The sequence below is a fragment of the Hoeflea phototrophica DFL-43 genome (assembly GCF_000154705.2).
Lineage (GTDB): Bacteria > Pseudomonadota > Alphaproteobacteria > Rhizobiales > Rhizobiaceae > Hoeflea > Hoeflea phototrophica.
This window is the reverse complement of the sequence record NZ_CM002917.1, coordinates 1,495,719-1,609,962: the sequence shown is the minus strand read 5'-3', so window position 1 is coordinate 1,609,962 and position 114,244 is coordinate 1,495,719. Positions and strand designations below refer to the sequence as shown.

Below are 114,244 nucleotides of genomic sequence, written 5' to 3'. Positions count from 1 at the left end.
GAGGTACCTGGCAACAGAAACCTCCACTTCCTTTTTGTTGGTGCATACCGATCTTCATGTGCGCGGCTTTCCGGAACGCCCTGTTTGCGCTTATAAAGGATCAGGTTGACTCGCAGGCTCCGGCAGGGGTTGCCTTACAGGATTGATGGCCGGAACCGGAACTTCGGCCTTTGAACAGACAGACGCCCCGCGCGGGCAATGTTACAGGAAAGAAAGCGCTGATGCCGCAAGACCATATCCGATACGACATTCTTGCCCAGGACGCACTGCGCGGCGTTATCCGCAAGGTTCTGTCCGAGGTCGCGGCGACCGGTTACCTGCCCGGCGACCATCATTTCTTCATCACGTTTCTGACCGAAGCGCCCGGCGTACGGATTTCGACCCAGCTCAAGGAGCGTTATCCGGAGCAGATGACGATTGTCGTTCAGCACCAGTTCTGGGATCTGAAAATCAGCGAATCGCAATTCGAAATCGGCCTGTCTTTTTCCGACAAGCCGGAAAAACTTGTGGTGCCGTTTTCCGCCATTCGCGGTTTTTATGACCCTTCGGTCAATTTCGAGCTTGAGTTCGACACCGTTCTTGAAGACGCAGCCAATGATGGCGGCGACCAGGATGGTGACGAGCGCAACGAACTGGCGAGCACCATCGAGCGGCTGGTCGAGCCGTCCGCCAAGGATGACGCGGCCACCGGTGAGGATGCAGAGACTGGCGACGAAGGCGAGGACGGCGACAAGAAGCCCGGCGCCGACGTGGTGTCGCTCGACTCCTTCCGCAAGAAAAACTGACGGTCACGCGGCATGAGCGGTGATGTGGTCAATCTCAGGATGGCGCGCAAACACCGCGACCGCGCAACCAAGGAAGCCACAGCCGAACGCAACCGCTTCGAGCATGGCCGCACCAAGGCCGAGCGCGATCTGGCACGGGCCAAGAACGACAAGGCCGCACGCGACCATGACGCTTCGCGCCGCGAGCCTGACACCCCGAAACGCTGAATGATGCGCCCGGCAGACAAACCGGCAACCATGCGCAAGCACTCGGTGAGCATTCGCGGCCACCGCACCAGCATCACCCTAGAAAACGCCTTCATGGCGGCGCTCCGGCAGATGGCCGATGAGCGCGGCCTTGCCGTTGCCGCGTTGATTGCCGAAATCGACAGCGCCCAGGAGACCCCCGGCAATCTGTCCTCGGCTATCCGTGTGGCTGTGCTTGATTGGGCGCTCGCCTCGGCAAATGATCGCAAGAGCAGCAACGGCTGAGCGGGCATGCAGTCAGGCAGATGCTGAAACCAAAAGCGCACCCGGCTGAAAACGGGAAATCAGCCGTCCGGCGCGATCAGGCTGCGGATCGGATCGCCAACACCGGGCAGGTTTTCAAAGCGCAGTTGCGGCAAGCTGCTTGGAGCCGGCTCATTGGCGAGCGCGGACGGCGGCTCGGGCAAGGGGTCAGGCGCGGCTCCGGCTGAGGGGGCGGGCAAAGGCCGGCGTTCGATCAAAGGCGGATCACCGCTCTCCTCTTGAGTCCCTTCGATTGCGGCTTCTTCCGCGGCCCGGATCGCTGCCTCTTCAGCCGCCGCAGCGGCTTCGCTGGCCCTGCGGGCTTCTTCCGCCGCGAGCATTTCCGACACCTCGGCGGCCAGCCGCGCGGCTTCCTCCGCAGCAAGCCGTTCGGCCTCCTCAGCGGCAAGCCGCGCCGCTTCTTCGGCGGCCAAACGCTGCGCCTGGCGTTCATTCAACAGCGCAACTTCGCGGCGCAGGCGCTGCTTTTCGACGACCCCCGCCTGCAGCAACTCGACCTCACGGCGCTCCCGCTCAAAGGCGCGCATCGAAAGATAGGTGCTCATTTGCGCCGCATCGATTGAGAGCGCGGGATCAACCAGCAACCCGTTGACGCCCAGCACTACGGACGGATCGCCGCCGGCAATCGCCTCAACACCCGGCTCAAAGGCCAGGCGCCAGTCCGATTGCAGACGCAGACCAAGCAGATCCACACGCGCATCACCAGAGAGCGTGGCGTCGCCATCGGTGAATTCGGTATTGGAAAAGCGCATCACACCGCCGGTCAGAGTAAAGGGCAATTTGAGTGTTTCGGCACGGACCTCTCCACCGGTCATGAAACCCGCGACCATGGTGCTGACCGTGCTGGTGTCGATCTCGAACCCTTCCCGGTCCGCAGCTCCCGTTATGCGCGGGAATGCCCCCGGATCGATGCCTTCGACAACGAGATCGCTGATCACAAACTCACCACCGCCCGCAAGCGAGGCGACCAGATCACGGATCGAGCTGCCGGTGCCTTCGAGGCTGACGTCCGCATCGAACGTTCCGCCCAGTGCCGCCTTGCCGTGAATTGCCCGGTCCAGCGCGGAAAGATCGGCCCCACTGACCCGGACCCGGCCCAGCAGAAACGCAGTGCCGTCTGAATTGGTCAGCGTCATGTCACCACCCAGACGCCCGCCGAACCAACGGCCATCAACACCCAGCAGCGCGACGGCGCCATTCCCGGTGTTCAGCTCCGCGCTGAAATCCGTGGCAATGCCAGCACGCCCCAGGTCGATACGGCCAGCCTGAAGCGCTATGCGCATCTCCGGCATCGTGGCCGACGGCGGCAGGAACGGCACCGAACTCCAGGCAGCCCCATCGGAACCGCCAGATTCGGCACCGAGCGACGGGCCCAGGGCAAGTTCGCCGAGCCAGTCGAGACCGGCCTGATCGACCTTGAGGCGCCCATCGCCCGAAAGCGGGTCTGATCCGCGGTTGAAACTGAGCAGCCCGGAAAATGTGTTGCCCGCCACCGTACCCTCAAGTCCGGACAGCACCACGGTGGTACCATCGAGCCCGAGGCTTGCGGTCATCGACATATCCGAACCAGCGCCGGCCTGGGGCAGCGGCAGCGAGAACAGGATGGCGAATGGTTCGATGTCCTGAGCCTCAAGACCCACGTCAAACAGCCCGGTCGCCAGGCCGTCCGCGGAAATGGCACCATTGCCATCCAGCGTCAGCGAAACCCCCGGGGACGCAAGGGCAGCGTCAATCCTGAGGTCGCCGTCGCCCGACTCGGCGCTGGCATTCATGGTCAGTTGGGCAGGCCCCTCACCTTCCAGCGGCAGCACCGCGAAACCGGCCTGCTCAAGCACCCTGTAGAGTTCGGGATTGTCCAGCCTGAGCGTGATCGCACGCGGCCCGGCGCCACCCGGAATCAGGCCGGAACCGGTGGCGGTGACTGCAATGCCGCCGCCACCGGCCGTGCCATCCACACGCAAGGCAGTTCCCGCGCCTGGGTCGAACTCGAGCTTGATATTGGCGTCGAGCGCGTCAAAGGCATAGCTGTTGGCGCCGAGCCGGCGCACCAGTGAATGGCCGCCAGTAAGCCGGTCGGCCAGCCGGAACAGCCCGTCTGCGCTGGCCGCATTGATCTGCCCCTCGATCACACCGGTGGGTGTTTCGTCGATGCCGGTCAGCGTGGCTGAAAAAGATCCGGCAGCCCCCGCCAGGTCTTCGAACGTCACCCGGTCCAGGGTCAGTTCACCATCGCGCCAGATGAGCGACGTCTCCACACCGGAGGCGCTGTAGGCACCCAAGGTCAAAGTATCGGCGTTGATCCGGGCGGCAACATTGTAGTTGGTCAAGAGCCCGCCCTGATCCTCTCCACCGCCAGCCAGAACCGCGAGCGCGCGTGCAGCTTCGACATCGAAGGTGTCGCCGGAGAGCTCGAGAGAGAGCGACGGACGGCCATTGGCCGGCAATTGCTGCTCGAGGCGGCCCTTGAGCAGCGCCGGCCCGATGGCGACCTCCAGCGCTTCAAAGCGCTGCAGGGCTGCCGAAAGGCTGACATTTGCAGAAAAGCCTGCCGCACCCAGACGCCGGATGACCGGATCGACCTCTCCCACCAGCCAGTTGGCCAGTCCCGAGGGCTGGTTGGAAGCCACGGTGAGCGATCCGTTGAAATTCGCATCGGCGCCGGAAGCAAGCCGGCCACGCGCCTCGACCACGGTGCGGCCGGGAAGATTTGCGGAGAAACTGTCGATCAGCCAGGCAGCGCCGTCGGGACGGGCCTGCAGCTGGATCTCGCGCAGCGTGGTGCCGCCCGCAACGATCGCCGGCAGATTGAGCGAAATCCGGCCCGGCAGGGGTGGCGGCGGCAAGCGGTCAATCAGCGCGTTGAAGACGGCGAACCGCTCCGCAAGCGACACCGGGGCGACCGTGGCATCCGCGGCGGCAGACTGTGTGTCGCCTTGAGCCTGATCGGCTCCAAGCCGGTCCATGTTGATCTGCTGGCCATCGGCGATGAGCAAGAAATCAGGGTTCGGGCCGGTGTCGATTGTGGCCTGCCCGGTCACGATATAGGGATCATCGGACAGACCAATTTCAGCGCGCCATTCCTCAATCGACAGACGTTCATTGGTGGCCGCGAAATCCCCCTTGGCAACAATCAGCGGCCGGACTGGACTGGTGCCGGCGCCATTGTCATCGGGAAAGGCGGAAAAATTGAACAACCCGTCATACAGCGGCTTGCTGTCGGCGATCCGGGCTTCGCCTTCGGTTTCCAGAAACACAGGCCACTGATCGGGCGCGACCCGCATCCGCATCCGGATTGAGCCGTCATCGCGGGCAAGACCGGTGGAGATCGAGACGCCTCCACGCTGACCGGCGATCGCGCCCTCGGCTTCAATCACCCAGGGGCCTGACAGCGAGCCAGCCTTGACCCGAGCGTTGATGTCGCGGATCTGGTGGGTGCGGCCGTTCTGCTCGTCCACGATTGTGATGTTCGCATTGTTGACGGTGACATTTTCAAGCACCACCGTATCGCCCGGTGTCGTCGGCTTGCGCTTGAGCGCCCAGTCAAGGCTTCCATCTTCGAGAATGCGCACCGCCACATCTGGATTTTCGACGCGCATATCGATGATACGCACCTCACCGCTCAAAAAGGGTGCCAGCTCAGCGTCCATTGAAAACCGGCTGATGGTCATTGCCGGTTCGCCGTCATCGCCTACGACAACATCGGAAAAGGTGACAGAGGGAAAGGGCAGCAGCCGCGCATCGGCCTCACCGCGAACCTTGACCTGCTGGCCGACAATGCGGCTCGCCTCGGCCTCAAAAGCCGTGCGGTAGCTCGTCCAGTCAATGAAATACGGGGCGATGAGCGCTGAAAACAGCGCCAGCACCAACAGGCCGCCAACGGTGACAAAGACGCGGACCAGCTTTCATTCCTCCTTTGACCGGCCCCGGCCAATCTGGCGGTTCCGACGATTGCGAACCTTGACGGCCGCCGTGACTGGACCGGGCGGCAGGCGCTTACGGGTCGAACGAAAACACCTTGCCCGGATTCATGATGTTTTTGGGGTCCAGCGCCTGCTTGATCTGCCGCATGACGCTGACACCCTCGCCCATTTCCAGAGACAGATACGGCCGCTTGCCCTGCCCTATTCCGTGCTCGCCAGTGCAGGTGCCGTCCATGGCCAGCGCGCGGGCGTTGAGCCGCCCGACAAAGGCCTCGGCGGCTGCAATCTCGGCCGGATTTTCGGTGTCCATGAGCACCAGAACATGGAAATTGCCATCTCCTGCATGGCCGACAATCGGCGCGATCAATCCGGTGGACGCTATGTCCTCCTGGGTCTCGGTCACGCATTCGGCAAGCCGCGAGATCGGCACGCAGACATCGGTTGAGATACCCTTGGCGCCCGGGCGCAGTTGCAGTGCCGCCCAATAGGCATTGTGGCGGGCCTTCCACAGTTCAGTGCGCCGTTCAGCTTCCTTGGTCCACTGGAACTCACCGCCGCCGCAATCCGCGGCAATCTCGGCGAACAGTTCCGCCTGTTCGGCAACCCCGGCATCGGTGCCGTGAAACTCCAAAAACAGCGTCGGGCCTTCCGGGTAGGACAAGCCGGAGTAAGCATTGCAGGCCTTCATCTGTAGCGCATCCAGAAGTTCGATCCGGGCAACGGGAATGCCCATCTGGATGGTCATGATGACAGCATTGCAGGCAGCTTCGACAGTTGGGAACGGGCAGACACCGCCGGAGATCGCCTGGGGGATGCCCTGCAGCCTGAGCGTGACCGAGGTGAGCACGCCGAGCGTGCCTTCAGAACCGACAAACAGCCGGGTGAGATCGTATCCGGCAGAGGATTTGCGGGCACGGCGGGCGGTGCGGATTTCTTCGCCCGATGCCGTCACCGCCGTCACGGCTATCACATTGTCGCGCATGGTACCGTAGCGCACCGCGTTGGTGCCTGAAGCGCGCGTCGCAGTCATGCCGCCGATCGAGGCGTTGGCGCCGGGATCGATCGGGAAGAACAGTCCGGTGTCGCGCAGATCGGAATTGAGCTGCTCGCGGGTCACACCCGGCTCGACCGTGCAGTCGAGATCCTCGGCATTGACCTGAAGCACCCGGTTCATGCGGGCCATGTCGATGGAGATCCCGCCATGGGGCGCATTGACCTGGCCTTCAAGCGACGAGCCGGCGCCAAAGGGAATGACCGGGACCTGATGATCGGCGCAGGCGCGCACGATCATTTTCACGTCATCGGCTGATTCGGGAAAAACCACCGCATCGGGCGACTGTCCGGGGATATAGGTGGTGGTGTGAGCATGCTGGGCGCGCAACGCCTCACCGGTCTGCAGCCGGTCCCCGAGCCGTTGCCGCAACACACCGATGACGGTTTCGATCCCCGCCTCGTTGCGGAAACCGGCCTCGACATTGCTCAAACCCATCAAATCTGCTCCCATAATACATCTGCAGCGTTTACCGCTTTCGTAGCCAAGTGCTTGCCGCACAAGTGTGTTCAGGTAATGTGCAAACTGCGGCGCACTTGTCCAGCCCAAGCTGGTCTTGCGCATGGAATAGTAAGGGAGAGAGCATGTCATTCGACGCTCCGGTGATCGCGCCCACGCGCGGACTGGACCCGGCCTGGCTCGATTACAACGGCCATCTCAACATGGCCTACTACAATGTGCTGTTCGACAAGGCTGTCGACCATGCATTTGCGCTGATTGGCAGCGGGCCGGACTATCTCAAATCACGCAATATGAGCTTTTTCACGGCGGAAGCACATGTGTGCTACCTGCGCGAGCTCAAGCCCGATGCACAGGTCAATACCTCGGTGCAGCTTCTCGATCACGACGCCAAGCGACTGCATTTCTATCAGGAAATCCGTCATGTCGAGGGCTGGGTTTCTGCGACGTCCGAAACGCTGCTGCTGCATGTCGACATGAGCGGGCCGCGCGCGGCCGAAATGCCTCAAGACATTTTCGCCAAGGTCTCGGAGATGGCCGAAGCGCACGCCAGTCTGCCGCGGCCGGAACGGGCCGGCCGTTCGGTGCAGATCGTGCGCAAAGATTCGCGTGGTTCCGCATAGGACATGCTCGACATCCTCCGCGCCACGCCAGCACGCATAAAGCAATGGGTCACCCCCAACATCCGCGCCTATCTCGAGAACAGGCAGCCGATGATCTGGGCGTTGTCGCTGCTGATCGGGCTGTCGGTTGCGCTGGCGGCGATCGCGTTTCGATGGCTGATCGGGGTGGTGCAGCTCTATTGGCTTGGCGACAGCTCGGAACAGGTTTTCTCCGCGGCCCGGAACACTCCCTGGTACATGATCCTCGCCGGACCCTTGATCGGCGGCGTGGTGGTCGGTGTGATCATCTGGAAATTCCTGCCCTCGCGGCGTACCGGCGGCGTGGCCGATGTGATCGAGGCGCGGGCGCTGGCCGGACGGCGGCTGTCGTTGCGCGAAGGCATCATCAGCGCGTTTGCCACGGCGTTCTCGCTCGGTGCAGGGGCCAGTGCGGGCCGCGAAGGCCCGGTGATCCATCTGGGCGCGACGCTGGCGAGCGCGATGGGGCAACGCCTGTCGCTGCCCGACTGGTCGCGCCGTACATTGCTGGCCGCAGGCGTTGCCTCGGCGATTTCGGCAAGCTTCAACGCCCCCATTGCCGGGGTGCTGTTTGCCCATGAGGTGATCCTCGGGCATTACGCCATGCGCGCCTTCGTGCCGATCGTGATCTCGTCCGCCGCCGGCGCAATCCTGTCGCGAGCCTGGTTTGGCGATGCCGCCGCCTTCATCGTGCCCGAATACCAGATCACCTCCTATTTCGAGTTTCCCGCCTTTGCACTGCTCGGCGTGGTCTGTGCCCTGGTGGCGGTGGCATTTCAGTTCGCGCTGTTTGCCGCCGACTATGTTGCCCGGCGCTCGCCGGTCCCGGTCTGGGCCCTGCCGATCATCGGCGGGGTGATGGTCGGGCTGATGGGCATTGCCTTTCCGCACATTCTCGGTGTCGGCTACGAGACCACGGATCTGGCGCTTTGGGGGCAATTGCCGCTGGTCCTGATGCTGACCCTGATCGTGATGAAGACGCTGGCGACCGCCATCACGCTGGCCGCGCGCTTCGGCGGCGGCATCTTTTCGCCCTCGCTCTATCTCGGCGCCATGACCGGTGGGGCATTCGGGCTGATTGCAGCGGGCGTGTTTCCCGATCTCGCATCAAGCGAAGCGCTCTATTCCATCCTCGGCATGGGCGCGGTGGCGGGCGCGGTTCTGGGCGCGCCGATCTCGACCACGGTGATCGTGTTCGAGCTGACCGGTGGCTACGCCTTGTCGATCGCGCTGCTGCTGACGGTGGCCATTGCGCACGGCATCACCCAGGCGCTGCACGGGCATTCCTATTTCCAGTGGCAGTTGGAAATGCGCGGGCTTTTCGTCCAGGACGGGCCGCACCGGACTGTGCTGAGAAATGTCCGGGTGATGGATTTCATGACCCTGCCGGAGGACGGCGCGGAGACCGCCTATTTCGATCCCGAGGCGGGCACGACGGCACTGAAACTGACCGACACACTGGAAACCGCATTGCGTGCCTTCGATGCCGGAGGTCATACCCGATTGCCAGTGGTGGCCGAGGGCAGCGATGAGGATGGCCGGATCATCGGCTGGGCCGAGCAGGTCAAGGCGGTGAGCCATTTCAACCGGCGCCTGATCGCAGCCAGCGAGGAAGAACACCGCTGACAAATGCCGCCCGCCGACTGGTTCCTGCGCACAAAAAGCTATACCGCTGGTCTGTGACCCAATCCTGCTTGCCTGCGGCACCGGCAGGTTAATAGCTTCTAACATCGCATCAAGCGCCCCTAAACTTGGAGACACATCATGCAGACTTTCACAGCGGCGCTGGCCGCCGTCGGGATCTACGCGGCACTCAACATGGCGATCCTGATCTGGATCTCGATCGAAACCGGGCGGTTGCGCGGCAAGCACAAGGTCTCGATCGGTGATGGCGGGGTGGAGCACCTCGTCCGGATCATGCGTGGCCACGCCAATGCGGTGGAGAACATGCCAATGTTCTTCGTGCTGATACTGACCGGCGCGCTTCTGGGCATGCCGGTGCTGGCAGCCCATGTGCTGGGCGCCGCCTTCACCATCGGCCGTGGCCTGCATGCCTGGCATTTCATTCAGGAAGACGCGCCCGGCTGGCAGCGCGCCAGCGGTTTTTCCCTTTCATTTCTGGCTCAACTGGTGCTGCTGATCGGGCTATTGGCGCATGGAGTGATGGCTCTGGCGGGCTGACCAATCACGCCAGACAGGGCGCGATGCAGCAAGGACGCAGGATCAACCGGTGATCCTGCCCTTGAGCGCAAGTGCGGGCATGGGTTTGGTCGCGTTGGCGACAAAATAGCGATCCCGGCCGCTGCGCTTGGCCTGATAGAGCGCCTCATCGGCAAGCTTGACCGTGCTCTCAAGGCTATTGCCGTCGCGGTGGACAGCGCAGCCTATGCTCACCGTAAGAGCAATGTCATTGCCGCCAATCACCCTGCCCTCTTCCCGCACCAGATCGCAAAGACGGTTGGCGGCCGCCGCGGCTTCGCTTTCTGTTGCTCCGGGGAGAAAAACACCGAATTCCTCGCCGCCCAAGCGTCCGATCAGGGCCTCTCCGCAAACCCCTTTTCGCAGGATTTCGGCCATTTTCCTGAGCGCTTCATCGCCAACATCATGGCCGTGGGTGTCGTTTATCTTCTTGAAGTGGTCGGCATCGATCATCATAAATGCCCCACCTGAGGGCAGAGCGTCCCTTGTCTTGCCAAGCAGGTAAGCGCGCGTCAGCACGCCTGTGAGCGTATCGTAGCGGATGTATTGATCAACCTTGTCGATGGTCAGGGCCTGAACCCGAAACAGGTTGAGGATCAAAATCGCGATGGGAGGCGTGATCAGCAGCGGAATCAGCACCGCCGGGAAAAAGGCGATTGCGAAGACGCCGAGGTAGGGCCAGCCGAAAAACACAAAGGGAATGGCGAAGGTGAGAACCGGGATCATCACCGCAAAGCCGGTGGTGATGGCCGCCAGCTTGTAGACCTGACGCATGGTCCGAATTTCAAAGATTTTCTCGATGCGCATGGATCCAGACACCGTGCCGCTTGCCGTTTTCTTGTCCCAAAGCCTAACGGGCAAGTTCTAAGGAAACCTGAAACCGGACTGGCCGCGCCTATTCGGGTGCGGCCTGCCCGGTTGTTCCGGCCGATCAGGACAGCGCGCGTTTCAATGCCGGGATGCGCTGAAGGATCAGGACATCCAGTGCCAGGACTGCGAGCAGCGTGATCCCTGCCATCGGGAAGGCCAGCGAGACGGCGAGTGCGACCAGCATGGCGCCCTGCCACAGCGGCATGTCGCGGGGCAGCGGCGGGGCGGCCAGCCGCAGGCTTCCCGCCGGACGCCGCTTCCACCACATGGCGATGCTGCTGACACACAGAAACAGCACCGAGAGACAGACCAGCGTGTTGGCCAGAACGCTCCACAGGCCCATGGTTCCCATGTGCAACGCAATTCCCACCGCCATCGCCTTGCCGGCAAGCGAGTAGTTCTCATAGCGCACATCGGCGAGAATGTTGCCGGTGTGGCGGTCGACGTGGACGGTGCGGTCCGAGGTCGGATCGGTGGAATCGGTGCTCATGGAATCGCGGCTGAAGGTGTAGACGCCGGTTGGCGATGCCGGCACATTCATCTGGTAGCGCCCGTCAAAGCCGATCCGGCGGGCGAGCGCGTCCATGCTGTCGATGCTGACCGTGGTTCCGGGTTCAAGCGCAGGCTCACCGGCATCGCTGCCCGAGGCGGGCATCGGGGTGAGTTCAAGCGCCCAGGGCACCTCCTTGGGGCCGTGGTTCATCGAGGCATGGGTGTCATCCGACAAGGGCACATTGTCCCATTTCTCCGCCGGGAACTGGCTCCAGGCCTGGACCATCTTTTCGCCCCAGACACCGGCCCAGGAGAGACCGGAGACCAGGAAGAAGACCAGAAACAGCGAGATCCAGATGCCGATCACGCCGTGCGCCGAGCGCCACATGGCGCGCCCGCCGCGCCCGAGCTGCGGGATCAGGGTGGCGCGCCAGCCCAGCCCGCGCGGCCACCACATGTAGAGGCCCGAGGCAATCAGCACCATGCCGAGCGAGGCGGCGGTCTCGATCATCCGGTCGCCGGTGACGCCGAGCACCAGATCGCTGTGCATGTTGTCGAAGAAATCATACCAGCCGCTGCGGCGCGGGAACATGTCGAGCACCTTCGCCGTGTAGGGATCGATGACGACCATGGTCGCCACGCCGTCGAGATCGACGCGGAAGATGGCGGCGAGATCCTCGCTGCGCGGGGCGACATATTGCTTGAGCGTGCCGCCCGGCACCGCCGCAACGGCTGCCTGCGCCTGTGCTGACACCGGCAGCGCGGCCTGCTGCGCCACGACCGCCGTGCGTTCGCCGTCACGGCCGTCAATATGGGCGATCCAGGTCATGCCCATGCCGGTGATGGCGAGCATGATGAAGAATGGAATGACATAGAGCCCGGCATAGAAATGCCAGCGCCAGGCGGCGAGATAGAGTTTGTTGGGGCGCACCGGCGTGTCCGCCTGCCCGGATGCGATTTGGGTATCGATCGAGACCATCAGTCTCTCCTGTGATGTGATTGTTGTGCTCAAATGCGTGCGCAAACGGCCCCGGCCGGTCAGGCGGGGCGGCAGCGATGCATGCTCATCGGGTCAATCAGGAGAGACGGGGCGGGGCGCGGGCGAACCGGCTCGAATGAACGCCGCCGGCAGACAGCAGAATGCGTTCGAAGGCCTGGGTTTCAGACAGGCCGAGCGGTATCACGGCAAGTGTGGGAACCGCGCTGGAGACGGCGGCGGGGTGCATCTGCATCGCCCAGTCGCACGGAGTGTGCGCGGGTGTATCACCCTGATCGCCCTGGTCCGGGCCGGGGGCCCGATCAAGATCAAGCGAAAGGCCGAGGCTCGCGGTCCCCTCGCCGGTGCAGATTATGATCCCGATGCCGTCGCCCGAAATGCGCGGCATGGTGTGGGCCGAGAAGAAGGACGCCAATAGCAGCGGCGCAAACAGCAACGCCACGACAAGCCGTCGTATCTCGAGATCGCGGAACACCATCATCATGACACAGGTCTATAGTTGTGAAGAGACCCGCCGGGAACATGAAATTTCGCAGTGCAGGCACCAGGACGGCGCTGCTTGCTCTCAATCGGGAACCGAACCCACAACATCGACCGCAAGCAATTCCGGACCGGAGGCGATGGAGGCGGTTGCCATGCCGGTGCCGGGCTCAAGGCTGTCCTCGAGGTTGGCGGCAACTCTTTCAAAGCTGGTGGACAGGCTCTGGCCGATGACGCCGACACCGCTGAAGAGCGCCAGCGACAGCACTGCTGCGATCAGACCATATTCGATGGAGGTGGCGCCGGCCCGGTCGGCCAAGGCGCGGGTGCAAAGTTTCTTCCTCATGAAGCCCCTCTTTGACAAGTCCCAAAACTTCCGAATCACTCATTGACCGGAACCCGTAAAATGCTGCTGAACCTGTTAAGAAACTGTTTACGGGTGGGGCCGGCACCGTTTCGGGGCTTTACGGTGCCGGAGATGTGAGTGGAGGCGCGTTCCCGGGCGGAGCAAAGCGGCACCCGCCCCGCGCGCAACCGGCTCAGACGCGGTTCCGGTCCGGCGTCGGGCCCAGCGCCGCGGCAATCGCATTGCGCGATTGCTGGCGCCGGACGGCGGGGCTCAACCACTTGTCGCGCGCGGGGCCCGAGACCTGAGGCGTGATCCGGGTGGCGACCATCATGGCATTCGCAAACACGTTCAGCATGGCTCTCTCCTGCTCTGGCTGTTGCGATGGGAAAACCTTACGCATCGCCCTACATTCAACAAATCGAAATAATTTGCCTCTTATGATGATTTTTTCTGAATATCGATGTGTGCCATGATGCTGACGCTGGCCTGTTGCCGATGCTCGAGCGGGGCGAGATCGACATCCTGCTCGCCACCCACAGCCCGGACCAGGTCAAGGGCCGGATCGCGCGCTACGAGCCGCTGCACTGGGTGGCGGCGCCCGACTATCTCGACGATCCCGAACAGCGGCTGAAGCTGGCGCTGTTTCCGAATGGCTGCGCGGTGCGGCAGGCGGGGCTCAAGGCACTCGAACAGATCGAACGGCCCTGGCGCATCGCCTGCTCGACCCGCAGCGTCGACCTGATCGAGCAGACCGTGCTCAATGGCTCGGCCGTCTCGGTGATGGAAGCCTCGATCCTCCCCGAAAGCTTGCGCATCCTCGACGGCCAGCCCGGCTTCCCGCCGCTTCCCGAGATCGCCATGAGCGTGCACTACCACAAGGCCGCTTGCGGGCCGCATGTCGGGATTTTCGCGGATTATCTGGTGGGGGAGTTGGGGCGGAGCAGGGGGTAGCATGGATTCCGCTCTGGCATCCCGGCACGGCGCAGATACCGCCCGCGGATTTTAGCAATGATCTCTCCACCGTCATGCCGCACCTGATGCGGCATCCAGCCAGCTCAAGTCCTTGAGCTGAATGAGTCTTGCGACCCGGCAGACGCCGGGTCTGCTGGATACCGGGTCAAGCCCGGTATGACGGAGACAAGTTACGGTTACCGTCACCGTAATTCGTAACCGAAATACGCTTCCAAGCCGGTAATGGTATTGCGCGCAAAACACGACCCGTAGCGGAAAGCTGCGATAAATTTGGGAGTGCGTAAACTGATACCGAAATTCTGCCGTCCCAACGGCAGAACACTAGGGCCTGTGGACAATCATCTTGACGCAATCAGGGTCGTGGCAAGGTTCCAACTGGCTGTGTAGCTACAGTCCGTTTTGTCATAGCGTGTTGCTATGCCTCTGAATTCCTTGATCTTCGCGAAGTAGTTTTCAACCAGATGCCGCCACTTGTAGGCTTCGACATCGTAGTCACGCTGTTGCTTTCGGTTTGATTTCGGTGGGATCACGGCGCTTGCGCCACGCTCATCCAACTCCTCTAGAAGCCAGTTCGCGTCGAATGCTTTATCCGCCATTAGCGCGCCGAAGGAGACATCCCGGATCAGCGGCGCAACGCCTTTCATGTCGTGCGCATGACCCGGCAGCAGCAGAAAGCGGACCAAGTTGCCAAGAGCATCGACGAGTGCAACGATTTTGGTCGTCAGGCCGCCGCGTGAGCGCCCGATGGCCTGAGCCTGAGTCCCCCTTTTGCGCCAGCTGCCTTCTGGTGAACCTGAACAATGGTGCCGTCGATGAGCGCATATTCGAGGTCGGGGTCACCGCTCATGGCTTTGAAAAGACCCTCGAATACTCCCGCCTTCGCCCAGCGGCGAAACCGCCGAAACTGACTGTTCCAATTCCCGAAAGCTGGCGGCAGGTCGCGCCATGGTGAGCCGGTCCGAACGCGCCAAAAAACTGATTCAAGAAACAGCCGATTGTCTCTTGCCGTGGCTCCCGCATCGCTGGCCTTTCCACGCAAATGCGGCTCAAGTCGCTGCCATACATCATCCGTCACCACAAAGCGCTGCTCGTTCATTCAAACCTCCGTTTGGAAAGTTTGAATCAGAAATCAAACCCGATGGGAATCCTGAATGTCCACAGGCCCTAGCTAGCGCATCAAACGTGTGAGCAGTAAATCTGTGAATTTCGTGACTGCGCTCCAGATAGCGAGCATTAACAACGCAACCCCGAGGGTTCCCACGACCCATGCCAGAGGACCACCCATCACGAGTATGAATACATAGCCTCCAGCAAACTCTACCATGATTTTCGGAAGCATTTTCAATTATTCCTCTGGAGCGTCAGATATAAGAATAATCACAAGCAATTGCATAAGGGCCGACAGGCAAATTAGAAGAATGTATTTTGTAAATCTTCTCATTCCGCCCCCTCCTATACTTAGATTAGCAACGGCGACCGGTTGCATGAAGCTCAAATAACTCAGTTCCGTACAAAAAATGGCATCGATCACGTAATTGGACGCGCAGCCATAACTTCAGTTTTCTTCAGAACGGTGCGCTCTAGGCCTTTGAGGTGTAGGGAAGTTCGTCAGGCAACTCAATTAGGAGATCCCATTTTGGTTAAGGGCTGGCTGGCGAGGCTCATGTCTCAGGACGTGGCGTAGCAGGGTAACGGTGGTCACCATTGTTTTCCGGGAGAGTCGAGTTGTTGAAGACCAACCCAAAGGAGACATTGCGATGATAAAATTCAAAATCCATTGAAACATACACCTGAGGGACTTTTCGGGCCGGGCTTGCCATAAATGATCTGCTTCCCGGTCGCCTCTTCCGGTTTTGTCAGCCAGTCCTTACCACAGAGCAGGCGACCGGCAGTTTCAACCGAGCGAAGCGCCGCAAAGGTTTTAACTCCGCCAAAACGGCTCGGCGTAGCACCTCCCGGAATCGCGGGACCATTAAGCACCGGTCGCACCTCGAAGGCACGATCATAATTTTCTTGTCAGGTTGATCGCGGCACAGCCTGTCCACCCTACCCCACCCGCTCCACAAACCCATCCAGCACCCGCTTCTGCCCCGCCTTGTCGAAATCAATCGTGAGCTTGTTGCCGTCGATGGAGGCGATGTTGCCGTTGCCGAACTTCATGTGAAAGACGCGGTCGCCGATGGAGTAGGCGGAATCCGTGCCGCTGGAACGGGCCACCAGTTCGCCCTCGATGGTGGAGCCGCTGCGCGGGCCGCTTTCGCCGTAGGCGATGCGCTCGACCGAGGGGCCTGAGCGGGTGCCCCAGTTGTCGCGGGCGGCGTCGGTCTTGTTGGCCTGGGCGCGTTTCCAGCCAGGCGTGTTGTAATTGCCGGCGAAAGGCTCGGCCTTGTCAAAGCGCGAGGCGCCGTAGGGGCCGCCTGAGTGGCCGCCGCCTGACGCGCCGAAGCGCCCGCCACGGCCATAGCCGCCGTAGCCGGTGTCCATTTCGGCCACCTCGACATGGGCCTCGGGCAGTTCATCGAGAAAGCGCGAGGGCAGCGTTGATTGCCACAGGCCATGGATGCGGCGGTTGGAGACGAACCAGATGTGGCAGAAGAGTTTTGCGCGGGTCAGGCCAACATAGGCGAGCCGGCGCTCTTCCTCGAGACCTGAGCGGCCGCCCTCGTCGAGCGCGCGCTGGTGCGGGAACAGGCCCTCCTCCCAGCCAGGCAGGAACACGGTCTCGAATTCCAGCCCCTTGGCCGAGTGCAGCGTCATGATCGAGACGGCATCGAGATCGGGGTTGTTGTCGGTGTCCATCACCAGAGCCACGTGCTCTAGGAAGGCGCGCATGGATTCGAAGCCGGAGATGGTCTCGACCAGTTCCTTGAGGTTTTCAAGCCGGGTCGGCGCGTCGGCGGAACGGTCGTTCTGCCACATCTCGGTGTAGCCGGATTCCTCAAGGATTGTTTCGGCCAACTCGTGGCCGGGGGTGTTTTCGAGCATGGACTGCCAGCGGGTGAACATCTCGACCACATCGGTGAGCGACTTGCGCGGGCGGGCCTTCATCTCGTCGGTGAGGATGAGATCGCGCGCCGCCTCCAGCATCGGCACGCCGCGTCCGCGCGCCACATCATGAACCTGGCGCACCGCCGCCTCGCCCAGGCCCCGCTTGGGCACATTGACGATGCGCTCGAAGGCGAGATCGTCGGCGGGCTGGCAGACCACGCGGAAGAATGCCATGGCGTCGCGGATTTCCAGGCGCTCGTAAAAACGCGGGCCGCCGATGACCCGGTAATTCAAACCCAGCGTGACGAAGCGTTCCTCGAACTCGCGCATCTGGAACGAGGCGCGGACCAGGATCGCCATGTTGTTGAGTGCCCGGCCCTTGATCTGGGCCTGCTCGATCTCCTCGCCGATGGCGCGGGCCTCTTCCTCGGAATCCCAGGCGGCATGGACCATCACGCGCTCATGGTCGGGATCGGATTGCTCGGTGAACAGGGTCTTGCCGAGCCGGCCTTCATTGTGGGAAATCAGGTGGCCGGCGGCGCCGAGGATGTGCTCGGTCGAGCGGTAGTTGCGCTCGAGCCGGATGACTTTCGCGCCGGGGAAATCCTTCTCGAAACGCAGGATGTTTTCGACTTCCGCGCCGCGCCAGCCATAGATCGACTGGTCATCATCGCCGACACAGCAGATGTTGGGGCGCTCGCCGGTGGGCCGCTGGGCCAGAAGCCTGAGCCACATATATTGCGCGGTGTTGGTGTCCTGGTACTCGTCGACCAGGATGAAGCGGAACTTCTGCTGGTATTCCTTGAGCACATCGGGATTGGCGCGGAACAGGCGGATCGGCAGGCAGAGCAGATCGCCGAAATCCACCGCGTTCAGCGTCTGCAGCCGCTCCTGGTAGGCGGTGTAGAGCACCCTGCCCTTGCCATTGGCAAAGCCGCGGCTGTCGCCCTCGGGGATGTCCGCCGGGCCAAGCCCCTTGTTCTTCCAGCCGTCGATCATCTGCGCGAACTGCCGGGCCGGCCAGCGCTTGTCGTCGATGCCTTCGGCCTGGATCAGCTGCTTGACCAGGCGGATCACATCGTCGGTGTCGAGAATGGTGAAGTCGGAGCGCAGGTTTGCAAGCTCGGCATGGCGGCGGAGCAGCTTGACGCCGATCGAGTGGAAGGTGCCGAGCCAGGGCATGCCCTCGACCGCGCCGCCGACCAGAACGCCGATGCGCTCCTTCATCTCGCGCGCGGCCTTGTTGGTGAAGGTCACCGAGAGGATCTGCGAGGGGAAGGCCAGCCCCAGATTGAGAATATGAGCGATGCGGGTGGTCAGAACCCTTGTCTTGCCGGTGCCTGCTCCCGCCAGCACCAGCACCGGACCCTCGATCGATTCCACCGCATCCGCCTGCTCGGGGTTGAGGCCGGCGAGATAGGATGCGGCGGGGCGCGCGGCACTGCGCGACGCCTGGCTTGCGGCCAGCGCGCGAGCGGCGATACCGCCTCCGGAACCCGCCGTGGGCGGTGTTCTGGGCGCCTGCCGGGGTTCGGGCTCTTCATCGCCGAAAAACGGAATGTCATCATCAGGGTTCATCATACCCTGTGAATGTAGTGATTCGGGGGCGAAAGGCCAGCGATGGCGGGTTTGTCCCGGTGGCTGGAGGCTGTGGAAGGACCAGTTTCCCGCAGCGCCGGCGCCCCGCTCTTACATCTGGCGCGATTTGGTCTCGCCGCTGGTGGCGGACACCAGAGCCTGCGGCGCGCGGGCGCCACGATATTGCAGCGCCACCACCTTGTAGCCGCCGGCCTTGAGTTCTGAGAGCAGCTGGGGGAGCATTGAGGCTGTGCGCCCGTGAATATCATGCATCAGGATGATGCCTTTGCGCTTGGCGCGCACCTTGGCCATGGTGTTGGCGGCAAGGGTGGCCGGACTCAGCTTGAAGTAGTCCTTGGAATCGATGTCGGCATCGAGAATGACCATTCCGCGACCGGTCACCTCGCGGCGAAGCGCAGCCGTGTCTGAGAGATAGGGGAAGCGAAAGAAGCCCACCGGCCTGCCGGTCGCCCGTGTCACTGCGGTGTTTCCGGAGGAGATATCGGTGAGCGCGCGTGTTGTCCCGACCTGCGCCAGATTGGCGTGGTTGAAGGTGTGGCCGCCGATGGAATGGCCCTGGCTGACCACTCTTGCCGCGATTGCCGGATAGGTCTTGGCCATCTGCCCAACCATGAAGAATGTGGCCTTGACGCCATATTGCCTCAGCGTCGCAAGCACCCTGTCGGTCTTACCGGGCACCGGCCCGTCATCAAAGGTGAGAATGACTTCCTTGTCGCGCAATTGAATCTCGGAGATCGAGGACACCCTCAGGGTCCGCCCGGCAAGCGGCCCTCGCTTGGCCGGCTTCTCCCTGTCGAAGCTGGAAAAGGGCGGAATGCCGGTCTTTTCCACCTGTCCGTCGCCGCGAAGGGACTGACCATCGACGACCGGCACATAAGCCGTTCTGGATGTGGAGAGATCGGAAGGAGGCTTGGACGCGCACCCTGCCATGGCAATGCAGGACAAGACGCATACAACAACAAGACGCGAAACCATGGCACACAACTCACAACAATGACGTTGCCGGATTTTTGCGGATTATGGTTAATTTGGCGTTCACGCGCGGCGGGTGCTGTGCGCTTGAAGACAGACCGGGCGCCGAAAACCCGGAAGAACAGTGACATCCGGATTGATCCGCACCGGCGGTTATGAGATGAAGTGGACACGGCCTGATGCTGCCGGCAATCCGCACCCGCAAGGGCATGGCGAAAGCATCCTTGATTTTGGCAGGTTTCATCCTTCACGGCGAAACCGTCAGCAATGCGGGTACTGACCGGGGTTTTCGCCGTCGAAAAGGACTGAAACCATCATGCGTACATTTCTGGATTCAAAGGCCATGGCGAAAGCCATGCGCGCGCGGCTGAGCGAAAAAGGCATCGACATCGCCCACAGCGAGGCGCTGGAGATTGTTGCCAGCCAGTTCGGGCTGGAAACCTGGAACATTCTTTCCGCACGGATTGATTCCACGGCCAGCGGGACCACCCGAACGACGGGAGCAACAGGCGAAACCGGGCTGCGGCTTGAAGGCGCCACACCGATCTTCCGTATTTTTGATGTGGCCAAGGCGCGGGAATACTATCTCGGGTTTCTGGGCATGGGTGTGGATTGGGAGCACCGTCACGCGCCTGATTTGCCGCTTTACATGCAGGTCTCGCGCGGTGGCCTGAAACTGCACCTGAGTGAACACTCGGGCGATGCCACGCCCGGCGCCAACGCCGTGGTCTTTTGCACCGGCGTTTCAGCGCTCCACAAGGAACTGACGGATCAGAACTACAGCTTCAACCGGCCAGGCCTCGAGACGCAGCCATGGGGCGCGGAAATGCAGGTGATCGACCCGTTCGGCAACCGGCTGCGGTTCATCGAACGCAATGAAGCTCCGGACGCCTAAAATCCGTCCGGCTGAATTCCTGTTCTAGAACAGGACCTGCGGGGCGTTCACACATTCGCCCCGCAGCACTTCTTGTATTTCTTTCCCGAACCGCAGGGACATGGATCATTCCGGCCCACGCTGGCTGTGCGAAGGCCGGTGGCGCCGGGGGCATCGATTTTCTGGCGGTCCCAATAGGTCCAGACGCCATCGACGCGGCGAAACTCAGAGGTTTCGGTGAGCGCTCCGTCCCGGCCATTCTGGCTGTAACGGGCGATGAATTTCACCGTGCCCTCGCTGTCCGTCACACCGCCCTTTTTCACCCGCAGGATCTCAAGCCCGAGCCACTTTGTGCTGAGCTGCGCCTGCTCGGCCTCTGTTCGGCTGAAGTCATGTGAGGCCGGCCCGGCGCAGGTGGCTTCGAGATAGTCGAACTTGCCGAGCGCATAGGCCGCATAGCGCGAACGCATGAGTTTTTCGGCCGTGGGCGCGGGTTCGCCCAGATGAAACGGCTCACAGCAGGCGGCGTAATCGGCGTTTGAACCGCACGGGCATTGGGACATGGGCGTGCTCACAATCCTCAATTCTGGATGTTACCATTGGCGTCGTTCTGCCACGCCCCGGCGCTTTGAGGAGGTGACTGCAGGAAGCTACCCTAGCGCGGCTTTGACGCCGGGCTCCATCCTTTTTGCCTGAAACCCAGGCCAGACCAACAAGCTCTCACCCTGCAAAGACAAGCGGTACGAACATAGACAAAAGGGACTATCCGGCGGCGGGTCGATGTCGGCCGGCATCAAAAACATCATCGACCGGCACCTGCAGCGCGGTGGCCAGCTGGTTGGTCTTTCCGGCCAGGCCGATGATCGCCAGCAACTCGCCATACTGCTCTTCACTCATGCCCTTGGCCCGGGCAGCGGCGGTGTGGGAGTGAATGCAATAGCTGCAATTGTTGGCGACCGAGACGGCGATGTAGATCATCTCCTTGGTCAGCGGATCAATCGCCGAGGGCTTTCCGACCACCTCCTTGACCTCGGCCCAGGTGCGTTCGAGCAGCGCCGGATCGACGGCGAGCCAGCGCCACATGTTGTTGATGAAATCAGTGCCACGCGTGGCGCGGATATCGTCGAACACCGCCTTGATGCGGGGATCGGATTCCAGATCATCGGATGGTGCGTAAGTGGTCATGGCTGCGTTGCTCCCTTTGGCATCTGCCGGCCTGTTCTTGATCTGCCCGTCATCGGGCCATCAAGGGTCAGAAGGTGGTGGTGGTGCGACGCTCCCAGAGGATGGTCTCGGTGCCCTGATCGTTCACAACACCGGCATTCTGGCCAGCGACCTCGCGTTTGAGCACATTGGCTGCGCCTTGAGCGAACTCGAAGGCCAGCTGGTTGAGCCGGGTCGCCTTGCCATAAGCGGGGGCCTTCGGACCGCCGCCAGCCAGAGTGATCGCACCGTCATCGGTGCGGGTGATCGGTCCCACCATGTTGATCGGCGCACCGGTGGCAAGATCATAGAGCACGAGACTTGCAACGAACTGGGCGTTGTCGGGCCGCCGCTGACCATTGACCGTGACCCGAGCGCCGGTGAGTTGCTGCAGGCTCGCGCGGCTGCGGATGAACACCGAGCGAACGCTGACGACCGCGCGGACCGGGCGCTGGCCGCGCATGAGCGGTGTGAGCGCGTCCCGGACATGAGGTTTCACAGTGTTGGCGATCGCAGTTTCCAGCGCCGCCTGCCTGCCCTGCTGGTTGGTGACGCCAAGGCGGGTTCCGAGCGTTCCAAGTGTCGAGCCGCCCGATACCGACTGGCTGATTTCACCATCGAGCTCAGCCACCAGCAGCGGCCTGTCGGCGCCGGAGAAATCGACATCCACCTGTGCCAGCTGCAATTGGTCAAGATAGCTCGGCCCCTGTACCGAAGGCACCCCCTGGCAGCCTGAAACAAAGCCCGCCACCACAGCCATCACGCCGATCAAAACCCAACGCCTCATGCCCTGAGCCGATGTCCAAAACCGCAATTGTGCCATCTCATCCCTCTTACAACGGTATCGTGTTCACCATTGTGCTTAGCTGATTTGCACACACACCGGAAGTTTGGGCATGAGGCTCCGCTTGGGTGCAAGCAGCGGTTTGCGCCGACGTCTGCGTGAAGCAAAACAGGCGACATTGGTAACAGCCCCTTCCCCCAGGCGCGCTGCCCCCTAAATGCAAAGGTTTGGAAGGACAGGTGCCGCGCGGTGGCCCAATGAGAGGAACCAGCCATGCCCAGACAGCCAGCCATCACCCAGGCCATGATCAAGGCCTATGACGATTACACGCATCTCACGCTGGACCGGCGTGGCTTCATGAACAAACTCAAGACCCTGACCGGATCGGCAGCAGCAGCGGCTGCGGTTGCGCCGATGCTGGCCGCAAGCAGCGCGCGTGCTGCAATGGTCGCGGAAGATGATGCGCGGCTTGAGGTGTCAGACATCACCTTCGACGGCGCAACCAGCGAGATGCGCGGCCAGTTGAGCATACCGGTTGATGCCACGGGGCCATTGCCTGCGGTTGTGGTGATCCATGAAAACCGGGGACTGAATGAACATATCCGCGATGTGGCGCGGCGCCTCGCCCTGGAAGGATTTGCCACGCTGGCAGTCGACTTCCTCTCGCCGCTTGGCGGTACGCCTGATGACGAGGACAAGGCGCGCGAAATGATCAGAACACTTGAGGGCAGCGAAACAATCGCCAATGCGACAGCCGCGCGCTCCTTTCTTGCCGGGCATGAGAAGACCAATGGCAGCGTCGGCGCGATCGGCTTTTGCTGGGGCGGCGGTCTGGTCAACAATCTGGCCGTGGCCGATGCGGATCTGGGCGCGGGCGTGGCCTATTATGGGCGTCAGGCCAGTGCCGCTGATGTGCCAACGATCAAAGCTCCGCTGATGCTCCACTATGCCGGGCTCGACGAGCGTATCAATTCCGGCATCGAAGACTACCGCGCAGCCCTTGAGGCGGCGGGAAAACGCTTCGAGCTGCACATGTATGAGGGGGTCAACCACGCCTTCAACAATGACACCTCGGCGGCACGCTATGACAAAGCTGCAGCGGAGCTTGCATGGTCGCGCACGGTGGCGTTTCTGCGCGACAACCTCGGCTAGGTCCAATCAAATTCCCGCAATTCCAGGCTCGAAACCGGTTTCCACTTGCACTGGAATTGATCTCTGAGACTGCCTTGCGAAGATGGTGTTTGTGACGCATATATTCGGCAACTCTAAAATTGGGCAAAAACCATCGACTCGGCACCCGAAATCGCTTGCATCGGCAAGATGCCGCAATTACGTTTACGTTAACGTCATATATCCGGAGGATTCTCTATGAACGAACTCATCACCCGCATCAGCGAAAGCGTTGGCATCGACGCAGAGACCGCCCAGAAAGCGGTCGGCGCGATTCTGGCATTCCTGGAAAGGGAAGGCCCGGCCGACAAGGTCAAGGAGATGCTGGCTGCAGTCCCTGGCGCTCAGGAGCTTATCTCCATGGCTCCGGCCGATGGCATGCTCTCGATGGGCGGCGTCATGGGCCTGGGTCAAAAGCTGATGGGCATGGGCATGGGCATGGGCGAGATCTCCGGCGTGGCCAAGGAAACCATCGGTTACGCCCGCGAAAACGGCAGCAGCGAAGCGATCGACGAGATCATCGCCTCGATCCCCGGCCTGTCGCAGTTCGTCTGAACCGCATCACCCTTTCAAACGCTTTTGATGAACCCGGCGGTGCGAACCGCCGGGTCTTTTGTTTGTATCCACTGCAAGAAATGCAGCGGGGCGCACACCCCCCGGTCATGCGCCCCGCGCTCCTCCCATCCGGCGCGACTGGCTTCGGGCGGCAAGGCCCAAAACCAGGCGTCAGGCCGGGCGGATGGCTTTGTCCAGTTTTTTGGCGATCAGCCAGGATACCGGTATAGCGACGATCGCGCCAATCAGCGCGGCAAGCGAAATCGAGAGCGCATCCATGCGATCCAGCGTCAGCGCCGCAACGACGACACTGCCAGCCAGCATGCTGCCAACCATGATGTAGACAATTGCCACGAGTTTCAGCATGCCTGCCTCCAGTCTCTGGACGCCGCGCCCCAACGGCGGCGTATCCCTGACGCGCAACCTAGACCAGCTGTCGTGGCTATCTATTGATCTGTCTCAATAGAAATGCAGTTTTCTGCATCCTGGAGGGACAGAGCATCATTTTTCTTTCCTCACAGGCGAGGCAAAGAACGATAGCTCACCGGGCCGGACTGCAGCGCCTGCCAGCAGGAGCTGTTTCATCGCCGCAGACAGTCAGCGATCATCGGCGCTGTGCCAGAACGGGACAGTTGCTGCTGGCATGCTTTGTGCACAGTTCTTGGCATGAGCAAGATCCGTTCCAGAATGAACCGCCGGGCGCTGCTTGCAGGGCTGACCGGCAGCCTTGTCACCGCAGGCACTGCGGGCATGTTGCCGCTTGTGGCAACAGCGCCGGCGCGGGGTACCGAGCTGTCGTTCTCCCGTGTCGATCTGCGCGGCGGCCATGACGCCGATCTCGCAGGGCTTCTGCCGGATGTGGCGGACGATCAGAGCCGGCGCTTCCAGAACGCGATCAATGACGCGGCGCGCGCAGGCCGGATCCTCAGGCTGCCGCCGGGCACCTTCGTGGTGTCCAACATCGATCTGCCCGATGGCGCACGGATCATCGGCGTCCCGGGCGCCACACGGCTGGTCTATGGCGGCCGCGGCCATGGCATGCTGGCCGAGGGCGCAAGCCGGATCGAGCTTTCGGGATTCACCTTTGATGGCGCCAACCAGCGGCTGGGCGAGTATGTGACCGGTCTGATCCATCTTCGCGGCGTGGCCGAGGCGACGATCGAGGATATGGAACTTTCGGGCTCCTCCGGCTACGGGCTGACGCTCGAGGCCTCGGGTGGCCGCATCAGCCGCTCGGAGATTTCCGGCGCAGGCCTCTCGGGGCTTTATGCGGTGGAAAGCCGCGGCCTTTCGATCACCGACAATGTGGTGCGCGACTGCGCCAATGGCGGCATACTGGTGCATCGCTGGTCGGTGGGCGAGGACGCCACCATTGTTGCGCGCAACAGGGTGATGCGGATTGCGGCACGGGCCGGCGGCACCGGACAGAATGGCAACGGCATCAATATCTTCCGCGCCGGCAATGTGATGGTGACGGACAACCACGTCTCCGATTGCGCGTTCTCAGCGATCCGCGCCAATTCGGCCAGCAACATCCAGATCACCTCCAACCAGGCGATCCGCTCCGGCGAAACCGCGATTTATGCGGAGTTTTCGTTTGAGGGTGCGGTGATTGCATCCAACCTGGTCGATGGCGGCACGGTGGGCATCTCGGTCGCCAATTTCAACGAAGGCGGCCGACTTGCAGCCGTCACAGGCAACATCATCCGCAACCTGACCACTCAGGGCCCCTACCCGGCCGAATATGCCGGGTTCGGCATCGGCTTGGCGATCGAGGCCGATGCGGCAATCAGCGGTAACGTCATCGAGGGCGCGCCCAAATGGGGCGTGCTGATGGGCTGGGGGCCGTTCCTCAGGGCGGTCAATTTCACCGGCAACACGATCCGCGCCTCCGGCGCCGGCGTCGCCGTCTCCGTGGTCGAGGGCGCGGGGGCTGCACTGATCTCGGGCAACATGTTCGATGACATCCCGGGGGGGGCTGTGATCGGTTGCCGCTGGAACGAGGTGGTGACCAAGGATCTGACAAAGGTTGGCGCGGGGCGCTTCAAGCATCTGACGGTGGAGCGGAATGCCGTGGCATGAGGGCTTTGCCCTTGAATTGCCCCATCTACATCATAGTTCCGGTACATCGCAACCAGTTGGAAAGATCGCCCGGATGACAACACCAAGCCTGAACCGCCGTGGATTGATCCGCCGCGCCCTTGCGCTCACGGGCCTGGGGGCGCTCGCCGGACTTGGCGGCCTGGCCGGGCTCCGTGCCGGGCTGTTCGGCACGCCGGCGGCCGCTGCCAACACGACGCCGAGCGCCACCGAAGGCCCTTTCTATCCGACACCATCGATGCGCATGGCCGATGTGGACAATGACCTGGTCAAGGTTATGGGTCTGGTCGAAGAGGCCGGCGGTGAAGTGATCACGCTCAAAGGCCGGGTGCTCGATGCTGATGGCGCTCCACGCGAAGGCCTGCGGGTTGAAATCTGGCAATGTGACGTCAACGGCAAATACATGCATCCCGGCGACAGCCGCAACGTGGAGTATGACACCGGCTTCCAGGGGTTTGGCCATGACATCACCGGTGCTGATGGCAGCTACCGTTTTCGCACCATCAAGCCGACGGTCTATCCCGGACGCACGCCGCATATCCATGTCAAATTGTTTGACGGCGAGCGCGAGCTGCTCACCACGCAGTTCTATCTCGCAGACCACCCGGGCAACACTCGCGACCGGCTGTTCAATAGGATGTCTGACACCGAAAAGGCCAAGGTGAGCATGGTGTTCAGCGATAGCCCTGAGGGACCGGAAACCACGGTGGACATTGTCGTCTGACGTTTCATCTGCCGACCGGGCGACGCTGCCTGTTCGTCACGATCGAGCCTCAGGCGGACAGGGCCCGGATGGACGGCGCGGGCACGGATTGTGCACCTGTGTCGGCAGCAAGCTGGTCGAGGCACTCGTGTGCAGGCTTTGCCTTGGAAAACAGGAAGCCCTGGATCGCACCAACCTTCATTTTCCGCACGATGTCCAACTCATCCTGGCGTTCAATCCCTTCGGCCAGAACCTCGACACCAAACCTGTATCCAAGAGCGGCCACCGCTTCGGTCAGAATTGCAAGCTGCGGATCACTCCCAATACCTGAAATCAGGCTACGGTCGATCTTGATGCGGTCGATCGGATAGCGGTGAAGGCTGGCTATGGCTGCATGGCCCGTTCCAAAATCATCCAGATCAATCTTGAAGCCGAGATGATGAAAGCGCTTTAGAATGTCAGTTGCATTGTCCGATCTGTCGTCGAGCAGAATGGACTCGAGAAGTTCGAGCCGGAATTGGGATGGCTGCAGATCATTCGCCGCAAGTTGCCAGACAAATTCATCGACCGTCTCCTGTTCCTTGAGGCGGATACCTGACAGATTGATACTGACCTGCAGATCCTCGCGGCCAGCAGCCTTGAGTTGCTTCGCAAACGCGATAGCGTCTCGCAGAATGACCTGGTCGATCGCCGGAACGAGTCCCGCTTTTTCCGATGCCTGCATGAAATCTCCAGGCAGCAGCAGACCTCGTTCGGGATGCGTCCATCGTGCCAGCGCCTCAAACCCAACAACCTGTTCGGAACCTGCGTCGACGATCGGTTGAAAATACGCGGTAAACTCGTTGCGAGACAGCCCCAACGTGACGTCTTCAGCGATTTTCGCATCATGCAAGACCCGATCCTGCATTGAAGGCTCAAACATCACGACCTTGTTGCGTCCTCCTTCCTTGGCCTTCTGCAAGGCAACATCGGCATACCGGACCGCTTCGATGACATCCCAACCTTCGGACCTTGACCAGCCGACGGCACCAATGCTGGCACCCACACAGCAGTCATTGCCATCAATCCTGATCGGCCTGAGCAGACTCAGCCGCAGGCGCTCAATCCTGGCAAACACTTGTTTTTCCGGGGCCTGCGTTTTCAGACACACCAGAAATTCATCGCCACCTGTACGGCCAACAATTGCATCAGGCCCCGCCGCGTAGCGCAAGCGGCGAGCCAGCCTGGCAAGCAACTCATCGCCGACCTGATGTCCGAGAACATCATTGACAGGCTTGAACTTGTCGAGATCGATCTGCAGGAGCCATGCCCTGTCGTCCAGCCCCAAGGAGCTCGGCAGCGCGGCCAGTTCCTGATCAACACCACGCCGGTTTAACAGACCGGTGAGGGCATCGGTCCGAGCCATCTCGCTCATTTTCCTGTCCCGCTCTTTCAAACTCTCCTGCTGCTTGACGACGGCCAGGCCCGGCACCACCAGGACAAGCAGAGTCGCAGCGATCGCAAAGGCGCCGACCCACCCGAATTTCTGGCTCAAAGCGGCTACTGACCCGCTAACGTCAACATACAATTCCACAGATCCAATCGGCTGTGGCCGTCCGCCGTAAAACGCCATATATGCTTCGGCATAACTCTCCGGTTCGCCGAGGCTGACATCGCCGGCTTCGACCGACAGATCAGTTGTCCCTGTTCTCGCCACTTGAGCTGCGCGAAAATTGAGGCCGTGTTCTTGCGGAATGCCGAGACCCGGCAGCGAACTGTCGAACAGTTTCTTGCCGGCGGCATCAAAAATCTGCACACCGAATACAGAGGAACCGAGCATCGTGGTTTCGATCGACTGCCTCTGTTCGGAAGATATGGGTTCACCGAGAAGAAGCTGATCAAGATCCGGGACACTCCGCTCAAAGCCAGCAATCCAGTTGGCAGCGCTCATTTCGGCTTGCACCTGGACTGTTGCCTTGGAAAAATGATCCATCCAAAAGGTCAGCATGGTGACCGCCAATCCGGTCAGACAGACCAACGCTACAGCAAGTTGTGTGTTCCGAGCGGGTTTCATGGCAATATCCGATCTTTGCGGCATTCGATTTTGCACTGAAACCCTATTATTTATGTTCTTGTTCTAATATTCCGTGAAACACGCACAAGATTCTGTTGCTGAAGTGTGTTGGGTCGGATTTATCGGTTTCATGGTAAATACAAAATTTGTCTATCGGGTTCTGCTGGCTCTTAGTGACTGCAGGGCAACAGAGATGATTTACCGCGGGACACTCTTTCCTGCCAGGATCAGGCCGCGAAAAAGCTGCTGGCACCCAACGCCAACGGCATGAGGTCGACAAGATTATCAGTGTCCAAAGATTGACATCAATCGCCTCACCGAGCCACTTTTGAGTGACTGTCCCCCTTTGGAGTCACGTTTCATGTCGGTCGAGTTTATGGTCACCACGCTCATTGTTGTGCTGCTGCCTGGTACGGGAGTGATCTACACGCTGGCAGCGGGGCTGACGCGGGGCGCGCGGGCGGCTGTGCTGGCGGCATTGGGGTGCACACTGGGCATCGTGCCGCATGTCACGGCATCGGTTCTGGGGCTGGCTGCGCTCATGCACACCAGCGCACTGGCGTTCCAGACGCTCAAATATCTCGGCGTGATCTACCTGTTCTACATGGCCTGGCAGATGTGGCGCGACTCGGCGGGTGGCGCGATTGATGTGTCCGCCAAGAATGCGCCCCCGGCAGCGCGGCCCATGCGGATTGTCGGGGCGGGCGTTCTGATCAACGTGCTCAATCCCAAGCTCACATTGTTCTTCTTCGCCTTCATGCCGCAATTCGTCGATCCCAATGCTGTTGGCGCAACGGCCGAGATGCTTGGGCTGGCAGGCGTATTCATGGCACTGACCTTTATCGTCTTCGCGCTTTACGGGCTGCTGGCGTCACAGGCGCGCACCCATGTGATGTCGCGGCCAAAGGTGGTGGGCTGGCTCACACGCGGCTTTGCCTCCGCCTTCGCGCTGATGGGCGTGCGGCTGGCGCTTGCCGAGCGCTGAGTGGGGTTGAGCGCTGAACAAAACCTGGACCTGCTGGCGAGAGCGTCAGCGGATTTATGGCACGGCATGTTTATCGACTGAAAAGCCGGTGCGGGAGAAACCTTTTTCGGCTCTGCCCGTTGCGAGGATGTGACCGCGCCCCTATGTTCTGGCAATGCTGCGGGCCAAGGTCCGTGTTCATTTCAATTTTACAGGAGAGACCCCATGGCTCTTGAGCTTCCGGCCCTGCCCTATGATTACGACGCCCTCGCCCCCTACATGTCGCGCGAGACGCTGGAATTCCACCACGACAAGCACCATCAGGCCTATGTGACCAAGGGCAACGAGCTTCTCGAAGGCAGCGCGCATGCGGGCAAGTCGATCGAGGAGATCTGCAAGGCAGCGTTCGCCGAAAACAATGCGGGGCTGATCAACAATGTCGGCCAGCACTACAACCACATGCACTTCTGGAACTGGATGAAGAAGGGCGGCGGCGGCTCCAAGATGCCGGGCGCACTCGAAAAGGCGATCGCGTCGGATCTCGGCGGTTTTGACAAGTTCCGCGCCGACTTCATTGCGGCCGGCGTCGGCCAGTTCGGCTCGGGCTGGGCATGGCTTGCCGTGAAGAACGGCAAGCTCGAAGTGATGAAGACGCCAAACGGCGAGAACCCGCTGATGCACGGCGCAACGCCGGTTCTGGGCTGCGATGTCTGGGAGCACAGCTACTACATCGATTACCGCAATGCGCGTCCGAAGTATCTCGAGGCCTTCATCGACAACATGATCAACTGGGATTATGTCGCCGAACTCTACGATGCGGCTTCCTGAACCCCACTGTTCAGGACCATGGACCCGGCGCCTGATGCGCCGGGTTTTCTTTTTGGCAAGTGTTTATATTAGCGTATTCGACAACACAGTGTTCACAATCTTTTGTCTTCCCTGCCATGATCAGCATGTAATCATAAACCGGGGCCGAACAGCATAGTGATCAAATTGCCTCCGAGGAGAGACCGCATGAAAATTCGCGTCGTATTTGCTGCAGCCATTATCGGTGCTGCGGGACTTTCGCCTGTCATCGCTGCAGATGAACCTCAGGTGGTTCGCCAGGAAATGATGAAAAAGGTTGGCGGTGCCACCGGTGCCATGGCCAAGATGGTCAAGGGCGAAGTTGATTTTGATGCTGCCGCAGCACTTGCAGCACTGACCACGATGAGCGAAGTGGCCGCAACCTATGGCGATTTCTTCCCCGAAGGATCGGAAACCGGAATGGAAACCGAAGCTGCGCCTGCGATCTGGTCAGACCGTGCGGGTTTTGACGCGGCCGTCGCCAAATTCAAGGCATCCGCTGACGCCGGCGTTGCAGCCGCTCCCGCCGATCTCGACGCGCTCAAGGCCGTCTTCGGACCGATCACCCAAAACTGTGGCGCCTGCCACGAAGTCTATCGCCTCAAAAAGAGCTGATGACACCTTCCAGTTTTGAAACGCATGCCGGACACCGCCGATGAAACGGGTGGTGTCCGGTATTTCAGTTCTGGCCGTGGCCGGCGCGGGTGTTGCTTATGTGCTGACCGCGCCTAAGCCACTGGATGATGAACGCCTTGCGGCGATCAGCGGGCTTGAGGCCAGTGCCGAGGCCGGCGAGATCCTTTTCTGGGCAGGCGGCTGCGCATCTTGCCATGCCGCGCCTGGTTCGGAGGGTGACGCCAAACTGGTGCTTTCTGGAGGTGTCCGGCTGGAAAGCGATTTCGGCACCTTCATAGGGCCCAACATCTCCCCCGACCCGCAAGCCGGAATCGGGCAATGGGCGCTCGAAGACTTCGCCAATGCGATGCTGAAGGGCGTTTCTCCGGATGGCAGCCACTACTACCCGGCGTTCCCCTATGGCTCCTACACCCGGATGACCGACCAGGACATCGCCGATCTGTTTGCATTTTTAAAGACGCTGCCGGCAAGCGACATTGCGTCGCTTCCCCACGAGATCGGATTTCCGTTCAACATCCGTCGCTCGCTCGGCGGCTGGAAGCTGCTGTTCTTTACCGACGCGCCACAGGTAACCCTTGCCAGCAGCACTCCGGAGCTTGAGCGCGGGCAATATCTGGTTGAAGGCCCGGGCCATTGCGGAGAGTGCCACACGCCGCGCAACCTGATAGGCGGCTTTGTGCCGGGTCAATGGATGGCGGGCGCACACAATCCTGATGGCGAAGGGGTAATCCCCAACATCACCCCGGGCGGAAAACCCGTCGGCGACTGGAGCGCCTCCGACATTGCCTACTATCTCGAAAGCGGTTTCACACCGGACTTCGACAGCGTCGGCGGCTCAATGGTGGATGTCCAAAAGAACATGGAAAAACTGGAAGGCAGCGACCGGGATGCGATCGCTGCCTATCTCAAAGCCCTGCCTGCCAAATCCAACGGCTGGGAGTAGCGCGCGAGGTTCTCGTCCGTCGCCCGCTTTGTTTGTCTGTTTACTCGGTCAGGCGCGAAACCACCTTAGATGCGGCGTAGCCGATGTTCTTGAACGCCTCGATAAGCTGGGCGCTGTTTTGCGCGTCGAAGAAGTGTTCTTCGGTGGAGGCGCAATAGGACAGCAATTGCTTTCCACGATTGGGCGCAGCAAACGCTACAGTGTAGACTTCGATACCGTCATCCTTGGCGTCATCGCAAAGATGCTTTGTCGAGCTGTCAGCCGAGCTGTAGTTGTTGTCACCGTCAGTCATAAAGACGATGAATTTTTTTGGTACCTGACCCGATTTTGCATCATGCGTGTTATTTTCGCGTTTGTGGGTCACTGCTGTATATGCCCAGTCGAAGGCATCAGTTGAGTCAGTGCCGCCGGAAGCCGGCAAAGCATCAACGAACTCCTTGGTCTTGCCAGGGTTCCATCTCAGCTTTGTGCTTCCGGTCAGTTTCGAATTGTAGCTCGACGCACCAAGGCGAACATATTTGCGCTCTGGATCTGCTTCCTCGAACTGCTCGATCAGACCGCCGACAGCGGTCTTGAGAACATTGATCTTTTTCTGGCCATTCAAATTCCAGTCCATCGACCCGGACCGGTCAAGCACCAGAGCCATGGAAAAGGCACCTTGCGCCTCTCCTGCACTCTCGGACTTGCCAACCACACTAACGGTCAGCTTGTCCTTGCCCATTATGCGTGCCATCGGTGTCAGGCTCTGGCTACCCTCCATGGAAACGGCCACTTTCCAGACCGTGCGTCCACCGGTTTCGACCGGATCGATGTTCACGGTGGGGGTGACTGAAAACCCGTTAAATGCGCCAAAATCTTCCTTCACCTGACCGTTGACGAATTTCAGTGCAAATGCCTGGGCCTGCGCTGCGGTGAGATTTTCCTCCTCAGAAAGCCGTGCCGCAGTAGCGAGCGCTGCACTGTCAACCGCATTCTGAAGCCGCACCTTCATCGACATCGCATTGGTGGTGTCGACCGCCAGGCTACCCGCCATAAACAGAACCGGCACCGCAGCCGCCGCAATCAAGGCGAAGTTGCCATTCTCATTGCGGAGAAGCTTCCGAATTTTTGATGTTATGCGCGTACTCATCATAGGTTTGCCTCATGGAGGTTAAATTTGGTAGCGACCTCGAATACTACAGCACCGATGAGTATAGACTTAACGCAACTCCTTTAATTTTAACCAAATGCGTCTGTGTTCGAAATTGAGACACATTCGCCCTTTTTTTCCTTTTTATTACTGCTGGTCTTCAATCCGGCACATCAGGCTTTTCCCACCACCTTGAGTGCGAAGGCATATTCAAAGGCGACCTCTTCGAGCCGCTGGAAACGTCCGGATGCACCCGCATGGCCGGCCGCCATATTGAGCTTGAACAACACCGGCGCGCCGCCGGTGGAAAACTCGCGAAGCCTTGCAACCCATTTGGCAGGCTCCCAGTAGGTCACCCGCGGATCGGTGAGCCCGGCAACAGCCAGGATTGGCGGATAGGCTTGGGCTGTGACATTGTCATAGGGCGAGTAACCGGCGATGTTGCTGTAATCCTCAGCCGAGGCGATCGGGTTGCCCCACTCAGGCCATTCCGGCGGTGTGAGCGGCAAGGTGTCATCAAGCATGGTATTGAGCACATCAACAAAGGGCACAGCCGCAATGATCGCACCAAAGGCGTCGGGCGCCATATTGGCAACCGCGCCCATCAACATGCCTCCGGCCGAACCACCCTGGGCGACGATCCGGTCGTGGGAGGTAAAGTTCTGCTGATCGAGATAGCGCGCCGCAGCAATGAAATCGTGAAAAGTGTTGGTCTTGCGCTCGCGCTTGCCCGCCTCATACCAGCCAAAACCCTTTTCCTTGCCCCCGCGAATATGGGCGATGGCATAGACAAAGCCGCGATCGACCAATGAGAGACAGTTGGTGTTGAAGCCCGCCGGGATCGTGATGCCGTATGAACCATAGCCGTAAAGCAGGCAGGGCGCTGTGCCATCGAGCGGTGTACCGCTTCGGTAAAGCAGCGTGACCGGCACCAGTTCGCCATCATGGGCCGGCGCCATCACCCGGCGGGTGATGTAATCGGACGGCGTATGGCCCGATGGCACCTCGTCGCGCTTCAGAAGCGTACGCTCGCGGGTGGTCATATTGTAGTCGTAGAGTTCGGATGGCGTGGTCATGGAGGAATAGCTGAAGCGCACCACGTCCGTGTCGTACTCCATCGACCCCTGAAAGCCGAGCGAATAGGCCTCCTCATCAAAAGAGATGGCGTGCTCTTCGCCAGTCTTGCGGTCGCGGATGACAATGCGCGGCAGGCCGTTCTCGCGCTCCATCCAGACCAGATGGTTGCGATAGGCACTTGCAGAGAGGATCAGCCGGCCGGGCTTGTGAGCAACCACCTCTTCCCAGTTGGCCTTTTCAGGCGCACCGACCGGGGTCTGCATGATCTTGAAGTCCTTCGCGCCATCGGCGTTGGTAAGGACGAAGAACACATCCCCTCCCTCCTCGAGCGAATACTCCATGCCGGTTTCGCGCGCGGCGACGAGGCGCAAGGAGGCGTTCTCGTCATCGGCAGGCATCACCCAGCATTCCGAGGTCTCATGGTCATTGATGGTGACGAAGATGAAATCATCGAGCCGCGAGCCGCCCACGCTCATGAAGAAGCCCGAATCCGTTTCTTCGCGGATCAGCCTGTCTTCCGACTGAGGGGTGCCGATCCGATGGTGGAAGATTTTGCTCGGACGGTGATTGTCATCAACGGCGGTGTAGAAAAAACCCTTGCCATCGGCGGACCAGGCGCCGCCACCGCCGGTGTTCTCGATCAGATCGTCAAGGTCTTGTCCGGTCGACAGATCCCGCACCTTGAGGGTGAAGAATTCGGAGCCCTTGTCGTCATACCCCCAGATCATCGATGCGTGATCGGGTGACTGACCGGTGCCGGCCAGACGGAAATAATCCTTACCCTTCGCCTCGAGGTCGCCATCAAGCGTAATCACTTCATCTCCGCCTTCCCGCGGGGTGCGGAAATATTTCGGCTGCTCGCCGCCGGTGACAAACCGCACGCCGTAAAGCCATGGACCGTCGGGCGCGGGAACCGAACTGTCGTCTTCCTTGATGCGGCCGCGCATTTCGGCAAACAGTGTCTTCTGCAGCTCTTCGGTGTCGGCCATCGCGGTTTTCTGAAACGCGTTCTCGGATTCGAGATGGGCGCGAATGGCGGGATCGAGTACCGAGGGATCCTTGAACATCGCCTGCCAGTTGTCATCGCGCATCCAGGCATAGTCATCCGTGCGGGTGATGCCGTGGCGGGTGTCGGTGGACGGACGCTTTTCAGCGACCGGCGCTGCAGGCAGATTCTTGAATGCGGACAAGGAGGACTCCATGATCGGATGAGATGGGCGCGCTCGCCCCAGACACTCGACATAGAGGTCGCACCGGTACCGATCAAGGTGATGGCCTGCTAATTCCGCCTCTCATGGCGTGGTGATCCTAGCGGATCACCAGCGCCCCGAGCGTCAGGCCCGATGCGATGAAGCAGGCAAGTGTCCTCACGCTGTTGAGTGTAACCCACCGGGTCATGTAGGTCTCTTTCCAGAAGGTGAGCGCCTGCGATGTTGTGGGCGCAAGGGCCGCGAGCTGGTTGTTGAGCGGCACATTCCCGGCGGCGGTCACCGCAAAAACACCCAGGAGATAGGTCCCGCCAGCCAGCACCAGCAGGTTACGCGGCGTGCCGTCGAGATTGAATGCAGCATAGACCAGGATAAACAGGGAGAGGACCGCCAGGCCCATGAACAGGGCCATGAAGACCGAGCGCATGATCTCGACATTGAGAACCTGCATGGTCTCGATCCCGGCCTGGTTCCCGACCAGATCAAACGACCGCATGATGAAATCGGAGAAGGCAAGAAACACACCGCCAATCGCTGCATAGGCGATCAGGGTAAGAGCACAGAGAAGAAGAAACCAGAGGGACATAGCTTTTGCTTTCAGGATTCGAGGTTATGCCCGAAGGGCCGGGAAGCAGAACAGCCGGCCAGAACAAGCAAGACAGGTCCAGACCGGCGGTTCCGAGATTTGTCAGACAGTTTTGCGCACCGAAACAAGTGCAGCAAGGCTGGCAGCGCCGATCACCAGTTCGGCGATCATGGCAGTGACCATTCCGCCATCGGGTTGACCATCGATACCGATGCTCAATGCCCGCGCGGCTCCATAGGCGAGGAACATCGCCGCCGCGAGCAGGGTCGAGGCCGTAGCGAAGCGGACAAACACCAGCCCCGCAAGCGTCAGGATACCCAGCATCACCACGCTCGCGCCGGACGCCCGAAGTTCGTTGGTCAGAGTGACGTCTGCTGGCAACGCGATGCCATAGCTTGCGTAAAACACCTCCGGCGAGGCGAGAATGGTCCCGCCTATGCCTATTGCGGTCACGCCTGCAATGAGCAGGACTGCTTTGTGATAAAATGAAGTGTTCATGATCGGTCTCCTTGGGTTCCCAGCGGCGGTCAGGCCGCCTTGCGCCAGACGCCGCTTGCTGCAACGGTCTGGCAGAAGTCGGCGAAATCGCGCGGCTCGCGGCCAAGCGCACGCTGAACGCCGTCGGTCAGATAGGCATTGTGGCCATCGAGGGTTTCGCGGCAGATCTCGGTGAAGACGTCGGCAATCAGCGGCCCGCCAATTTCGAGCATGCCTTCATGGAACTGCTCGAGCGTGATCGGCTGGTAGTGTACCGGAATGCCGGCTGCGGCCGAGATTTCAGCGGCGGCTTCTGCGAAACTCAACAACCGGGGACCGGTGATCTCATAGAGTTCGCCGTCATGACGGGCGTCGGTGAGTGCGGCGACCGCAACATCGGCGATGTCGTCGACATCGACAATCGGCTCCTTGATATCGCCCGCGGGCAGCGCCACCATGCCATCAAGCACCGGCGGCAGCAGATAGCCTTCGGAGAAATTCTGGGCGAACCAGGCGGCGCGGACCAGCGTGAAGGCGAGGCCCGAATTGCGCACGATTTCCTCGCAGGCCACGGCATGGGCCTCTCCCCTCCCCGACAGCAGCACCAGCTTGCGAACGCCGCATTGTGCAGCAACCTCGCTCAGCGCCTTGATCTTGTCGGCGGCGCCCGGAAAGGCGAGATCGGGGAAATAGGAGACATAGGCTGCCGAAACACCCGACAAGGCCGGCGCCCAGGTCTCGGGCTGGTCCCAGTCAAAGGGAATGGCCGCGCTGCGCGATCCTTCACGGACGCTAAAGCCCTTTTCATTCAGCGATTTGACGATGCGGCTGCCGGTCTTGCCGGTGGAACCGATAACGAGGATGGGTTGGTCTTGCATGGCTTGCTCCATTGGGTTGATTGAACGTGGGCAAGACCTATCCCTTCAATTCTGGATTAACAATTTCATACTGTCTCGATATATATGCAGATCGTCCAAACTCATGGACAATCCGCAAAATCCTGTCTAGGTTGCTCTCATGTCCACACCCGATCCAAACATTGCCGAAATGACCGACCCTCTTGCCGAAACGCTGCACATGCTGCGGCTGACCGGCGCGCTTTATTGCCGGGGAGAGCTGACTGCTCCCTGGGCAGTCGCCATTCCAAAGCTTGATGGGGTGATGACCTTTATGGTGGTCACATCCGGAGCCTGCTGGCTGGAACTTGAAGGCCACGAGCCGCGCTTTCTCCGGCAAGGCAGTCTGGCGCTGATCCCGCACAGCACGCCGCATGTGCTTTCAAGTGCAAAAGGGCTTGCCGGCGCACCGCTGTTCGATCTGCCCGTCGAGAAGGTCAGCGAGCGTTACGAGGTGTTGCGCCATGGCGGCGGGGGCGAGCTGACACGCTCGATGTATGGCGTGGTGCGGTTCGACGATGTCGCCGCCGAGCATCTGCTCAAGCTATTGCCCGAGATCATCATGATCGATTCCTGGGACGATCAGACCGGCGGCTGGCTGCAGAGCACGCTGCGGTTCATTGCCAATGAGGCCATCACGCTCAAGCCGGGCGGCGAAACCGTGATCACCAGGCTTTCCGATGTGGTGGTGATCCAGGCGATCCGCTCCTGGCTTGAAACCTCGCCCTCAGCTGACACCGGCTGGCTCAAGGCGCTGCGCGATCCGCAGGTCGGCAAGACGCTGGCGCTGATGCACCGGGAGCCTGGGCACGACTGGAGCGTGGAGACGCTCGCCAGCCGCGCCGGAATGTCCCGTTCGGCCTTCGCCGCGCGCTTTTCGGAACTGGTGGGCGAAACTCCGCTTAAATATCTGACGAAATGGCGCATGCGGGTGGCGCGAAACCGGCTGATCGACACCAGCGACGCGCTGGCTGTGATCTCCAATGATCTTGGCTATCAGTCGGAAGCCTCTTTCTGCCGGGCGTTCAAGCGTGTCTTCGGGCAACCGCCTGGCAGCATCCGGCGGGCGGAGGCTTCGCGGAGCGGATCTATCCTTCCCGCCTCGCCAGCCGCAAACGCAGCCTAGGCTCAGGCCAGGTCGCCCGTGGGCCGGATCACACCAACCTCGATGCGATTCCAGTTCTTGAGTTGCTTCTGTGTCCAGGTCCGGAGTTTTCCGGAGAGTTCCTGATCATCAGCAAACAGCTTGGCCAGGACCGTGCCGATCATGGCTTCCGCGCCACGGGTCGAGCCGTCCTCGCATTTGAGTGCAATGCCATAGCCCTTTTCCGGCAACGTTGCGCAGAACACCCCTTCGGCGCCGGTCTTGGCGAAAATCCGGCCCGGGGCCAGCTCCATCAGGTCTGTGCAGGCGCGGCGGGTTCCGGCCACATAGAAGGGTTCAGCCATGCAGGCAGACATCAGCCGCTGGGCTGCCTTGGCGCGTTCCGCTCCGAGGCCAACGCCCGAGGCCATGCGGGCGAAGCCGTGGGCGATCCGGTTGAGCGGCGCGGCATAGGTGGGGATCGAGCAGCCATCGGTGCCGCAATTGTCGTGACCGAGAGCGGCACCGGTCAGATCTCCCATCACATCGCGGATGGTCGACTGGACGAAATGATCATAGCCGACATAGCCTTTGTGATCGACACCGGCATGGCAGGACAGACAGAGAAAGCCCGCATGTTTGCCCGAGCAATTGTTGCCAAGCTGGTCCGGCATGTCCCCGGCCCGGGCCTGGTCAATGAGCACCCGCTGGTGCGAACTCCAGTGGCAGCCGCATTCGAAATCGGCCTCGCTCAACCCTGCGCGAGCGGCCATATCGCCCGCCAGCCGCATGTGCTCGGGTTCTCCCGAATGGGAGGCACAAGCGAGCGCCAGTTCCTTGTCGCCAAAGCCGTAGGCATCGGCAGCGCCGGATTCCACGAGCGCCAGCGCCTGCATGGATTTGACCGCCGAGCGCGGAAACACCGGCGTCGATACCTCGCCAAGCGCCATCACCGGCGTTCCCTCTGCATCGATCACCGAGACCATGCCGCGATGCCGGCTCTCGACGAGTTGGCCGCGGGTGACTTCAACGAGAACTGGGTTGGACATGGGGCGTTTCCTGGTGCTGGCTGATTTCCGGCATAAGGTGCCGGATTTTTATGCTGTCTGATCGCAGAAGCCGGGTGATGCGGCAAGAGCCAAGAGGGGTTTGATGGCCAAAACTCTACCGGAAGATGGGGACGAAGTTCCGGCCGATTCTTCAGTTCCGGCACATCTGAACCACACATGAAGCGTTTAGCAGATTAAATCCGGAAATCTCAGCAAGCCCCTGTGTTTGATGGGTTTCTTCTTTCAACCGGATTGTTGGCCGAACCGAAACATGCGCCGAATTGGCAAATGACGGCCTGGCGCGAGCTGGTCGAAACGTCCCTGCCCTTAGAAGCTGTGCCTAGACTTGGGTCACCGCTACGAACCCAAAAAGGACAGGCCATGACCAGCATTTCCTTCTTCCGTTTTCTCCGCGATCTGTTCATCCACGCCCCGCGCGCAGAACCTTTCATCCCGGCACCCAATCCGGCGCCCGCACCCACTCCCCAGGCACTCGAACCGGAGATGCCTATTGCCTGGGGGGCGAAAGTCACGGCCGAATTCAAAGACAAGGTGATCACCATTTCCGGCCGGCTCAAGATGGAGCCTGACCATCTCATGGCGATCATGGCGTTCGAGACCGGACGCAGCTTTGATCCGGCGGTGACCAACCATGCAGGGTCGGGTGCGACCGGCCTGATCCAGTTCATGCCGAAGACGGCAGAGGGGCTCGGCACCTCGACAGCCGCGCTCAAGCGGATGAGCGCCATTGATCAACTGGATTTTGTGGAGCTCTATCTCAAGCCCTATGCAGGCCGGATGGATGATCTGCAAAGCGCCTATATGGCGGTGCTTTACCCGCGCGCCATCGGCAAGCCTGCAAGTCATGTGCTGTTTCGCAAGGGGTCGGTTGCCTACAGGCTCAACCGCGGCCTGGACCGCAACGGCGATGGAAGCATTACCAAGTCGGAGGCCACAGACAGGGTTGTCGCCCTGCTTGCAGAAGGACTGCGGCCGGGCAACATCGGCTGAGCCTGACGCGCCTCCTGGCCCCGCTTTCTAACCACCAAGCCGCACCAGCAGGGCTGTAAGCTGATCCCGGTCGGTCTGGCTGAGCGCGCTCAGCAACCCTTCCTCGACCGCCAGATGGGTTTCCACCGCCGTGTCAGCCAGCGCCCTTCCCTCTGACGTCAGCCGGACCCTGAGGGCTCGGCGGTCATCAGGATCAGCATGGCGTTCGACAAGCGTGCGGGCCACCAGGCGGTCAATGCGATTGGTCATGGCGGGGGGAGACATCATCATGTCACGCGCCAGTTCGCCCGGCGTCAACGCCCGGCCATCTGCCTGACGGCGCAGGGTCAACAGCACATCAAAACCTGCCATGTCGAGATCATAGCGCTTGAGATTGGTTTCCACCGCGCGCATCGCAACCTGGCTTGAGCGCCACAGCTGGCCGATCACCGCCATCGGACGACAATCGAGATCAGGCCGTGCGGCCCGCCATTGCGCCTGAATGCTTGTCATCGTGGATGCGCCCTGCTCGGGCTTTCCCGTCTCTTTTCCGTTCATCATTGCCTCTGCGCTTTTCGGCCTTGCAATCAGCTGAAAACCAATTATATTTCGACGTCAAAATACTCTACATCGAATTATAGCGAGTTCTCATGCTTCGCACAATCCTGATCACGCTGCTGGGGCCGATGCTCTGGGGCACCACCTATGTGGTGTTCACAGAAACATTGCCGGTGAGCCACCCGCTGCTGGTTGGCGCAATGCGCGCCTTGCCGGCCGGGCTGATCCTGCTGGCGCTCAATCCGCGGATCCCACCACTTGCGGCGCTCAAGCGCCATGCGGTGATCGGATTCTCCAACATCGGGCTGTTCTTCGCGCTGTTGTTCGTCGCGGCATCACGCATGCCCGGCGGGCTGGCCGCGACGCTGGGCGCGATCCAGCCGCTGGTTGTGGTGCTGATCTCGGCGATTCTCATCGGCCGCGCGCCGCATCCCGTGCAGATTCTGGCGGGGATTGCGGGCGTGATCGGCGTGGGGCTTCTGGTGCTCTCGCCGAACGTCCATCCCGACCCGATCGGTGTGGCGGCAGCGATTGGCGGCGCCTTGTCCATGGCGATCGGCACGGTTCTGATCGACCGCTGGGGACGAATGGGCACAGCGCTTGAAACCACCACCTGGCAGTTGATCTTCGGTGGCGCGATGCTGATGCCGGTGGCGCTGTTTGTCGAAGGTCTGCCACCCTCACCGGGGCTCACGGAAGTCATCGGCTATGGATGGCTGATGCTGGTCGGCACCGCATTCGCCTATTTCGTCTGGACCCGGGGCATCGGGCGGATCGGCTCGAGCGCGACCTACCTGGCGCTGGCAAGTCCGGTGGTGGCAACCGCTATCGGTGCGGTGGCGCTGGGAGAATGGTTCAGTCCCTTTCAGTGGGCGGGCATGGCGCTGGTTATCGGGGCGACGGCCGTGGGCGTGTCGATCAGACGGCGGGATTAAAGCCGCGGGCCACCGGCCGTTAAGGGCGTTAACCCCCAACAGCCAACAGCACTCACCTTGCAGCCAGACTGGCACAGCGGCGATTTCTAGCTCTGCTTCAGCGCCTGGTCAAACGTGGGGATTGGCTCGGCAAACTGGCTCAATCGAAACACCTCAATCTCACCCATTCTGCCCTTGACCTTCATGTTGCCGATTTCGTCGAAAGTGATCTGGCCAGCGAGGCTGTCCCTGACATCGCGACTGACCAGCACAATGGATTCCGCCTCGGCATCGACCTCTTTCCCCAGCGCCTCAAGGCGCTGCGTGATGTTCACAATATCCCCGATCACTGTGTAGTTGAGGCGGTCAGGTGAACCGATATCACCAACGATGAGCTGTCCGGAGTGCACTCCAATCCGAATCCTGACACTTGGCAGATTTGCCCGTGTCCGAATAGCGTTGTCGGCATTGAGAGCAGCCTGGATGGCGCCAGCCGCGCGCATCGCCCTCAAATTCGCATTGTCGATGTTTTCCGGCGCACCCCAAAACGCCATGACGGCATCGCCGATGTATTTGTCGATCGTCCCGCCCTCATCCTCGATGCATTTGGACACAAGCGTCAAATGCTCACTGATGAAGGTGGCAACGTCGGCCGGGTCCATGCCCTCACAAATGGATGTGAAACCGACAATGTCGGTGAACATCACCGTCAGTTCGCGCTGTTCAGTCCCGGCTCCGACATGGTGTTCCCGGATCAACCGCTTGACCAGCAGACGCGGGACATAGCGGCCAAAGGACTGCAAACCAATCAACATCGCGTTGAACGACGTTGCCAGGTCGTCGATCTCCTTGAGACGACTGGGCGGAAGAGGTTTGACGTTGTCGAATTCGAGCGTGGCGATCGCAGCTGCGACTTCCGATGTCTGACGAAGCGGACGCGTAAGCCTGCGGCTCAGAATCCATGCCCCAATGAGGGCCAAGACCAGGACGCCGCTGCCAACCGAAACCGTAACAATCATCGACTTGACCACTTGGCCAATATCGTCTGCGGTGCTGTAGGCTCCAATGATCAGCGGCCTGTCACCATAGCCACGGACGGGTTTTGTGATGAAGCCGTAAGTGCTTCCGTCAACCTCGACGACACTCATCCTTGCGCCATCGAGACTATCAATTTCCGGAATGGCGTCGGCCGAGCGAAGGTGTTTTATGATCGGGTCACTGATTTCACCAAGCGTCGGCAGCGGCTTCCCCTCCGAAATGTTCATGGTTTCTCCGAACATCGATATATGCGCCAGCACACGATTTCTGCCGTACAGCACAAACACACTTGTCTGCTCTTCGCTCAATTCACCGGCGAGTCTCGAAAGCTCATCCGTGGAGATCGCAATTGCGATCAAGCCAAGAAATTTGTCGCCCTGCCAGATCGGAATACGCCGGTTCATAACCGTGACTCCGAGTGTATCGCTGAAAGCCGGCAGACCCCAGTAGGGTTCCTTTCGAGAGCGAACTTCATCAAATATGAGCGGAATGTCCGATGGTGTTCCGGGACCAAGCTCAGTGCTCTGCGCCTTGCCAGATGAATCGCGCGCAACACCTATGCCTTGCCCAGAATCATTGGCAATGATGAGACCGCTAATCTGCGGCGCGGCAGCCAACGACCCTGTAATGAATGCGATCAGCTTGTCCGGATTTTCAAACTTCAGATCCTCAACATCCAAATTGTCGACAATGAAATCGCCCTGGTTTTCCGCCGCTTCGAGATGATTGCGCAAGGCCAACTCCAGACCCTCCGCACTGCGCAGGACGACCTGGCCAAGCAATCGAGAGAAGACCTGCGTTGAATTGGCTGCGTTCATGGCAATGATAGACGCCATTGAAACGAAAAGCAGCGTACCGAAGCATACAAGCACAACCGAAAAGACGCCGAATTTCGCTTTCAAACTCTCACCTTTTCAACGCTGCGAATGCCCCAGATGAATGGGCTCACCGGATGCGCTCCAGAATGGAAACGTAATTGGCAACCGCGGCGCCACCCATGTTGAAGATGCCGCCCAGCGTCGCATCCTTGACCTGAATGCCGCCAGCCTCGCCCGCGAGCTGCATTGCGCTGAGCGCGTGCATTGAGACACCGGTGGCGCCGATCGGGTGGCCCTTGGCCTTGAGCCCGCCGGATGGATTGACCGGCAGGCGGCCATCTTTCCGCGTTTCACCGCTCATGGCGAAATCACCGCCCTGCCCCGGCTTGGCAAGCCCCATGGCTTCATACTCGATCAACTCGGCAATGGTGAAGCAATCATGGGTCTCCACGAAGGAGAGATCATCGAGCGAAGTCTTGGAATTGGCGAAGGCCCGCTTCCAGCCCAGCGCACAGCCCTCGAAGGCGAGGATGTCGCGCTTGGACATGGGCAGGAAATCCTGCACATGTTCGGCGGCGCGAAACAGGATCGCGCGCGGCGCCTGCATGGCTGTCGTCACATCGGACAGCACGATGGCCGCGGCCCCGTCGGAGACCAGCGAGCAGTCGGTGCGCTTGAGCGGTCCCGCCACATAGGGGTTCTTTTCGCTCTCAGTGCGGCAGAACTCGTAGCCGAGATCCTTGCGCATCTGTGCCCAGGGATTGTCGACACCATTCTTGTGGTTCTTGGCGGCGATCGCGGCGAGCCCATCGGACTGGTCGCCGTACTTCTGGAAATAGCCATCGGCGATCTTGCCGAAAACGCCGGCGAAGCCTGCGGGCGTGTCGCCATCCTCAGGCAGATAAGAGGCCTTGAGCAGATTGGCGCCGATCTGAGGCCCGGGTGTCGTCGTCATCTGCTCGACGCCAACCACCAGCACCCTGCGCGCGACACCGGCGCGGATCGCCTTGATGCCCTGATGAACCGCAGCCGATCCGGTTGCGCAGGCGTTTTCAACGCGCGTCGTCGGTTTGAAGCGGAAGTCATCATCGGCCTGCAGCACCAGACTCGCGGTGAAATCCTGGGCCGAAAAACCGGCATTGAAATGACCGAGATAGATCTCGTCGATGTCGGCGGCTTCCAGACCGGCATGCTCGAGCGCCTCACGGGCCACCTTCGTGACCAGGCTCTCGACGGTTTCTTCGCTGTGTCTGCCAAAGGGCGTGTGGGCCCAGCCGATGATGCAGGCGGTCATGAATCTCTCTCCCGGGAATCTTGTCTGTGCTGGGGCGCATTTTGAGCGCGCGGGCGGCTTTGTAAAGGGGAGAGCGGATCCACCCAAGCGACCGGCCGGTCCGTGCCGGTCGCGGGGGCTGAAAACCGGTGATGACGGCTTCGAGCTATCCGGGCATATGGCCCTGGTCGAACTCAAGGACCTGCCGGGCCGAGGGACGGCTCTCGCAGCGCTCAATCCAGTCCCGGACCACCTGCACATCCGGCGTGGCCTGAGGCATCCAGGTGTAGGGCGAGACCAGCAGCAGATCGGCTGCGGAAAACGCCGAGCCCATCAGATAGGGCGTTTTCTCGAGCTGGGCGGTGAGCCGCGCCGCCACCTCCGGCGCTCCCCGGAAGGTGGCGTGGAGAAAGGGATGGTTCAACCCGGCGGCGGTGAAGACCAGGACAGGCTCGACAATATTGCCATACCAGGCAAGCCAGCTCAGATAGCTGCCGCGATCCGGCTCCCCGACCGGGCGGCCGAGGCCTTTATCGGCGAACAGGTCGGTCAGGTAGAGAATGATGGCATTGGATTCCCACAGCTCGGCCCCGTCATGCACCAGCAGCGGCACCTTGCCTTCGGGATGCGGATTGGACGGATCGGCGCCACCCGATCCGTCATGGCGGACAACGGTGACGATGCGGATGTCGACCTGATCAAGGACGTTCAGCTCGATGAGCAGGCGGATGATGCGGGATGAGCGTGACTGTGGCGAATGGTAGAGCGTGAGCATGTCGGATCTCCTGTCCGGTTGGTGGCTAGGAGATCCGACTAGCATTGCCATGGTGACAGTTCATGTCAGCATGAATCGAGCTCTCAATCGCGCAGCCGGAGGTGCCGGAAACCGCCGCAGTCGCCTCGACCTTCGGCCTGCCGGACCGGACTCGTGCAGGTGCTGATGACGGCCCGAGCGGCGCATCCGAGCATTTTTCGGCCTCAATGTCGCGGAATGGCGCGTGCGACATCGAAAAATCGGCCATGATTTCCCGGCTTCGTGGTCGAGCTTGCGCCGCGCGGTCAACCCGTTCGCGACCTGCAGCCGACCAGATGAAACCGCGGGGATTTCACAATGACCGCAGTGGCCTCTCTTGCGCCTCTCCAGTCTTCCCGCCCGCTTGAGGGGATCGCCTGCGTGCTTGGTGGCGCGTGTTGTTTTGTAGGGCAGGATCTCATCGTCAAGGACCTGCTCGGGGCGCAGCCTTTATGGATGCTGATTTTTGTCAGGGCGGGCATATCTATCCTGGTGCTGGTACCGCTGATCGTCTGGCTTGGCGGCAAGCACCGGCTGTTGACGCCGTTTTGGCCGATCCACCTGTTGCGCGCATTTCTGCTGACCGGCGGCTTCGCGATGTTCTACGCAGCCTTTCCGTTCATGCCGCTGGCGGAGGTGTCGACGATCTTCTTCTCGGCGCCCCTGTTCATCGGCATCCTGGCCGCGCTGTTTCTGGGCGAGCGCATGGGCGCGCACCGGATCGCAGCCCTTGTGGTGGGGTTCAGCGGGGTGCTGATCGCCATGGCGCCCGGCCAGGACAGTTTCCAGTGGGTGGCGCTGCTGCCGCTGATCTGCGCCATGTCCTACGCGGCATCGATGATCCTGACACGGAGGGTGGGCGACGGCGAAAGCAGCCTGACGATGGGTCTGTGGACCATCGGAGGGTCCGGCTTCATGATCTGGCCGCTCGGCTGGCTGGTCAATGCGGTTGTTCCCATGGGCCCGGAGTTTCATCATTTGCGGTTTGAATTCATCGTTCCGGATGCGGTGCAGATGGCCAATCTGGCGCTGCTGGGTGTGGTCGGGATGACCGGCTACATTCTTCTCAGCCGGGCCTACCAGGTGGCGAACGCCAGCTTGATCGCCCCGTTCGACTACGCCTACCTGCCGTTTGCCGCTGCGGCAGCCTGGTTTTTCTGGGGCGAGGTTCCAGGCCTCAACACGTTTGCCGGGATGGCGATGATCATCGGCGCCGGGCTCTATATCGGCTACCGCGAGCTGCGCGCCCCCGAGAGGGCCGAAACGCCCGCCCCGGTAGGCGAGACCCTCATCGCCACCGGTGTTCCGGCTGTCACCGAAGACAGCGAGCTTTCCCCCTCCAACACGGCATAGCACAGAGACACACCCTCACCGCGCTGCTGTCGTGGCAATGTGTTCGCGTAGTTTTTTATTGATTGAACAGTCAATCAAAACTACTCTGTTGCAACAGACACTTTCGATCAAACCCGCTCAACCATCCCAAGGAAGGCAGCAGCTATGCCCAAAACAGGCATGGAACCGATCCGCCGCAAAGCGCTCACGGACGCAGCCATCGAAGCCATCGGCGCGCGCGGCTCGATGGATGTGACGATGTCGGACATTGCCGGACGCGCCGGCGTGTCGCCCGCGCTGGCGCATCACTATTTCGGTTCCAAGGAGCAGCTGATCACGGCTTCTGTGCGTGCGCTGCTCAGTGATTTGCGAGCAGATACGGTTGAAGCCTTGCGAAAGGCGCGCACCAATCGCGCGCGCGTCTCGGCCATCATTGCGGTGAGTTTTTCGGAAGAACAATTCTCAGACGACGTCGTCGGTGCATGGCTGGCTTTTTATGTCATCGCCCAGCGCGCGCCTGACATAAGGCGGTTGCTGTCGATCTACTCTCGGCGGCTGCATTCGAACCTGATGAGCGGTTTGACGCCACTGGCCGGCGCTCATGACGCCGAACGCATTGCCGAAGGTGCGGCGGCGATGATCGACGGGCTCTACATCCGAAAGGCGCTTGGCACCGGCCCTGCCCGGCATGACGCGGTGGCACTGGTCGAGGACCACATCGAAACCCAATTGCTTGAGATTCGGGGGCGAACGCTATGAGCGGCACACAAGAAAGTGGCAAACGTCCCAACATTCTGATCCTGATGGTGGACCAGCTCAACGGCACGCTGTTTCCCGACGGGCCCGCGGATTTTCTGCATGCGCCGAACCTGAAGAAGCTGGCCGAGGGTTCCGTGCGATTTTCCAACAACTACACGGCCTCGCCGCTGTGCGCGCCGGGGCGCGCCTCGTTCATGTCGGGGCAGTTGCCGCGGCGGACGCGGGTCTATGACAATGCGGCGGAGTTTGCCTCCGACATTCCGACCTATGCGCATCATCTCAGACGCGCGGGTTATTACACCGGCCTGTCGGGCAAAATGCATTTTGTCGGACCGGATCAGATGCACGGGTTCGAGGAACGGCTGACCACGGACATCTATCCCGCCGATTTCGGCTGGACACCGGACTATCGCAAGCCCGGCGAGCGGATCGACTGGTGGTATCACAATCTCGGCTCCGTCACCGGCGCGGGGGTGGCGGAAACCTCGAACCAGATGGAGTATGATGACGAGGTGGCGTTCTTTGCCACGCAGAAGCTGCATCAGCTCTCACGAACCAGCGACAATACGGAGGCACGCCCCTGGGCGTTGACGGTGTCGTTCACCCATCCGCATGATCCCTATGTGGCACGCAAGCAGTACTGGGATCTCTATAAGGATTGCCCGGAGCTCGAACCGCGCGTGGCGCCGATCCCCTATGACCAGATGGATCAGCATTCTCAGCGGCTCTACAAGGCCAATGATTCCGAGAATTTCGAGATCACCGACGAAAACGTGCGGCGGTCGCGGCAGGCCTATTTCGCCAACATCTCCTATCTCGATGACAAGATCGGCGGCATTCTGGCGACGCTCGAAGCCACGCGGATGGCCAACAACACCATCGTGGTGTTCTGCTCCGATCATGGCGACATGCTGGGCGAGCGCGGCATGTGGTTCAAGATGAGCTTCTTCGAGGGCTCGGCGCGGGTCCCGCTGATGATCTCGGTTCCGGGCAGCCAAGGACGGCTGGTGGCCGAGCCAACATCCAACCTCGACATCACACCGACACTGGCAGACCTCGCCGGGGTCTCGCTTGACGAGGTGGCACCCTGGACCGATGGCGAAAGCCTGACAGGACTGGTCAATGGCGGTTCGCGGACAACCCCAGTGCTGATGGAATATGCTGCAGAAGGGTCCGAAGCGCCGTTGGTGGCAATCCGGGACGGGCAGTACAAGTTCATCCATTGCGAACTGGATGCGCCGCAAATGTTCGATGTCGAATCCGATCCGGACGAGCTCGACAATCTCGCCAGTGACCCAGCGCATGCCCAGCGGGTGGCCGACTATATGGCCCAGGTTCGGGCAAAATGGGACATGGCGCGCTACGACGCCGAGGTGCGCGAAAGCCAGGCACGGCGCTGGGTTGTCTACGAGGCGCTGAGGAACGGAAATTACTATCCCTGGGATTTCCAGCCGCTGCAGAAAGCCTCGGAGCGCTACATGCGCAACCACATGGACCTCAACATTTTGGAAGAATCGCAACGGTTTCCAAGGGGGGAGTGATGAACAGGCAGGAACTCGAACGGGCCCAGAGCCACTCCGTCCACAATCGCGCGGAACTCGAAACGAGCCGGCGCTGCGGCTGCTTCCACTGCGAGAGCGTGTTCACGGCGAGTGCCGTGCTGCACTGGACGGACAGAAGCCGCGTGCAAGGCGAATGGACGGCATTGTGCCCGAGCTGCGGTATCGACTCGGTGATCGGGGACGCGGCCGGGTTCGGCATGAGTCCCGTCTTCCTGCGCGAGATGAAGGACAGGTGGTTCGGCTCCGGCCGGGCCTGAAGGCGAGAACCGCCGAGACATGAACACGAAAAAGCGAAAGGCCGGACAATGACCGCCGCACAGCCAAAAGCATCCCACCACATCAACGGACAGTACCGCGAGGACGCCTCCGGCCGGTCTTTCGAGAGCCACTATCCGGCACCCGGCGAGGTGATCGCCAGACTGCACGCAGCAACGCCTGAGGTGATCGAAAAGGCTGTTGCTGCGGCCAAGGGCAGCGCAGCCGGCCTGGGCCAGGCTGATGGGTGTCGAGCGCGGGCGGATCCTGCTGCGCACGGCCCAGCTTTTGCGCGAACGCAACGCGGAATTCAGCCGCATCGAGACGCTCGACACCGGCAAGGCGATCCAGGAAACACTGGTGGCGGACGCGGCGTCAGCTGCCGACGCGCTCGAATATTTCGGTGGGCTGGCCGGCGCCATCACCGGCGAACATGTCGATCTGGGCGGCGACTTCGTCTACACGCGGCGTGAGCCGCTCGGGATCTGCGCAGGGATAGGCGCCTGGAATTACCCGATCCAGATCGCGGCGTGGAAATCCGCGCCGGCGCTCGCCTGCGGCAACGCCTTCATCTTCAAGCCCTCGGAAATGACCCCGCTGACTGCGCTGCTGCTCGCCGAAGCCTTTAAGGATGCAGGCCTGCCGGACGGTCTATTCAACGTGGTTCAGGGTTATGGCGATGTCGGGGCGGCGCTCGCCTCGCATCCCGACATTGCCAAGGTGTCGCTGACCGGCTCGGTGCCGACCGGTGCCAAGGTGCTGGCAGCCGCCGCGCCGACGATAAAGGCGGTGACGATGGAACTCGGCGGCAAGTCTCCGATCCTGGTGTTCGATGATGCCGACATCGAAAGCGCCATCGGCGGGGCAATGCTCGGCAATTTCTACTCGACCGGACAGATCTGCTCGAACGGCACGCGGGTGTTCGTCCAGCGGGGCGTCTACGACCGTTTTCTTGAGCGTCTGAAGAGCCGCACGGAGACCATCAAGCTCGGTGATCCGCTCGATCCCGACACCCATCTGGGGCCGATGGTCTCGACCGCGCAGCGCGACAAGGTGCTCGGTTACATCGACACCGGCAAGCGCGAGGGCGCGCGGCTCGTCACCGGCGGCGATGTGCCGGAGATGCAAGGGTTCGACAAAGGCGCCTGGATCCAGCCCACGGTGTTCGCAGATGTCACCGACAATATGACGATTGCGCGCGAGGAAATCTTCGGACCGGTGATGAGCGTGCTGGCCTTTGACGACGAAGACGAGGCGATTGCGCGGGCCAACGACACGCAGTTCGGTCTGGCAGCGGGCGTGTTCACCGCTGACCTGACGAGGGCGCACCGGGTGATCGCGCAGCTTGATGCCGGCACCACCTGGATCAACACCTACAATCTCACCCCGGTCGAAGCGCCGTTCGGCGGGGTCAAGCAATCGGGCATCGGGCGCGAGAACAGCCGCGCCGCGATCGAGCACTACACGCGGCTCAAGAGCGTCTATGTGGCCACCGGCCCCGTCGACAGCCCCTACTGAGGTGGAGGCGATGGCCTTGTCACACCACGAGATCGTCGAGATCGACACGAAGGGCGGTTGCGATGCGCTTGAGCACATCGACCGAGCCAGCTTTCTTGCCGTTTTCGATATCAGAGAGGTGAGGCTGGGAAATGCCAGCGGCCGCAGCAAGCTCGCTTCCGGTCATGCCGCGATATTTGCGGTAGGTGCGGATGCGGCTGTCGGTCTCCATGAGTTCATGAACGAGTTCGGAAGGCCAGGTCTCCTCGCCCGCCCTGACACGCTCCATGATAGCGAGAGCCTCGAGACTGTCGATCATGTCTTCATAGTCTTCTTCCCCGACGAGAACGTAGGTCTTGCCGTCAATGGTCAGTTTCTGAAGTTCGCCCATCGAGAGTCACTCCTTGTAAATGCCGCCGCGCGGGCCAGCGCTGACCACCATGACGACAACGCCCTGATCGTCGACGATGATGCGGTCCTGCCCGACCCGGATGCGGTAGAGATCAGAGCCGGACAGCTTCTTTACATCAACCTCTTCACCCCGCGTGAATGCATCCACCTTGGCGAAAATAGCCGCACGCCGTTTCGGTTGCATTCGGGCGAGGCTCTTTTTGGCGGCCTTGGAATAGACGACCCGCTTCATCACTCAAATATAGCTTTCAGCTATAACTGCGTCAATCACATCCACGTCGCGGCGGAACCAACCCTTCACTAGAGACGAGTATTATCCCATGACCATGCAAGCAGATTTCGTCATCATTGGCGCCGGGTCGGCCGGCTCTGCCATGGCCTCACGGCTGAGCGAGGACGGCAAGCATTCGGTGATCGTCATCGAACATGGCGGCTCTGATTTCGGTCCGTTCATCCAGATGCCGGCAGCGCTCTCCTACCCGATGAACATGAGCCATTATGACTGGGGCTACACAACCGAGCCCGAGCCCAACCTCAACAACCGCAGGCTCGCGGCACCACGTGGCAAGGTGATCGGCGGATCGTCCTCGATCAACGGCATGGTGTTTGTGCGCGGGCATGCGGGCGACTTCAACCACTGGGCCGAGCAGGGTGCGAATGGCTGGTCGTTCGCCGATGTGCTGCCCTATTTCAAACGGATGGAAACCTCGCATCAGGGCGGCGGGATCGGCGGCGAGGAAGGCTGGCGCGGCACCGATGGACCGCTGCATGTGCGCCGCGGCACCGCGGTCAATCCGCTGTTCCAGGCGTTCATCGATGCCGGCGAACAGGCGGGCTACGGGGTCACCCAGGACTACAACGGATCGCGCCAGGAAGGCTTCGGCCTGATGGAGCAGACCATCCACAAGGGGCAACGCTGGTCGGCGGCAGAGGCCTATCTCAAGCCTGCGCTGAAACGTCAAAACGTGAGTCTGGTCAGAGGTTTGGCGCGCCGGGTTGTCATCGAGAATCATCGCGCGACCGGAGTGGAACTTGAAATCAAGGGATCGATTCAAGTTGTTAAAGCAGCGCGTGAAGTGATCATCGCAGCGTCGGCTTTCAATTCGCCCAAGCTTTTGATGCTTTCGGGCATCGGCCCGGCTGCGCATCTCGCCGAGCACGGCATTGACGTCGTGGCGGACCGGCCGGGTGTCGGGACCAATCTGCAGGATCACCTCGAGCTCTACATCCAGCAGGAATGCATCCAGCCGATCACGCTGTACTCGAAATTGAACCTGTTCTCCAAGGCTTTGATTGGAGCTCAATGGTTGTTCCTGCGGCGCGGGCTCGGAACCTCGAACCAGTTCGAGGCCTGTGGCTTTATCCGCTCGCAAGCGGGTGTGCCCTACCCCGACATCCAGTTCCACTTCCTGCCCGGCGCGATCCGCTATGACGGCAAGGCTGCGGCTCCCATGCACGGGTTCCAGGCCCATGTCGGGCCGATGCGTTCGCCCTCACGCGGCGCGGTGACATTGCGCTCCGGCGACGCCAGGGAAGCGCCGGTGATCCGCTTCAATTACATGAGCCATGAGCAAGACTGGCAGGATTTCCGCCGGAGCATCCGGATCACCCGCGAGATCTTTGCGCAAGCCGCATTCGATCCGTTCCGTGGCCAGGAAATCCAGCCGGGCGCGAATGTGCAAAGCGATGACGAACTTGACGCCTTCATCCGCGAGCATGCCGAAAGCGCGTACCATCCTTGCGGCACCTGCCGGATGGGACGCGCCGACGATCCAACCGCAGTGGTCGATCCGGAGACAAGGGTGATCGGGGTTGACGGGCTGCGCGTTGCCGATTCATCGATCTTCCCGCGGGTGACCAACGGCAACCTCAACGGCCCGTCGATCATGACCGGTGAGAAGGCCGCCGACCATATTCTCGGCCATACGCCGCTGGCGCCGAGCAATCTCGAGCCATGGACCAATCCGGACTGGGAAACGACCGATCGCTTGAAGCAGGCGTAAAGCGCAAAGGTCCAGTCAAGTCCGGACAGATTTAGACTACAGATTTAGACTGGGGCGGGTTCGGTCGTGACGGGTTCCGGCGCCTCGCCCCAGCAGATGAAGCGGCCGCAGCCGAAATCGGAATTGTCGACGCCGTATTTCAGCGGTTCGCCGTCGAGCCCGAGGGTGACGCCGCCGGCGGCGCGCAGCACCGCATCTCCTGCGGCGATGTCCCATTGCTTGAGACAGACGAGTCTTGGATAGACATCCGCCTTGCCTTCGGCCAGCAGGCAGAACTTCAAAGACGAGCCAACATGCGTGGTTTCGTGATCCGGTATCCTGTCGTCAATCCAGGCCTGGGTTTCTGGTTCGCGGTGGCTCAGGCTGACCAGTGCTACCGGCGTTTTGGGGCGCTTGCGGGTCTGAATGATCTTGCGTTCGACAATCTCGCCTTCCGGTGTCACATCGGCGACCCGCGCCTGCCGGCCCGCACCCGTCCAGATCCGCCCCAGCGCCGGGGCATAGACAACACCCGCCACCGGCTTGAAATCCCTTATCAGGGCGATGTTGACGGTGAACTCGTTGCGGCCGGCAATGAATTCGCCGGTGCCATCAAGTGCATCAACAAGAAAATAGGACGCCTGTGCACAGCTGGGGCACTTACCGTCTTCCGCCATTTCCTCTGCCACGATCGGCACTGCGGGGAATTGCGCCGTAAGCCGCTCCAGAACCAGCGCCTCAGCGCTTCTGTCCGCCTGGGTTACAGGCGTGGAATCCGACTTGATCGAGATCTTTGCGCCTGCGGCGCGCACTGCGAGGATTTCCCGGCCCGCGGCAATGGCCGCCGACTCAAGGGTTTCGGTCAGATCCGGGAGCGGCTGGGGAATTGCATCGGCGATGTCAGGCACGCCCATCGGCGGCTCCGGAAATCTTGTTTCTATTCATGCTTGGCGTTGCATGTTTGCCCCGGCCGGTCAATGCGCAGGTGACAGTTGCACCACTTGTTTCGTCAATAAAGCGTGGAACCGTGTCCTGGAACACCACCAAGGAGCGCTAGGGCAGAATATGCCCATGGAAGCGCTTGCATCGAAATGCGTGACCCGGTTTTGCGATCACAAAAAGACTGACATGCCTCGTTTGCGAGGGCCTGTGTGTGGATGATGGGGGCACTCAAGCGGAGCCAAAGCCATGCCCCTGAATGACCTCACTTCTGTTGCCGAAACGGCAACTCGGCCGGAATTCGGACCCGAATTTGCGGCGGCACTGTCCGATGAACTTGAAGCAATGCCACTCAGCGGGCGGGTCTTGCGAATTGCGGCGCTCGGGCGCGCGGTGTTTACGACTTCGCTCGGCCTCGAGGATCAGGTTCTGACCTCCCTGATCGCCGAGACCGGGGCTGACATGCGCATTGTTACGCTCGACACCGGGCGGCTGTTTGGCGAAACCGAAGCGCTGATCAGTGAGACCGAAACCCACTATCGCCTGGCTATCGAGGTGTTCAAACCCTGGAAAGAAGACGTCGCCGGCTTTGTGGCGCTCTATGGTCTCAACGGGTTTTACGACAGTGTGGAAGCGCGGCACGCCTGCTGCCATGCGCGCAAGCTCAGACCACTCGGCAGGGCGCTGGAGAACGCTCAGATCTGGGTCACCGGCCTGAGGCGCGGCCAGTCGGGCAACCGCGCGCGCTCACCGCTTGCCGAATGGGACGCCGACCGCAGCCTGCTCAAGGTCAATCCGCTGGCCGACCAGACGCTTTCCGACCTCAAAACCCTGGCGAGCGCCAACAAGGTTCCGATCAACCCGCTGCATGCGAAGGGCTACCCCTCGATCGGCTGCGAACCCTGCACCCGCGCGATCAAGCCGGGCGAGCCGGAACGCGCCGGGCGCTGGTGGTGGGAGCAGGACGAGCGGCGTGAGTGCGGGCTTCATCTGTCGGCCTCTGTGTCGGGATCGCGCGCACCGGCGCAGCCCAAGGCCACCTCCCCGGCTTCGTAAATTCAGGCAAGGACCACTCCATGACTGCGCTCCACACTAAGCCCGTCAATGTCATTGAACACGGGCGCGGCAAGCCGCCGCTCGATCCGCATCTCAAGGCCCTCGAAAACGAGGCGATCCATATCTTCCGCGAAGTGGCGGCGGAGTTCGAGCGTCCGGTGATGCTCTATTCGATCGGCAAGGATTCCTCGGTGCTTCTGCATCTGGCGCTGAAAGCCTTCCATCCGGGCAAGCTGCCGTTCCCGTTGCTGCACATCGATACCGCCTGGAAGTTTCCGGAGATGATCGCCTTCCGCGACCAGGTGGCCGAGAAATACGGGCTCGACCTGATCACCCACACCAACCCGGACGGATTGCGCGACAATGTCACCCCGTTCACCCATGGTTCGGCTCGCTACACCGACATCATGAAGACCCAGGCGCTCAAGCAGGCGCTCGATATGGGCCGCTATGATGCAGCTTTCGGCGGCGCGCGCCGCGACGAGGAGGCCTCCCGCGCCAAGGAGCGGATCTACTCGTTCCGCACCCCGGACCATGCCTGGGATCCGCGCAACCAGCGCCCCGAGCTCTGGTCGATCTACAACGGCATGATCCATCTGGGCGAAAGCGTGCGCGCCTTCCCACTGTCGAACTGGACCGAGGTCGACATCTGGCGCTACATCCAGGCCGAGAACATCGAGCTGGTGCCGCTCTATTTCGCTGAGCGTCGCAAGATCCTCGAGCGCGACGGCATGCTGATTGCAGCAGGCGACCCGCGCATCGAGCTGGTGCCGGGCGAACAGGTCCGTGAAGAGATGGTGCGGTTCCGCACGCTTGGCTGCATTCCGCTGACCGGCGGGGTTCGCTCGACCGCGACAACGCTGGATGAGGTGATCGCAGAACTTGAAATCGCCACCGTGTCCGAACGCCAGGGCCGCGCGATTGACCGCGACCAGGCGGGCTCGATGGAAAAGAAAAAACGCGAAGGCTATTTCTGATGAGTTCTCAAACACTTTCGCAGGCTGCTGCAGACATTGAATCCACTGATGATGCAGGCAACGCCCTTCCCCATGCGCAGACCGCCGGCAGGCAGGCCCGCCCCCTCCGCTTCATCACCTGCGGCTCGGTGGATGACGGCAAGTCGACCCTGATCGGGCGCTTGCTGTGGGACACCAAGGCGGTCAAGGAAGATCAGGCGGCGACGCTTGAGCGCGACTCCACCGGCAAGCAGAACGAGCTCGGCCTGCCTGATTTCGCGTTGCTTCTGGACGGGCTGCAGGCCGAACGCGAACAGGGCATCACCATCGATGTGGCGTACCGCTATTTCGCCACCGACCGCCGCTCCTTCATCGTCGCCGACACGCCGGGGCATGTGCAATACACCCGCAACATGGCGACCGGCGCTTCGACCGCCGATCTTGCCGTGCTCTTGGTGGATGCGCGCGCCGGCCTGCTCGAACAAACCCGCAGGCATGCCACCATTGCCGCGCTGATGGGAATCCGGCAGTTCGTGCTGGCGGTCAACAAGATCGATTTGAGCGGCTATGACGAGGCAGGCTTCAATGCCATCGCACGTGATTTCCGCGAAGTCGCCTTGTCGCTTGGCGTGCGCCAGGTGACCGCGATCCCGGTCTCGGCACTCAGGGGCGAGAACATCGTGCTGCGTGGCGACGAGATGATGCCCTGGTATGACGGACCGACGCTGGTGGAGGTGCTCGAGAAGGCAACCCAGCGGACCGGCCAGACCACCGGATTCCGGTTGCCGGTCCAGCGCGTCTCGCGCCCGGGCGAAGGGTTTCGCGGCTATCAGGGAAATGTGGCCGGCGGCTCGATCAAACCGGGTGACAGTGTCGTGGTGCTGCCCTCCGGCGTCGAGGCCAATGTGAAAGCGATCGTCACTTATGATCTGGTGCGCAACGCTGCGGTCAGCGGCGACGCCATCACGCTGGTGCTCGACCGCCCGGTGGATGTGGCGCGCGGCGACATGATCGCGGCCATCGACCAGCGTCCGCAGGTGGGCCGGGCGTTTTCGGCAAGGCTGGTGGCGCTGTCACCCGATGGCATCGTGCCGGGCAAGCGCTACTGGCTGAAAGCCGGTGCGCGGCGTCAGCGGGTGAGCGTGCGGCCGACCTCGGCGCTGGATCTTCAGAGCGGCAAGTGGGTCGACGCGGTGACCCTGCCGGTCAATGGCATTGGCCAGGCGGAGTTGGACTTCGACGATGATGCCATTTTCGATGCCTATGAGACGAACCGCGAAACCGGCGCCTTCATCCTGATTGACCCCGACAGCCTCAACACGGTTGCCGGCGGCATGATCGACAAGAAGCGCTCACCGGGCGAACGGCTTGGGTCGCTGCCCGATGCGGACCGCGCCACCATCACCCTGCCCGCGCGACTCATCGAGGCGTTCCTGAAGACTGATTTCGCCAAAGCGCATGCCGGTGAGATCCGGGTGTCCGGGCCCGAGGAGGCCTAAGGGCGAGAACAAAGAGCCCGATCAGGGCATCAGCGTGATGATGCCTGTTGCCTTGATCGTGATCGAGACCGCCTTGTCCAGATCCTCAGATCGACGATGACCTTCACGGTCGCGGCGATCACCAGCACTGACAATGCGATCTTGGACATTGTTTCCATCGTTCCCTCAATCAGCAGGGCATGGGCAACCGTTCCTGCGACGATGACCGCCGCGAGAGCCGTGTGGGCGCGACGCCAGACAAGCGGGTTCAGACGCAAACGGCGGCGCTGCGTTGCCAGAAGTGCGGCTGCGAAGATGGCCCACATGGCAATGACGCCCCAGGCAGAAAACGGTGTCGGCGAAGCAAAAAGAAGCGCATCGATGACGTCCGGCGGGCTGGTGATCCAAAGGCCTGCGACATGGACAATCACTGCCACCACAAGAAGCCCGCCAATCCAGCCATGTATGCGCCGCCCGCGCTGTGCCCCTAGGCCCGGCAAAAGCCCGCCGGCGAGCAACGGCTGGACAAGAAGCAATGCCATTGCGACCACGCCTGCAAAGCCAGCCGCAATGTAGACCGGATCGCGCCATGCGAGCAGCGGGCTTGCGGCCGCCGCTGCGATTGGCACGGCCATGGCAATGGCAAGCGCCAGCCAGACAAGGAGTTTACGCGGCCAGCTCACTGCTTTGGGTTTCAATCCGCTCACGCAGGTTCAAGAACAAAGTCCACATTGAGGCTTGTGTCACGTGCGCTGGCCATGACCGGACGCATGAAAACGGTTTTGAAATCACCGCTGTCATAGGCCAGGTGACCGTGGGGCTGGCCGAAGGCCGGCACAATCTGCGGCATGTCCATGCGAAACACCCCGTTTTCATCCGTCAGCGTGGCGCCATGGCTCTCCGGGTCACGCTCATGGCCTTCCGTGGTGTGCGCCCAGATCTGGATGCGCTGGCCCTTGAGCGGCGCGCCGTCACCAGCACGACGGACGGTTCCTGTCATCAGGAATCCGCCGCCGCCGATCCGTTCGACGATCGGTGCGCCGGGACGGTAATTGTTGGCCCCGCCGCGCATCGAGGGAGTGGGCGCGATGCCTTTCGCGCGGGCGGGTATGATCAGTCCTGACACTCCGGTCGCCACGACCGCGCCAACACCAACGGAGGCGGCGGTTAGCAGGGTACGGCGGGTTGTGATAAGGTCAGTCATAGGGCTTTCCTGTCGAGCGATTGGTTGATTGACCGAGCCTGCGGAACGGGTCGTGAGCCTGGTCGCGAGTTCATTCTAACTGTAGCGCGTTTCAAGGCGATCCCAAGGCGGGGTTACCAAAGCGCGCGGCAAATCCTGTTCACAGCTTCGTGATCAGACGGGTGTGAGGCCGAAAAAACGGCAACCCTACTCGCCGGGCACCATGTCACCTTTCGGCGCAGCTGTTCCACCGTGGCCCGAGGCTGCACGCAATTCCGCATCAAGCCGGCGCTCTTCCTCGGCCGAGGGCGTGGCGAAGCGGGCGAGCAGCAGATAGGCGACCGGGGTGAGCAGCAGCGTGGCAACCATCGCCAGGCCCAACCCGCCAACGATCACCCAACCGAGCGCGACCCGCGCCTCCGCCCCTGCGCCAAAAGCCAGCAGCAGAGGAACCGAGCCAAGCACGGTGGAAATCATGGTCATCATCACCGGCCGAAGCCGGATGTTGGACGCCTCCTCAATGGCGCTTCGCACATCCATGCCGCGGTTGCGCAGCTGATTGGCGAACTCGACGATCAGAATGCCGTTCTTGGCCATCACCCCCACCAAGAGCACCAGCCCGATCTGGCTGTAGACATTGAGCGAGCCGCCGGTCATGGCGATGGCGAAGATGGCACAGGCCAGTCCGAGCGGCACGGTGGAGATGATGATGAGCGCGCTCACAAAGCTTTCAAACTGCGCCGCCAGCACCAGGAGCACCACGATGATGGCGATGCCGAAGGTGATCAGCAGATCACGCGAGGATTGATCGAGCGTCGCGGCTTCCGCCAGCGGAATGATCCGCACCCCTTCCGTGACAATGGGTTCGGACAGATCCACCGCCGCGCTCCAGGCGTCGCCCAAGGCAAAGCCAGGGGTCAGGCCGGCGGTGATCGAGACCGAACGCATCTGGCTTTCGCGCCGGAGATCCGGGGCCACGGCCTTTTCCGTCAGCGTGGCAATGGTCGACATCGGCACGATGCGTCCGTCGCCGGCCTTCAGGAAGATCGATTCCAGATCGGTTGGGTCATTGATCGGATTGGTGGTCGACATCAGCTTGACCGGATAGGCCCGGTCCTCGATGAACACTTCGGCAACCTCGCGGCCATCGAGCAGCGCCTGCAGGGCTTCCGCCAGTCCATCGATGTTGACGCCGAGATCAGAGGCGCGTTCACGGTCGATACGCACCGAAATCTGCGGCTGGGTGGTCTCGTAGGAGAGCCGGATCTGGCGGAACCGAGGATCCTCCTCGAGCTTTGTGACCATTTGCTGCGCGACATCGGCCAGTTCATCGTAGCTGTTGCCGACGAATGCGAACTGCAGCCCGTTGCCCGCGCCGCGGATGCCCAGGCTGTTGGGCTGGATGGCAAAGGCGCGCAGGCCCGGAACAGTTCTGAGCATGCCGTTGACCTGGCCAACGATCTCTCCCTGGGACCGGGTGCGTTCAGCCCAGGGTGCGAGCGTGAGCACCATGAAACCGCTGTTGGCCGAGCCGCCGCGTCCAGCGATGCTGAACACGTTGATGACCTCGCCGCTTTCCTGCAGGGGGGCGACCAGCCGCTCAATCTCGGTCATCTTGGCGCGGGTGTAATCGAGGCTCACCCCCTGCGGCGCGGAAATCCTCATCAACGCCACGGCACGGTCTTCGGGCGGGGTCAGCTCCTGCGGGATGGTGCGGGCCAACGCCAGGGCGGCACCGGCCACCAGAAGCGCCACGACAATGACCACCAGCGGCGCATCCAGCGCCTTTCGCAAAATCCCAGCATAAAGCCGCGAGAAAAACCCACCCAGCCGGACAAAGCCACCCGGCTTTGCATCCGTCTGTTGCGCGGACTTTTCCTTGATCATCCGCGAGGCCAGCATCGGGCAAAGGGTCAAAGCCACAACGCTCGAGATCAGCACCGTGAAGGCAAGCACGAAGCCGAATTCTGTAAACAGCCCGCCCGCCTGCCCGGGCAGGAAGGAGATCGGGATGAAGACCGCGGCAAGTGTCGCTGTGGTGGTGACGACGGCGAAGAACACCTCCTTGGTGCCGATCACGGCGGCGGCACGCACGCCCATGCCCTCATTGCGCTTGCGCACGATGTTTTCGAGCACCACGATGGCGTCGTCGACCACCATCCCGGTGGCAAGCACCAGCGCCAGCAGGGTCAGGATGTTGACGGAAAAACCGGCCAGCCAGATCGCCGCAAAAGCGCCGATCAGCGCCACCGGGAGAGTCACGGCCGGAATGATGGTGGCGCGCCAGTCGCGCAGAAACAGAAAGATGATGGCGATGACGATCAACACCGCGAGGATCAGTGTGGAGCGCACCTCGTCGATGGCGCCACGAATGAAGCGGGCGTCATCGCTGGTCACACGAATGTCGACACCCTCGGGCAGGATTTCGGCGATCGTCAGGGTTGCCGCGCGCACGCCTTGTGAAATCTCAAGCGTGTTGGAGGCCGACTGGCGGATGATGCCCATGCCGATACCCGTGCGGCCATTGGCGCGCAGCACGGTGTCGCCCGGATCTGCCCCCAGCGTCACGCTGGCGACATCGCGGAAGCGCACCCGGTCGTTGATGTAGAGATTCTCGAAGCCTTCGGGCGTGGTGATGTCGGCGGTGGCACGAACCACGATGTCCGACGAGCGGGCGGTCAGTGAGCCGGCAGGCACATCAAGCGCAACGTTGCGCAAGGCATTGCGCAGATCGGCAAGGGTCAAACCGAAGGCGGCAAGCCGCGACTGGTCGATGTCAACGCGGAAGATCTTCTCGCGGTCGCCATACACGGCGACATCGGCAACACCGGGAACCGCGGCCAGACGGTCAACCACAAGATCCTCGACCAGGATCGTCATGTCCTGGACATCAAGCCTGTCGGAGGTCACCGCAAGCCGCATCACCGGATCGGAATTGGCATCCGCCTTGACGATGCGCGGTTCATCGGCCCCATCAGGCAGGCTGTTGGTGACACGGCCCAATGAATCGCGGACATCGGAGGCAGCGACATTGAGATCGGAACTGTCGTTGAATTCGATGGTGACGCGGCTGCGCCCGAGCGTCGAAGTCGAGGAAATGGAGGCGACATCGGCGACACGCGCCACCGCACCCTCGATGATTGCGGTGAGCTCACGGTCAACGGTCTCGGGGGCTGCTCCGCTGAAGTCGGTCGTCACGGTGATAACCGGCCGGTCAACATCAGGCAATTCGCGGATTTCCGCACCATAAAGCCCGGCAAGTCCCGCCACCACGATCAGCAGGCTGATCACCATGGCAAGAACCGGACGGCGCACCATCAGCGCTGTCATTCCCCCGGTTTCGGGATGATTGTCCTTCGACATGCCCGCCGTGTCAGTGATCATCGGCTCAGAAGACACCGGCTCGGGGGACACGGGCTTGCCGGGCGCCGGGCTGCTGTCATCACCGTTCGTGCTCATGCGCCGCTCCCTGCCTTGGGTTTGGTGGCCTGGTCACCGCGGGCGAGCGGTTCGCCGCCGCCCTGTACAGAGGTTTCCGCGCCCCGGACCCGGATTGCACCGCCAGCACGGACACTCTGGACGCCTTCAACAACAATCGCATCGCCGGGGGCGAGAACGGCCTTGACCAGAACACTGTCGGCGTTGCGTTGGATGATGGCCACATCGACACGTTCGGCCTTGCCTTCGCTCACGCGCCAGACATAGGAGCCTGCCGAGTCCCACTGGACCGCAAGCGGGTCAACCGAGGGCCAGCGCTCGCCATCAAAGCTCAGACTCACCTCAAACGACATGCCGGCGCGCAGGATGTCTTCGGGGTTGGGAATGCGCGCCCGTACCCGAAGCGTACGACTGGCCTCATCCACGCGGTTGTCGACGGCGGAGATTTCTCCAGCGAAGGTTTCGCCGGGCTGGGAAATGGCGTTCGCCGTGACCTGCTTGCCCACGGCCATGCCGGACGCGAAGCGTTCGGGCACAAAGAATTCGATCAGGATCTCGCTGCGGTCATCGATCGACGCAATCTCGGTCTGGCTGGTGACATAATCACCGGCATTGACCGCCAGAATACCAAGCGAGCCGCTGATCGGCGCGGTGACCGTGCGCCGCGTCAGTTCGAGTTCAGCCTGCCGCAAGGCCACACGGGCGGCATCGAGCGTGTTGCGGGCCTGATCGGCTTCCACACTGGAGGCTGCGCGGCTTGCCACAAGGCTTTCGAGCCTGACCACCCGGGCTTCGGCGTCCTCGACAGTCAGCCGGGCGCGCTCGACAGCCAGTTCCTCTTCGGCCGAATCCAGATGGATCAACACATCGCCGCGTTCCACCCGGCCGCCCGGCTGCACGGGTATTTCGTCAATCTGGCCGGACACCAGCGTGCGCACCGTGACCGAACGCACCGCCTGCCCGGAACCGATGGCCATGAGCCGGTCATTGACCACACCCTCATCGGCGATGGCCACGACAACCAGGGCCCCTTGCGGGCCACGAGGCCTGCCGCCTCCCGCATTGCCCGCGGATTGGGCGCCCCCCTGCCCGGCGCTCGGCTGAGGCGCAAACAGCGATATGCGCTCAAACCCGTTGCGGGTCAGCACCTCATGGGCTCCCGGATAGAGCCACGACCAGCCCACAAATGCGACCGCGAGCAGGAGCACAGAAAAGGCAAGTTGTTTCCAAAGCTTCAAAGTCTTTTCTTTCATCAATGGCGGCAATGTGATCGTGGCGGCGTCACCCCTGATCATTGCAGTTTGGCGGCTTTGACTGACCGGGAAATTATGGCGACAATACAATCAGACATAGAGCGCGATGCGAAAATGGCACCTGCAATTTAGACGGAAATTTGAACTACGAAACAGATTTTTTGCAATGCGCAGTCGCGCGCGGCGTAATGTGGCGAAGGGCCACGCATTGTCTTTCGCCTCGCGGGCGCAAAACCACCGGAGAGCTAAGGAAAAGTGGCAATTGCGATTTGTCAGTTGTTTCGGAACAGCCGTGTCGCCATGTCGGACGCGTGGGCGACAAGGGCCAGGATCAGCCAAATGGCGATTGCTCCGGCCGATGCGCCGGAAAGAGCCGCATAAAGGGCGCCGAGCAGCCCCGCGCCCGACGCCATGGTCAGGACAAGAGACCCTATCCGCGCGCGGCGGCGCAGGAACACCACGATCACCAAGGCTTCCAGGCCGATGACGGCCAGCGCCAGAAGCGCAATTCGCCCGTCACCGACGAAGGCGATGACCCAGTCCGGCCACATCAGTTCGCTGCCGGCCTGAGCAGTTGGCGCATGTCCTTTAGGAACACGCGGACATGGGCCATGGGATCCTTTCGGACCAGCTTCTTGTTGAGATAGCTTTCCCAGGTCAGCCGCTGGACATCCTTGTCGGCGCACATCTTGACGAATTTCTCACGGCGCTTGTCGCTCGAATACCAGAACCACTGCATGAAGCCGAGCACCAGGAAGACCTTGCCATGGGCCTTCTGGAAGCGCTTGCGGGCGCTGGCGAGATGTTTTGCATTGCCGGTCTCAAGCACCTTTATCGCGGCTTCGGCGCCAAGATCGCCGGTGTGCATGGCATACCAGATCCCCTCACCTGACGACGGTGCGACCACGCCTGCCGCGTCCCCGATCAACAGCACATTCCTGCCGTCGTCCCAGCGCTTCATAGGCTTTAGCGGCAGCGGCGCGCCCTCCTCGCGGACGGTTTCGGCGTCGGCAAGGCCAAAGCGTTCGCGCAGTTCATGGGTGGCGGCCTTGAGGTCGAAGCCCTTGACGGCGGAACCGCAGCCAACGCTGGTGTAGGGCCCGTGCGGGAACACCCAGCCGTAGAAATCGGGCGAGATCTCGCCGTCATAAATCACCTCGCATTGGGTGGGATCGAAATCCTTGTTGGTGCCGGGCGCCGGGGAGCGGACGATTTCGTGATAAGCGAACACATAGGGCGGGCGCACCTTCGGCCCGAAGATCGCTCGGCGTACGGCCGAATTGGCCCCGTCGGCACCGATCACGACCGATGCGGAAATTGTCTCGGCATCGCGGTCCTTGCTCTTGCCGAGTGTGACGTCGACCATTCCATCGGCCCGCTGCTCGAGCGAGGAAAAGCTGGCGGCGCGATAGTCTGCGCCAGCAAGCCTGGCACGCTCGCGGAGATAGGGATCGAACTGGTCGCGGTCGACCATGCCGACATGGCCGACCTCGCCGATCTCCATGCCCACCTGAATTCCGCTCGGCCCGGTCATCCGCGCGCCGCGAACCCGCGCCTTGATCTGCTCGGGCGCGATTGCATATTGCGCCATGGCGTTGGACGGAATGGCGCCGCCGCAGGGCTTGGTGCGGCCCTCCTTGTCGACCAGCAAAGTGCTGCGTCCGCTGGCGGCCAGACGTTCGGCCGCGCGTGCGCCAGCCGGCCCACCGCCGATGACGATCACGTCATAATGGCTTTGGGCGCAATGATCGCGTGGGACATCATGGGTGTTTGACTGCATGATCTTCACTCCGCTGGAACTGCGTAAGAGGGGGCCGGCTCCGGTCCCCGTTGTGTGTTGCGTCTGGTTGGCTGCCGGCTGTCCGGTTCCGGCGCCGGCGTCTTGATAAGAAGCGCAATGGCTGCTGCCGCCAGGAACAGTCCAGCCTCGAGCCCGAAAACAACTGCAAAGGAAAGCGGCGTATCATGGGTCAGCGCCCGGGTGACATCGATTGCCACCGTGCCGAGGAATCCGCCAAGGCCGAAGGAGATGGCTTGCGCTGCGCCCCAGACCCCCATGCGGATGCCTTCGGATGCACCGTCACCGCCCGAAGCGAGCATCATCATGGCACCGATGGCGGCCACGGCGAAGGCGCCATTGGCCACACCGAGGACAAAGATATTGGCCTTGAGCGGCCACAGCGGCGCGACCAGGGCAGACAGGGAAAGGCCAGCAAGCGCCACCGCAGACCCGACACAGCCAAAGAAGATGAAAGCCTTGAGAATGAGCGGCTTCTTCTTGGCAAACAGCGACCCGAGCACGCCGACCATCGCCATACCAAGCAGGATGCCGCTGTGCTGAAGCCCTGAAATCTGTGTGGTTTCGCCCGGTGTGAGACCGAACAGCAGCCCGCCAAAGGGCTCAAGAATGAGATCCTGTGTGGCATAGGCGAGCATCGACACGAACACGAACACGGTGAACAGCCGCGCGTCGCGGTCACCCCAGGTCGCCGCCAGACTCTGGCGGAAATCAAGCCGCTGCGCCGCCGGGGGACCGTCGACCGGCATGGTGTTGCGCTCGACATTGAAGATCGCAAGGCAGGTGAGGAGGAAGGCGATCAGGCCTGCAATGGCGGTGACTGCGATGAGGCGCTCAAAGGAAAACGGATCAAGCCAGGCGCCCGAGATGATGGCGGTGACCACGATGCCCGCGATCATCATCATCCAGACGATGGTTGCCGCGGCCGGTTTTCTGTGCAGGACGGTCCGGCTGGCAAGCAGCGCCAGCAGCGACGTGCCTGCAGCCCCGATGCCAAGCCCGATGCAGATGAAACTGACAATCGCCAGCCCCATGGCCAGCCAGAAATGCGCGCCGAACAGCAGCGTTGTGGCGGAAGCTGCAGTGCCCGCAAGGGCCAGCAGCAAAATACCGCCAACAATCCAGGGCGTGCGCCGGCCACCGCGGTCGGAGCCGTGGCCCCAGAGCGGCCTCGAGATCTGCACGCCATAATGCAGCCCGACGAGAAGACCCGGGATGACGGCGGCAAGCATCAGTTCGACCACCATGACGCGGTTGAGAACCGAGGTGGTGAGCACCACGATCGAGCCCAGCGACGCCTGAACCAGCCCCAGCCGCACGATCGACAGCCAGCCGAGGCCGGTACTGCCGCCCATCCCGGGACCAGCGCTGTGAAGGGTCTGTGTTGATGCTGACTGCGCAGTCATTGGCTCTCTCCCTCCCAGATCCGACTCAGGGCCGGATCGCAAATGCCGTGATCATCATTCCGGTGACATAGAGCCCGACGCCGAGCGCCGAGTACCAGATTGCCTTGCCCTTGGGGTCTGCCACCAGGCGCGGCAGAGCCACTGCCTGCGCCAGGGCCAGCGCGCCCACTGCTGCGGCGGACCAGCTGTGGCTCCAGAACAGGAGCAAGCCGACAACCACCATCTGCGGCACGATCATCGAAAGCCCCGCAAACTTGGCAGCGGTCGTGGCGCCCATCTGGACCGGCAGCGAGGCGATGCCCATCCGGGTGTCGCCCTCCATCGATTTGAAATCATTGAGCGTCATGATGCCCAACGCCCCAAGCCCGTACAGAAAGGCAATGATGAAAATCTCGCCGCCCGGCACCGTGCCGAGCGCTGCGGCCGCGGCGGTGATCCATGGCAGGGTCTCATAGGAAAAACCGCAGGCCGAGTTGCCCCACCAGCCATTGCGCTTGAGCCGGAATGGCGGCGCCGAATAGGCCCAGGCGAGCGCCAGCCCGATGGCCGCGGCGACAAAGACCGTCATCCCAAGGAAGGATGCGACGAGCATCGAAAGTGCCGAATTGAAAATGGCCACGCCCAAACCCCAGCGGCCCGGCATCCGGCCCGACGGGATGACCCGGTCGGGCTCGTTGATGGCGTCGACGTGGCGGTCAAACCAGTCGTTGACGGCCTGGCTGGTTCCACACAGCAGCGGACCGGCAAGCAACACGCCAAGAGCCACCGCGAACCACCGGTCCGAGGTGATCTGGCCGGCGGACACAGCACCGCAGGCAAAGGCCCACATGGGCGGAAACCAGGTGACGGGCTTGAGCAAAGCCAGCACCGCCCCCGGCGTGGGGACTTTCGCGCGAACGGGTGCTGTTTGGGCCAAAGTCATGAGCGAAGTTTATGACCGCTTCCGCCGACAGTCAATTTAATTAGACACTGTAAATGTTTTTTTACATCACGGTTGGAGCGCCGATTGCAGACAGGCGTTTAGACGCGCAACAGCGGCGCACCGAAGCGGGGCAAACCGGCGCAAACGCAGGTACGGACGGACAGATTTCGGAGAGGAGAAGTGGCTTACGGACTCAGAGACTGGCCCGGTGATTGGCCCTGTGACTGGCCCTGTGACTGGCAAGGTCAGGCGCGGCCGTTGAAGTCCTCAAGACCATAGCGCTTGAGCTTGAGATAGAGGCTCTGGCGGGAAAGACCCAGAAGATCGGCAGCGGCTGCCCGGTTGTTTTCGGTCTGGGTCAGCGCTGCCTCGATACAGAGCTTTTCAATGACATCGGCAGATTCGCGGATCAGCTCCTTGAGCGGAACCCGGCCAATCAGTTCGGAAAAATCGGAGGTAGCGCCATGAACGCCATTGGTGTGGGTCGTGCTTGGCAAGTCTCGCGAGCTCTGTTCCGTCACGATCACCGAGTAGAGCGGGTCTTCGCTGCCGGCTTCGATCCGTGTTGCAGACAGGCGCACCGGACGGCTTGATCCCATTTCATCGCGCACGACTGTCAGGAACTGGCGCACCTCGCCTTCGTCGCGCAGCCGGTTGGACAGCACCTGGATGTCGACGCTTGATGCACCGAGCCAATTGTTGACGTTGCGGCCGATGGCATGGTTACGCCCCAATACGTGAATCATATCGAGAAAGCGGCCATTGACCGAATAGACTGCGCCCTTGCCATCAATGACGAGCTGCGCCTCGGGCACCGCCTCTGTCCAGGCCCATCTGTCGGACGACATCCCGCCCATGGCATATTCGTCAGCCGTCGGATTTGAAATCGCAACCAGTTGATTTATCTTGCCATTTTCGCGGTAAGGGCTGATCTGCAATTCGATTGACGCGCCATTGGCGGCAGCCGCGATGGTGACCGAACGGCTTTGCCCGAGGGCGCGGGATTCCGCGAGCGCCTCGGTCAGCCGTTCACGATGGTCGCGCTCGGCCTGGGAGATCAGCGTATCGCCGACAAGCTTGGAAAGGGTGACGCCCAGGATCCGGCCGGCTGCGGCATTGCCGTCGATGATCCGGCGGGTTTCACCATCAACGACGAGAAGCGCGCTGTCCATCTTCTGATAGATAACGCGGTACCGGGCCTCGGATTCGCGAACACGGCGATATTCCCGCTCAAGCTCGAACTGGGCCTGGATAAGCTGTTGCTGCACCTCGGCGAATTTTCGCAGATCGGTGCCGTAGGCAATCATGTAAGGGAAACCCTCGACGCGCCTGAGCACATATTCGATCGGCAAATCAGCGCTGCGTCCGCCAGGATGGTTGACCTGGTGAGAGCGGCTTGCGCCTTTCTTGGTGCATTCGTCGATCAGATTTTGGATCTTGTCGAGGCTTTCCCGCGTCACGGTATCAGCCCAGCTGCGGCCCGGCCAATCCTCCACACCGAAGCGCTCGATGGCGGCATCGAAATAGGCCACATCAATGACCGATCCCGATGAATCCACCAGCAGCGTCAGGTCCGCGCCCATGGAAGCAAGGGCCAGCGATACTTCGGGGCGCAGATCCGCGAACGCTTGGATGGTTTTTTCAAACGTCCTGTGAGCGACCCGAGTTGTGTGTTGTTCCATTTTCCGATCAGGCACTTCGCGACGGCTCCAACAGGGAGCCGGTTGTTTCAGTCACACCATGTGCCGAATTGCGATTTGCACCATGCCTTTCAGCTTCTGATACTGCGATCTGGGCATTGCTGCAAACTTTTTCAACGCCCCGCTCTTTCAACCAAACGGAGTCTTCCTCCGCGGCCGAACCGCCTGCAATGACACAAGTCTGCTCCCGATTAACAGACGTGCGCACCGTGTGCAGCAAGGACTCAACATGATTCTTTAGCTCGCTGTCGAGCCAAGCCAGGCAAATCAACTCAAAATGTGCGTTTTTCAACACACGAGACAGTTCCCCCGAACTGCCGGCAAGCAGAAGTTTCGTTTCCCAGCCTTTGAGCCGGAAACGCTCCTCGATCAAGCTCACCGAAAAAAGATGGGCCTCACCATGCGGCACAATGAACAGGACCGAGCGCTCGCACGCCCTTGCGTCGAAGCAGCGGTTCTCCTGCCCCAGCGAGGTCAAGATCCGCTGCAACCGCGACATGGCCACCGTGACGTGGACGAACCCGCGCGCACCACAGTTCCAATCTGCACCCAAACGCGCCGCGCAGGCTTCAAGAAGGTCAAGCATCTCTTCTGCCGAAAGCCCGCGCGCAGTCATGAAACCGATGAAATCGAAATCACCGTCGGTCAGCACCTTTGCATAGACCTTGTCCATCACAGCGATGAAGCGCTTCATCCCCGCCATGGCTGCGGTGCCACAGCCGGCACCGTTGATTGACGGCAATTTCCGGTGATGGCGCACCGACACCTGCACATCGCTTTCGCAAGGTTGAGGGTCTTCGCACGGCTTGGGTTGCACTTCCCCATCCTTGCCCAGGATCGTGTTCTTGAAACAGGCGCCGACTACAGCGCGCTCCAAGACATGATGTATCTCATCATCTTTGGATTTGGATCTCACACTGGAAGCAGCGATCGCGTGCGCCGAGCCAGTCTTCCGTTCACGGGTGTCCAGGTCATTCCGCATGCTCCCGATGCCTTTCTGCCCGCTCCGATCCGCGGCGTTCACGAAAGCCAATCTCACAGGGGCACGTTGCAAAGACTTCAGCTCCCGGAACTGCGTCTCCATCATCGGGCACCTGCCCCCTTCATGGGGATTCTCCCATCGTGACGAAAACCAGAATGGTACGAATTATCCCGTTTGTAAACTGTAATTGACGTCTATTCAAATTGACACATTCAAAAACTGTGACTAACCTCCTCACATCAGGGTTTCTTGTGGAGAGGGAAAGAGCCAGATGAATGCCCATGTCACACCGAGCGATATCCCAGTCGGCCTTTACACGGCCGAAGAGCGTATTCGCCGTGACAAATCGGTCTGGACGCTGGTTCAGGGCATCCTCGCGCCAATCCAGTTTCTGGTCTTCGCCATATCGGTCGGATTGATTGCGCATTGGTGGATGACCGGCGCATGGCTGATGGCGGCCCATATCTCCATCGTTATCAAGACCATGACCCTCTACGCCATCATGGTCACCGGCTCGATCTGGGAGAAGGAGGTGTTCGGCGCCTATCTCTTCGCCCGTCCCTTCTTCTGGGAAGACATGGTCTCGATGCTGGTGCTGGCTCTGCACACCGCCTATCTGGCGGCGCTGTTCGGCGGTCTTCTTTCTGACGGACAGCTGATGGCTCTCGCCGTCGCCGCCTATGTTTCCTACGTCATCAATGCCGGACAGTTCCTGTGGAAATTCCGCTTGGCACGGCTGGATGCCTCCTCCAATGCAAAGATCGGAGCTGCGGCATGACCACCGTTTTTGACGCCAGCACTGCGTGCACGGACACCGCCGCCAAACCCGGCCGCGATGTGCTCAAGCAACGTGGCCAGCATGAAGTGTTTTGCGGCCTGACATCGATCATGTGGCTGCACCGCAAGATGCAGGATGCATTCTTCCTGATCGTCGGTTCGCGCACCTGCGCACACCTCATGCAATCGGCTGCCGGTGTGATGATTTTCGCCGAACCGCGATTCGCCACCGCCATCATCGACGAGCGCGATCTGGCCGGCATGGCGGATATGAATGACGAGCTCGACAAGGTGGTGACCCGGCTTCTCGCCCGCCGCCCCGAGATCAAGCTGCTGGTTCTGGTCGGTTCCTGCCCGTCGGAGGTCATCAAGCTCGATCTGCCGCGCGCTGCCAGCCGTCTCAATGGCGAGCATTCGCCCCAGTGTCGTGTGATGGCCTATTCGGGGTCGGGCATCGAGACCACTTTTACCCAGGGCGAGGACAATTTCCTCGCAGCCCTGGTTCCCGAAATGCCTGCGGAAGCGGCCGATGCGCCAGTCTCTCTGGTTGTTGTCGGTGCGCTTGGTGATGTCGTCGAAGACCAGATGATGCGGGTATTTGACGGACTTGGCGTTGGCCCGGTGCGGTTCCTGCCCTCGCGCTCATCCACCACACTGCCGCCAATTGGCCCCAACACACGGTTCATCCTGGCTCAGCCCTGGGTCGGCGCCTGCGCCCAGGCGCTTGAACGCCGCGGAGCCAAGCGAATTTCTGCACCTTTCCCGCTCGGCGAAGAAGGCTCGACCGCCTGGTACCGCGCCATCGCAGATTCGTTTGGCGTGCCGGAAGCCAAGTTCGATGCGATAACCGCTCCCGGCCGCGAACGCGCCCGCCGCGCCGTTGCCCGCTATAAGCCGGTGCTTGAGGGCAAATCGGTGTTTCTTTTCCCCGACTCGCAGCTCGAGCCCTCACTGGCGCGCTTTCTGTCACGGGAAATGGACACATCGATCATCGAGATCGGAACGCCCTATCTCAACCGCGATGTGGTTGGGCCCGAGCTTGCCATGATGCCTGACACGGTTCGGGTCAGCGAAGGCCAGGATGTCGAACGCCAGATCGACCGGGTCCACACGGACAATCCGGATCTGATCATTTGCGGCATGGGTCTCGGCAATCCGTTCGAGGCCGAGGGCCGGTCGACCAAATGGTCGATCGAGTTCGTCTTCACCCCGCTGCAAGGCTACGAGCAGGCCGGTGATCTGGCCGAACTGATTGCCCGGCCGCTGATGCGCCGCGAGCTTCTGAAAGTGGGGAGCTGAGCCATGGAACTGACCGTCTGGACCTATGAAGGCCCGCCCCATGTCGGCGCCATGCGTGTCGCCAATTCGATGCGCGACGTGCACTTCGTGCTGCACGCGCCACAGGGCGACACCTATGCGGATTTGCTGTTCACCATGATCGAGCGCAACAAGAAGCGCCCGCCGGTGACCTACACCACATTCCAGGCGCGCGATCTCTCCGGCGACACCGCCGAAATCTTCAAAACCGCTGCCCGCGATGCGGTCGCGCGGTTCAAACCCCAAGCGCTCCTGGTCGGCGCATCCTGTACGGCGGAGCTGATCCAGGATGATCCGGGCGGACTGGCCAAGACGCTTGGCCTGAATGTGCCGGTGGTGCCACTGGAGATGCCGTCCTATCAGAAAAAGGAAAACTGGGGTGCGGCAGAGACCTTCTATCGGCTGGTCCGGGCCTTTGCAGGCGGTGCCGGAAAGCCGGAAACAGCGCCCGAACAGGCAAGCTGCAACATTCTGGGGCCCACATCGCTGGGTTTCCGCAACCGTGACGATATCGTCGAGGTGGTCCGACTTGTTGAATCGCTGGGTGTCCGGGTCAACACAGTTGCCCCGCTGGGCGCCTCGCCAGCCGATTTGGCGCGGATCCCGCAGGCCCATTTCAACATCGTGCTCTATCCGGAGATTGCCGACACTTCGGCACGCTGGCTGAAACGCCAGTTCGGCCAGGAAATGGTGACCACCATTCCAATCGGTGTCGGTGCAACACGTGACTTCGTCGCAGAGGTGGCGAAGGTCGCCGGTGTCGAGGTACCCCAGGAACTGCTCGAAAGCGGCGCGGAGCGGCTCTCGTGGTATTCGGCCTCGATCGACTCCAATTATCTGACCGGCAAGCGGGTGTTCGTCTTCGGTGATGCCACCCACGCCATTTCCGCGGCCCGGATCGCATCGGAAGAACTTGGCTTCAAGGTCTGCGGGCTTGGCACCTATTCCCGCGAATTTGCCCGCGACGTACGCGAGGCGGCCGCGAAATACGGCGTCGAGCCGCTGATCTCGGACAACCACCTCGATGTCGAGGACGCCATCATTGCGGCACAGCCGGAACTGGTGCTCGGAACCCAGATGGAGCGCCACGCCGCCAAGCGGCTAAGGCTCCCATGCGCAGTGATCTCAAGCCCGGTGCATGTGCAGGATTTCCCCGCACGCTACTCGCCGCAGATGGGGCATGAGGGCGCGAATGTGATCTTCGACAGCTGGGTGCACCCGCTGATGATGGGCCTTGAAGAGCATCTGTTGCAGATGTTCCGTGGCGACTTTGAATTCCATGACGACGCCGGATCTTCGCATCTGAGCCATGGCGGTCCTGCCGCCGGCCACCAGCCGGACGCGCGGGATGAACAAGCCGCAGTTGCTGCAGAGACTCCTGCTCCGGACGTTGCCGCTGCAACCTCCACCGCGGCCAATGACGACCAACCGTCATGGACCAGCGATGCCGAGCGCGAACTGCGCAAAATCCCCTTCTTCGTCCGCGGAAAGGCGCGGCGCAACACCGAAACCTATGCCACCGAGAACGGGCTCAATCCGATCACCATCGAGACATTGTACGATGCAAAAGCACACTTCGGGCGCTAACGCCGCTCCAGTCAATGTGGTTCTGATCACGCTCGACAATCACATGTCGGCAGCGGTGGATGATGCGCGTGCCATGCTGTTGGGGGAACTTCCCAATCTGAACCTGAGCGTGCATGCGGCGACCGACTGGAACGACAATCCGGACAAATTGCAGGCCTGCAAGGACGACATCGCAAAAGGCAACATCATTGTCGCCTCCATGCTGTTCATCGAAGAGCATGTGAAGGCCATCGGCCCGGCGCTTGCCGCCCGCCGCGATCATTGCGACGCCATGATGTGCTGCATGTCGACCGGCGAGATCATGAAGAACACGTCGATGGGCCGGTTCAAGATGGACGGCGAGCAGAAAGGCCCAATGGCCTTCCTGAAAAAGCTCCGGGGCGACGCATCGAAGAAGAAAGCCGACTCGGGACGCACTGCCGGCGAACGCCAGCTGAGAATGCTCAAGCGCTTGCCAAAGCTGCTGCGCTTCATTCCTGGCACGGCCCAGGATCTGCGCAACTACTTCCTGGCGATGCAGTACCGGATCGCAGCGTCCGACGCCAATATCGCCAATCTGGTGCGGCTGCTGGTCGACAAATATGCCGATGGTGAACGCCGGGCCTACCGCGGAACGATCCCGGCCCAAGCCCCTGTCGAATATCCCGAACAGGGCGTCTACCACCCCGACATCAAGGGCCATGTAAGCGCCGACATCAAGCCGCTGCCGGTCAATCGCAAAGCCAAGGGCACGGTTGGCCTGCTGCTGCTGCGCTCCTACATCCTTTCGGGCGATACCGGCCACTACAATGGCGTCATCCGCGCGCTGGAGCAGCGCGGCTTCAACGTGGTGCCGGTGTTCTGCTCGGGCCTCGACATGCGCGGCCCGATTGCGGCGTTTCTTTCCGGCGGTGCAACCGGCACGACAATCGACGCGATGGTCTCGCTGACCGGCTTCTCGCTTGTCGGCGGCCCGGCCTATTCGGACGCTTCCGCTGCAGCTGAAACCCTGGCCAAGCTCGACGTTCCCTATGTCGCGGCCCACGTCACCGAATTCCAGACGGTTGAGCGCTGGGAAGCTTCCGACCAGGGCCTTCTGCCGATCGAAACCACCATCATGGTCGCCATTCCCGAATTGGATGGCGCCACCGGCACGATGGTCTATGGCGGCCGCACCGACAATGCCGGCGGCACCCAGCCCTGCGTTTGCTCGCGCGACTGCGGCACCTGCCCGACAGGCCGTTCCTGCATGATCGCGCATTCCGAGCGGGTCGAGGTTCTGGCCGGCCGGATCGAAAAGCTGGTGGCCCTGCGCAACAGCGCCCGCGCCGAGCGCAAGGTGGCGCTGACGATTTTCAACTTCCCGCCGAACGCCGGCAACATGGGGACCGCCGCCTTCCTTTCGGTGTTTGAATCGTTGCATGCGACGATGATCAAGCTGAAGGAAGAAGGCTACACGATTGAGGTTCCGGAAGATGCGGAGACGCTTCGCGATCTGGTTCTCAACGGAAATGCCGCGCAATATGGCGCGCTCGCCAATGTGCACGCACTGGTGAGCGCCGATGATCATGTCCGCAATGAAAAGCACCTCGGCGAAATCGAGGCCGCCTGGGGCCCGGCACCGGGCCGGATCTTCACCAATGGCCAGTCTATCTTCGTGCTTGGCCGGCAGTTCGGCAATGTGCTGGTCGCGGTGCAGCCGGGCTTCGGCTATGAGGGCGACCCGATGCGGCTGCTCTTTGAGAAGGGCTTTGCGCCAACCCACGCCTTTGCCGCTTTCTACACCTATCTCAAGCGCACATTCCGGGCTGATGCGGTGCTGCATTTCGGTACCCATGGCGCGCTCGAATTCATGCCTGGCAAGCAATCGGGCATGTCCGGCAAGTGCTGGCCCGACCGGTTGATCGGCGATCTGCCGAACCTCTATCTCTATGCCGCCAACAACCCGTCGGAAGGCACAATCGCCAAGCGGCGGTCGGCAGCAACACTGGTTTCCTATCTGACCCCGCCAGTCACCAATGCCGGTCTCTACAAGGGGCTGAGCGAACTCAAGTCTTCGCTGGACCGGCTGCGCAATCTCGAAGCCAGCCAGACCGGCGAACGGCAGGAAGCGTTCGAGCTGATCCTGATCCAGGCTGACCAGCTCGAACTCAACAAGACTGTCCCGCAAACGGACCCCGACGCTTACGTTGCCGCGCTGACCGCTTCGATGCTGGAACTCGAATATGCGCTGATTCCGCATGGGCTGCATGTGGCCGGGCAGTCGATGAGCGAGACCGAGCGCCGCGAGATGATCACGCTGATGGCCCAGTCCGATGATGCCGAAGCGCCATCGAAGGAGATCATCGACGCCATCGTCAGCTTCGACCAGGACAGAATTGACGCTGAACGCGCTGCCAATGAGGATCAAACCGGCACGATTGACCGTCTGGTTCGCGCCAATGCCAATCTGTCCGACAACCGCGAGCTGGATGGCCTGATCACCGCGCTTGATGGCCGGTTTGTCGCTCCCTCACCGAGCGGCGACCTGATCCGGACGCCTGACATGCTGCCCACCGGGCGCAACATCCACGGTTTCGATCCTTTCGGAATCCCCAGCGCCTATGCGGTGAAAGACGGCACAAGGCAGGCTGCCAAGGTGCTTGAACGCTATCTCGAAACCGATGGCGCGTTGCCCGAAACCATTGCCATCGTGCTGTGGGGCACGGACAATCTGAAAACCGAAGGCGGACCGATGGCTCAGGCCATGGCGCTGATGGGCGCCCGCCCGCGGCTCGACGCCTACAACCGGGTTTGCGGCGCGGAACTGATCCCGCTTGATCAGCTCAACCGTCCACGCATCGATGCCGTGATGACGCTCTCGGGCATTTTCCGCGACCTGCTGCCGATGCAGGCAACCATGCTCGCCGAAGCCTCCTACCTCGCGGCAATGGCCGATGAGCCGGTGGAGATGAACTTCATCCGCAAGCACGCGCTGGCCTATGCCGAAGAGCATGGCTGCGATCTCGAGCGAGCCGCCTACCGTGTGTTCTCGAATGCAGAGGGGGCCTATGGCGCCAATGTCAACTTCCTGATCGGTGCCAGCGCCTGGACCGATGATCAGGAAATTGCCGACATGTACACAAGCCGCAAGGGCTTCGCGATTGACCGCAAGGGCAAATCCTCGGCCCAGATCGAGCTGCTCAACGATGTCTTCGCCAAGGTCGACATGGCCTACCAGAACCTCGATTCCATCGAGCTCGGCGTGACCACCATCGACCATTACTTCGACACGCTGGGCGGCATCTCCAAGGCCGTGTCACTGGCCCAGGACGGCAAGCAATTGCCGGTGTTCATCTCCGACCAGACCCAGGGCGATGGCCGGGTCCGGACCCTTGGAGAACAGGTGGCGCTGGAAACCCGCACCCGCTCGCTCAATCCGAAGTGGTTCGAGGGCATGCTGGCCCACGGCTATGAGGGCGTGCGCCAGATCGAGGCACAGATTTCCAACACTGTTGGCTGGTCTGCAACCACCGGCGACGTTGAGCCCTGGGTGTACCAGAAGCTGAGCGAGACCTTCATTCTCGACGACACCATGCGCCGGAGGCTTTCGGAGCTGAACCCGGCCTCTTCGCTGCGCATGGTCAACCGCCTCATCGAGGCCAAAGACAGAAACTTTTGGAAGCCGGACGACGAGACCTGGGCCGCGCTCTGCGCTGCGGGCGAGGAAATGGAAGATCGTGCCGAAGGCTTGTCCGTGGAGGCTGCAGAATGAACCTTTTTACCCACCCCCGCACCATGTACGACGAGGCACGCACTGCCAAGCTCAAGCAGGCCGCCGGACTTGACGGCAATGGCGATGGCGACGGCAGCGTCCAGGTTCACCTGGAAACCGAGATGGACGCCGGAAAGGCCAAGGTCTTCGCCATCTACGGAAAGGGCGGCATCGGCAAGTCGACCACATCGTCGAACCTCTCGGTGGCGTTTTCGATGCTGGGGAAGCGGGTGCTGCAGATCGGCTGCGACCCCAAGCATGATTCCACCTTCACCCTCACCAAAAGCCTGATCCCGACCGTGATCGATGTGCTCGAGGGTGTCGATTTCCATCCCGAGGAACTGAGAACCGAAGACTTCGTGTTCGAGGGTTACAACGGGGTGCAATGCGTGGAAGCCGGCGGCCCGCCTGCGGGCACCGGCTGCGGCGGCTATGTGGTCGGTCAGACCGTCAAGCTGCTCAAGGAGCATCACCTGCTCGAGGACACCGATGTGGTGATCTTCGACGTGCTGGGCGATGTGGTCTGCGGCGGCTTCGCCTCGCCGCTGCAGCATGCCGAACGCGCGGTTGTCGTGGCCGCCAACGACTTCGATTCCATCTTCGCCATGAACCGCATCGTTGCGGCGATCAAGGCCAAGTCGAAAAACTATGATGTGCGGCTCGGCGGCGTCATCGCCAACCGCTCGCGCGAAACCGACCAGATCGATCGCTACAATGAAGCGATCGGCCTGAAGCGTCTGGCCCATATCGTCGATTCAGACGCCGTGCGCAGAAGCCGGCTGAAGAAATGCACCCTGTTCGAGATGGGTGACCATCCGGAGATCGTGGCGATCCAGCAGGAATATCTGCAGCTCGCCGAACAGCTCTGGGCCGGCACCGAAGAACTCTCCGCCAACCCGATGAAAGACCGGGAAATCTTCGATTTCCTCGGTTTTGAGTGAGACCCGCAGATGCATGACGCCGCCTACATCAAGCGCCGGGACGAAATCCGGACCTACTTCGACCGCACCGCGCTCGATGCCTGGAAACGCTTGACCTCGACCGAGAAGGTCTCCGGCGTGCGTGCCACGGTGCGTGCCGGGCGCGAGGCCATGCGCAATGCCATTCTCGACCGGTTTCCGGCCGATCTGAGCGGCTGGCGGATTCTCGATGCAGGCTGCGGCGGCGGTGTGCTGGCCATCGAACTGGCCCATCGCGGCGCTGATGTCCTGGGCGTCGATCTTTCACCGCAGATGATCGAGCATGCCATTCAAGGCCTGCCCGCGATCCGCAATGGCGGCACCGTCACGCTTGAGGCAGGCGACATGCTGGCTCCCGAGCACGGCGAGTTCGATGCGGTCATCTCGATGGACGCTCTTATCCACTACAACGCCGAAGCCGCCGCCAATGCGATTGCCGGACTGGCCAGGCGCACCTCGCGCAAGATGGTGTTCACGCTGGCACCGCGCACCAAGCCTCTGGTGGTGATGCAAGCGGCCGGCAAACTGTTTCCACGCGGCGACCGGTCTCCGGCGATCCAGCCTGTGGCCATCGAGCGGCTGATTGCGACAACGCTGTCACGCGCCGACATGGCCGGCTGGCAGTCAGCTCCCCCGACCCGGATCTCCACCGGATTTTACATCTCCGAGGCTCAGGAGCTTGCACGCTCATGACCCTCGTCGCCAAAGCCAACCGCAAGATGCTCGACACCTGGAAGTCGCTCGGCCCGCGCTACCTGCCGTTTGCAGATGCGGCTTCCGAGGATCTGCCGCTTGGGCGGCTGATGCGGTTGTCGATGTTCCAGTGGTCGATCGGCCTGGCGGCGGTGCTTCTGACCGGCACGCTCAACCGGGTGATGATCGTCGAGCTCGGCGTGCCGACCTCGCTGGTGGCCTTGATGATTGCGATTCCGGTTCTGGCAGCGCCGTTCAGGGCGTTGATCGGGCATCGCTCCGACACCTACAAATCCGCACTCGGGGTGCGCCGCGTGCCCTATATCTGGCTTGGCACCATCCTGCAGTTTGGCGGACTGGCGATCATGCCATTCGCGCTGCTGCTGCTGCAGTCCCAGACCACCGGCCCGGAATGGGCCGGGCCTGCGGGCGCACTGCTCGCCTTCCTGCTCACCGGCATCGGCATGCACATGGCGCAGACCGCGGGTCTGGCGCTGGCGACAGACCTGTCTGCCGAGGACAACCGTCCGCGCGTGGTGGCGCTGATGTATGTGATGCTGCTGGTCGGCATGCTGATTTCCTCGGTGGTGTTCGCCTGGCTGCTCAGAGACTATTCGCCAAAGACACTGATCCAGGTGGTCCAGGGGGCCGCGGTCGCCACTGTCGCACTCAACATCATCTGCCTGTGGAAACAGGAACCGCGCAACCCGGTGGCAACGAGCCACAACCGGCCGACCATTCGCTTCTCCGAAGCCTTTGCAAAATACCGCAAGGAAAAGGGCACGATGCGGCTGCTCGTGGCCGTGGCGCTCGGCTCCTGCGCGTTCTCGATGCAGGACGTCCTGCTCGAACCATATGGCGGCGAAGTGCTCAAGCTGTCGGTGAGCCAGACAACGCTGCTGACGGCCATCTGGGCTGCCGGCACACTGATCGGCTTTGCCCATGCCGGGCGGGCCTTGCAGAAAGGCGCCAACATGTACCGGTTGGCAGCGCTGGGCCTGGTCACCGGCATCACCGGTTTCTCGGCCATCATCTTCGCCGAACCGCTTCATGCGGCCAATCTGTTTCGCGCCGGCGCCGGGGTTATCGGTTTCGGCGGCGGGCTGTTTGCCGTCTGCACCATGCTTGCCGCGATGGATATCGCCGAAAAGTCCGACAACGGCATGGCGATCGGCGCCTGGGGCGCGGTGCAGGCCAGCGCCATCGGCATAGGACTGGCTGCGGGCGGGCTGATCCGCGACGGGGTCAACACACTTCTTGCAAATGCCGAACCGGGGGCCGCGCTGATGGCGCCGGCTGCCGGGTACAGCGTTGTCTACCATCTTGAAATCGGGCTGCTGTTTGCGGCGATCGTGGCTCTCGGGCCACTCGCCGCCCGGCGCCAAACCACACAACAGAGCCGGAGCCCGCGCTTCGGACTTGCAGAATTGCCCGGCTGAACAGCCGCGCGCAAAAAGGAGAGACGTCATGGAAACCGGAGCCATCACAAGCTACATCGATGTGGCCCAGGTCACGTTGTATGCGTTCTGGGTGTTCTTCGCGCTTTTGCTGTTCTACCTGAGGCAGGAAGACCGCCGCGAAGGCTATCCGCTGGAAGCCGATCAGTCAGGCGCGTTCAACAAGGATGACTGGCTGTTCCTGCCTCCGGCAAAGACCTTCCTGCTGCCCCATGGCCATGGCGAAGTCTCGGTGCCCAATGCCGCGCGCGACAATGCGGAACGGCCGCTACCGGCCTACAAGATTGCGAATTTCTCAGGCGCACCCTATGTGCCCAATGGCGACAATCCGATGCTCGATTCCATCGGCCCCGGCTCCTGGGCGATGCGGGCCGACACACCTGACATGGCCCATGACGGCAAAGCCAAGATCGTGCCGCTGCGGGTGGCAACCGACTTCAAGGTAACGAAAGAGGACATCGATCCGGTCGGCACGCGCGTCGTCGGCTTCGACCTGGTGGTGGCCGGCACGATCAGCGACATCTGGGTGGACCGCTCCGAGCAGATGCTGCGCTATCTCGAAGTGACCACGGAAGTGGGCGAAACCCCACGGCAGATCCTGGTTCCGATGAATTTCGGCGTCTTCCGCAAGACCCGTGATGGCGAGCGCATCTTCTACGTCCATGCGCTCAAGGGCGAACAGTTCGCTGTGGTGCCGGGCCTCAAGGATGCTGACAGCATCACGCTTCTAGAAGAGGAAAAGGTCACCGCCTATTTCGGATCCGGCCTGCTTTACGCCACACCGAACCGTCAGGAGCCGCTGGCATGAGCGAGACCGGCGGCCCCGAACACGACTACGAACCGGTGCCCGGCCTTCCTGGCCGGTTGCCCAAGGGCGAAATGATCCTGTGGCAAGGCGCGCCGTCCTCGGCGCAGGTCTCCCGCCAGATTATGAAGACGCGCTGGATTGCGGGCTACTTCGCGGTGCTGGTGATCTGGAATGTTTCCGCCGGGATCTATGACGGACGCATGGTGAGCGAGATCCTGTTCTCGTCCGGTGCGCTCGCCGTCCTGTGCGCCATGGCGATTGCGCTGCTCGAAGCCTTTGCCTGGGGCGTTCAGAAAACCACGATGTACACCATCACCAACAAGCGGGTTGTGATGCGAATCGGCGTGGCCCTGTCGGCCACCTTCAACCTTCCCTTCACCCGCATCGTGTCCGCCGACATGCGTGAGGACAAGAATGGTTGCGGCGACATCGCGCTGACACTTGCGCCTGGCGACAAGCTGTCCTGGCTTGTGTTCTGGCCGCATGTGCGCGGGTTCAAGAAAGGTGCGCTGATGCCGCAAATGATCTGCCTCAAGGAGGTGGCGATCGCAGGCAATGTGCTCTCGGCAGCCCTTGCAGGAAGCCGCTCGATTGATGCGCCTGCCGTGGCCCAACGCAACACGAGCACCCCTGCGGATGCAGGCCGGCTGATCGAAGCGGCGGAGTAGACCCATGAACGCGATGACACCGAACATGCCCCAAGGCCATGGCGGCCCCGCCACCAGGCAACGCACCGCAAGCCGGTTTCCGCGTCTGCCGCTGGTGCTCGGTCTGGGACTGATCGGTTTCGCGTTTTCCGCAGTCATCTTTGGCATGACAACCGGGATTGGCGTCATGCAGGAGGTTTCGGGCAAGCCACAGGCAATCCGGGACATCGTCGTCGCCGGCACGCATGACACGGAGATCACGATCTTCGACGCACGCACCGGCCAGGTCATCTCTTCACTATCGCCCACAGAGGGCGGTTTCGTCCGCGGTTCACTGCGCGGACTGACACGCATCCGGCAGGTTGCGGGCACACCGCTCGATCAGCCCTACCGGATCATCAAATGGGAAAGCGGCGCCGTGTCGCTCTCCGATACCGCCACCGGCGAACGGATCTATCTGAATGCCTTCGGGCCTGATCATGCCGCCGCCTATGAACAACTGCTAGCTTCGAGAGGGAATGAGAAGCCATGAGCAAAACACCACTGATAGGAAGGCGCAGGGAAGAGGTTCCTTGCACCATCGAAATCAACAACACCTTTGAGGAACTCGGCGCCCATGTGCGTTTTGACAACGGGGTGGTTGTTCATCCCGGTGACGAAGTGATGGTTCACGGCTCACCTGTCGAAGTGCCCTATGGCCATTGCGAGACGTTCCGCCGTACCGCCACCATCACCCGTGCAAGCGCGCTGGAGCGCGGCTGGACCCGGGCAACAGGCGATTTCGAATTCATGGAACTGTGTGAATTCAGCTTTTCCGAGAGGGCACGGGCATGAACAAGCACGTTGAAACACCAGACCGTGGCGGCAAGACCGCCGACATCAACGAAACCACCAAGACAGCAGTCGAATCGACCATGCTCAATCCACGGTTCTACACCACGGATTTTGACGAGATGGACCGTCTCGATGTCTCCGGTGTCCGTGAGGAATGGGATGCTTTGATCGCCGAAATGCGTTCAGACCCCAACAAGGGACACTTCAAGCGCAATGAAGACTGGGACGAGATCGATATCGACGCGCTTCCAGATGAGCTGCGCCGCGAATTCATCGACTTCCTGGTCTCTTCACTGACCGCAGAATTCTCGGGCTGCGTGCTCTACAAGGAGATGAAGCGGCGCGGCAAGAACAAGGAGATCTGCGAGCTGTTCGGGCTTATGAGCCGTGATGAAAGCCGCCATGCCGGCTTCATCAATGACGCGCTCAAGGAGTTCAACATCGGCGTAAATATGGGCTTTCTCGCCAAGGCGAAGAAATACACCTACTTCCGGCCGAAATTCATCTACTACGCGACGTATCTGTCGGAAAAGATCGGCTATGCCCGCTACATCACCATCTACCGGCACCTGGAGAAGCATCCTGACAAGCGCTTCCATCCGATCTTCAAATGGTTCCAGGAATGGTGCAATGACGAGTTCCGTCATGGCGAGGCCTTCTCGCTGATCATGCGGTCGGACCCGAAGCTGCTTTCGGGCGCCAATGTCTACTGGATCAAGTTCTTCCTGCTTGCTGTGTTCGCAACCATGTATGTGCGCGACCATGCCCGTCCGGCGTTCCACAAGGCGCTTGATGTGGACATCGAAGACTACGACATGAAGGTCTTCCGTCTGACAAGCGAGATCACCAAGCAGGTGTTCCCGATCACGCTCGATCTGGATCATCCGGCCTTCATCGCCTGTGTGCGCAAGCTCAACCGGATCAATGATCAGGTCAATGCCGCCCAGGAACGCGGCGGGATCTTCGGCAAGGTCGCCAAGGCCTTTCACATGGGCCGTGCCGGTCTGACCTTTGCCCGGCTCTACATGATCCCGACCAAGAGCAACACAATCCCGGTCAAAAGCCGGCTTCAGCCGGTCTGGTAGGAGCGAACATGGCCTTCCTGTCCGCAATCGCTGTCGCAAGCATCGCCTGGTGGGTCGCCACCGGGCTGGTGCTGGCGCTGGCGCGGGCAGGAAGCCGGCATCTCGGTGCCGTGATGGCGCTTGCCACCGGCGTCGCCCTGGCAGGCATTGCGGGGCTTGTGGCCACGCATGACCAAACCACGGTGTCCTCGGCCTATGTCGCCTTCTTCTCCGCACTGGCGCTGTGGGCCTGGCACGAAACCACATTCCTGATCGGACTGCTGACCGGACCGCGGCGGATCGAGGCCGGTCAGGCGCCGGTCGAAACATCGCGGTTCCGCGCAGCCTTTCTGACCGTTCGCGATCACGAGCTGGCGCTGGCAGCCACGGTGATTGCGCTGATCTGGTTCATGGCAGGTGCGGACAACACCACCGGGCTTCTGACCTTCATGCTGATGTGGGTGATGCGGATCTCGACCAAGCTCAACATCTATCTGGGCGCGCGGCACGCCATCAGCGACATGCTGCCCGACCGGCTGTCCTATCTCAAAAGCTATTTCCGCACCGACAGGACCAGCGGCTGGTTCTATGTTTCGCTGTCGGCCAGCGCGGTGCTTCTGGGCTGGTTGTCGAATGCCGCAGCAAATGCCGGCACCGAACACGACGCCGCCAAGTGGACGTTGCTGGCCTGTTTCGCAGCGCTGGCGCTGCTTGAGCATCTCTTTCTGGTGCTGCCCATTCGCGATTCCGCGCTCTGGGCCTGGGCCATGGAACGCAAGACCAAAAAACAATCACCGCCAACCCGGGACAATTCGGGCGCAAATCTCTCAAAATCGGATCCAAAAACATCCCGCGCAGCAGCGCGGGCATGACGCTAGGGGGACCTCATCAGATGGATTTCAACACCTACTTCCAAGAGCAGCTCGATACCCTGCACAAGGCCGGAAACTATCGGGTCTTTGCAGAGCTTGAGCGTCATGCCGGCGGGTTTCCCAAGGCCACGCGCCATCGCAGCGACGGCAGCGTGCATGATGTTACGGTCTGGTGCTCGAACGACTATCTCGGGATGGGGCAGAACCCGAAAGTGATTGAAGCGATGCACGGCGCCATTGACCAGTGCGGCGCCGGTGCCGGCGGCACCCGCAACATTTCAGGCACCAATCATGCCCATGTGATGCTGGAGCGGGAACTTGCAGACCTCCACGGCAAGGAATCGGCACTGATCTTCTCTTCGGGCTATGTCTCGAACTGGGCAGCGCTCGGCACTCTGGGGGCCAAGATCCCCGGCCTGATCATCTATTCCGATGCGCTCAACCACGCATCGATGATCGAGGGCATCCGCCACAGCCGCGCCGAAAAGCGGTTGTTCAAGCACAATGATCCCAGGCACCTGGCCGAAATGATGGCTGCTGATGATCCTGCGGCGCCGAAACTGGTGGCCTTTGAAAGCGTCTATTCGATGGATGGTGACATGGCCCCGATCGAGGAGATCCTCGACGTGGCCGAGCGCTTCGGTGCCATGACCTATCTCGATGAGGTGCATGCAGTCGGCATGTACGGACCGCGCGGTGGCGGGGTTGCCGAGCGCGACGGTCTGATGGACCGGGTCACCATCATCGAAGGCACGCTGGGCAAGGCCTTCGGCGTGATGGGCGGATACATCACTGGCTCCACGGCCGTGTGCGATTTCATCCGCAGCTTCTCTTCGGGCTTCATCTTCACCACCGCGATCCCGCCAGCGATTGCGAAGGGTGCCACGGCGTCCATCCGGCACTTGAAAGCCAGCCAGACCGAACGTGCCGGGCATAAGGCCAATGTTGCGCGGTTGCGCGCGGCACTCGACGCCAAGGGCATCCCGCACATGCAAAACCCCAGCCACATCGTTCCGGTGATGGTGGGTGACGCCAAGAAGTGCAAATGGATCTCCGACATCCTGCTCGACAATTACGGTGTCTATGTGCAGCCGATCAATTACCCGACCGTGCCGGTGGGCACCGAGCGGCTGCGGTTCACGCCAACACCGATGCACAGCGAAGACGACATCCGCCATCTGGTGGAATCTTTGTGTGATCTGTGGTCCCAATGCGCGCTTTCGCGGGCGGTTGCCTAAAAGGCCGACCACCAGGCCAAGCGCTGGCGGTTTTCGTCAAGCATGCCCTGCCCCAGTGGCGGGGCTTGTGCATGTAATCTGGAAGGAGGCCGTCCGGTGGCGGTGGTGACGTTTTCGCTTTTCGGGTTTTCCTCACTGCGCCAACGCCTCTGGGCGTTTTCGCAGATGGGTCTGGCGAAGCCGTCTTTGCGCAAGACACCGGATCTGGGCTTCTTCAAGCTGATGGGCACGGGGTCGGGCGCAGGGTTTTCCACCCGGCCGAATTTTGGGGTCTACACGCTGCTGGCGGAATGGCCGTCGCTTGCGATCGCACGCGAGCGGATCAAAACAGCGCAATCCCTGAAGGGCTACCGCGGCACCGCCGACCGCATGGCCACGCTGTATCTCGAACCCGTTTCATCGCGCGGCCAGTGGGATGGGCATCATTTCGAAACTGGCCCTGACGCGCCGGAACAGCGCATGCCGCTTGTTGCGATGACCCGTGCCTCGATCCGGCCGTCAAAGCTGATCCGTTTCTGGAGCCGGGTTCCGGCCATATCCGATGCGGTTGTGCGCGAGCCAACCCGGCGGTTCATGATCGGCACCGGCGAAGTTCCCTGGCTGCACCAGGTCACGTTTTCACTGTGGCATTCGGTCGAAGAAATGGAGCGTTTCGCACGCACAAGCGCGACCCATGGTGAGGCCGTGCGGTGCGCCTATCAGGACAACTGGTTTTCCGAATACTGCTTTACACGCTTCAACCTTCTCGCCATGGATGGCCATTGGGAGGGGTTGACCGACACGACAGTACGGGCTGAAACGCCCGTGAACGAACTGCAAGACAAACGGGCCCATGCGGCCCGCCTGGCCGCAGCACGCTGAAACAGGACATTGCCATGAACGCGCATCCAATCATCATTCCTGCCATCGCCGAAGACGGCTCGCTTTATCCGGTGGAGAAGCTCAAGGCGCATGAGGACGGGCTGTTTCATCTGGCCATCTCGATTTTCGTGTTCGATGGCGAGCATCTGCTGATCCAGAAACGCGCGGCGTCCAAGTATCATTGCGGCGGCCTGTGGGCCAATACCTGCTGTTCGCATCCCTATTGGGATGAGCCGAGCGACAGCTGTGCCCGCCGGCGTCTGAATGAGGAGCTGGGCTTCAACGTGCCGCTGTCGCGCCGCAGGGTGGTGGAGTATTCCGCCGATGTCGGCGGCGGTCTGCACGAGCACGAAAAGGTCACCATGTATGTCGGCAGCGCCGACAGGGCGACGCTCGAGGTCAAGCCCAATCCGCTTGAGGTCGATGAGGTTCGCTGGGTCACTCCTGCAGATCTGGCCACGGAGATCGCCGAGCATCCGGAGCGGTTCACGCCCTGGTTCCGAATCTATGCGGAGCGCTATCCGGACCTGCACGTCTGACTGTCACAGCGCCCGGCCGCCAGTCTCCAATTTCATTTCCTGATCCGTAGTAACACCCCCGGCCAACGCGCCGGGGGTGTCTGTTGGTGACCGGATGATCCGTGACCGTGGCTTTTGAGTCGACGGCAGACTGGCCCGTTCGGCCCCATGCGTGCGGTCCGCGTCAAACCGGATTGCTGTTTCAGGATCGGGTTGCAAAAGCATAAAGAGCCGGAGATCCGTTGGGATCTCCGGCCCTTGGTGCGCAAGCCCTGCTGAGGGAAAGCACGACTTGCGGCAGGGCTCAATCGGCGGAGGCCAGAGCCGTTGCTTCGGTGCCGGTGTCGGCAGGGGTGAGCGCCGACGTGTTCGTCGTGCCCATCACCTGGGTTTCACCGGGTTTGTAGGTTGTGTAGTCAGGCACATCGGTGTTGGTTCTTGTGCCGAGTGAGTCCACGAACTCCTTGAGCATTGAGACGCCGTAGAGCGGCTTCTGAACGCCGTTGTGGCAGGTTGCGCAGGAGACCTTGAGCACATCGCCCTCGGGCCCCTTGCGGTTGTCCGGGAACACCGGAGCAAGACCCGTCATGTAGGTCTGGTTGATCTCGCGCGCCATGCGGATGCCGTGCCAGGCAGTCACGCGCTGCGGCGGGCTCTGGTCCCAGTCGTTGAACGCACGGGAATTGTGACAGGTCATGCAGTTTGCCCCGAGGCTTTCCGACATGTGCATCATCAGAGCCCAGGTTTCCTCTGTCTCCTTGGTGGTGGTCGGGTTTTCGCCATTGGGCAGAGCCGTGAGCGAATGCACACGGATCTCCTTGTCGTCGAGCAGATAGCTCTCCAGCGCGTTGGTCGGAAGCGAAGTGTTGCCCACCTGCTCGCCAACAACATTCTGCCCGTCACGCCATCCCAGCGCCCTGCCCTTCTTGCCGGGGCCAAGATCCGTGGCCCAGACATTGGCCGGAACCGCCTGGCCGCGGTGGCAGGTGTAGCAGGTGGCGCCAACCTCGCCGACATGAGCCTGCCAGTCCACATTGATGGTCTGGGTCATCTGAATCATGCGGCGGGCAACGACCTTGGTGTAGACCTCGTCGGAAGCCAGGTTTTCCTCATTGTGGCAATAGGCACAGCCCTGTTCGGGCGACACCCATTCGGTGATCGAGGCCATGAACAGGTTGAACTGATCATCGGAAAGATCACCAAGAACCTGGACGTTCTCATAGACATCGCCGGCACGGTCACCTTCCGGATCCGCTTCATAGAGCGGTTCGGGGACGACATTGGCGAGGCGGAGGTCTGCCTGTTTTTCCCGGTCCTTGGTCAGGAACATGCCTGTGCCGCGGAAGCCGATCTGCTCGGTATCGACAGGAGGTGTATCCCAGTCGGCGCCAAAGAGGATGGCCGCGCCGACAAACACGCCGGCTGCTGTGGCAAATGGTATCCAGAGTTTCATGGTGTTAACCCCCTATGGCCGGATCGACGACGGCTGGCCAAAGATCGGGCAATGGCGCGACGATGCCGTGCTTGATGCCCCAGAGGTACCAGTTGTCGACAACTGTGCCGGTCAGCAGGATGCCGATGCCGCCAGTGATCGGTGTGAGAACCGCGAACCACCAGGCCCAGCGGTGGATGGATTCCATCGAGGCGTTGAAGCCCATGGTCCATCTCCAGAACAGGGCCGCACGTTCGGACGCCGTGCCACGGTCGGTAATCTGCTCGAGCTCGCGCTCGCCGCCGTAACGGGTGACGGCGAGAATGGTCGCGCCATGCATGGCGAACAGCAGCACCGAGCCGTAGAGGAAGACGATCGAGAGGCAATGGAACGGATTGTAGTAGAGATTGCCGTAACGGATCGAAAACGCCGCGGTCCAGTCAAGGTGCGGGAAGATGCCGTAGGGAACCGCTTCCGCCCAGTTGCCCATCAGCAGCGGCCGGAACAGGCCGAGCACCAGAAACAGCCAGATGGCCGCGCCAAAGGCCCAGAAGATGTGGGTGCCGAGACCGAGCGCGCGCGCCCTGACATAGATCCTCGCCCACCACAACAGCACCGAGGCCAGCAGGAAGACGCTGGAGATGATGTACCAGCCACCATCATTGAGCGGCGGAATCGACAGGCCGTATTTCGCCGGCGGCGGCTCAAGCGCCAGCCAGAACAGCTGCCGGATTAACTGGAACGGATCCCAGCCGACCGAGGCCAGCATGTTGAAGCCGACGGTGACAAACCAGATGGCTCCGCAGATCAGCGAGGCCGTGCCCAGAAAGCCGAGATAGATCGGACCGATCTGGGCGTTGCCCAGCCAGCCGGCAAGCCAGTTGTAGAAGGGGCGGCCGATGCGTTCATCGTCGCCGCGCGGGAGCGGGATACCGGCCTCAACCGGACCCCGGACCTGCACTTGGGTAAAGATGTTTTGATATTCCATGGTCAGGTCCCTTTCAGCTCCAGATCGGCAGATCGAGCCACCAATTCCACCATTGCGGCCAGCCCTGGTTCCAGAGCGGACCGGAGATGACGATGCACACCGCGCTCCAGAAACCTGCGTTCAACGCCAAGATCAGGCCCAGCCGGTGAATGCCGAGCGTACCGACCGAATAGCCGATGATGTCGCGGAAGAATGTGTCTTCATATTCAGGCGTCTTGACCTCCATCGGCTTGTTCTCAAGTGTCCCGTCACGGCCCGGATTGGCGGCAGACAGGATCAGGCCGCCATGCAGCGACAGCGCCAGCGTGGTGGTGAAGAACAAACTCACGGCCAGCATGTGGGCCGGGTTGTAGTGGAAGTGCAGATACTGATATCCGACGTTGGACACCCAATCGAGATGACTGAAGATGCCGTATGGGAAGCCGTGGCCCCAGGCGCCAAGCAGCATCGGGCGGATCACCACGAGCGTCACATAGGCGAAAATCGCCACCGAAAAGGCAAAGGGCACGTGATAGCCGATGCCCAGCTTGCGGCAGATTTCCACTTCCCGCAGCGCCCAGGACGCGAAGGCCCCGATCGCGCAGATGGTGATGATCTGCCAGAGCCCGCCTTCCGCCAGCGGCGCGAGGCCGAGCCCGTAGCTCAGGTCCGGTGGGGCGATCGAAATGCGCCAGATGTTCCAGGTCGGCCCGATGGCCGCACCATAGAGGATCAGAGCAGTTCCCACCGCCGAAAAGAACGCCGTGGTCAGGCCGAAGAACCCGACATAGAAGGGTCCGACCCAGAAATCGAACAGGTCACCGCCCAACAGGGTACCACCGCGAACGCGGTATTTTCTTTCAAAACTCAGCAGCGCCATGGCTCATCTCCATCCCCGCAGACCGTTGCGGACATCTCTCAGTCTCATTCCCGGTTTTCGACCGCGGGCGGAGGGCCGAAGTCCATGTTCCGCCCGCAGTCATTGTTGTCAGCGTTCAGCCGATCATCGTGGGGATAAGCCCCAGGATGGTCGCCGGATCGAGCGCGCCGGTCACAACCGGGGCTCCCTCGAACCAGTTGAAGCGTGTCGTGCTGAGCAGGACGAGATGAATCATCACAGCCAGCGCGAACAGGAAGACGCCTTGGACGACCAGCGTTTTGCGCGGGTCGAAAATCATCCAGATTCTCCACATTTCGCTTCTCCTTTACGCGAGCATTGGCAGGAGTGAAGTCACGGTCTGGCCAACGCCTTCGAGCGAAGCGTAGCCATCCGGACCCGGGATCCACGGACGCCAAAACCACACGAGAAGATGTGCAACGACGGCTATCGCCACGAATGCAATCATCCCCTGGAGGTAGTACGAGTGGAACTCCTGTGCTTCGCCTTCGGTCATTCCCGAAAGCGAAACGGTGTTTGGACTGGACATTGAAGTACCTCCTAGTCACAAGCGCTGCGGTGCCCCGCAGCCGGGTGCCTCGATCCGCCGGCAAACCGGAGGCCTTGGCGGGTTTTGCCGGGTTTGGACACCGGCAAACTGGTCTGGCTAGGCGATGAACGCGTAACCGGCGGTGGCATGGGCCGAAGCCCGCGCCTCCGCAAAAATGGACTGGCCATGGGTCTTCACCGGATGACCGCGAAACGCTGAAAGCGCGCGCGATGCCGCCACCATGACGAAACAGATGACGAAGGCGAGCGCTACCAGAAGCCGGTACTCGATACGATCGGTCCGGGATTGCCCGCGGGCTGCCTGCCGTTCTCTATGATGCACTGTCATTGTCATCGCACTTCTCCTTGGTTGCCGGATCTCAGCCGGCGTTTCATGCGGCCCGCCCGCGCTTGAGCGCGCGCGAAGCCTGATCCACATCGTCTTGAATGACCTGTTCGGCACCACGCGCCCGGGCTTCCGCCTCGGATGCATCGCGAAGCCGTTTGGCCGCGGAAATTCTGATCAGCACCGGCTCGAGACCGATTTCATGATCGAGCTTGGCTTTGGCTTCCGGTGCCCAGGGGAGCTCACCACGCAATATTGCCGGCGTCGCCTCGACCTGATCCATGTCCGTGGCAAGCGGAAGGATCGAGAACAGCGCGTCAAAGAGCGCGTTGCAGACCTCCTGGATCAGCCAGGACGCGCCCGAATAGCCCATCACCGGCGTGCCGGTGTGGCGGCGGATGATCGCGCCGGGGAACGACACCGGGACGTAGATCGCCCTGCTGCCGGCTTCGGCGAGATACATGCGCTCATTGTAGGAGCCGAACATCACCAGAGGCGGTTTCTCCTTGATCAGATCACGGATCGCCTGGTTGTCGGTTTTCTTGCCGGCAATGCGCTGGACCGAAAAAGAACAGGGCATGCCCATCTCTTCGGTGAGGAAATTGCGGATGCCGCGCTCGTAGGTTTCACCGGCCACGATGGCGTAGCTCGCAGTGGCGAAAAAGTCCTGGGTGACGGAGCGCCACAGGTCCCACATCGGCTTCAAGGTGGTGTGCTTTTCGCGCTCGATGAACGGCTCGGGATCAAGCCCGAGAATTTCGCCCAGCGAACGCAGGAATGCGGTCGTCGAGTGGATGCCGATCGGGGCCTGCAGATAGGGCCGGTCGAGCGCTTCGCAGAGCAATCTGCCGAACTCACGGTGCAGGCAGACATTGGCCTCCGCATCAGCAAGCTTGCCGACATCGGCGAGATGGCTGCCCAATGGGAAGGTCATGTTGACTTCGGCGCCGATGCCTTCGATCAGGCGGCGGATTTCGGCCAGATCCGAGGGCTGGTTGAAGGTGCCGTAAATCGCGCCAACGATGTTGACCTTGGGCTTTTCGCCTTCCTTGCGCGGTTTCACGTCACGGACCTTGCCCTTTTTCGGGCCGTATTCGGTCCACAGCCATTTGAGCGCCCGGTCGGCGGATTGCCACTGGTCCTCATCGATGGTGCGGGGCAGGAATCGCTGGATGTTCATGCCCTCCGGCGTCACCCCGCCGCCGATCATCTCGGCGATGGAACCGGTGACGACGACTGCCGGCAGATTGGGATCGAGCACGGCGCGGGCGCGCTTCATCGCGGCTTCGGTGCCGTGCTGGCCGAGCTCTTCCTCGCCCAGGCCGGTGACGACGATGGGCAATTCATGCGGCGGCAGCGCATCGGTGTAATGCAGCACCGAGGTGACCGGCAGGTTCTCGCAGCCCACCGGACCGTCGATGATCACCTGCATGCCCTTGATCGCGGTGAAGACATAGACCGAGCCCCAATAGCCCCCTGCCCTGTCATGATCTATGATCAGAGTCATGTGCCCACAGCCTCCCCGGAATCGACCGCATTTTTCGATGCGGCAGCCTTGGCGGCGAATTTCTTGCGGAAAGCCGGACGGTCGACCGGCGTGTCTTCCCAGACACCGGCATTGTCGCCCTGGCCGACCCCTTCGAAGAAGTCCTTCATCCGGTCAAAGCGCGGTTTGTTGTCGATGGCCGCGTTGACCACGGCAGCCAGCGAGCCGGCTCCCGCCGGCCCCATCAAGGGGCGGGCCGAGATCAGGTTGGTGAAGTAAAGCGCAGGCGTGGCCTGCTCCTTGGCCTTCTGCACAACCGGCGTGGTGCCGATGGCCAGATCGGGCTTGAACTCGGCCATGGCGGCCAGGTCCTGCTCGAGCGATGCGCGGTATTCGACATGAACACCGTGGGCCTGGAGCCAGTCGGCATCCAATGCCGAGAACTCGGTTTTCGGGCAGGCTGTCCCGACATATTTGAGGTCTGCGCCGCTTTCGACCAGAAGCCGGGCAACGATCAGCTCGGAGCCTTCATAGCCCGACAGCGTGATGCGGCCCTTGATGCGGTTTTCCGACAGCGCGCCACGGATCGCTCCGCCAAAGGCGTTGCGGGCGGCGTCAATCCGGGCTTGCGAGACGTTGCAGCTTTCGCCGATCGCCTGCAGCCAGGAATCGGTGCCTTCGAAGCCAACCGGCGCGGAGCCGATCACCTTGCGCCCGGCGGCGCGGAAGGCGCGGACCGAAGCGGTGTAGAAGGGATGGATGGCGGCCACGGCGGCGCAATCGAGCGCGGCATAGAGCTCACGCCATTCCCGCACCGGGACAACCGGACCGGCGGCAAGTCCCATCGGTTCCAGCATGGCTGCAATCATCATCGGATCGGCGGGGAACATCTCACCCAGAAGCGTGACTGAGGGACGTTCCTCGACACCGGTGCGCGGTGCCTGAACCGGGCCGCTCTCGGCCTCCTCGTGGGCATAGGTCAGCATCGCCGAGGACAAGACATCCTTGGCTTCCGCATGGGTCGGCACGCCGAAGCCCGGAACATCGATGCCGACAATGCGCACACCGTTGATCTGCTTGGGAAGCATCTGCAGCGGAACGCCCGAAGCCGTCGGTACGCACAGGCTTGTCACCACGATGGCGTCATAGGCCTCCGGATCGGCCATTTCGTGGACCGCGTCGCGGATGTCCTCGTAAAGCTTGCCGGTCACCAGCGATTCCGAGTTGAACGGCACATAGCCGACCGAGCGCTTGGCGCCATAGAAATGCGACGTGAAGGTCAGGCCGTAGACGCAGCAGGCCGAGCCCGACAGGATCGTGCCGACGCGGCGCATGCGCAGCCCCACTCTGAGCGAACCAAAGGCCGGACACATGGATTGCGGCTGATCATGCGGACCTTTCGGATAGTCCGCCTCAAGCCGTTCCATCAGCTCCGATTTACCCGAGGCCATGGCCTGGGCCTTCATCTTTTCGGCGCCGGAGGCACAGGACATGCCTTCAGCGGGCGTATCATCAACCGATACGGGTGCGACCTCTTCTCGTGTTGGGGAAAGATCGTCCATCATCACACCGTGTCGTAGACGACTTCGAGGGACGGCCGCGCCAGGGCCGAGGCCGGACACATGTCTTCAGGCAGCGCCGGGACCAGAACGTAATCGCCGCCGGTGTCGCTGGAGTCGAACAGGTTGATCAGGCCGTCCTGGTCAAGCGGCTCAGGCAGAACCGGCGGGGCAATGCCGAGATTGATGGCAAGCGTCTGGAACAGCGGGCCCCAGCGGTTGTCGGGATGACCGATGATCTGGTAGTTGGCGCTCTTCTTGCGGATGTCGTCATCCTGCGGAATCGCCGCCAGAACAGGGATGCCGACAGCCTTGGCGAAGGCAGCTGCCTCACCCGAACCGTCATCCTTGTTGATGACCATGCCGGCGACACCGACATTACCGCCGAGCTTGCGGAAATACTGAACTGCGGAGCAGACATTATTGGCGACATAGAGCGATTGCAGGTCGTTCGAACCAACAACAACCACCTTCTGGCACATGTCGCGGGCAATCGGCAGGCCGAAGCCGCCGCAGACCACGTCGCCCAAGAAATCGAGCAGCACATAGTCGAAGTCCCAGTCGTGGAAGCCGAGCTTCTCAAGCGTTTCAAAGCCGTGAATAATGCCACGTCCGCCGCAACCGCGGCCAACCTCGGGGCCGCCAAGCTCCATGGCGAAAACGCCGTCGCGCTTGAAGCAGACGTCGGAAATGGTGATTTCGGCGCCGGCGGCCTTCATGGCCGACGAGGTCTCGATGATGGTCGGACAGGCGCGGCCGCCAAACAGCAGCGAGGTGGTGTCGCTCTTGGGATCGCAGCCGATCAGCAGCACCTTCTTGCCGAGCTGGGCCAGCATGCAGGACAGGTTTGCCAGCGTGAAGGATTTGCCGATGCCGCCCTTGCCGTAGATGGCAATGATCTGGGTGTCTTTCTTGACCGGCCCGGTGTGTGGCTGATCCGGTTCGATGGCCGCCTCTTCTCTCAAGAGATCATGGATCCTGTCTGTTGCGTTTCCGCCGAAGCCTTCAGTCATTGAGGTTCCCTCCAATCAATGATCATTTTCAGACACTCCGGATCGCCGAAGGCGGTCCGGTACGCAGCCTCGGCATCGGCCGGGCTTGAGCTGTGGGTAATCAGGCCATCGAGCGACAGCCGGCCGGCGGCCAGCAGTTCGAGGACCGCGTGGACATCGCCAGGCTTGAATTCAGCGGCGATGCGGAATTGGGCTTCGCGCATGAAGGCAGGCGTGAAGCGAAAGCTCATGGTCTCGCTGTAGAAGCCGGCAAGAATGATTTCGCCACCGCGATCAAGCACGGCAATGGCCTTGTCGAGAATGTCAGGATCGCCGGAGGCGTCGATCACCGAGGCGAAGGTCTGGCCCTTGCAGGCTTCAGACGTGGTGACTTCATAACCGTCCGCACCATGCTTGCGAGCGGGATTGATTTCCCAGACCGTTGGCGCCCTGTGTCCCATGGCAATGATGAGGCGCGCCGTCAGACGGCCGACGATGCCGTGACCGATCACCAGATCAGGCGTTTTCATGCCGGGCAGTGTGAGCGCGTGATAAGCGGTGGCTGCGAGAGAAAGAAGTGTTCCGGTCTGCGCCAGATCCTCGGAGATTGGGATCACCCGGTCTGCAGGTGCAACAAGATCTGCGGCGGAAGCGCCGAACAGGGCGGCAGCATCGCGGTAACCGCGCGCACCGGGCACAAAGACGAGGCTGCCCTCGAGACCTGACGGCGCGTCACGCCCTGCGGAAACGACCCGCCCGACAGTCTCGTAGCCAGGCACCAGCGGATAGCCCATTCCCGGAAACGCCGGCATGCGGCCTTCGAACAGGAGCTTTTCGGTGCCGGCGCTGATCCCACTCCAGGCCGAATGAACAACCACATCGCCGTCGCCGGGCTCGGCAACGTGAAGCGCCTGCAGTCCGATGCGCTCCGGTTGTTCAAAAACGATTGCCTGTGTCTGCATGATCTTTGGCCTGCCCCTTGAGGACGAGACTCTGCCTCCTGAGTGTAATATCAATTTTACGCCAATATATGTCAACTATATTTTACATTGCCGGCGACGATTGTCAGGGAAACACGACAACGATTGTTGCCATCAGCGGCGAACGGCAGGGACGGATGTCAAAACGGGAGAAGCCGGCCTGCTTTGCCAGCGCACCGATCTCGTCAGGCGTCCGGCAGCGGCCAGATCCCATCGCCATGACGTAGACACCGAAATAGGCGGTGGCGTAGCGCTGGCCGCGTGAATCGTTGCCGGCCATCGGCTCGGCGATTACCAGCGTCTGCCCGGGCTCCATGGCGGCGCGGACATTGCGCAGAAGCCGCAATACGACCGCATCCTCGTGATCGAACAGAACCCGCACCAGCGAGACGCAGTCATGGCCGCGGGGCAGCGTGTCGTCGAGGAAACTGCCGCCATAGCAGCGCGGGCATTGGCCCAGCGGGTGAGCGGCAAACCTGTCCCGCGCGCGTTTGGCCACCGGTGGCAGATCAAACAGTGACATCCGCAGACCGGAGTAGCGTTTGGCGACAGCCGTCAGGAAAGCGCCCTCGCCGCCGCCAATGTCGATCAGGCTTGTGTGCCTGCCAAAATCATATGCGTCGAGAATCTCGTCCGACAGCATCGACTGGCTGGCCGCCATCAGCGCCGAATAGGCAGCCGCGTCTTCGGGCTCAACAGCGCTTTCGCGGCCCGAACCGGCATAGGACCAGAGCCGTCGCATCTCGGTGTCGGTGTATGAACCGTCAAACAGCGCCACCGGATCGTTGAGATCCCGGTAGAGCAACGCATGATGATTGATCATCGCGCGCAGACCCTCATCACTGCAGATGATGGCACCATGATCGCCCAGCGTTACAAAGCCATCCTGACCTGTGGCAACCAGCCCGACCGATTGCGCGGCCTGAACAAGCCGGTCGAGGCGATCCTGAGGAAAACCTGTGCGGGATGCCAGCTCGGCCATGGTCACAGGCCCATCTGCAAGCGCATCGATGAGACCTGTCTTCAGGCTGGTGAAAAGAATCTGGCTTTGCACAAAGCCGCTCACCAGAGCGAAAAGATCGTTTTCGCGGGCGCGCGCATAGGAACTGGACAAGGGAAGCCGCTGGGCCAGACGGCGAAACCCCGGCCGCGCGACCAGCCGCGCACGCCAAGCCTGCAGCCGGGAACGCCAGTCTGGTCGTGGCTGGTGTTCGGGCTGGGGGGCGAGACCGTGGCGGCCGTGGCGTGCGACCGGGACGGTGGACGCCATGGTCTCAGGCAGCCACGGTGGCGAGGCTCTTTGGAACCAGCCGCTTGGCTTCACCCAGAATCAATTGCTTGAGCATGTCGGAGCCGCGGCAATCGGGAATCGAGGCGGCCGCCTGGCCGACCAGGTCCTGAAGCCTCTGCACCGCGCCACCCAGGCCCAGTTCATGCACCGCATTGGGCCGGTCATGGGCTGCGTCCTGGCCGCAGGGCTTGCCTATTTCCTCGGGGCTTGAAGCAAAGTCACGCAGGTCATCGGCGACCTGGAACGCATCGCCCAGCGCTTCGCCAAGCCGATACCAGTTTTGCGGATCCGCTCCGGCGGCAATGGCGCCGGCGGTGGTCGAGCCGATGAACAGCGATGAGGTCTTGGCGCGGTGGTAGACCTTGAGATCGATGCTTTTCTCGCTCTCCCAGGCCTGACCGGCAATGATGCCATGGGGCATGCCGACGGCGCGGCCGATAACGCCGATCAATGGCGCAATCCGGTCCGGTGTGGCCAGGCATTCGCGTGCAATGGTCTCAAAAGCCAGCACGATCAACGCGTCACCAGCGAGCACGGCCGTGGTTTCGCCGAAAGCGGTATGGACACTCGGCTTGCCACGGCGCGTGGCGGCATCATCGAAACAGGGCAGATCATCATGCACCAGCGAGGCGCAATGGAGCAGCTCAATCGCCGTAGCCGCGGCATTGGAAGCGCTCGGAGCCTCGTCGCCTTCTGCAAGCGCCACCGCGAGACACAAGCGCGGACGGATGCGGGCACCACCGGGGAACACCGAATAACGCAGCGCGTCACAGATGATTGACGGGTTGCCGCCAGCCGTTGCGAAGGTAATGGCCTGTTCCAGGTTGCGGTCAATGCGTTTTTGCAGATCCATCTGGGCTCTCCCTCCAGCGCCAATTCCGAATGTCACTTTTAAATGACATTCATATGTGTAAAGTAATCCTGACATAACTGGATGGATTGTCAACGCTGTTTGCCACCACAACCAAAGGAGAGTGACATCAACAGGACGCCGCGCCAGAAGGTGATCATCGTGGGAGCGGGAGCCGGAGGGCTTTCCGCCGCCATTTCGGCGGCATCGCGCGGCATGGATGTCACCGTTCTCGACCGCGCCGCAACACCGGGCGGCAAGATGCGCAGGCTCGGCGTGGGCGGCAGGCAGGTGGATGCGGGTCCCACGGTGCTGACCATGCGCTGGGTTTTCGAGCGGCTGTTTGAAATGGCAGGCACCTCGCTTGAGGCGCGGATCCGGTTGAACCAGGCGCGTGTGCTCGCCCGCCATGGCTGGTCCGACGGTGCGCAACTGGATCTGTTTGCGGATGTCGAAGAAAGCGCGCGGGCCATCGAGGCCTTTTCCAACCGGGCGAATGCGCAAGGCTATCGCCGGTTCGCGGCTCAGAGTGCGGCGATGTTCGCCACGCTGAAGCCAAGCTACATAGATGCACAACGGCCCGGCCCGCTGTCGCTGATCGCGCGGATCGGTCCGCTCAATCTCAAGCAGCAATGGGCGCTCAAGCCATTTTCAACCCTGTGGTCGGCGCTTGGCGAGCATTTTTCCGATCCGCGGCTGAGGCAATTGTTCGGCCGCTACGCCACCTATTGCGGATCCTCACCATTTCAGGCCCCCGCGACGCTGATGCTGGTTGCCCATGCCGAACAGGATGGCGTTTGGCTGGCGCAAGGCGGCATGCATGGGCTTGCCAAGAGCATGGAGACGCTGGCGCGCGAAATGGGTGTCGAATTCCGCTATGGCGCAGATGTTTCAGCGATTGGAAGCGGCAGGCAGGGCGTGACCGGACTGACACTTGCTTCCGGTGAGCAGCTTTTGGCTGACCGGATCATCTTCAATGGCGACATCTCGGCGCTCAAGGGCCTTGTGGATGGTACGGACACAGGCGTCGCGCCGACCCCGCGGCCGAAGCGGTCCTTTTCGGCGCTGACCTTCGCCATGACGGCGCGCACATCAGGCTTTCCGCTGGCCCATCACACTGTGTTCTTCTCCGATGACTACCGGGCGGAATTCGAAACCATGTCAAAACGGCGGGCGATTCCATCAAGCCCGACCACCTATATCTGCGCCCAGGACCGCGACGATGCAGGCAAGCTCAACGATGCGGACGAGCGCGAGCGGATGCTGTTCATCCTCAACGCCCCGGCAGATGGCGACCAGACAGAATTTAGCGACAAGGAAACCGCAACATGTCTCGATCAGGCACTCGCACTGCTTTCGGCCTCGGGGCTGGAGATAGAGAAAAGCGGGATGGATTGCGTCCCCACGACCCCGGCACAGTTTCATCAGCTGTTTCCGGCGACGGGGGGGGCGCTCTACGGCCGGGCCTCGCACGGATGGACAGCCTCGTTCCGGAGACCGGGGTCGCGGACGCGGATTCCGGGGCTCTATCTGGCGGGGGGCAGCGCCCATCCGGGTCCGGGCGTGCCGATGGCGACGCTTTCCGGAATGCTGGCGGCGGAGAGCCTGGCCGAGGACCTCGCTTCGATGCGCCTGTCCCGCCCGGCGGTTATCTCTGGTGGTATGTCGACGGCCTGAGCGATTGCGGCCAATACGGACTGTCCGTGATCTCTTTTGTCGGTTCGGTGTTCTCACCCTATTACCACTGGGCAGGCCGGCGCGACCCCGAGGATCATGTCTGCATCAACGTCGCTCTCTACCGGCCCGGCGGCAACCGCTGGAGCATGACCGAGCGCGGACGCGGCTCGATGCGCCGTGACGCAACCTCGTTTCAGGTCGGGCCAAGCGGGATCCGCCGCGATGGTTCCGACATCATCGTCGATTTTGACGAGATCTCGGTTCCCCGTCCGCCGGCGCACTTGCTGCCCAGACGGATCAAGGGAACCATCCGGTTTTCCCCTGACGCCGTGACCCCGCAGGTTTTCGATATCGATCAGGACGGCCGGCACCGCTGGTGGCCGGTCTCGCCCATCGGCCGGATCAGGCTTGAAATGGAGACCGGGGCTGAAGGGTGGTCCGGCCATGGCTACATGGACAGCAACTGGGGCACCGAACCGCTGGAGGAAGGCTTCAAGCTCTGGGACTGGGCGCGTGGCTTAACGCCCGATGGCGATGCGGTGATCCTCTATGACGCGATCCGCAAGGATGGCGGGCATGGCCAGATCGCACTGCGGATCAGCCGCGACGGGGCCGTACACCCGTTCGAGATGCCGGAGAAGACGGCGCTTTCCAAGGGTTTCTGGGGCGTGCCGCGCTCAGGCCATCACGATCAGGGTTCCGAAGCCACGGCCCGGGTTGTGCGGACGCTTGAGGACGGGCCGTTCTACACCCGCTCGATCATGGCCACCCGGCTGCTGGGTGAAGACATCGAGTTGATGCATGAAAGCCTTTCAGGCGACCGTTTCGCCTCGCCGGTCGTCAAGGCGATGCTGCCATTCCGGATGCCGCGCAGACGGTGAGGAAAGCGCGGTTGACTGCCTAATTCTGAGGACCTTGCTCACGCTCGCGGGCCTCGCGTTCCTCTCGCGCACGCATGTCACGTTTGAGAGTGCGCATCTGCCAGATGATGAACAGCAGAAAACCGCCGAAGGTGAGTGCGATTTCGATCAGGCCTGCATATTTCATGGCAACACACGGCCTTTGAGCACATCAGACATTGAAACTGGCGGTGCGCCGGCGGTCTTCGGAGCGGGCCATCAGTTCGATCATGCGGCCGGCCTTGGCGTCGACGCCGCGCGGGGCCTGGCTGCGGCCTGCAGCGGCCGCCTCGACCAGAAACCGCACCTCCGGGTGGGCCGGTTCTGTCGACACCGGCTGGAAAAGGAACGGTGTCGAGGCCGCCTGGGCGATCAGCTCGAGCTTGCGCCGGGTCGAGGTGTGGGCGCGCAGGGTGATGCTGTCATGTCCGGATTTCTCGATCTCGCGGCCGATTTCGCGGTAGATCAGCGCCGCACTCCGGATCGCCATGCGGCAGGTCAATGGCAGGCCGGCGATGCCGGTCATGGCGCGGGCATAAAGGCTCTGGGCGGTATTGAGCAGACGTTCGGTGGTGGCGCGCATCGCCGGACACGCTTCGGGGTTGGCAAGAAACGCTTCGCGATCGATGCCCGCCTCTTCAAGCCAGTCGAGCGGCAGGTAGATGCGGCCGCGGCGCGCGTCTTCTCCGACATCGCGGGCGATGTTGGTCAGTTGCATGGCAAGGCCGAGATCGGCGGCCCGGGCCAGCACCGCGCGGTCACACACCCCCATGATCAGCGTCATCATCACGCCAACGGTGGAGGCGACGCGGGCCGAATAGGCGCACAGCTCGTTGCAGTCACGGTAGGTTCGGTTGCCGACATCCCATTCAAACCCCTCGACCAGTGCATCGGGCAGCGCGCGTGGCAGGGCGTAATGCTCAACCACGGCCACGAAGGCGCGGTCGGCCGGATGATCGCGCGGCGTTCCACGGTAAATCGCATCAAGCCGGGCGCGGATTTCCGCCAGTCCTTCGGCCGGATCGGCGCTTTCATCGACCAGATCGTCGGTTGCGCGGCAAAAGGCATAGAGCGCCCGCGCTGCCATCCGGGTTGAGCCGGGCAACAGCATCGAGGCTGCGAGGAAAGACTTCGAGCCAGCACGAATCGCCTCCTCGCATTCACGGCGGAGCACTGGATCAAGGGCAAAGCTTTCAGTTGACGGTTCTGGCATGGGGCACGACCTTGTCGAGGATCTTGGCGGAGGACACGACGCCGGGAAGCCCGGCGCCCGGATGGGTGCCTGCGCCGACGATGAACAGGTTTTCGACTTCCTCGGAGATATTGTGCGGGCGGAACCAGGCCAGTTGGGTGATCACCGGTTCGATGCCGAAGGCGGCGCCCTTGATCGAGAGCAGCCGGTCGCGGAAATCAATCGGGGTCATCAGTTTCGAGGTGACCACATGATCCTTGAGACCAGGCAGCACGGTGGCCTCGAGATGGGCCTCGATCTTGCGCCGGTAGGGTTCGGCGGTCTTCGCCCAATCGATGTCGGCATCGAGATTGGGCACCGGCGAGAGCACATAGAAGCTGTCGCAGCCTTCCGGCGCCATCGAATCGTCGCTGGCCGACGGCCGGTAGAGATAGAGGCTGAAATCATCGGCCAGGTGCTTGGCGTCGAAAATATCATGCAGGAGGCCGCCAAAGCGCGGTCCCATCATCACCGTATGGTGGGGCACGTGGTCATATTTCCGGTTCACGCCGAAATACCAGACGAACAGGCTCATGGAGTATTTTGCCCTGCCGATCTTGGCGTCGGTCCAGCGCTTGCGCGGATGTTTGGCAAGCAGTTTCGAATAGGTCCAGCCGGCATCGGCATTGGAAACCACGATGGAAGCCGCAATGACCTGCCCGCCTTGAAGCCAGACACCAGTGGCGCGGCCATTCTCGACAGTGATTTCGGCCACTTCCGCATTGGTGCGGATCGTGCCCCCCTGCCCGGCGATCAGCCCGGCCAGTCCCTTGACCAGCGAATGGGTGCCGCCCTTGGCGTAATGCACCCCATATTCCCGCTCGAGATAGGAAATCAGGCTGAGCACGCCCGAGGAGCGCATCGGGTTGCCGCCGATGAACAGCGGGTGGAAGCTCAGCGCCTGGCGCAGTTGCTCGTTCCTGATGTATTTCGACACCAGCTTGTAAACCGAGCGTTCGGCGCGGCGCATGATGAGGCCTGGCATCGATCGGGCCATTGCGCCCAGCGTGGCGTAGGATTTGTCGATCATGCCGAGAAAGCCAGTCCGGAAGCAGCGCTCGCTCTCCTCAAGATAACGGCGATAGCCGTCGACATCGCCCGGGGAGAATCTGGCGATCTCCGCTTCCATCGCGGCATCATTGGCCGAAGCGCGAAACTCGCGGCCATCATCGAAACGCACGGTGTAGAAGGGATCGAGCGAGACCAGCGAGACATCGTCAGAGAGCTTGCGGCCGCACAACGCCCACAATTCCTCAAAGACGAAAGGCGCGGTGATGATGGTTGGTCCTGCGTCGAAGGTGAAACCATCCTGGCGGAACTGCGATGCGCGGCCGCCGGGCTGTTCGAGCTTTTCGAGCACGGTGACGCGGTATCCGCGCGCGCCGAGCCTGACAGCGGCGGCGAGCCCACCGAATCCGGCGCCAATCACGATGGCATGAGGCCGGGCGTCGGCGGACTGGCCGCCTGCGAGCAAGGTGTCATGAACGGTCATCATGGCCGTGTGTCCTTCGGGCTTGAGGGTGCGGTTCTGCGCAACACAAACATCTCAAGCCACCGATCTTTTGGCCGGTTGGGCGGAGGGTGAATTGACGATCAGGGAAAAGACCTGATCAGGCGCCACCTCGTGGAAAAGGTGGCCGCCATAGGGGAGAATTTCGAGCCCGCAGCCAGGGATGCGCTGGGCTGCCTGACGCGACACGCGATCCGGTACCATCGGATCGTCTGCGGCGGCAATCAGCGTCACCGGCACTGAAATCTGTCCGAGGCGGGCGATCAGCGGATCGAGGTTCCAGTTGGCCATCATGCCCAGCGCGCCGCTGACATGAGCAGGCTGGCGCAGCAACATGGCGTAGCAATCGCGCCCCTTGCCATCGATCCGCGAACCGGTGGCGCGCAGCACATGGCCCGCCATATCCACCATCCGCGCCTGGAACGAGACAAAACGCGAGGTCAGCGGATTGGCGAACAACAGCTTGGCGAGTGGCGACAGCAGCGCATTGCCGCGGATCGGTTCAAGCGCGCCGTTGAGGCCGACAATGCGCCCGGGCGCAAAGGATTGCGACAATGCCATTTCGAGCAACACCGCAACGCCTGCGGAATGGCCAATGGCGATGGCAGGGTTGAGGTCGAGTTTGACGAGTAGTCCGGAGAGTGCGCGCGCCATTCCCGGCAGCGTCAGATCGCGCGCGCCTGCGCCGCGTGTGAAACCGTGACCGGGCAGATCGATCGCGATGACGTGATGGTTTTTTGACAGCAATGGCATGAGACCGCGAAAAGAATGGCCAGCAGCGCCGGCGCCGTGCACCAGCAGCGCGACCGGTGCTCCCTTCCTGACGGTCAGCTCCTGCACATGCCAGTCCATCCCTCCCGATGCGACCAAACGGCTGTGGTCGCGAAACGGCCAGTTGCGGCCTTCGATGTCGAGATCGGGTGGGCGGGCAGACAGGCTCATGGCCCGGCGGCCTTTTGCAGTTCTGCGCTGACGATGGCATTGACCGCACTGGCTGACACATTGGGCAGCTGGCAATATTGCGCCTGCATGGAGCGGGCGAGATCGCGGGTCGCCTCGCGCGGGCGGCGCGATATGTCGATCAGGATTGAGCGGTAGCCAAGAGCTGCGCCCTGGCGGGCGAGCATCTGGGCATCATCGCGGGCACGGGCGCGGTCTGCGCCGCCATCAAGCGCAATGTTGCCGCTGCCATCGGTGAGATAGACAATCAACGGTGACTGGCCGCGGCGCTGAACCATGCCTGCGATTTCGAGCGAGCGGCGAATGGCACCGGCAAGCGGCGTCGGGCCGCCTCCGGGCATGCCGGTCAACGAACGCTTGGCGCGGACCAGCGAGCGTGTCGGCTCCAACAGTGTCTCAGCGGCTCGCCCGCGAAAGGTAATCAGCGCAACATGGTCGCGGCGGACATAGCAATCGCCCAACAGCAGTTCGATCGCGCCCTTGGCCTCGGCCAAGCGCTCCATGGCCGTCGAGCCCGAGGCATCGACGGCGAAGATCGCGGTGGATTCGGTGCGGTGACGGAACCGGATGTAACGGAAGTCCGATGGCAGGATCTTGAGCGACGGCGCGACGCCTTCCGACGTCAGGGCAAAATCCGGATTGCGCAGGCGCTGCCAGGGAATGGCTGCGCGCAATGTCGAAACAATATCGGGCCGCGCCTCGGCATAGGGCGGACGCGAGACGATACCGGCGGGTCGGCCGCGGCGGGACCCTGATTTGAAGCCCCCGGATTTTCCGCTGCGAGCCGATTTCGACGCTGTGGAGCGGTCCGGCCGGTCGAGTTCGGCAAGCACAGCACGGGAGGCTGCGGCTGCGGCAACCAGCATGTCCTCCTCGCTTATCTCTGTCTCGGCCTCGGAGGGTTCCTGCTCGGGATCACTGTCCTCGGGGGTATCGGGCTGCTCCGGCTGGTCAGCCTGCATCTGTTCGGGCTCGGCAGGTTGGGTCTCCTCCTGGGCTTGCTCTTGCTCGGGCTGAGATTGTTCATTGGCATTCAGCGACAGGCCGAGACAAAGCCGGACGGCCACGGCCAGATGTTCGCCATCAACCGTTTCGCTGTGCTCCAGGCTTGCCAGAATTCTGGCCACACGCAGAAGATCGAGACCGCGGCGCAAGGGGCTGGCAGGCAGCGCCAGCGAGATAGCCGCGGCGGCCTCACGCAAACCATCATCGATCTGCGCGGCTGCACAGACGTCGGCATCGGACAAATTTTCGCCCATCTCGCGGGCCAGATCGAGATCGAGCTCCGCATCGTGAATGGAAAGCCCTTCAAGCCGCACATCCAGGGTCAAACGGTCAGCGAGAGCTGCGGGGACGTCCTCGTCCTCATCCACGGATTCATCAAGCGCGATCACCGAGAACCGCGCCGGCTGCTTACGTCCCGAGCCGCCACTGGCAACACCGTCATCAAGCGTGCGGCCGATTATGGCTGCACTGCTGCCGCTCAGCCGTTCGGCCATGCCGAGGATGATCACGCCGCCATCGGCACGTGCGAGAAGGCCCTTCTCATGCACCGGGCGCCCGGCGGTGAGTGTGGCCGTGATGTCAATGCCGCCGGTCAGGCGTCCGGCGGCGGACGAGGCAGGAATGCGGATCCATGGCCGTTTGCCGCCCGCTCTTGCGTCCATCATCGCGCGGGCCATCTCCAGCCAGCGGTCGCGGACCGGCCCTGCACCGGCGCGCAGGCGAACGCCGCCAATCAACCCGGCACCAGCCGCGAGAACCTGAGCAGCGAGCAAGGCGTCACTCCAGCGCTGCCGGGGCCAGCTTTGATCAGGCGAGCACTGGTCCTTCGGTGACTGTGGGTGCGGCCCGGGTGCAAGCCCGGGGTGCTGCTTGGGACCAGCACTGGCGTCCTGATCAGGCATTTCCAACTGGCGCCCCCGCAATTTCGCTGATGGCGCGGTCAACCCGAACCTTGGACCCGGCTTCATCGAGCGGATCGCGGCGGAGCCGGTGGCTCAGTGCCATCGGCGCGACCGCAAGCACATCCTCAACCGTCGCCTTCGAGCGTTTGGACAAGGCAGCCTTGGCGCGGGTGGCGCGCATCAATGTCAGTTCCCCTCGCAGCCCATCGACCCCCAGCTGCATGCACAGATGCGCCATCATGGTCATCAGGCGCTCGGACAATTCGACCGTTCCGACCGTCTTGCGGCCGGCAACAATGCGCCGGGCAAGCTTCTGCTCGTCCTTCTCCCACAAAGCGTGAAACGCATCAGGATCCTGTTCATAGGCGTCACGGCGCTTGAGCACCTCGATGCGCGAGGCGATCTCGCGTGGAGACGCCACATCAACAGACAGGCCGAAGCGGTCAAGCAATTGCGGGCGCAACTCGCCCTCTTCCGGGTTGCCGCTGCCGACCAGCACGAAACGGGCGGGATGGCGCACACTGAGGCCTTCGCGCTCGACCACATTGACCCCTGAGGCCGCAACGTCGAGCAGAAGATCGACCAGATGGTCCTCGAGCAGATTGACCTCATCCACATAAAGAAAGCCGCGGTGGGCCTTGGCGAGCAGGCCCGGCTCGAAGGCGCGTTCGCCCGAGACGAGCGCCTTCTCGATGTCGAGAGCTCCGCAGACACGGTCTTCGGTGGCGCCCAGGGGCAGATCCACCATCGGCGCGCGACGCTTGATTCGGTCCGATCTGGGCGCGGCGGCACAGACCGGGCACGGTTCGGCGGGCGTGGCGGGATCGCAATTGTAACGGCAGCCTTTGGTCGAAACGAGTTCAGGGGTGAGTTCCGCAAGGGCCCGCACGGCCGTGGACTTGCCGGTGCCGCGATCGCCAAACACCAGAACTCCGCCCAGCGAAGGCTCCACCGCGGCCATCAAGAGCGCGTCTTTCATCTCATCCTGACCGACAATGGCGCTAAAGGGATAGGGCTTGGCCATGGCTGAAACCACCTTTCATTCCGCTTGCGCCCTCATCCGGCCTGATCCGTAAGCTTGGCTGACGGCGCGGGACAATTCTCATAAAACGCGAGTGTCCACATAATTAGACATATCAACGTAAAGCAGAATATACACTCCAGCGTCTTTTGCAATCGGCCTTTGACAATCCCATTGTTTGGCCCCGCAGAAGGCTGAAGACTCACCGGGTGACGGTCTTACGCATCATTGTGTCAATTTTGACTGACATTTATTTTGTATAATTTTGTTTACATTTATTCCCAATCCGGCAAATATGAAGATGGTCCGGAATCTCGTTCTTGATCCCGGCCCTTCCGGCACAGTGCCGGACCAATTGGGAGGCCTGACTATGGGGATCGCGACCAAACCGGAACATTCAACGCCGATACTCGATCGGATCAAGAGCCCCGAGGCATTGCGTCAGATGAGCGACGCAGACCTCGTTCGTCTGGCTGACGAACTGCGCCGCGACACGATTGCCAAAGTGGCGGCGACCGGCGGGCATTTGGGTTCGACACTGGGCGTCGTCGAACTGACGGTCGCCATCCATGCAGTCTTCGACACGCCGCGCGACAAGCTGATCTGGGATGTCGGCCATCAGGCCTATGCCCACAAGATCCTGACCGGCCGGCGCGAAGCGATGGCAACCCTGCGTCAGGACGGCGGCCTTTCGGGCTTCACCAAACGCGCCGAGAGTGAATACGATCCATTCGGGGCCGCACATTCCTCGACCTCGATTTCCGCAGGGCTGGGATTTGCCACTGCGCGCTCCTTCGGCTTTGGCGATGGCGACGCCATCGCTGTCATCGGCGACGGAGCCATGTCGGCGGGCATGGCCTATGAAGCCATGAACAATGCCGGCACCATGGGCAAGCGCCTGTTTGTCATCCTCAATGACAATGAGATGTCGATCTCGCCTTCGGTCGGCGCATTTTCCAAACATCTTTCGGCGCTCTGCACGCAAGCACCGGCAATCGGCATGGACGTGATGATGCGCAAGGCGGCTTCCATGCTGCCCGAGCCGTTCAAGACCGGTGCGGCGCGGGCGCGCCAGGCCGTTGGGGCTCTGGCGGGCACATCCAGCCTGTTTGAACATATGGGCTTTTCCTATATCGGGCCTGTGGATGGCCATGATCTGCCGCAGCTTCTGGCGATCCTTCGAACAGTGCGCAATGTCGCCGACGGCCCAGTGCTGATCCACGCGATCACCCGCAAGGGCGCGGGCTATGCGCCGGCGGAAAACAGCGCCGACAAGTATCACGGCGTCGGCAGCTTCGACGCCGAGACCGGGGCGCTGTCAAAATCCAAACCCAGTGCGCCGGCCTATACCAAGGTTTTCGCCAAAGCGCTTTGTGACGAGGCGGACCGGGATCCCGGCGTTGTCGCCATCACAGCCGCAATGGCCTCAGGCACCGGGCTTGATGTGTTTTCACAAGCGCATCCCGAGCGGATGTTTGATGTCGGCATCGCCGAGCAGCACGCGGTTACCTTTGCGGCCGGGCTGGCAGCCGCCGGGATGAAGCCATTCTGCGCGATCTATTCGACCTTCCTGCAACGCGCCTACGACCAGATCGTCCATGACGTGGCAATCCAGGGATTGCCGGTGCGCTTTGCCATCGACCGCGCAGGCCTTGTGGGGGCGGACGGACCCACTCATGCCGGGGCATTTGACGTCGCTTATCTTTCCAACCTTCCAGGCTTTACGGTGATGGCCGCCGCCGACGAGGCCGAGCTGGTGCATATGGTTGCCACTGCAACCGCCCATGACAGCGGACCGATCGCCTTCCGCTATCCGCGTGGCGAGGGAACCGGCGTTGCGCTTCCCGAGCGCGGCACTCCCATCCCGATCGGCAAGGGCCGGGTGATCCGTGAAGGCCGAGATATAGCGTTTCTCTCCTTCGGCACCCGTCTTGGCGAATGCGAGAAGGCAGCAGATATCCTTGCAGCGCGTGGCCTGTCGGCGACCGTGGCGGATGCCCGGTTTGCCAAGCCACTCGACATCGAGCTTATCGAGAGGCTGGCGAGCAGCCATGATGCGCTGATCACGGTGGAAGAAGGCGCGGGAGGAGGCTTTGGCGCCCGTGTGCTCGAACATCTTGCGGCGGCGGGGCGGCTCGACGGGTCGTTTGCCATTCGCACCCTGACCCTGCCGGATCATTTCGAGGCCCATGCAAGCCCCTCGGTGATGTATGAACGATCCGGGTTGGCCGCACCGCACCTTGCAGATGCAGCCATTGCCAGCCTTGAAGGCAACCAGATAGAGATCGGACACCCAAAAAGCCGGCTATTTGCGATTACATAACCCCTAATTTATTAGGGGTTTTTGTGCATAGCTGATCGCGTTCTTTTCGATTCGGGAATAAACCGCGTTGCAGTATGGCCGGATTTGGCCTCGTCTGTACACTCAATCCGTCTTACCCTTTTTTTAATGCGGGGCTGGATCCGCGGGAGGGGAAACGGATGTCTGGCAACAGCGAAGGCGGTAGTTTAAAGCAATTCACCACAACCGAGCGTGGTTCTCAAAGAATACCGACCAGCCCGCCGTCACGTGAACGGCCGGGTGACATTGGCCCCAAAACGGAGCCTCTTGGCTGGAAAGACCGCAGCAAACTTGAGCATGCGATCCGGCACCACCTGTTTCACCATGAAGATACGCCCGAGACCATTCTTGCCGAAGACATGCTCGGCGTCGACGGGACCATCCATTTCCGGCAGTTCCTGAGCGCACTGATGGAGCACGATCCGCGCTACTTCCGGGCAGCGCTCGAGCGTCTGCGCCAGGAAAATGTTCCATTGCTGGTTATTTGCGAGACGCTGATCGTGCCGATCGCCGAGGAATTGGGACGGATGTGGTGCGAGGATATCGAAAGCTTCGCCTCCATCACCGCAGCTTCCTCGCGCTTGCAATTGCTGCTGACCAGTCTGACCGATGCGGACGGCCCCTCGTTTTACGATGAGGACCGGCCACGCATTCTGCTCATGCGCATGCCTAGCAACGACCATACGCTGGGCCTGAGCGTTATTGCATCGGTGTTTCATGATGAAGGCTGGATGGTGGATGGCGGCCCCAGCCTTCCAAGCGGCAAGCGCGCCTACAGCATGGCTCGCAACGGCGGCTACAACATGATCGGCGTTTCGCTGGCTGTCGGCTCGACCACCCAGGATGTCGCTGCGGTGATCAAGAATATCCGCGCGGCATGCCCGGACACCAAGACCAAGATCCTGCTTGGCGGCCCCGCACTTGCCTGCCGCGAAGAGGAGCTCCATGCCGCAGGCGCGGACATTGTCGCCCTCGATGTCCGTCAGGCGATCCAGCGCGCCAACGAGATGCTCGCGCGGCCAGCCGACTGATAGGTGCTGGCCGGCAACCAACCGGCAGCGCGAGATCAAAGACCGGGTTCAACTCAATCGGTATGAATTGCCCGGCTGTCGTCAGGCGCTTCGGCGCGATCGTGCAGACCGTAGTCGCGCAACACATGCGCCACCCGCAAACGGTAATCCGAGAAGAGACCATCCCGCCCGTGTGACTGCGCTCCACGGTGGGCCGCCAGGGTCCGCCATTGCCGGACAGCTTCCTCGTCACGAAAGAACGACAGCGAGAGGAGCTTTCCCGGCTTGGTGAGGCTTTCAAAGCGCTCCACCGAGATGAACCCGTCAACCTCATCGAGCATCGCGCGCATGGTCGCGGCAATCTCGAGATACTCGACCCGGCGCCCGTCCGCGGGTTCAACTTCGAAAATCACTGCAATCATGAGCGCACCATCGAGCTGTGTGGCGTTGAAGCCAGTTTGAGAAAGGTCCGATCCTCGCGCAGCAGGAATTGTTCGCGCTGGGCAAACTGGTAGTTTTCCTGGCCCAGGGGATCGCCGGCAAGGCGCGCGCGATAGGCTTCGTAGGCTGCAAGACTCTCGACCGAGTAAACGCCATAGGCCAGCGTAGACGACCCTTCGTGAGGTGAGAAATATCCGATCAAGTCAGCTCCACAGCGCGGAATGGCCTGCCCCCAATTGCGGGCATATTCTTCAAACAACGCTTTCTTGTTGGGGTCAATGTGGTAACGGATAAAGCAGGTGATCATGGCAGCCTCCAGATGTCTCTGCACTGCCTATCGCACAGGACGACCTGCCCATGCTTCGACCAGGATCGAAGTATCCGAGAAGGCCCTGATCTTGATTGATCCGACACTCTGATTGGGGAGCCGGCACACGCGGACATTTTGACCGCGCTGAGAGCAAGTGAAATGGTGGCTGAAGCCGACGTCACCATCCCGGCAATAAGAATCCATCTCAAACAGCCTGAAGGCCAATGCCGGCATGGCAGGCGCGGATCGCGCCGCGTGTGCAGACCCGCAAGACGCCTTACGACGCTCTGAGGTCAGCAGCCGGCTTGTTGCTGCCCATCAGCAGCGGTGCGATCACGGCCAGAGCGGCGATCAGGAACAGGATCTCGAGCAGGTAGACGGCCAGATAGGGGGTTGCAGCGCCGAACCCGGTCTTCAGATCGAGAGCCAGCATGATGTCGCGCAGCACGCTGCCAAGCGCGATGCCGGCCCCCGCCGATGTGGCCTGAACAGCGCCCCAGGCTCCGAGTGCCAAGCCGGTCTGCTCGCGCGGCGCCATCCGCATGGTCGCAGTCAGCGTGCCGTGGCCGAAGAGGCCAGCACCAAAACCAACCAGCGTGGTGCCGGTGACAAACAGCAATGGCCAGTCGAGCGGCGCCGCAAGGCAGATGGCGGCAAATGCGGGAACACCCACCAGCGCGCCATAGCCGGCCATCAGCAACGGATCGAACCCGCGGCTCAAGACCCGCGAGGCGAGCGCGAAGCCGATCAGGCTGCCGCCGGCGAGCATCGCGGTCAGCTTGGTGGTGTCGGCGACGGAAAGCGCCAGAACCTGGCCGCCATAGGGTTCAAGCAGCACATCGGCCATGCCGAAACCCAATGTGCCCAGCGCCACCACGGCGAGACGGCGCATGGCATGGCTGCCGCGGACCAGTTTCTGCCAGGATTGGGCGAATTCCGGAGCGGGACCTGTGACATCCCGCGGACGGCGGTTTCGCGCCTCCATTTTCCACAATGCCAGCACATTGAGCACCAGCGTTGCGACCGCCGAGGCCTGAATTACCTGGATCAGACGGCCGGGGCTGAAGTTTTCAAGCGCCTTGCCGAAGAGAAGTGCGCTGACAATCATCCCGATCAGCAGCATCACATACATCAGGCCAACGACATTGGGCTGATCTTCCGGCGGCGCCAGATCGGTGGCAAGGGCGAGACCGACGGTCTGAACCATGTGCATGCCCGCACCGACCAGCAGGAACGCCGTGCCCGCGCCCAGATACCCGATCCAGACGGGTGCCGAGGCGGCTTGCCCCTGCCCGCTCAACACCAGCAGCGCGAAGGGCATGATGGCGA

Annotated in this window: 104 protein-coding genes, 1 other RNA gene and 4 pseudogenes (2 of these 109 only partly in view); 50 read left to right on the top strand and 59 right to left on the bottom strand. The window is 61.7% G+C overall.

The window, feature by feature from the left end:
- From ssrA to HPDFL43_RS07420, 5 genes and pseudogenes are all read left to right on the top strand, one after another.
- Positions 1-28: a transfer-messenger RNA gene (ssrA, locus tag HPDFL43_RS21630) on the top strand; it begins 342 nt to the left of the window's first position.
- A gap of 193 nt (positions 29-221) precedes the next feature.
- Positions 222-698 (top strand): annotated as a pseudogene (locus HPDFL43_RS07430) (SspB family protein); the annotation flags it as partial.
- Positions 681-785: pseudogene (locus tag HPDFL43_RS22420) on the top strand (SspB family protein); the annotation flags it as partial. The pseudogenes HPDFL43_RS07430 and HPDFL43_RS22420, both read left to right, overlap by 18 nt.
- A gap of 12 nt (positions 786-797) precedes the next feature.
- Positions 798-992 (top strand): DUF4169 family protein, encoded by a 195-nt coding sequence (locus HPDFL43_RS07425; RefSeq protein ID WP_007196682.1) that lies wholly within the window; start codon positions 798-800, stop codon positions 990-992.
- A complete protein-coding gene (locus tag HPDFL43_RS07420) occupies positions 993-1,256 on the top strand; it encodes a ribbon-helix-helix domain-containing protein (RefSeq protein ID WP_007196681.1) in 264 nt (87 codons plus the stop codon).
- 59 nt (positions 1,257-1,315) lie between these two features.
- On the opposite strand, the gene HPDFL43_RS07415 is transcribed toward HPDFL43_RS07420, so the two are convergent.
- Entirely contained in the window at positions 1,316-5,164 is a 3,849-nt protein-coding gene (locus tag HPDFL43_RS07415; RefSeq protein WP_342586394.1) for an AsmA family protein, read from the bottom strand.
- 124 nt (positions 5,165-5,288) lie between these two features.
- A complete protein-coding gene (locus HPDFL43_RS07410; RefSeq protein WP_040449899.1) occupies positions 5,289-6,704 on the bottom strand; it encodes an FAD-binding oxidoreductase in 1,416 nt (471 codons plus the stop codon).
- 146 nt (positions 6,705-6,850) lie between these two features.
- Between HPDFL43_RS07410 and HPDFL43_RS07405 the strand changes: the two genes are divergently transcribed.
- From HPDFL43_RS07405 to HPDFL43_RS07395, 3 genes are all read left to right on the top strand, one after another.
- The gene (locus HPDFL43_RS07405; protein ID WP_007196678.1) at positions 6,851-7,348 is read left to right on the top strand and encodes a thioesterase family protein; all 498 of its coding nucleotides are present in this window, start codon (positions 6,851-6,853) and stop codon (positions 7,346-7,348) included.
- A 3-nt stretch (positions 7,349-7,351) separates the two neighbouring features.
- Positions 7,352-8,992, top strand: coding sequence for a chloride channel protein (locus HPDFL43_RS07400; protein WP_007196677.1), 1,641 nt, complete (start codon positions 7,352-7,354; stop codon positions 8,990-8,992).
- Between the two features lie 138 nt (positions 8,993-9,130).
- Positions 9,131-9,547: an MAPEG family protein gene (locus HPDFL43_RS07395; RefSeq protein WP_007196676.1), complete on the top strand. Its 417-nt coding sequence runs from the start codon at positions 9,131-9,133 to the stop codon at positions 9,545-9,547.
- Positions 9,548-9,589: 42 nt separating this feature from the next.
- Here the strand turns inward: HPDFL43_RS07395 and HPDFL43_RS07390 are convergent, their stop codons facing one another.
- From HPDFL43_RS07390 to HPDFL43_RS21915, 5 genes are all read right to left on the bottom strand, one after another.
- A complete protein-coding gene (locus tag HPDFL43_RS07390; RefSeq protein ID WP_007196675.1) occupies positions 9,590-10,372 on the bottom strand; it encodes a GGDEF domain-containing protein in 783 nt (260 codons plus the stop codon).
- Between the two features lie 124 nt (positions 10,373-10,496).
- The gene (locus HPDFL43_RS07385; protein WP_007196674.1) at positions 10,497-11,906 is read right to left on the bottom strand and encodes a PepSY-associated TM helix domain-containing protein; all 1,410 of its coding nucleotides are present in this window, start codon (positions 11,904-11,906) and stop codon (positions 10,497-10,499) included.
- A gap of 97 nt (positions 11,907-12,003) precedes the next feature.
- On the bottom strand, positions 12,004-12,408 hold the full coding sequence (locus HPDFL43_RS07380; RefSeq protein ID WP_007196673.1) for a hypothetical protein: 405 nt from the start codon (positions 12,406-12,408) through the stop codon (positions 12,004-12,006).
- Positions 12,409-12,489: 81 nt separating this feature from the next.
- Complete coding sequence (locus HPDFL43_RS07375; protein WP_007196672.1) at positions 12,490-12,750, bottom strand: Flp family type IVb pilin; 261 nt, start codon at positions 12,748-12,750, stop codon at positions 12,490-12,492.
- 193 nt (positions 12,751-12,943) lie between these two features.
- Complete coding sequence (locus HPDFL43_RS21915) at positions 12,944-13,108, bottom strand: hypothetical protein (protein WP_007196671.1); 165 nt, start codon at positions 13,106-13,108, stop codon at positions 12,944-12,946.
- Positions 13,109-13,215: 107 nt separating this feature from the next.
- On the opposite strand from HPDFL43_RS21915, the gene HPDFL43_RS07370 reads away from it, so the two are divergent.
- A complete protein-coding gene (locus HPDFL43_RS07370) occupies positions 13,216-13,704 on the top strand; it encodes a LysR substrate-binding domain-containing protein (RefSeq protein WP_007196670.1) in 489 nt (162 codons plus the stop codon).
- 359 nt (positions 13,705-14,063) lie between these two features.
- Here HPDFL43_RS07370 and HPDFL43_RS21625 read toward each other — a convergent pair.
- The 3 genes and pseudogenes from HPDFL43_RS21625 to HPDFL43_RS07350 all read right to left on the bottom strand — a co-directional run bounded on the left by HPDFL43_RS21625 (position 14,064) and on the right by HPDFL43_RS07350 (position 19,287).
- Positions 14,064-14,821 (bottom strand): annotated as a pseudogene (locus tag HPDFL43_RS21625) (IS5 family transposase).
- A 950-nt stretch (positions 14,822-15,771) separates the two neighbouring features.
- On the bottom strand, positions 15,772-18,294 hold the full coding sequence (locus tag HPDFL43_RS07355) for an ATP-dependent helicase (protein ID WP_007196667.1): 2,523 nt from the start codon (positions 18,292-18,294) through the stop codon (positions 15,772-15,774).
- Between the two features lie 108 nt (positions 18,295-18,402).
- Entirely contained in the window at positions 18,403-19,287 is an 885-nt protein-coding gene (locus tag HPDFL43_RS07350) for a polysaccharide deacetylase family protein (RefSeq protein WP_007196666.1), read from the bottom strand.
- Between the two features lie 313 nt (positions 19,288-19,600).
- Here HPDFL43_RS07350 and HPDFL43_RS07345 point away from each other — a divergent pair, with 313 nt between their 5' ends.
- Positions 19,601-20,179 (top strand): glyoxalase superfamily protein, encoded by a 579-nt coding sequence (locus HPDFL43_RS07345; RefSeq protein ID WP_007196665.1) that lies wholly within the window; start codon positions 19,601-19,603, stop codon positions 20,177-20,179.
- A 47-nt stretch (positions 20,180-20,226) separates the two neighbouring features.
- Here HPDFL43_RS07345 and HPDFL43_RS07340 read toward each other — a convergent pair whose 3' ends face one another.
- The 3 genes from HPDFL43_RS07340 to HPDFL43_RS07330 form a co-directional block, all read right to left on the bottom strand.
- Positions 20,227-20,721, bottom strand: a complete 495-nt coding sequence (locus HPDFL43_RS07340) for a YchJ family protein (RefSeq protein ID WP_007196664.1) — start codon at positions 20,719-20,721, stop codon at positions 20,227-20,229.
- Between the two features lie 199 nt (positions 20,722-20,920).
- The gene (locus tag HPDFL43_RS07335) at positions 20,921-21,343 is read right to left on the bottom strand and encodes a carboxymuconolactone decarboxylase family protein (RefSeq protein WP_007196663.1); all 423 of its coding nucleotides are present in this window, start codon (positions 21,341-21,343) and stop codon (positions 20,921-20,923) included.
- 67 nt (positions 21,344-21,410) lie between these two features.
- Positions 21,411-22,148: a hypothetical protein gene (locus tag HPDFL43_RS07330; RefSeq protein WP_007196662.1), complete on the bottom strand. Its 738-nt coding sequence runs from the start codon at positions 22,146-22,148 to the stop codon at positions 21,411-21,413.
- Positions 22,149-22,418: 270 nt separating this feature from the next.
- Here HPDFL43_RS07330 and HPDFL43_RS07325 point away from each other — a divergent pair, with 270 nt between their 5' ends.
- Both HPDFL43_RS07325 and HPDFL43_RS07320 read left to right on the top strand, forming a co-directional pair.
- The gene (locus HPDFL43_RS07325) at positions 22,419-23,297 is read left to right on the top strand and encodes a dienelactone hydrolase family protein (RefSeq protein WP_007196661.1); all 879 of its coding nucleotides are present in this window, start codon (positions 22,419-22,421) and stop codon (positions 23,295-23,297) included.
- 216 nt (positions 23,298-23,513) lie between these two features.
- A complete protein-coding gene (locus HPDFL43_RS07320; RefSeq protein WP_007196660.1) occupies positions 23,514-23,870 on the top strand; it encodes a hypothetical protein in 357 nt (118 codons plus the stop codon).
- A gap of 171 nt (positions 23,871-24,041) precedes the next feature.
- Here the strand turns inward: HPDFL43_RS07320 and HPDFL43_RS07315 are convergent, their stop codons facing one another.
- Positions 24,042-24,236, bottom strand: coding sequence for a hypothetical protein (locus HPDFL43_RS07315; protein WP_007196659.1), 195 nt, complete (start codon positions 24,234-24,236; stop codon positions 24,042-24,044).
- 300 nt (positions 24,237-24,536) lie between these two features.
- Between HPDFL43_RS07315 and HPDFL43_RS07310 the strand changes: the two genes are divergently transcribed.
- Both HPDFL43_RS07310 and HPDFL43_RS07305 read left to right on the top strand, forming a co-directional pair.
- On the top strand, positions 24,537-25,952 hold the full coding sequence (locus HPDFL43_RS07310) for a TIGR03808 family TAT-translocated repetitive protein (RefSeq protein WP_245271108.1): 1,416 nt from the start codon (positions 24,537-24,539) through the stop codon (positions 25,950-25,952).
- Positions 25,953-26,025: 73 nt separating this feature from the next.
- The gene (locus tag HPDFL43_RS07305) at positions 26,026-26,694 is read left to right on the top strand and encodes a dioxygenase family protein (protein ID WP_007196656.1); all 669 of its coding nucleotides are present in this window, start codon (positions 26,026-26,028) and stop codon (positions 26,692-26,694) included.
- Between the two features lie 49 nt (positions 26,695-26,743).
- On the opposite strand, the gene HPDFL43_RS07300 is transcribed toward HPDFL43_RS07305, so the two are convergent.
- Entirely contained in the window at positions 26,744-28,660 is a 1,917-nt protein-coding gene (locus tag HPDFL43_RS07300; protein ID WP_210165626.1) for a putative bifunctional diguanylate cyclase/phosphodiesterase, read from the bottom strand.
- A 427-nt stretch (positions 28,661-29,087) separates the two neighbouring features.
- Here HPDFL43_RS07300 and HPDFL43_RS07295 point away from each other — a divergent pair, with 427 nt between their 5' ends.
- The 4 genes from HPDFL43_RS07295 (at position 29,088) to HPDFL43_RS07280 (ending at position 32,115) form a co-directional block, all read left to right on the top strand.
- Complete coding sequence (locus HPDFL43_RS07295) at positions 29,088-29,711, top strand: LysE family translocator (protein WP_007196654.1); 624 nt, start codon at positions 29,088-29,090, stop codon at positions 29,709-29,711.
- A gap of 204 nt (positions 29,712-29,915) precedes the next feature.
- Positions 29,916-30,518, top strand: a complete 603-nt coding sequence (locus HPDFL43_RS07290) for a superoxide dismutase (RefSeq protein ID WP_007196653.1) — start codon at positions 29,916-29,918, stop codon at positions 30,516-30,518.
- 186 nt (positions 30,519-30,704) lie between these two features.
- Positions 30,705-31,151, top strand: a complete 447-nt coding sequence (locus tag HPDFL43_RS07285) for a c-type cytochrome (protein ID WP_007196652.1) — start codon at positions 30,705-30,707, stop codon at positions 31,149-31,151.
- A gap of 40 nt (positions 31,152-31,191) precedes the next feature.
- Positions 31,192-32,115, top strand: coding sequence for a cytochrome c (locus tag HPDFL43_RS07280; RefSeq protein ID WP_007196651.1), 924 nt, complete (start codon positions 31,192-31,194; stop codon positions 32,113-32,115).
- A 40-nt stretch (positions 32,116-32,155) separates the two neighbouring features.
- Here HPDFL43_RS07280 and HPDFL43_RS21330 read toward each other — a convergent pair whose 3' ends face one another.
- The 5 genes from HPDFL43_RS21330 to HPDFL43_RS07255 form a co-directional block, all read right to left on the bottom strand.
- A complete protein-coding gene (locus HPDFL43_RS21330) occupies positions 32,156-33,244 on the bottom strand; it encodes a vWA domain-containing protein (RefSeq protein ID WP_169743237.1) in 1,089 nt (362 codons plus the stop codon).
- 173 nt (positions 33,245-33,417) lie between these two features.
- Positions 33,418-35,511, bottom strand: a complete 2,094-nt coding sequence (locus HPDFL43_RS07270) for a S9 family peptidase (protein WP_040449887.1) — start codon at positions 35,509-35,511, stop codon at positions 33,418-33,420.
- Positions 35,512-35,629: 118 nt separating this feature from the next.
- The gene (locus HPDFL43_RS07265) at positions 35,630-36,115 is read right to left on the bottom strand and encodes an anthrone oxygenase family protein (RefSeq protein WP_007196648.1); all 486 of its coding nucleotides are present in this window, start codon (positions 36,113-36,115) and stop codon (positions 35,630-35,632) included.
- A 102-nt stretch (positions 36,116-36,217) separates the two neighbouring features.
- On the bottom strand, positions 36,218-36,613 hold the full coding sequence (locus HPDFL43_RS07260; protein ID WP_007196647.1) for a DUF4345 domain-containing protein: 396 nt from the start codon (positions 36,611-36,613) through the stop codon (positions 36,218-36,220).
- A 29-nt stretch (positions 36,614-36,642) separates the two neighbouring features.
- Positions 36,643-37,470 (bottom strand): NAD(P)H-binding protein, encoded by an 828-nt coding sequence (locus HPDFL43_RS07255; RefSeq protein ID WP_040449885.1) that lies wholly within the window; start codon positions 37,468-37,470, stop codon positions 36,643-36,645.
- A 139-nt stretch (positions 37,471-37,609) separates the two neighbouring features.
- Here HPDFL43_RS07255 and HPDFL43_RS07250 point away from each other — a divergent pair, with 139 nt between their 5' ends.
- Positions 37,610-38,614, top strand: a complete 1,005-nt coding sequence (locus tag HPDFL43_RS07250; protein WP_007196645.1) for an AraC family transcriptional regulator — start codon at positions 37,610-37,612, stop codon at positions 38,612-38,614.
- A 2-nt stretch (positions 38,615-38,616) separates the two neighbouring features.
- Here the strand turns inward: HPDFL43_RS07250 and HPDFL43_RS07245 are convergent, their stop codons facing one another.
- The gene (locus HPDFL43_RS07245; protein ID WP_007196644.1) at positions 38,617-39,621 is read right to left on the bottom strand and encodes an asparaginase; all 1,005 of its coding nucleotides are present in this window, start codon (positions 39,619-39,621) and stop codon (positions 38,617-38,619) included.
- Between the two features lie 381 nt (positions 39,622-40,002).
- On the opposite strand from HPDFL43_RS07245, the gene HPDFL43_RS07240 reads away from it, so the two are divergent.
- On the top strand, positions 40,003-40,632 hold the full coding sequence (locus HPDFL43_RS07240) for a transglycosylase SLT domain-containing protein (protein WP_007196643.1): 630 nt from the start codon (positions 40,003-40,005) through the stop codon (positions 40,630-40,632).
- 27 nt (positions 40,633-40,659) lie between these two features.
- On the opposite strand, the gene HPDFL43_RS07235 is transcribed toward HPDFL43_RS07240, so the two are convergent.
- Positions 40,660-41,172: a MarR family winged helix-turn-helix transcriptional regulator gene (locus HPDFL43_RS07235; protein WP_007196642.1), complete on the bottom strand. Its 513-nt coding sequence runs from the start codon at positions 41,170-41,172 to the stop codon at positions 40,660-40,662.
- An 89-nt stretch (positions 41,173-41,261) separates the two neighbouring features.
- Here HPDFL43_RS07235 and HPDFL43_RS07230 point away from each other — a divergent pair, with 89 nt between their 5' ends.
- Entirely contained in the window at positions 41,262-42,104 is an 843-nt protein-coding gene (locus HPDFL43_RS07230; RefSeq protein ID WP_007196641.1) for an EamA family transporter, read from the top strand.
- A gap of 86 nt (positions 42,105-42,190) precedes the next feature.
- Here HPDFL43_RS07230 and HPDFL43_RS07225 read toward each other — a convergent pair whose 3' ends face one another.
- The 3 genes from HPDFL43_RS07225 to HPDFL43_RS07215 all read right to left on the bottom strand — a co-directional run bounded on the left by HPDFL43_RS07225 (position 42,191) and on the right by HPDFL43_RS07215 (position 45,987).
- Positions 42,191-44,023, bottom strand: a complete 1,833-nt coding sequence (locus HPDFL43_RS07225) for an adenylate/guanylate cyclase domain-containing protein (protein ID WP_040449116.1) — start codon at positions 44,021-44,023, stop codon at positions 42,191-42,193.
- A 43-nt stretch (positions 44,024-44,066) separates the two neighbouring features.
- Complete coding sequence (locus tag HPDFL43_RS07220) at positions 44,067-45,233, bottom strand: acetyl-CoA acetyltransferase (protein WP_007196638.1); 1,167 nt, start codon at positions 45,231-45,233, stop codon at positions 44,067-44,069.
- Between the two features lie 145 nt (positions 45,234-45,378).
- Entirely contained in the window at positions 45,379-45,987 is a 609-nt protein-coding gene (locus HPDFL43_RS07215) for a glutathione S-transferase family protein (RefSeq protein WP_007196637.1), read from the bottom strand.
- Positions 45,988-46,323: 336 nt separating this feature from the next.
- Here HPDFL43_RS07215 and HPDFL43_RS07210 point away from each other — a divergent pair, with 336 nt between their 5' ends.
- The 5 genes and pseudogenes from HPDFL43_RS07210 to betB all read left to right on the top strand — a co-directional run bounded on the left by HPDFL43_RS07210 (position 46,324) and on the right by betB (position 51,431).
- Positions 46,324-47,358, top strand: coding sequence for a DMT family transporter (locus HPDFL43_RS07210; RefSeq protein WP_007196635.1), 1,035 nt, complete (start codon positions 46,324-46,326; stop codon positions 47,356-47,358).
- Between the two features lie 144 nt (positions 47,359-47,502).
- Positions 47,503-48,096 (top strand): transcriptional regulator BetI, encoded by a 594-nt coding sequence (gene betI, locus HPDFL43_RS07205; protein WP_007196634.1) that lies wholly within the window; start codon positions 47,503-47,505, stop codon positions 48,094-48,096.
- A complete protein-coding gene (gene betC, locus HPDFL43_RS07200; RefSeq protein ID WP_007196633.1) occupies positions 48,093-49,637 on the top strand; it encodes a choline-sulfatase in 1,545 nt (514 codons plus the stop codon). The genes betI and betC overlap by 4 nt, the downstream gene beginning before the upstream one ends.
- Complete coding sequence (locus HPDFL43_RS07195) at positions 49,637-49,915, top strand: hypothetical protein (RefSeq protein ID WP_007196632.1); 279 nt, start codon at positions 49,637-49,639, stop codon at positions 49,913-49,915. The genes betC and HPDFL43_RS07195 overlap by 1 nt, the downstream gene beginning before the upstream one ends.
- Positions 49,916-49,963: 48 nt before the next feature.
- Positions 49,964-51,431 (top strand): annotated as a pseudogene (betB, locus tag HPDFL43_RS07190) (betaine-aldehyde dehydrogenase).
- Positions 51,432-51,450: 19 nt separating this feature from the next.
- Here betB and HPDFL43_RS07185 read toward each other — a convergent pair.
- Positions 51,451-51,801: a helix-turn-helix domain-containing protein gene (locus tag HPDFL43_RS07185; RefSeq protein WP_007196630.1), complete on the bottom strand. Its 351-nt coding sequence runs from the start codon at positions 51,799-51,801 to the stop codon at positions 51,451-51,453.
- A gap of 6 nt (positions 51,802-51,807) precedes the next feature.
- Positions 51,808-52,053 carry a type II toxin-antitoxin system RelE family toxin gene (locus tag HPDFL43_RS07180; protein ID WP_007196629.1) on the bottom strand — a complete coding sequence of 82 codons (246 nt, stop codon included), beginning with the start codon at positions 52,051-52,053 and terminating at the stop codon, positions 51,808-51,810.
- A gap of 94 nt (positions 52,054-52,147) precedes the next feature.
- Between HPDFL43_RS07180 and betA the strand changes: the two genes are divergently transcribed.
- On the top strand, positions 52,148-53,824 hold the full coding sequence (gene betA / locus HPDFL43_RS07175; protein ID WP_007196628.1) for a choline dehydrogenase: 1,677 nt from the start codon (positions 52,148-52,150) through the stop codon (positions 53,822-53,824).
- 44 nt (positions 53,825-53,868) lie between these two features.
- Here betA and cysQ read toward each other — a convergent pair whose 3' ends face one another.
- On the bottom strand, positions 53,869-54,717 hold the full coding sequence (cysQ, locus tag HPDFL43_RS07170) for a 3'(2'),5'-bisphosphate nucleotidase CysQ (protein WP_007196627.1): 849 nt from the start codon (positions 54,715-54,717) through the stop codon (positions 53,869-53,871).
- Between the two features lie 280 nt (positions 54,718-54,997).
- Here cysQ and HPDFL43_RS07165 point away from each other — a divergent pair, with 280 nt between their 5' ends.
- Genes HPDFL43_RS07165 through cysN form a run of 3 tightly spaced genes read left to right on the top strand, consistent with a single transcriptional unit; the run spans position 54,998 to position 58,253 of the window.
- On the top strand, positions 54,998-55,798 hold the full coding sequence (locus HPDFL43_RS07165; protein WP_425348855.1) for a phosphoadenylyl-sulfate reductase: 801 nt from the start codon (positions 54,998-55,000) through the stop codon (positions 55,796-55,798).
- Between the two features lie 20 nt (positions 55,799-55,818).
- Positions 55,819-56,775, top strand: coding sequence for a sulfate adenylyltransferase subunit CysD (gene cysD / locus HPDFL43_RS07160; protein WP_007196625.1), 957 nt, complete (start codon positions 55,819-55,821; stop codon positions 56,773-56,775).
- On the top strand, positions 56,775-58,253 hold the full coding sequence (gene cysN, locus HPDFL43_RS07155) for a sulfate adenylyltransferase subunit CysN (protein ID WP_007196624.1): 1,479 nt from the start codon (positions 56,775-56,777) through the stop codon (positions 58,251-58,253). Before cysD ends, cysN begins: the two co-directional genes overlap by 1 nt.
- A 29-nt stretch (positions 58,254-58,282) precedes the next feature.
- Here the strand turns inward: cysN and HPDFL43_RS07150 are convergent, their stop codons facing one another.
- The 10 genes from HPDFL43_RS07150 to HPDFL43_RS07105 form a co-directional block, all read right to left on the bottom strand.
- Positions 58,283-58,867 carry a ferric reductase-like transmembrane domain-containing protein gene (locus HPDFL43_RS07150; protein WP_156970393.1) on the bottom strand — a complete coding sequence of 195 codons (585 nt, stop codon included), beginning with the start codon at positions 58,865-58,867 and terminating at the stop codon, positions 58,283-58,285.
- 68 nt (positions 58,868-58,935) lie between these two features.
- On the bottom strand, positions 58,936-59,436 hold the full coding sequence (locus HPDFL43_RS07145; protein WP_007196622.1) for a peptidase associated/transthyretin-like domain-containing protein: 501 nt from the start codon (positions 59,434-59,436) through the stop codon (positions 58,936-58,938).
- Between the two features lie 186 nt (positions 59,437-59,622).
- The gene (locus HPDFL43_RS07140) at positions 59,623-62,778 is read right to left on the bottom strand and encodes an efflux RND transporter permease subunit (protein WP_052093272.1); all 3,156 of its coding nucleotides are present in this window, start codon (positions 62,776-62,778) and stop codon (positions 59,623-59,625) included.
- 92 nt (positions 62,779-62,870) lie between these two features.
- Positions 62,871-64,091, bottom strand: coding sequence for an efflux RND transporter periplasmic adaptor subunit (locus HPDFL43_RS07135; RefSeq protein ID WP_156970392.1), 1,221 nt, complete (start codon positions 64,089-64,091; stop codon positions 62,871-62,873).
- Positions 64,092-64,378: 287 nt separating this feature from the next.
- Positions 64,379-64,657: a hypothetical protein gene (locus tag HPDFL43_RS07130; RefSeq protein WP_007196619.1), complete on the bottom strand. Its 279-nt coding sequence runs from the start codon at positions 64,655-64,657 to the stop codon at positions 64,379-64,381.
- Positions 64,657-65,886: a geranylgeranyl diphosphate reductase gene (locus tag HPDFL43_RS07125; RefSeq protein WP_040449873.1), complete on the bottom strand. Its 1,230-nt coding sequence runs from the start codon at positions 65,884-65,886 to the stop codon at positions 64,657-64,659. The genes HPDFL43_RS07130 and HPDFL43_RS07125 overlap by 1 nt, the downstream gene beginning before the upstream one ends.
- Positions 65,887-65,891: 5 nt before the next feature.
- Positions 65,892-67,310 carry a BCD family MFS transporter gene (locus HPDFL43_RS07120; protein WP_007196617.1) on the bottom strand — a complete coding sequence of 473 codons (1,419 nt, stop codon included), beginning with the start codon at positions 67,308-67,310 and terminating at the stop codon, positions 65,892-65,894.
- A gap of 25 nt (positions 67,311-67,335) precedes the next feature.
- Complete coding sequence (gene chlG / locus HPDFL43_RS07115) at positions 67,336-68,232, bottom strand: chlorophyll synthase ChlG (protein WP_052093173.1); 897 nt, start codon at positions 68,230-68,232, stop codon at positions 67,336-67,338.
- Positions 68,233-68,477: 245 nt separating this feature from the next.
- A complete protein-coding gene (gene ppsR, locus HPDFL43_RS07110) occupies positions 68,478-69,914 on the bottom strand; it encodes a transcriptional regulator PpsR (protein WP_007196615.1) in 1,437 nt (478 codons plus the stop codon).
- 7 nt (positions 69,915-69,921) lie between these two features.
- Positions 69,922-71,019, bottom strand: a complete 1,098-nt coding sequence (locus tag HPDFL43_RS07105) for a hypothetical protein (protein WP_007196614.1) — start codon at positions 71,017-71,019, stop codon at positions 69,922-69,924.
- 166 nt (positions 71,020-71,185) lie between these two features.
- Here HPDFL43_RS07105 and bchF point away from each other — a divergent pair, with 166 nt between their 5' ends.
- The 16 genes from bchF to idi all read left to right on the top strand — a co-directional run bounded on the left by bchF (position 71,186) and on the right by idi (position 88,300).
- On the top strand, positions 71,186-71,692 hold the full coding sequence (gene bchF, locus HPDFL43_RS07100) for a 2-vinyl bacteriochlorophyllide hydratase (RefSeq protein ID WP_007196613.1): 507 nt from the start codon (positions 71,186-71,188) through the stop codon (positions 71,690-71,692).
- Positions 71,689-72,990, top strand: coding sequence for a ferredoxin:protochlorophyllide reductase (ATP-dependent) subunit N (locus HPDFL43_RS07095; RefSeq protein WP_007196612.1), 1,302 nt, complete (start codon positions 71,689-71,691; stop codon positions 72,988-72,990). Before bchF ends, HPDFL43_RS07095 begins: the two co-directional genes overlap by 4 nt.
- A 3-nt stretch (positions 72,991-72,993) precedes the next feature.
- On the top strand, positions 72,994-74,595 hold the full coding sequence (gene bchB / locus HPDFL43_RS07090; protein WP_007196611.1) for a ferredoxin:protochlorophyllide reductase (ATP-dependent) subunit B: 1,602 nt from the start codon (positions 72,994-72,996) through the stop codon (positions 74,593-74,595).
- Complete coding sequence (locus HPDFL43_RS07085; RefSeq protein ID WP_040449114.1) at positions 74,570-78,328, top strand: magnesium chelatase subunit H; 3,759 nt, start codon at positions 74,570-74,572, stop codon at positions 78,326-78,328. Before bchB ends, HPDFL43_RS07085 begins: the two co-directional genes overlap by 26 nt.
- Positions 78,329-78,351: 23 nt before the next feature.
- The gene (bchL, locus tag HPDFL43_RS07080) at positions 78,352-79,269 is read left to right on the top strand and encodes a ferredoxin:protochlorophyllide reductase (ATP-dependent) iron-sulfur ATP-binding protein (RefSeq protein WP_007196609.1); all 918 of its coding nucleotides are present in this window, start codon (positions 78,352-78,354) and stop codon (positions 79,267-79,269) included.
- Positions 79,270-79,278: 9 nt separating this feature from the next.
- Positions 79,279-79,980, top strand: coding sequence for a magnesium protoporphyrin IX methyltransferase (gene bchM / locus HPDFL43_RS07075; protein ID WP_007196608.1), 702 nt, complete (start codon positions 79,279-79,281; stop codon positions 79,978-79,980).
- Positions 79,977-81,419 (top strand): BCD family MFS transporter, encoded by a 1,443-nt coding sequence (locus tag HPDFL43_RS07070; protein WP_007196607.1) that lies wholly within the window; start codon positions 79,977-79,979, stop codon positions 81,417-81,419. Before bchM ends, HPDFL43_RS07070 begins: the two co-directional genes overlap by 4 nt.
- 28 nt (positions 81,420-81,447) lie before the next feature.
- Positions 81,448-82,245, top strand: coding sequence for a photosynthetic reaction center subunit H (puhA, locus tag HPDFL43_RS07065; RefSeq protein WP_007196606.1), 798 nt, complete (start codon positions 81,448-81,450; stop codon positions 82,243-82,245).
- Entirely contained in the window at positions 82,242-82,913 is a 672-nt protein-coding gene (puhB, locus tag HPDFL43_RS07060; RefSeq protein ID WP_007196605.1) for a photosynthetic complex putative assembly protein PuhB, read from the top strand. The genes puhA and puhB overlap by 4 nt, the downstream gene beginning before the upstream one ends.
- A gap of 4 nt (positions 82,914-82,917) precedes the next feature.
- Entirely contained in the window at positions 82,918-83,424 is a 507-nt protein-coding gene (gene puhC / locus HPDFL43_RS07055; RefSeq protein ID WP_007196604.1) for a photosynthetic complex assembly protein PuhC, read from the top strand.
- On the top strand, positions 83,421-83,726 hold the full coding sequence (locus tag HPDFL43_RS07050; RefSeq protein ID WP_007196603.1) for a hypothetical protein: 306 nt from the start codon (positions 83,421-83,423) through the stop codon (positions 83,724-83,726). The genes puhC and HPDFL43_RS07050 overlap by 4 nt, the downstream gene beginning before the upstream one ends.
- Positions 83,723-84,811: a magnesium-protoporphyrin IX monomethyl ester (oxidative) cyclase gene (gene acsF, locus HPDFL43_RS07045; protein WP_007196602.1), complete on the top strand. Its 1,089-nt coding sequence runs from the start codon at positions 83,723-83,725 to the stop codon at positions 84,809-84,811. The genes HPDFL43_RS07050 and acsF overlap by 4 nt, the downstream gene beginning before the upstream one ends.
- Positions 84,812-84,819: 8 nt before the next feature.
- On the top strand, positions 84,820-85,662 hold the full coding sequence (gene puhE / locus HPDFL43_RS07040; protein ID WP_007196601.1) for a putative photosynthetic complex assembly protein PuhE: 843 nt from the start codon (positions 84,820-84,822) through the stop codon (positions 85,660-85,662).
- Between the two features lie 20 nt (positions 85,663-85,682).
- A complete protein-coding gene (hemA, locus tag HPDFL43_RS07035) occupies positions 85,683-86,900 on the top strand; it encodes a 5-aminolevulinate synthase (protein ID WP_007196600.1) in 1,218 nt (405 codons plus the stop codon).
- A 96-nt stretch (positions 86,901-86,996) separates the two neighbouring features.
- Entirely contained in the window at positions 86,997-87,761 is a 765-nt protein-coding gene (locus HPDFL43_RS07030) for a hypothetical protein (protein ID WP_007196599.1), read from the top strand.
- Between the two features lie 14 nt (positions 87,762-87,775).
- On the top strand, positions 87,776-88,300 hold the full coding sequence (gene idi / locus HPDFL43_RS07025; RefSeq protein WP_007196598.1) for an isopentenyl-diphosphate delta-isomerase: 525 nt from the start codon (positions 87,776-87,778) through the stop codon (positions 88,298-88,300).
- Between the two features lie 283 nt (positions 88,301-88,583).
- Here idi and pufC read toward each other — a convergent pair whose 3' ends face one another.
- From pufC to HPDFL43_RS06965, 12 genes are all read right to left on the bottom strand, one after another.
- Positions 88,584-89,732 (bottom strand): photosynthetic reaction center cytochrome PufC, encoded by a 1,149-nt coding sequence (gene pufC, locus HPDFL43_RS07020; protein WP_007196597.1) that lies wholly within the window; start codon positions 89,730-89,732, stop codon positions 88,584-88,586.
- 4 nt (positions 89,733-89,736) lie between these two features.
- Positions 89,737-90,699, bottom strand: coding sequence for a photosynthetic reaction center subunit M (gene pufM, locus HPDFL43_RS07015; protein WP_007196596.1), 963 nt, complete (start codon positions 90,697-90,699; stop codon positions 89,737-89,739).
- A 13-nt stretch (positions 90,700-90,712) separates the two neighbouring features.
- Positions 90,713-91,558 (bottom strand): photosynthetic reaction center subunit L, encoded by an 846-nt coding sequence (gene pufL, locus HPDFL43_RS07010; protein WP_007196595.1) that lies wholly within the window; start codon positions 91,556-91,558, stop codon positions 90,713-90,715.
- 115 nt (positions 91,559-91,673) lie between these two features.
- Positions 91,674-91,871, bottom strand: a complete 198-nt coding sequence (gene pufA / locus HPDFL43_RS07005) for a light-harvesting antenna LH1, alpha subunit (RefSeq protein ID WP_007196594.1) — start codon at positions 91,869-91,871, stop codon at positions 91,674-91,676.
- Between the two features lie 12 nt (positions 91,872-91,883).
- Positions 91,884-92,105: a light-harvesting antenna LH1, beta subunit gene (pufB, locus tag HPDFL43_RS07000; RefSeq protein WP_007196593.1), complete on the bottom strand. Its 222-nt coding sequence runs from the start codon at positions 92,103-92,105 to the stop codon at positions 91,884-91,886.
- 117 nt (positions 92,106-92,222) lie between these two features.
- The gene (locus HPDFL43_RS06995; protein WP_040449111.1) at positions 92,223-92,459 is read right to left on the bottom strand and encodes a hypothetical protein; all 237 of its coding nucleotides are present in this window, start codon (positions 92,457-92,459) and stop codon (positions 92,223-92,225) included.
- A gap of 37 nt (positions 92,460-92,496) precedes the next feature.
- On the bottom strand, positions 92,497-93,957 hold the full coding sequence (bchZ, locus tag HPDFL43_RS06990) for a chlorophyllide a reductase subunit Z (RefSeq protein WP_007196591.1): 1,461 nt from the start codon (positions 93,955-93,957) through the stop codon (positions 92,497-92,499).
- On the bottom strand, positions 93,954-95,501 hold the full coding sequence (bchY, locus tag HPDFL43_RS06985; protein ID WP_007196590.1) for a chlorophyllide a reductase subunit Y: 1,548 nt from the start codon (positions 95,499-95,501) through the stop codon (positions 93,954-93,956). The genes bchZ and bchY overlap by 4 nt, the downstream gene beginning before the upstream one ends.
- The gene (locus HPDFL43_RS06980; protein WP_007196589.1) at positions 95,501-96,508 is read right to left on the bottom strand and encodes a chlorophyllide a reductase iron protein subunit X; all 1,008 of its coding nucleotides are present in this window, start codon (positions 96,506-96,508) and stop codon (positions 95,501-95,503) included. Before HPDFL43_RS06980 ends, bchY begins: the two co-directional genes overlap by 1 nt.
- Positions 96,505-97,449 carry a chlorophyll synthesis pathway protein BchC gene (gene bchC, locus HPDFL43_RS06975; RefSeq protein ID WP_007196588.1) on the bottom strand — a complete coding sequence of 315 codons (945 nt, stop codon included), beginning with the start codon at positions 97,447-97,449 and terminating at the stop codon, positions 96,505-96,507. Before bchC ends, HPDFL43_RS06980 begins: the two co-directional genes overlap by 4 nt.
- 103 nt (positions 97,450-97,552) lie before the next feature.
- Positions 97,553-98,737: a methyltransferase gene (locus HPDFL43_RS06970; RefSeq protein ID WP_007196587.1), complete on the bottom strand. Its 1,185-nt coding sequence runs from the start codon at positions 98,735-98,737 to the stop codon at positions 97,553-97,555.
- A gap of 4 nt (positions 98,738-98,741) precedes the next feature.
- Entirely contained in the window at positions 98,742-99,611 is an 870-nt protein-coding gene (locus HPDFL43_RS06965; RefSeq protein WP_007196586.1) for a polyprenyl synthetase family protein, read from the bottom strand.
- 99 nt (positions 99,612-99,710) lie between these two features.
- On the opposite strand from HPDFL43_RS06965, the gene crtD reads away from it, so the two are divergent.
- Together crtD and HPDFL43_RS06955 are read left to right on the top strand one after the other, a co-directional pair.
- Positions 99,711-101,285 carry a 1-hydroxycarotenoid 3,4-desaturase CrtD gene (crtD, locus tag HPDFL43_RS06960; protein ID WP_245271107.1) on the top strand — a complete coding sequence of 525 codons (1,575 nt, stop codon included), beginning with the start codon at positions 99,711-99,713 and terminating at the stop codon, positions 101,283-101,285.
- A 26-nt stretch (positions 101,286-101,311) separates the two neighbouring features.
- Positions 101,312-102,166, top strand: coding sequence for a hypothetical protein (locus HPDFL43_RS06955; protein WP_007196583.1), 855 nt, complete (start codon positions 101,312-101,314; stop codon positions 102,164-102,166).
- A 19-nt stretch (positions 102,167-102,185) separates the two neighbouring features.
- Here HPDFL43_RS06955 and HPDFL43_RS22110 read toward each other — a convergent pair whose 3' ends face one another.
- The 6 genes from HPDFL43_RS22110 to bchI form a co-directional block, all read right to left on the bottom strand.
- Positions 102,186-102,332, bottom strand: coding sequence for a hypothetical protein (locus HPDFL43_RS22110; RefSeq protein WP_007196582.1), 147 nt, complete (start codon positions 102,330-102,332; stop codon positions 102,186-102,188).
- 24 nt (positions 102,333-102,356) lie between these two features.
- Positions 102,357-103,397 (bottom strand): phytoene/squalene synthase family protein, encoded by a 1,041-nt coding sequence (locus HPDFL43_RS06950; protein WP_007196581.1) that lies wholly within the window; start codon positions 103,395-103,397, stop codon positions 102,357-102,359.
- Positions 103,378-104,910 carry a phytoene desaturase gene (locus HPDFL43_RS06945; RefSeq protein WP_007196580.1) on the bottom strand — a complete coding sequence of 511 codons (1,533 nt, stop codon included), beginning with the start codon at positions 104,908-104,910 and terminating at the stop codon, positions 103,378-103,380. Before HPDFL43_RS06945 ends, HPDFL43_RS06950 begins: the two co-directional genes overlap by 20 nt.
- Positions 104,911-104,961: 51 nt before the next feature.
- On the bottom strand, positions 104,962-105,867 hold the full coding sequence (gene bchO / locus HPDFL43_RS06940; RefSeq protein ID WP_007196579.1) for an alpha/beta fold hydrolase BchO: 906 nt from the start codon (positions 105,865-105,867) through the stop codon (positions 104,962-104,964).
- A complete protein-coding gene (locus HPDFL43_RS06935; protein WP_040449852.1) occupies positions 105,864-107,663 on the bottom strand; it encodes a VWA domain-containing protein in 1,800 nt (599 codons plus the stop codon). The genes bchO and HPDFL43_RS06935 overlap by 4 nt, the downstream gene beginning before the upstream one ends.
- A 121-nt stretch (positions 107,664-107,784) precedes the next feature.
- The gene (gene bchI, locus HPDFL43_RS06930; RefSeq protein WP_007196577.1) at positions 107,785-108,816 is read right to left on the bottom strand and encodes a magnesium chelatase ATPase subunit I; all 1,032 of its coding nucleotides are present in this window, start codon (positions 108,814-108,816) and stop codon (positions 107,785-107,787) included.
- 367 nt (positions 108,817-109,183) lie between these two features.
- Here bchI and dxs point away from each other — a divergent pair, with 367 nt between their 5' ends.
- Both dxs and HPDFL43_RS21325 read left to right on the top strand, forming a co-directional pair.
- On the top strand, positions 109,184-111,136 hold the full coding sequence (dxs, locus tag HPDFL43_RS06925) for a 1-deoxy-D-xylulose-5-phosphate synthase (RefSeq protein WP_040449850.1): 1,953 nt from the start codon (positions 109,184-109,186) through the stop codon (positions 111,134-111,136).
- A gap of 158 nt (positions 111,137-111,294) precedes the next feature.
- Positions 111,295-112,185, top strand: coding sequence for a cobalamin B12-binding domain-containing protein (locus HPDFL43_RS21325; protein ID WP_169743235.1), 891 nt, complete (start codon positions 111,295-111,297; stop codon positions 112,183-112,185).
- A 53-nt stretch (positions 112,186-112,238) separates the two neighbouring features.
- On the opposite strand, the gene HPDFL43_RS06915 is transcribed toward HPDFL43_RS21325, so the two are convergent.
- The 3 genes from HPDFL43_RS06915 to HPDFL43_RS06905 form a co-directional block, all read right to left on the bottom strand.
- Positions 112,239-112,586, bottom strand: a complete 348-nt coding sequence (locus HPDFL43_RS06915; protein ID WP_007196573.1) for an antibiotic biosynthesis monooxygenase family protein — start codon at positions 112,584-112,586, stop codon at positions 112,239-112,241.
- Positions 112,583-112,912 carry an NIPSNAP family protein gene (locus tag HPDFL43_RS06910; protein WP_007196572.1) on the bottom strand — a complete coding sequence of 110 codons (330 nt, stop codon included), beginning with the start codon at positions 112,910-112,912 and terminating at the stop codon, positions 112,583-112,585. The genes HPDFL43_RS06915 and HPDFL43_RS06910 overlap by 4 nt, the downstream gene beginning before the upstream one ends.
- Before the next feature lie 280 nt (positions 112,913-113,192).
- Positions 113,193-114,244, bottom strand: the 3' portion of a protein-coding gene (locus tag HPDFL43_RS06905; RefSeq protein ID WP_007196571.1) for a PucC family protein. The gene runs 352 nt beyond the window's last position; the window shows 1,052 of its 1,404 coding nt (coding positions 353-1,404); its start codon lies off the right edge, out of view — the gene reads right to left on this strand; it ends in the stop codon at positions 113,193-113,195.

Bases quoted from the DNA above. Each gene is read 5' to 3' on its own strand.
- HPDFL43_RS21325 (WP_169743235.1), top strand. From the start codon at position 111,295: ATGTCTGGCAACAGCGAAGGCGGTAGTTTAAAGCAATTCACCACAACC.
- HPDFL43_RS07355 (WP_007196667.1), bottom strand. From the start codon at position 18,294: ATGATGAACCCTGATGATGACATTCCGTTTTTCGGCGATGAAGAGCCC.
- HPDFL43_RS22110 (WP_007196582.1), bottom strand. From the start codon at position 102,332: ATGAAATATGCAGGCCTGATCGAAATCGCACTCACCTTCGGCGGTTTT.
- HPDFL43_RS07070 (WP_007196607.1), top strand. From the start codon at position 79,977: ATGACCCTCGTCGCCAAAGCCAACCGCAAGATGCTCGACACCTGGAAG.
- HPDFL43_RS07330 (WP_007196662.1), bottom strand. From the start codon at position 22,148: ATGAGGCGTTGGGTTTTGATCGGCGTGATGGCTGTGGTGGCGGGCTTT.
- HPDFL43_RS07245 (WP_007196644.1), bottom strand. From the start codon at position 39,621: ATGTCCAACCCAGTTCTCGTTGAAGTCACCCGCGGCCAACTCGTCGAG.
- HPDFL43_RS07335 (WP_007196663.1), bottom strand. From the start codon at position 21,343: ATGACCACTTACGCACCATCCGATGATCTGGAATCCGATCCCCGCATC.
- HPDFL43_RS06910 (WP_007196572.1), bottom strand. From the start codon at position 112,912: ATGATCACCTGCTTTATCCGTTACCACATTGACCCCAACAAGAAAGCG.
- HPDFL43_RS07380 (WP_007196673.1), bottom strand. From the start codon at position 12,408: ATGATGATGGTGTTCCGCGATCTCGAGATACGACGGCTTGTCGTGGCG.
- idi (WP_007196598.1), top strand. From the start codon at position 87,776: ATGAACGCGCATCCAATCATCATTCCTGCCATCGCCGAAGACGGCTCG.
- HPDFL43_RS07350 (WP_007196666.1), bottom strand. From the start codon at position 19,287: ATGGTTTCGCGTCTTGTTGTTGTATGCGTCTTGTCCTGCATTGCCATG.
- bchZ (WP_007196591.1), bottom strand. From the start codon at position 93,957: ATGACTCTGATCATAGATCATGACAGGGCAGGGGGCTATTGGGGCTCG.
- acsF (WP_007196602.1), top strand. From the start codon at position 83,723: ATGAACAAGCACGTTGAAACACCAGACCGTGGCGGCAAGACCGCCGAC.
- HPDFL43_RS07265 (WP_007196648.1), bottom strand. From the start codon at position 36,115: ATGTCCCTCTGGTTTCTTCTTCTCTGTGCTCTTACCCTGATCGCCTAT.
- betC (WP_007196633.1), top strand. From the start codon at position 48,093: ATGAGCGGCACACAAGAAAGTGGCAAACGTCCCAACATTCTGATCCTG.
- HPDFL43_RS07425 (WP_007196682.1), top strand. From the start codon at position 798: ATGAGCGGTGATGTGGTCAATCTCAGGATGGCGCGCAAACACCGCGAC.
- HPDFL43_RS07240 (WP_007196643.1), top strand. From the start codon at position 40,003: ATGACCAGCATTTCCTTCTTCCGTTTTCTCCGCGATCTGTTCATCCAC.
- HPDFL43_RS07095 (WP_007196612.1), top strand. From the start codon at position 71,689: ATGACCACCGTTTTTGACGCCAGCACTGCGTGCACGGACACCGCCGCC.
- HPDFL43_RS07400 (WP_007196677.1), top strand. From the start codon at position 7,352: ATGCTCGACATCCTCCGCGCCACGCCAGCACGCATAAAGCAATGGGTC.
- HPDFL43_RS06970 (WP_007196587.1), bottom strand. From the start codon at position 98,737: ATGGCGTCCACCGTCCCGGTCGCACGCCACGGCCGCCACGGTCTCGCC.
- HPDFL43_RS07105 (WP_007196614.1), bottom strand. From the start codon at position 71,019: ATGATGGAGACGCAGTTCCGGGAGCTGAAGTCTTTGCAACGTGCCCCT.
- pufL (WP_007196595.1), bottom strand. From the start codon at position 91,558: ATGGCGCTGCTGAGTTTTGAAAGAAAATACCGCGTTCGCGGTGGTACC.
- bchO (WP_007196579.1), bottom strand. From the start codon at position 105,867: ATGAGCCTGTCTGCCCGCCCACCCGATCTCGACATCGAAGGCCGCAAC.
- puhB (WP_007196605.1), top strand. From the start codon at position 82,242: ATGAGCGAGACCGGCGGCCCCGAACACGACTACGAACCGGTGCCCGGC.
- pufC (WP_007196597.1), bottom strand. From the start codon at position 89,732: ATGAAACTCTGGATACCATTTGCCACAGCAGCCGGCGTGTTTGTCGGC.
- HPDFL43_RS06965 (WP_007196586.1), bottom strand. From the start codon at position 99,611: ATGGATCTGCAAAAACGCATTGACCGCAACCTGGAACAGGCCATTACC.
- pufB (WP_007196593.1), bottom strand. From the start codon at position 92,105: ATGTCCAGTCCAAACACCGTTTCGCTTTCGGGAATGACCGAAGGCGAA.
- HPDFL43_RS07285 (WP_007196652.1), top strand. From the start codon at position 30,705: ATGAAAATTCGCGTCGTATTTGCTGCAGCCATTATCGGTGCTGCGGGA.
- HPDFL43_RS07120 (WP_007196617.1), bottom strand. From the start codon at position 67,310: ATGACTGCGCAGTCAGCATCAACACAGACCCTTCACAGCGCTGGTCCC.
- bchL (WP_007196609.1), top strand. From the start codon at position 78,352: ATGTACGACGAGGCACGCACTGCCAAGCTCAAGCAGGCCGCCGGACTT.
- puhE (WP_007196601.1), top strand. From the start codon at position 84,820: ATGGCCTTCCTGTCCGCAATCGCTGTCGCAAGCATCGCCTGGTGGGTC.
- HPDFL43_RS07150 (WP_156970393.1), bottom strand. From the start codon at position 58,867: ATGGCCGTGCCAATCGCAGCGGCGGCCGCAAGCCCGCTGCTCGCATGG.
- hemA (WP_007196600.1), top strand. From the start codon at position 85,683: ATGGATTTCAACACCTACTTCCAAGAGCAGCTCGATACCCTGCACAAG.
- HPDFL43_RS07345 (WP_007196665.1), top strand. From the start codon at position 19,601: ATGCGTACATTTCTGGATTCAAAGGCCATGGCGAAAGCCATGCGCGCG.
- betA (WP_007196628.1), top strand. From the start codon at position 52,148: ATGCAAGCAGATTTCGTCATCATTGGCGCCGGGTCGGCCGGCTCTGCC.
- cysN (WP_007196624.1), top strand. From the start codon at position 56,775: ATGAGTTCTCAAACACTTTCGCAGGCTGCTGCAGACATTGAATCCACT.
- HPDFL43_RS07410 (WP_040449899.1), bottom strand. From the start codon at position 6,704: ATGGGTTTGAGCAATGTCGAGGCCGGTTTCCGCAACGAGGCGGGGATC.
- HPDFL43_RS07295 (WP_007196654.1), top strand. From the start codon at position 29,088: ATGTCGGTCGAGTTTATGGTCACCACGCTCATTGTTGTGCTGCTGCCT.
- HPDFL43_RS06980 (WP_007196589.1), bottom strand. From the start codon at position 96,508: ATGACTGAAGGCTTCGGCGGAAACGCAACAGACAGGATCCATGATCTC.
- HPDFL43_RS06915 (WP_007196573.1), bottom strand. From the start codon at position 112,586: ATGATTGCAGTGATTTTCGAAGTTGAACCCGCGGACGGGCGCCGGGTC.
- HPDFL43_RS07195 (WP_007196632.1), top strand. From the start codon at position 49,637: ATGAACAGGCAGGAACTCGAACGGGCCCAGAGCCACTCCGTCCACAAT.
- bchY (WP_007196590.1), bottom strand. From the start codon at position 95,501: ATGATGGACGATCTTTCCCCAACACGAGAAGAGGTCGCACCCGTATCG.
- HPDFL43_RS07215 (WP_007196637.1), bottom strand. From the start codon at position 45,987: ATGCTCACGCTCTACCATTCGCCACAGTCACGCTCATCCCGCATCATC.
- pufM (WP_007196596.1), bottom strand. From the start codon at position 90,699: ATGGAATATCAAAACATCTTTACCCAAGTGCAGGTCCGGGGTCCGGTT.
- HPDFL43_RS07230 (WP_007196641.1), top strand. From the start codon at position 41,262: ATGCTTCGCACAATCCTGATCACGCTGCTGGGGCCGATGCTCTGGGGC.
- HPDFL43_RS07085 (WP_040449114.1), top strand. From the start codon at position 74,570: ATGCAAAAGCACACTTCGGGCGCTAACGCCGCTCCAGTCAATGTGGTT.
- HPDFL43_RS07320 (WP_007196660.1), top strand. From the start codon at position 23,514: ATGAACGAACTCATCACCCGCATCAGCGAAAGCGTTGGCATCGACGCA.
- HPDFL43_RS21330 (WP_169743237.1), bottom strand. From the start codon at position 33,244: ATGAGTACGCGCATAACATCAAAAATTCGGAAGCTTCTCCGCAATGAG.
- chlG (WP_052093173.1), bottom strand. From the start codon at position 68,232: ATGACTTTGGCCCAAACAGCACCCGTTCGCGCGAAAGTCCCCACGCCG.
- HPDFL43_RS07130 (WP_007196619.1), bottom strand. From the start codon at position 64,657: ATGTGGCCGGACTGGGTCATCGCCTTCGTCGGTGACGGGCGAATTGCG.
- HPDFL43_RS07255 (WP_040449885.1), bottom strand. From the start codon at position 37,470: ATGCAAGACCAACCCATCCTCGTTATCGGTTCCACCGGCAAGACCGGC.
- HPDFL43_RS07340 (WP_007196664.1), bottom strand. From the start codon at position 20,721: ATGTCCCAATGCCCGTGCGGTTCAAACGCCGATTACGCCGCCTGCTGT.
- HPDFL43_RS07210 (WP_007196635.1), top strand. From the start codon at position 46,324: ATGACCGCAGTGGCCTCTCTTGCGCCTCTCCAGTCTTCCCGCCCGCTT.
- HPDFL43_RS07405 (WP_007196678.1), top strand. From the start codon at position 6,851: ATGTCATTCGACGCTCCGGTGATCGCGCCCACGCGCGGACTGGACCCG.
- HPDFL43_RS07185 (WP_007196630.1), bottom strand. From the start codon at position 51,801: ATGGGCGAACTTCAGAAACTGACCATTGACGGCAAGACCTACGTTCTC.
- bchB (WP_007196611.1), top strand. From the start codon at position 72,994: ATGGAACTGACCGTCTGGACCTATGAAGGCCCGCCCCATGTCGGCGCC.
- HPDFL43_RS07260 (WP_007196647.1), bottom strand. From the start codon at position 36,613: ATGAACACTTCATTTTATCACAAAGCAGTCCTGCTCATTGCAGGCGTG.
- bchI (WP_007196577.1), bottom strand. From the start codon at position 108,816: ATGGCCAAGCCCTATCCCTTTAGCGCCATTGTCGGTCAGGATGAGATG.
- HPDFL43_RS06995 (WP_040449111.1), bottom strand. From the start codon at position 92,459: ATGACAATGACAGTGCATCATAGAGAACGGCAGGCAGCCCGCGGGCAA.
- HPDFL43_RS07375 (WP_007196672.1), bottom strand. From the start codon at position 12,750: ATGAGGAAGAAACTTTGCACCCGCGCCTTGGCCGACCGGGCCGGCGCC.
- HPDFL43_RS07180 (WP_007196629.1), bottom strand. From the start codon at position 52,053: ATGAAGCGGGTCGTCTATTCCAAGGCCGCCAAAAAGAGCCTCGCCCGA.
- HPDFL43_RS07305 (WP_007196656.1), top strand. From the start codon at position 26,026: ATGACAACACCAAGCCTGAACCGCCGTGGATTGATCCGCCGCGCCCTT.
- HPDFL43_RS07325 (WP_007196661.1), top strand. From the start codon at position 22,419: ATGCCCAGACAGCCAGCCATCACCCAGGCCATGATCAAGGCCTATGAC.
- bchM (WP_007196608.1), top strand. From the start codon at position 79,279: ATGCATGACGCCGCCTACATCAAGCGCCGGGACGAAATCCGGACCTAC.
- HPDFL43_RS07420 (WP_007196681.1), top strand. From the start codon at position 993: ATGATGCGCCCGGCAGACAAACCGGCAACCATGCGCAAGCACTCGGTG.
- HPDFL43_RS07140 (WP_052093272.1), bottom strand. From the start codon at position 62,778: ATGTCGAAGGACAATCATCCCGAAACCGGGGGAATGACAGCGCTGATG.
- HPDFL43_RS07395 (WP_007196676.1), top strand. From the start codon at position 9,131: ATGCAGACTTTCACAGCGGCGCTGGCCGCCGTCGGGATCTACGCGGCA.
- betI (WP_007196634.1), top strand. From the start codon at position 47,503: ATGCCCAAAACAGGCATGGAACCGATCCGCCGCAAAGCGCTCACGGAC.
- HPDFL43_RS07300 (WP_210165626.1), bottom strand. From the start codon at position 28,660: ATGCTGACCTTTTGGATGGATCATTTTTCCAAGGCAACAGTCCAGGTG.
- HPDFL43_RS07315 (WP_007196659.1), bottom strand. From the start codon at position 24,236: ATGCTGAAACTCGTGGCAATTGTCTACATCATGGTTGGCAGCATGCTG.
- puhC (WP_007196604.1), top strand. From the start codon at position 82,918: ATGAACGCGATGACACCGAACATGCCCCAAGGCCATGGCGGCCCCGCC.
- HPDFL43_RS21915 (WP_007196671.1), bottom strand. From the start codon at position 13,108: ATGCTGAACGTGTTTGCGAATGCCATGATGGTCGCCACCCGGATCACG.
- HPDFL43_RS07280 (WP_007196651.1), top strand. From the start codon at position 31,192: ATGAAACGGGTGGTGTCCGGTATTTCAGTTCTGGCCGTGGCCGGCGCG.
- HPDFL43_RS07290 (WP_007196653.1), top strand. From the start codon at position 29,916: ATGGCTCTTGAGCTTCCGGCCCTGCCCTATGATTACGACGCCCTCGCC.
- HPDFL43_RS07125 (WP_040449873.1), bottom strand. From the start codon at position 65,886: ATGCAGTCAAACACCCATGATGTCCCACGCGATCATTGCGCCCAAAGC.
- pufA (WP_007196594.1), bottom strand. From the start codon at position 91,871: ATGTGGAGAATCTGGATGATTTTCGACCCGCGCAAAACGCTGGTCGTC.
- ppsR (WP_007196615.1), bottom strand. From the start codon at position 69,914: ATGGAACAACACACAACTCGGGTCGCTCACAGGACGTTTGAAAAAACC.
- HPDFL43_RS07250 (WP_007196645.1), top strand. From the start codon at position 37,610: ATGTCCACACCCGATCCAAACATTGCCGAAATGACCGACCCTCTTGCC.
- HPDFL43_RS07220 (WP_007196638.1), bottom strand. From the start codon at position 45,233: ATGACCGCCTGCATCATCGGCTGGGCCCACACGCCCTTTGGCAGACAC.
- HPDFL43_RS06950 (WP_007196581.1), bottom strand. From the start codon at position 103,397: ATGCCAGAACCGTCAACTGAAAGCTTTGCCCTTGATCCAGTGCTCCGC.
- dxs (WP_040449850.1), top strand. From the start codon at position 109,184: ATGGGGATCGCGACCAAACCGGAACATTCAACGCCGATACTCGATCGG.
- puhA (WP_007196606.1), top strand. From the start codon at position 81,448: ATGGAAACCGGAGCCATCACAAGCTACATCGATGTGGCCCAGGTCACG.
- HPDFL43_RS06945 (WP_007196580.1), bottom strand. From the start codon at position 104,910: ATGATGACCGTTCATGACACCTTGCTCGCAGGCGGCCAGTCCGCCGAC.
- cysD (WP_007196625.1), top strand. From the start codon at position 55,819: ATGACTGCGCTCCACACTAAGCCCGTCAATGTCATTGAACACGGGCGC.
- HPDFL43_RS07050 (WP_007196603.1), top strand. From the start codon at position 83,421: ATGAGCAAAACACCACTGATAGGAAGGCGCAGGGAAGAGGTTCCTTGC.
- bchF (WP_007196613.1), top strand. From the start codon at position 71,186: ATGAATGCCCATGTCACACCGAGCGATATCCCAGTCGGCCTTTACACG.
- cysQ (WP_007196627.1), bottom strand. From the start codon at position 54,717: ATGGGCGTGCCTGACATCGCCGATGCAATTCCCCAGCCGCTCCCGGAT.
- bchC (WP_007196588.1), bottom strand. From the start codon at position 97,449: ATGCAGACACAGGCAATCGTTTTTGAACAACCGGAGCGCATCGGACTG.
- HPDFL43_RS07145 (WP_007196622.1), bottom strand. From the start codon at position 59,436: ATGACTGACCTTATCACAACCCGCCGTACCCTGCTAACCGCCGCCTCC.
- HPDFL43_RS07310 (WP_245271108.1), top strand. From the start codon at position 24,537: ATGAGCAAGATCCGTTCCAGAATGAACCGCCGGGCGCTGCTTGCAGGG.
- HPDFL43_RS07385 (WP_007196674.1), bottom strand. From the start codon at position 11,906: ATGGTCTCGATCGATACCCAAATCGCATCCGGGCAGGCGGACACGCCG.
- HPDFL43_RS07390 (WP_007196675.1), bottom strand. From the start codon at position 10,372: ATGCGCATCGAGAAAATCTTTGAAATTCGGACCATGCGTCAGGTCTAC.
- HPDFL43_RS07235 (WP_007196642.1), bottom strand. From the start codon at position 41,172: ATGATGAACGGAAAAGAGACGGGAAAGCCCGAGCAGGGCGCATCCACG.